The sequence below is a fragment of the Neobacillus sp. 114 genome (assembly GCF_030127045.1).
In the GTDB taxonomy this organism is placed as follows: Bacteria; Bacillota; Bacilli; order Bacillales; family Cytobacillaceae; genus Neobacillus; species Neobacillus rhizophilus.
In genome coordinates, this window is record NZ_CP126144.1 from 5,694,870 (window position 1) to 5,810,212 (window position 115,343).

At 42.1% G+C, this 115,343-nt stretch carries 94 protein-coding genes, 3 pseudogenes and 1 riboswitch (2 of these 98 cut by a window edge); of the genes and pseudogenes, 15 read left to right on the forward strand and 82 right to left on the reverse strand.

Annotation, left to right across the window (positions count from 1 at the left end; all coding sequences use genetic code 11):
• The 21 genes and pseudogenes from flhB to QNN06_RS28065 all read right to left on the reverse strand — a co-directional run.
• Nucleotides 1-705, reverse strand: partial view of a flagellar biosynthesis protein FlhB gene (flhB, locus tag QNN06_RS27965; RefSeq protein WP_284036417.1) — the 5' portion only. The gene continues 348 nt to the left of window position 1, outside the view; only the first 705 of its 1,053 coding nucleotides appear in the window; it begins with the start codon at nucleotides 703-705; its stop codon lies off the left edge, out of view.
• A 13-nt stretch (nucleotides 706-718) separates the two neighbouring features.
• Nucleotides 719-1,492: a flagellar biosynthetic protein FliR gene (fliR, locus tag QNN06_RS27970; RefSeq protein ID WP_284036418.1), complete on the reverse strand. Its 774-nt coding sequence runs from the start codon at nucleotides 1,490-1,492 to the stop codon at nucleotides 719-721.
• Between the two features lie 4 nt (nucleotides 1,493-1,496).
• The gene (gene fliQ, locus QNN06_RS27975) at nucleotides 1,497-1,766 is read right to left on the reverse strand and encodes a flagellar biosynthesis protein FliQ (RefSeq protein ID WP_284036419.1); all 270 of its coding nucleotides are present in this window, start codon (nucleotides 1,764-1,766) and stop codon (nucleotides 1,497-1,499) included.
• Nucleotides 1,767-1,779: 13 nt separating this feature from the next.
• Complete coding sequence (fliP, locus tag QNN06_RS27980) at nucleotides 1,780-2,517, reverse strand: flagellar type III secretion system pore protein FliP (protein WP_284036420.1); 738 nt, start codon at nucleotides 2,515-2,517, stop codon at nucleotides 1,780-1,782.
• 20 nt (nucleotides 2,518-2,537) lie between these two features.
• On the reverse strand, nucleotides 2,538-3,128 hold the full coding sequence (locus tag QNN06_RS27985) for a flagellar biosynthetic protein FliO (RefSeq protein ID WP_284036421.1): 591 nt from the start codon (nucleotides 3,126-3,128) through the stop codon (nucleotides 2,538-2,540).
• A gap of 14 nt (nucleotides 3,129-3,142) precedes the next feature.
• The gene (fliN, locus tag QNN06_RS27990) at nucleotides 3,143-3,490 is read right to left on the reverse strand and encodes a flagellar motor switch protein FliN (RefSeq protein ID WP_284036422.1); all 348 of its coding nucleotides are present in this window, start codon (nucleotides 3,488-3,490) and stop codon (nucleotides 3,143-3,145) included.
• A gap of 40 nt (nucleotides 3,491-3,530) precedes the next feature.
• Nucleotides 3,531-3,974 carry a flagellar export protein FliJ gene (locus QNN06_RS27995; RefSeq protein ID WP_284036423.1) on the reverse strand — a complete coding sequence of 148 codons (444 nt, stop codon included), beginning with the start codon at nucleotides 3,972-3,974 and terminating at the stop codon, nucleotides 3,531-3,533.
• Nucleotides 3,971-5,296, reverse strand: coding sequence for a flagellar protein export ATPase FliI (fliI, locus tag QNN06_RS28000; RefSeq protein ID WP_284036424.1), 1,326 nt, complete (start codon nucleotides 5,294-5,296; stop codon nucleotides 3,971-3,973). The genes QNN06_RS27995 and fliI overlap by 4 nt, the downstream gene beginning before the upstream one ends.
• Nucleotides 5,289-6,047, reverse strand: a complete 759-nt coding sequence (locus QNN06_RS28005) for a FliH/SctL family protein (RefSeq protein ID WP_284036425.1) — start codon at nucleotides 6,045-6,047, stop codon at nucleotides 5,289-5,291. Before QNN06_RS28005 ends, fliI begins: the two co-directional genes overlap by 8 nt.
• The gene (gene fliG / locus QNN06_RS28010; RefSeq protein ID WP_284036426.1) at nucleotides 6,040-7,047 is read right to left on the reverse strand and encodes a flagellar motor switch protein FliG; all 1,008 of its coding nucleotides are present in this window, start codon (nucleotides 7,045-7,047) and stop codon (nucleotides 6,040-6,042) included. Before fliG ends, QNN06_RS28005 begins: the two co-directional genes overlap by 8 nt.
• A gap of 24 nt (nucleotides 7,048-7,071) precedes the next feature.
• Complete coding sequence (gene fliF / locus QNN06_RS28015) at nucleotides 7,072-8,667, reverse strand: flagellar basal-body MS-ring/collar protein FliF (protein ID WP_284036427.1); 1,596 nt, start codon at nucleotides 8,665-8,667, stop codon at nucleotides 7,072-7,074.
• Nucleotides 8,668-8,700: 33 nt separating this feature from the next.
• Nucleotides 8,701-8,997 carry a flagellar hook-basal body complex protein FliE gene (fliE, locus tag QNN06_RS28020; RefSeq protein ID WP_284036428.1) on the reverse strand — a complete coding sequence of 99 codons (297 nt, stop codon included), beginning with the start codon at nucleotides 8,995-8,997 and terminating at the stop codon, nucleotides 8,701-8,703.
• 12 nt (nucleotides 8,998-9,009) lie between these two features.
• Complete coding sequence (flgC, locus tag QNN06_RS28025; RefSeq protein WP_284036429.1) at nucleotides 9,010-9,450, reverse strand: flagellar basal body rod protein FlgC; 441 nt, start codon at nucleotides 9,448-9,450, stop codon at nucleotides 9,010-9,012.
• A gap of 5 nt (nucleotides 9,451-9,455) precedes the next feature.
• On the reverse strand, nucleotides 9,456-9,842 hold the full coding sequence (flgB, locus tag QNN06_RS28030; RefSeq protein ID WP_284036430.1) for a flagellar basal body rod protein FlgB: 387 nt from the start codon (nucleotides 9,840-9,842) through the stop codon (nucleotides 9,456-9,458).
• 342 nt (nucleotides 9,843-10,184) lie between these two features.
• A complete protein-coding gene (gene fliS / locus QNN06_RS28035) occupies nucleotides 10,185-10,556 on the reverse strand; it encodes a flagellar export chaperone FliS (protein WP_284036431.1) in 372 nt (123 codons plus the stop codon).
• Nucleotides 10,557-10,573: 17 nt separating this feature from the next.
• The gene (gene fliT, locus QNN06_RS28040) at nucleotides 10,574-10,945 is read right to left on the reverse strand and encodes a flagellar protein FliT (protein ID WP_284037991.1); all 372 of its coding nucleotides are present in this window, start codon (nucleotides 10,943-10,945) and stop codon (nucleotides 10,574-10,576) included.
• A gap of 16 nt (nucleotides 10,946-10,961) precedes the next feature.
• A pseudogene (fliN, locus tag QNN06_RS28045) lies at nucleotides 10,962-11,261 on the reverse strand (flagellar motor switch protein FliN); the annotation flags it as partial.
• 64 nt (nucleotides 11,262-11,325) lie between these two features.
• Nucleotides 11,326-12,288, reverse strand: a complete 963-nt coding sequence (gene fliM, locus QNN06_RS28050) for a flagellar motor switch protein FliM (RefSeq protein ID WP_284036432.1) — start codon at nucleotides 12,286-12,288, stop codon at nucleotides 11,326-11,328.
• 117 nt (nucleotides 12,289-12,405) lie between these two features.
• The gene (locus QNN06_RS28055) at nucleotides 12,406-13,197 is read right to left on the reverse strand and encodes a flagellar hook-basal body complex protein (protein WP_284036433.1); all 792 of its coding nucleotides are present in this window, start codon (nucleotides 13,195-13,197) and stop codon (nucleotides 12,406-12,408) included.
• 14 nt (nucleotides 13,198-13,211) lie between these two features.
• Nucleotides 13,212-13,631 (reverse strand): flagellar hook capping FlgD N-terminal domain-containing protein, encoded by a 420-nt coding sequence (locus tag QNN06_RS28060; RefSeq protein ID WP_284036434.1) that lies wholly within the window; start codon nucleotides 13,629-13,631, stop codon nucleotides 13,212-13,214.
• A 19-nt stretch (nucleotides 13,632-13,650) separates the two neighbouring features.
• On the reverse strand, nucleotides 13,651-14,766 hold the full coding sequence (locus tag QNN06_RS28065; protein ID WP_284036435.1) for a flagellar hook-length control protein FliK: 1,116 nt from the start codon (nucleotides 14,764-14,766) through the stop codon (nucleotides 13,651-13,653).
• 179 nt (nucleotides 14,767-14,945) lie between these two features.
• Here QNN06_RS28065 and QNN06_RS28070 point away from each other — a divergent pair, with 179 nt between their 5' ends.
• Entirely contained in the window at nucleotides 14,946-15,683 is a 738-nt protein-coding gene (locus QNN06_RS28070; protein WP_284036436.1) for a glucosaminidase domain-containing protein, read from the forward strand.
• Nucleotides 15,684-15,702: 19 nt separating this feature from the next.
• Here QNN06_RS28070 and fliD read toward each other — a convergent pair whose 3' ends face one another.
• The 3 genes from fliD to QNN06_RS28085 form a co-directional block, all read right to left on the reverse strand.
• Nucleotides 15,703-17,241 carry a flagellar filament capping protein FliD gene (fliD, locus tag QNN06_RS28075; protein ID WP_284036437.1) on the reverse strand — a complete coding sequence of 513 codons (1,539 nt, stop codon included), beginning with the start codon at nucleotides 17,239-17,241 and terminating at the stop codon, nucleotides 15,703-15,705.
• A gap of 135 nt (nucleotides 17,242-17,376) precedes the next feature.
• Entirely contained in the window at nucleotides 17,377-17,742 is a 366-nt protein-coding gene (locus QNN06_RS28080) for a flagellar protein FlaG (RefSeq protein WP_284036438.1), read from the reverse strand.
• Nucleotides 17,743-17,905: 163 nt separating this feature from the next.
• Complete coding sequence (locus tag QNN06_RS28085) at nucleotides 17,906-22,984, reverse strand: OmpL47-type beta-barrel domain-containing protein (protein WP_284036439.1); 5,079 nt, start codon at nucleotides 22,982-22,984, stop codon at nucleotides 17,906-17,908.
• Nucleotides 22,985-23,069: 85 nt separating this feature from the next.
• A riboswitch (cyclic di-GMP riboswitch) is annotated at nucleotides 23,070-23,162 on the reverse strand.
• A gap of 217 nt (nucleotides 23,163-23,379) precedes the next feature.
• Between QNN06_RS28085 and QNN06_RS28090 the strand changes: the two genes are divergently transcribed.
• On the forward strand, nucleotides 23,380-24,303 hold the full coding sequence (locus tag QNN06_RS28090; protein WP_284036440.1) for an endonuclease: 924 nt from the start codon (nucleotides 23,380-23,382) through the stop codon (nucleotides 24,301-24,303).
• 52 nt (nucleotides 24,304-24,355) lie between these two features.
• On the opposite strand, the pseudogene QNN06_RS28095 reads toward QNN06_RS28090, so the two are convergent.
• From QNN06_RS28095 to flgM, 6 genes and pseudogenes are all read right to left on the reverse strand, one after another.
• Nucleotides 24,356-24,469, reverse strand: a pseudogene (locus QNN06_RS28095) (flagellin); the annotation flags it as partial.
• 344 nt (nucleotides 24,470-24,813) lie between these two features.
• Complete coding sequence (locus QNN06_RS28100) at nucleotides 24,814-25,551, reverse strand: flagellin N-terminal helical domain-containing protein (RefSeq protein WP_284036442.1); 738 nt, start codon at nucleotides 25,549-25,551, stop codon at nucleotides 24,814-24,816.
• A 158-nt stretch (nucleotides 25,552-25,709) separates the two neighbouring features.
• Nucleotides 25,710-26,588, reverse strand: a complete 879-nt coding sequence (gene flgL / locus QNN06_RS28105; protein WP_284036443.1) for a flagellar hook-associated protein FlgL — start codon at nucleotides 26,586-26,588, stop codon at nucleotides 25,710-25,712.
• Nucleotides 26,589-26,622: 34 nt separating this feature from the next.
• Nucleotides 26,623-28,056: a flagellar hook-associated protein FlgK gene (gene flgK, locus QNN06_RS28110; protein WP_284036444.1), complete on the reverse strand. Its 1,434-nt coding sequence runs from the start codon at nucleotides 28,054-28,056 to the stop codon at nucleotides 26,623-26,625.
• Nucleotides 28,057-28,068: 12 nt separating this feature from the next.
• Complete coding sequence (locus QNN06_RS28115) at nucleotides 28,069-28,530, reverse strand: flagellar protein FlgN (RefSeq protein ID WP_284036445.1); 462 nt, start codon at nucleotides 28,528-28,530, stop codon at nucleotides 28,069-28,071.
• Complete coding sequence (gene flgM, locus QNN06_RS28120; protein WP_284036446.1) at nucleotides 28,523-28,804, reverse strand: flagellar biosynthesis anti-sigma factor FlgM; 282 nt, start codon at nucleotides 28,802-28,804, stop codon at nucleotides 28,523-28,525. The genes QNN06_RS28115 and flgM overlap by 8 nt, the downstream gene beginning before the upstream one ends.
• A gap of 144 nt (nucleotides 28,805-28,948) precedes the next feature.
• Here flgM and QNN06_RS28125 point away from each other — a divergent pair, with 144 nt between their 5' ends.
• Nucleotides 28,949-29,392: a PilZ domain-containing protein gene (locus tag QNN06_RS28125; protein WP_284036447.1), complete on the forward strand. Its 444-nt coding sequence runs from the start codon at nucleotides 28,949-28,951 to the stop codon at nucleotides 29,390-29,392.
• A 45-nt stretch (nucleotides 29,393-29,437) separates the two neighbouring features.
• Here QNN06_RS28125 and QNN06_RS28130 read toward each other — a convergent pair whose 3' ends face one another.
• The 3 genes from QNN06_RS28130 to QNN06_RS28140 are packed head-to-tail and all read right to left on the reverse strand — an operon-like array spanning nucleotide 29,438 to nucleotide 31,523.
• Nucleotides 29,438-30,211: a flagellar hook-basal body protein gene (locus tag QNN06_RS28130; RefSeq protein ID WP_284037992.1), complete on the reverse strand. Its 774-nt coding sequence runs from the start codon at nucleotides 30,209-30,211 to the stop codon at nucleotides 29,438-29,440.
• Between the two features lie 5 nt (nucleotides 30,212-30,216).
• Entirely contained in the window at nucleotides 30,217-31,071 is an 855-nt protein-coding gene (locus QNN06_RS28135) for a flagellar hook-basal body protein (protein ID WP_284036448.1), read from the reverse strand.
• A gap of 14 nt (nucleotides 31,072-31,085) precedes the next feature.
• Entirely contained in the window at nucleotides 31,086-31,523 is a 438-nt protein-coding gene (locus QNN06_RS28140) for a YaaR family protein (RefSeq protein ID WP_284036449.1), read from the reverse strand.
• A gap of 122 nt (nucleotides 31,524-31,645) precedes the next feature.
• Between QNN06_RS28140 and motA the strand changes: the two genes are divergently transcribed.
• The 4 genes from motA (at nucleotide 31,646) to QNN06_RS28160 (ending at nucleotide 36,130) form a co-directional block, all read left to right on the forward strand.
• Nucleotides 31,646-32,443 carry a flagellar motor stator protein MotA gene (gene motA, locus QNN06_RS28145; RefSeq protein ID WP_284036450.1) on the forward strand — a complete coding sequence of 266 codons (798 nt, stop codon included), beginning with the start codon at nucleotides 31,646-31,648 and terminating at the stop codon, nucleotides 32,441-32,443.
• On the forward strand, nucleotides 32,427-33,167 hold the full coding sequence (locus QNN06_RS28150; protein ID WP_284036451.1) for a flagellar motor protein MotB: 741 nt from the start codon (nucleotides 32,427-32,429) through the stop codon (nucleotides 33,165-33,167). The genes motA and QNN06_RS28150 overlap by 17 nt, the downstream gene beginning before the upstream one ends.
• A gap of 335 nt (nucleotides 33,168-33,502) precedes the next feature.
• On the forward strand, nucleotides 33,503-33,676 hold the full coding sequence (locus QNN06_RS28155) for an aspartyl-phosphate phosphatase Spo0E family protein (protein WP_284036452.1): 174 nt from the start codon (nucleotides 33,503-33,505) through the stop codon (nucleotides 33,674-33,676).
• 249 nt (nucleotides 33,677-33,925) lie between these two features.
• Nucleotides 33,926-36,130 (forward strand): EAL domain-containing protein, encoded by a 2,205-nt coding sequence (locus tag QNN06_RS28160; protein ID WP_284036453.1) that lies wholly within the window; start codon nucleotides 33,926-33,928, stop codon nucleotides 36,128-36,130.
• Nucleotides 36,131-36,251: 121 nt separating this feature from the next.
• On the opposite strand, the gene QNN06_RS28165 is transcribed toward QNN06_RS28160, so the two are convergent.
• Both QNN06_RS28165 and QNN06_RS28170 read right to left on the reverse strand, forming a co-directional pair.
• Entirely contained in the window at nucleotides 36,252-36,971 is a 720-nt protein-coding gene (locus QNN06_RS28165) for a LytR/AlgR family response regulator transcription factor (protein WP_284036454.1), read from the reverse strand.
• Between the two features lie 199 nt (nucleotides 36,972-37,170).
• On the reverse strand, nucleotides 37,171-40,581 hold the full coding sequence (locus QNN06_RS28170) for an ATP-binding protein (protein ID WP_284036455.1): 3,411 nt from the start codon (nucleotides 40,579-40,581) through the stop codon (nucleotides 37,171-37,173).
• A 216-nt stretch (nucleotides 40,582-40,797) separates the two neighbouring features.
• Between QNN06_RS28170 and QNN06_RS28175 the strand changes: the two genes are divergently transcribed.
• The gene (locus QNN06_RS28175) at nucleotides 40,798-40,953 is read left to right on the forward strand and encodes an aspartyl-phosphate phosphatase Spo0E family protein (RefSeq protein ID WP_284036456.1); all 156 of its coding nucleotides are present in this window, start codon (nucleotides 40,798-40,800) and stop codon (nucleotides 40,951-40,953) included.
• Nucleotides 40,954-41,064: 111 nt separating this feature from the next.
• Here QNN06_RS28175 and QNN06_RS28180 read toward each other — a convergent pair whose 3' ends face one another.
• Entirely contained in the window at nucleotides 41,065-41,559 is a 495-nt protein-coding gene (locus QNN06_RS28180) for an RrF2 family transcriptional regulator (RefSeq protein WP_284036457.1), read from the reverse strand.
• A gap of 168 nt (nucleotides 41,560-41,727) precedes the next feature.
• Here QNN06_RS28180 and QNN06_RS31290 point away from each other — a divergent pair.
• The 4 genes and pseudogenes from QNN06_RS31290 to QNN06_RS28200 form a co-directional block, all read left to right on the forward strand.
• Nucleotides 41,728-42,453, forward strand: a pseudogene (locus QNN06_RS31290) (putative bifunctional diguanylate cyclase/phosphodiesterase); the annotation flags it as partial.
• Between the two features lie 240 nt (nucleotides 42,454-42,693).
• Nucleotides 42,694-43,998, forward strand: a complete 1,305-nt coding sequence (locus tag QNN06_RS31295; RefSeq protein ID WP_349654948.1) for a PAS domain S-box protein — start codon at nucleotides 42,694-42,696, stop codon at nucleotides 43,996-43,998.
• 114 nt (nucleotides 43,999-44,112) lie between these two features.
• Entirely contained in the window at nucleotides 44,113-45,870 is a 1,758-nt protein-coding gene (locus tag QNN06_RS28195; protein WP_284036458.1) for a PAS domain S-box protein, read from the forward strand.
• 55 nt (nucleotides 45,871-45,925) lie between these two features.
• Entirely contained in the window at nucleotides 45,926-46,813 is an 888-nt protein-coding gene (locus QNN06_RS28200) for a GGDEF domain-containing protein (RefSeq protein ID WP_284036459.1), read from the forward strand.
• A gap of 115 nt (nucleotides 46,814-46,928) precedes the next feature.
• On the opposite strand, the gene QNN06_RS28205 is transcribed toward QNN06_RS28200, so the two are convergent.
• The 18 genes from QNN06_RS28205 to QNN06_RS28290 all read right to left on the reverse strand — a co-directional run bounded on the left by QNN06_RS28205 (nucleotide 46,929) and on the right by QNN06_RS28290 (nucleotide 71,400).
• The gene (locus QNN06_RS28205; protein WP_284036460.1) at nucleotides 46,929-47,798 is read right to left on the reverse strand and encodes a GGDEF domain-containing protein; all 870 of its coding nucleotides are present in this window, start codon (nucleotides 47,796-47,798) and stop codon (nucleotides 46,929-46,931) included.
• A 1,208-nt stretch (nucleotides 47,799-49,006) separates the two neighbouring features.
• Nucleotides 49,007-49,837 (reverse strand): sulfite exporter TauE/SafE family protein, encoded by an 831-nt coding sequence (locus QNN06_RS28210; protein WP_284036461.1) that lies wholly within the window; start codon nucleotides 49,835-49,837, stop codon nucleotides 49,007-49,009.
• 23 nt (nucleotides 49,838-49,860) lie between these two features.
• Entirely contained in the window at nucleotides 49,861-51,117 is a 1,257-nt protein-coding gene (locus QNN06_RS28215; protein WP_284036462.1) for an anaerobic sulfatase maturase, read from the reverse strand.
• Nucleotides 51,118-51,157: 40 nt separating this feature from the next.
• A complete protein-coding gene (locus QNN06_RS28220; RefSeq protein ID WP_284036463.1) occupies nucleotides 51,158-52,666 on the reverse strand; it encodes a sulfatase family protein in 1,509 nt (502 codons plus the stop codon).
• 380 nt (nucleotides 52,667-53,046) lie between these two features.
• Nucleotides 53,047-55,671, reverse strand: a complete 2,625-nt coding sequence (locus tag QNN06_RS28225; protein WP_284036464.1) for a polysaccharide lyase 8 family protein — start codon at nucleotides 55,669-55,671, stop codon at nucleotides 53,047-53,049.
• A gap of 69 nt (nucleotides 55,672-55,740) precedes the next feature.
• Complete coding sequence (gene kduD / locus QNN06_RS28230; protein ID WP_284036465.1) at nucleotides 55,741-56,517, reverse strand: 2-dehydro-3-deoxy-D-gluconate 5-dehydrogenase KduD; 777 nt, start codon at nucleotides 56,515-56,517, stop codon at nucleotides 55,741-55,743.
• Nucleotides 56,518-56,617: 100 nt separating this feature from the next.
• Nucleotides 56,618-57,448 (reverse strand): 5-dehydro-4-deoxy-D-glucuronate isomerase, encoded by an 831-nt coding sequence (kduI, locus tag QNN06_RS28235; RefSeq protein ID WP_213117527.1) that lies wholly within the window; start codon nucleotides 57,446-57,448, stop codon nucleotides 56,618-56,620.
• A gap of 90 nt (nucleotides 57,449-57,538) precedes the next feature.
• Nucleotides 57,539-58,552, reverse strand: a complete 1,014-nt coding sequence (locus tag QNN06_RS28240; protein WP_284036466.1) for a PfkB family carbohydrate kinase — start codon at nucleotides 58,550-58,552, stop codon at nucleotides 57,539-57,541.
• Nucleotides 58,549-59,202 (reverse strand): bifunctional 4-hydroxy-2-oxoglutarate aldolase/2-dehydro-3-deoxy-phosphogluconate aldolase, encoded by a 654-nt coding sequence (locus tag QNN06_RS28245; RefSeq protein ID WP_284036467.1) that lies wholly within the window; start codon nucleotides 59,200-59,202, stop codon nucleotides 58,549-58,551. Before QNN06_RS28245 ends, QNN06_RS28240 begins: the two co-directional genes overlap by 4 nt.
• Before the next feature lie 12 nt (nucleotides 59,203-59,214).
• Entirely contained in the window at nucleotides 59,215-61,035 is a 1,821-nt protein-coding gene (locus tag QNN06_RS28250; RefSeq protein WP_284036468.1) for a heparinase II/III family protein, read from the reverse strand.
• 1 nt (nucleotide 61,036) lies between these two features.
• Nucleotides 61,037-61,453, reverse strand: a complete 417-nt coding sequence (locus QNN06_RS28255) for a PTS sugar transporter subunit IIA (RefSeq protein WP_284036469.1) — start codon at nucleotides 61,451-61,453, stop codon at nucleotides 61,037-61,039.
• Nucleotides 61,454-61,486: 33 nt separating this feature from the next.
• Nucleotides 61,487-62,098 carry a YesL family protein gene (locus tag QNN06_RS28260; protein WP_284036470.1) on the reverse strand — a complete coding sequence of 204 codons (612 nt, stop codon included), beginning with the start codon at nucleotides 62,096-62,098 and terminating at the stop codon, nucleotides 61,487-61,489.
• Nucleotides 62,099-62,129: 31 nt separating this feature from the next.
• On the reverse strand, nucleotides 62,130-63,329 hold the full coding sequence (locus QNN06_RS28265) for a glycoside hydrolase family 88 protein (protein WP_284036471.1): 1,200 nt from the start codon (nucleotides 63,327-63,329) through the stop codon (nucleotides 62,130-62,132).
• Nucleotides 63,326-64,759 carry a sulfatase family protein gene (locus QNN06_RS28270; protein WP_284036472.1) on the reverse strand — a complete coding sequence of 478 codons (1,434 nt, stop codon included), beginning with the start codon at nucleotides 64,757-64,759 and terminating at the stop codon, nucleotides 63,326-63,328. The genes QNN06_RS28265 and QNN06_RS28270 overlap by 4 nt, the downstream gene beginning before the upstream one ends.
• 26 nt (nucleotides 64,760-64,785) lie before the next feature.
• Nucleotides 64,786-68,199 (reverse strand): polysaccharide lyase family 8 super-sandwich domain-containing protein, encoded by a 3,414-nt coding sequence (locus tag QNN06_RS28275; RefSeq protein ID WP_284036473.1) that lies wholly within the window; start codon nucleotides 68,197-68,199, stop codon nucleotides 64,786-64,788.
• A 12-nt stretch (nucleotides 68,200-68,211) separates the two neighbouring features.
• Nucleotides 68,212-69,084, reverse strand: coding sequence for a carbohydrate ABC transporter permease (locus QNN06_RS28280; RefSeq protein ID WP_213117518.1), 873 nt, complete (start codon nucleotides 69,082-69,084; stop codon nucleotides 68,212-68,214).
• A gap of 38 nt (nucleotides 69,085-69,122) precedes the next feature.
• Nucleotides 69,123-70,022: a carbohydrate ABC transporter permease gene (locus QNN06_RS28285; RefSeq protein WP_217035917.1), complete on the reverse strand. Its 900-nt coding sequence runs from the start codon at nucleotides 70,020-70,022 to the stop codon at nucleotides 69,123-69,125.
• A 76-nt stretch (nucleotides 70,023-70,098) separates the two neighbouring features.
• Nucleotides 70,099-71,400 (reverse strand): ABC transporter substrate-binding protein, encoded by a 1,302-nt coding sequence (locus tag QNN06_RS28290; RefSeq protein WP_284036474.1) that lies wholly within the window; start codon nucleotides 71,398-71,400, stop codon nucleotides 70,099-70,101.
• 113 nt (nucleotides 71,401-71,513) lie between these two features.
• Between QNN06_RS28290 and QNN06_RS28295 the strand changes: the two genes are divergently transcribed.
• Nucleotides 71,514-73,019: a sensor histidine kinase gene (locus QNN06_RS28295; protein WP_284036475.1), complete on the forward strand. Its 1,506-nt coding sequence runs from the start codon at nucleotides 71,514-71,516 to the stop codon at nucleotides 73,017-73,019.
• 32 nt (nucleotides 73,020-73,051) lie between these two features.
• A complete protein-coding gene (locus tag QNN06_RS28300) occupies nucleotides 73,052-73,735 on the forward strand; it encodes a response regulator (protein ID WP_284036476.1) in 684 nt (227 codons plus the stop codon).
• A gap of 51 nt (nucleotides 73,736-73,786) precedes the next feature.
• Here QNN06_RS28300 and QNN06_RS28305 read toward each other — a convergent pair whose 3' ends face one another.
• From QNN06_RS28305 to QNN06_RS28340, 8 genes are all read right to left on the reverse strand, one after another.
• Nucleotides 73,787-77,014 carry a chondroitinase family polysaccharide lyase gene (locus QNN06_RS28305; protein WP_284036477.1) on the reverse strand — a complete coding sequence of 1,076 codons (3,228 nt, stop codon included), beginning with the start codon at nucleotides 77,012-77,014 and terminating at the stop codon, nucleotides 73,787-73,789.
• Between the two features lie 176 nt (nucleotides 77,015-77,190).
• Nucleotides 77,191-81,585, reverse strand: coding sequence for an endo-alpha-N-acetylgalactosaminidase family protein (locus QNN06_RS28310; protein ID WP_284036478.1), 4,395 nt, complete (start codon nucleotides 81,583-81,585; stop codon nucleotides 77,191-77,193).
• Nucleotides 81,586-81,806: 221 nt separating this feature from the next.
• Nucleotides 81,807-83,312 carry a UDP-glucose--hexose-1-phosphate uridylyltransferase gene (gene galT, locus QNN06_RS28315; RefSeq protein ID WP_284036479.1) on the reverse strand — a complete coding sequence of 502 codons (1,506 nt, stop codon included), beginning with the start codon at nucleotides 83,310-83,312 and terminating at the stop codon, nucleotides 81,807-81,809.
• Between the two features lie 100 nt (nucleotides 83,313-83,412).
• Nucleotides 83,413-83,580, reverse strand: a complete 168-nt coding sequence (locus QNN06_RS28320; RefSeq protein ID WP_217035905.1) for a DUF6903 family protein — start codon at nucleotides 83,578-83,580, stop codon at nucleotides 83,413-83,415.
• Entirely contained in the window at nucleotides 83,570-85,741 is a 2,172-nt protein-coding gene (gnpA, locus tag QNN06_RS28325; RefSeq protein ID WP_284036480.1) for a 1,3-beta-galactosyl-N-acetylhexosamine phosphorylase, read from the reverse strand. The genes QNN06_RS28320 and gnpA overlap by 11 nt, the downstream gene beginning before the upstream one ends.
• A gap of 17 nt (nucleotides 85,742-85,758) precedes the next feature.
• Nucleotides 85,759-86,640: a carbohydrate ABC transporter permease gene (locus QNN06_RS28330; RefSeq protein WP_284036481.1), complete on the reverse strand. Its 882-nt coding sequence runs from the start codon at nucleotides 86,638-86,640 to the stop codon at nucleotides 85,759-85,761.
• A 14-nt stretch (nucleotides 86,641-86,654) separates the two neighbouring features.
• A complete protein-coding gene (locus tag QNN06_RS28335; protein WP_284036482.1) occupies nucleotides 86,655-87,545 on the reverse strand; it encodes a carbohydrate ABC transporter permease in 891 nt (296 codons plus the stop codon).
• A 77-nt stretch (nucleotides 87,546-87,622) separates the two neighbouring features.
• Nucleotides 87,623-88,957, reverse strand: coding sequence for a carbohydrate ABC transporter substrate-binding protein (locus tag QNN06_RS28340; protein ID WP_284036483.1), 1,335 nt, complete (start codon nucleotides 88,955-88,957; stop codon nucleotides 87,623-87,625).
• Between the two features lie 170 nt (nucleotides 88,958-89,127).
• Between QNN06_RS28340 and QNN06_RS28345 the strand changes: the two genes are divergently transcribed.
• Nucleotides 89,128-89,994, forward strand: a complete 867-nt coding sequence (locus QNN06_RS28345) for an AraC family transcriptional regulator (protein WP_284036484.1) — start codon at nucleotides 89,128-89,130, stop codon at nucleotides 89,992-89,994.
• Nucleotides 89,995-90,058: 64 nt separating this feature from the next.
• Here the strand turns inward: QNN06_RS28345 and lacD are convergent, their stop codons facing one another.
• From lacD to QNN06_RS28445, 20 genes are all read right to left on the reverse strand, one after another.
• The gene (lacD, locus tag QNN06_RS28350; RefSeq protein WP_284036485.1) at nucleotides 90,059-91,045 is read right to left on the reverse strand and encodes a tagatose-bisphosphate aldolase; all 987 of its coding nucleotides are present in this window, start codon (nucleotides 91,043-91,045) and stop codon (nucleotides 90,059-90,061) included.
• Nucleotides 91,046-91,057: 12 nt separating this feature from the next.
• Nucleotides 91,058-91,996 (reverse strand): tagatose-6-phosphate kinase, encoded by a 939-nt coding sequence (gene lacC, locus QNN06_RS28355; protein WP_213117504.1) that lies wholly within the window; start codon nucleotides 91,994-91,996, stop codon nucleotides 91,058-91,060.
• Nucleotides 91,993-93,171 (reverse strand): N-acetylglucosamine-6-phosphate deacetylase, encoded by a 1,179-nt coding sequence (gene nagA, locus QNN06_RS28360; RefSeq protein ID WP_213117503.1) that lies wholly within the window; start codon nucleotides 93,169-93,171, stop codon nucleotides 91,993-91,995. Before nagA ends, lacC begins: the two co-directional genes overlap by 4 nt.
• A gap of 41 nt (nucleotides 93,172-93,212) precedes the next feature.
• A complete protein-coding gene (locus QNN06_RS28365; RefSeq protein ID WP_213117502.1) occupies nucleotides 93,213-94,382 on the reverse strand; it encodes an SIS domain-containing protein in 1,170 nt (389 codons plus the stop codon).
• Between the two features lie 13 nt (nucleotides 94,383-94,395).
• Complete coding sequence (locus tag QNN06_RS28370; RefSeq protein WP_213117501.1) at nucleotides 94,396-95,298, reverse strand: ROK family protein; 903 nt, start codon at nucleotides 95,296-95,298, stop codon at nucleotides 94,396-94,398.
• A gap of 180 nt (nucleotides 95,299-95,478) precedes the next feature.
• Entirely contained in the window at nucleotides 95,479-96,237 is a 759-nt protein-coding gene (locus QNN06_RS28375; RefSeq protein ID WP_249366652.1) for a carbohydrate ABC transporter permease, read from the reverse strand.
• A gap of 89 nt (nucleotides 96,238-96,326) precedes the next feature.
• The gene (locus QNN06_RS28380; RefSeq protein WP_213117984.1) at nucleotides 96,327-97,265 is read right to left on the reverse strand and encodes a carbohydrate ABC transporter permease; all 939 of its coding nucleotides are present in this window, start codon (nucleotides 97,263-97,265) and stop codon (nucleotides 96,327-96,329) included.
• Nucleotides 97,266-97,334: 69 nt separating this feature from the next.
• Entirely contained in the window at nucleotides 97,335-98,585 is a 1,251-nt protein-coding gene (locus tag QNN06_RS28385) for an ABC transporter substrate-binding protein (RefSeq protein ID WP_284036486.1), read from the reverse strand.
• A gap of 256 nt (nucleotides 98,586-98,841) precedes the next feature.
• Nucleotides 98,842-100,116: a Gfo/Idh/MocA family protein gene (locus QNN06_RS28390; RefSeq protein ID WP_284036487.1), complete on the reverse strand. Its 1,275-nt coding sequence runs from the start codon at nucleotides 100,114-100,116 to the stop codon at nucleotides 98,842-98,844.
• 88 nt (nucleotides 100,117-100,204) lie between these two features.
• Entirely contained in the window at nucleotides 100,205-101,254 is a 1,050-nt protein-coding gene (locus QNN06_RS28395; protein ID WP_284036488.1) for a LacI family DNA-binding transcriptional regulator, read from the reverse strand.
• Between the two features lie 213 nt (nucleotides 101,255-101,467).
• Nucleotides 101,468-102,202, reverse strand: coding sequence for a GntR family transcriptional regulator (locus QNN06_RS28400; protein ID WP_213117496.1), 735 nt, complete (start codon nucleotides 102,200-102,202; stop codon nucleotides 101,468-101,470).
• Between the two features lie 146 nt (nucleotides 102,203-102,348).
• A complete protein-coding gene (locus QNN06_RS28405; RefSeq protein WP_284036489.1) occupies nucleotides 102,349-103,266 on the reverse strand; it encodes a DMT family transporter in 918 nt (305 codons plus the stop codon).
• Between the two features lie 150 nt (nucleotides 103,267-103,416).
• Entirely contained in the window at nucleotides 103,417-104,184 is a 768-nt protein-coding gene (locus QNN06_RS28410; protein ID WP_284036490.1) for an SDR family oxidoreductase, read from the reverse strand.
• Nucleotides 104,185-104,298: 114 nt separating this feature from the next.
• Complete coding sequence (locus QNN06_RS28415; RefSeq protein ID WP_213117493.1) at nucleotides 104,299-104,685, reverse strand: FxsA family protein; 387 nt, start codon at nucleotides 104,683-104,685, stop codon at nucleotides 104,299-104,301.
• Between the two features lie 42 nt (nucleotides 104,686-104,727).
• Nucleotides 104,728-105,213 carry an SRPBCC family protein gene (locus tag QNN06_RS28420; RefSeq protein ID WP_284036491.1) on the reverse strand — a complete coding sequence of 162 codons (486 nt, stop codon included), beginning with the start codon at nucleotides 105,211-105,213 and terminating at the stop codon, nucleotides 104,728-104,730.
• Between the two features lie 513 nt (nucleotides 105,214-105,726).
• Nucleotides 105,727-106,044, reverse strand: a complete 318-nt coding sequence (locus QNN06_RS28425; protein ID WP_213117491.1) for a hypothetical protein — start codon at nucleotides 106,042-106,044, stop codon at nucleotides 105,727-105,729.
• A gap of 21 nt (nucleotides 106,045-106,065) precedes the next feature.
• Nucleotides 106,066-111,789 carry an Ig-like domain repeat protein gene (locus QNN06_RS28430; RefSeq protein WP_284036492.1) on the reverse strand — a complete coding sequence of 1,908 codons (5,724 nt, stop codon included), beginning with the start codon at nucleotides 111,787-111,789 and terminating at the stop codon, nucleotides 106,066-106,068.
• Between the two features lie 625 nt (nucleotides 111,790-112,414).
• On the reverse strand, nucleotides 112,415-113,323 hold the full coding sequence (locus tag QNN06_RS28435; RefSeq protein ID WP_284036493.1) for a hypothetical protein: 909 nt from the start codon (nucleotides 113,321-113,323) through the stop codon (nucleotides 112,415-112,417).
• Nucleotides 113,324-113,335: 12 nt separating this feature from the next.
• A complete protein-coding gene (locus tag QNN06_RS28440; RefSeq protein WP_284036494.1) occupies nucleotides 113,336-115,024 on the reverse strand; it encodes a serine/threonine protein kinase in 1,689 nt (562 codons plus the stop codon).
• 15 nt (nucleotides 115,025-115,039) lie between these two features.
• Nucleotides 115,040-115,343: the 3' end of a PP2C family protein-serine/threonine phosphatase gene (locus tag QNN06_RS28445; RefSeq protein WP_217035865.1), read on the reverse strand. The gene runs 467 nt beyond the window's last position; only the last 304 of its 771 coding nucleotides appear in the window; its start codon lies off the right edge, out of view — the gene reads right to left on this strand; the stop codon is at nucleotides 115,040-115,042.

The window sequence follows — 115,343 nt, forward strand, 5'->3', positions numbered from 1 at the left end:
CTTAATTAACGGATCGCCTTCCGTTTTCTTGTACTCATCTTTAATATCTTGTTTAGACATCCTTAATTTCTTTGCATGGTCAAAGCGCTGATAGAAAAAATCGGCAGCACCAATCACAAGGTAAACGGCGGAAATCGTAATCCCCAATTTCAACATAAGTGATGATAGAAATGAAACAATGCTCAAAAGTTCCATTTCCGGAAGCTGCAGAAATACTCCCCTTTGCTGCCACAAAAGCTGGGCTGTTATGCCCCCGATGACAACTACTTTAAGAATGGATTTAATTAGTTCGACAAAGGACCTTACAGAAAAAATCCGTTTTGCCCCTGCAATCGGGTCTAACTTTTTTAAATCCAGCTTCATCGATTCCGTCGAGACCAGGAAGCCGACTTGCGCCAAATTGGCAGCTAACGCAGCAAGCCAGGATACAAGAACGATGGGCGAAGCAATCATAGCACTCTCTTTGAGTAAATTTATAAATAACAGTGGAATAGATTCCTCTGTAACATTCCAAAGTAATAAATCTGACAAGCCATATTGAAACAAGTCATGCAACCGTTTTGCAATCTGACCACCTAGGAAAAGCAATATGGAAAATGCGGCGATCAGGACCAGGGAATTCGTTAAATCAACACTTTTAGCGACTTGTCCCTTTTTTCGTGCTTCCTGCTTTTTCCTGGGGGTCGCTTTTTCAGTTTTTTCCATAAGGAGACATCCTTTACGAGCCTAATATCTTCAATAATTGTTCTAACGAATGAACCATCGTACGAACCAGCTTCCCGAGAACAAAGAAAAAGCCTGGCAAAAACGCATAAAGAACAAGATAGTGGACAAACATTTTCACTGGAATCCCCACGACAAAGAGATTCATTTGCGGAGCCGTTTTCGATAAAATCCCTAAAGCGACATCTACTAAAAACAACGCACCTGCGATGGGCGCTGCGATTAAAAAGGCAAGCCATAACATATTCCTCATTACTTCCAACGAAAGGGCCGCAAGATTCTTGGACACCAACACTGGAAGCCAAGAATCTACTGGAAGCCAATCAAAGCTGGCCAGTACACCCTGAATAAGAATATGATGGCCGTTTACCGATAAAAAAAAGACCATGGTAATAATGTAAAAAAGGCGGCCAGTAATCGGCTCCTGCACCCCTGTCTGAGCATTAAACATCGATGCCATTGCGAAACCGCTCTGTAAATCAATAAAACTTCCCGCGACTTGTACGGCATATAGTAAAATGGCGGCAATAAACCCTAAACAAAGCCCCACCATTGTTTCTTTTAAGACAAGCAAAATGAATTCCCCGTCGAATTCCAACACTTGATGGTGGTCAATCACCCCAACTACAAGAATGGAGGTGAAAAACGCAAATCCCCATTTATATGGTCCAGGAACTTGCCTGTCCATCCATAAAGGCGCTGACACAAAAAAGCTGGTTAAACGGACAAAAACTAACAAAAACTGGGGTAAATAATCGAAAAATAGCATCGCTTTATCCTATGAAACTAGTAAGATTGGCGAAAATATTTTTTGTAAAGTCTAATAGTTGGGACAGCATCCATGGCCCCAAAATGAGCAATCCGACAAATACAGCAATAATTTTTGGAGCGAATGATAACGTTTGTTCTTGAATCTGAGTAACCGCCTGAAAAATACTTACAACAAGCCCGACCACTAAAGCAATCCCCAATATGGGAGCAATAACGAGCAAAGTCACGTAAATGGAGTTTTGCGCAAGTCCCATCATACTCTCTGGTGTCATTGTTTACACATCCTCATTTAAAACTTACGAATAATGATTGAACCACCAAATGCCAGCCGTCTACTAACACAAACAGCAGGATTTTGAAAGGCAAAGAAATGAGAGAAGGCGGAACCATCATCATCCCCATCGCCATCAAGATACTGGAGACAATCATATCAATCACAACGAATGGGATAAAAATCAAAAAGCCCATTTGAAATGCTGTTTTCAGCTCACTGATGGCAAAAGCCGGCACCAGCACTGTAAGCGGAATATCATGAATTGACTTAATGTCTTGGGCATGACTGTAGTCGAGAAACAGCTTTAAATCACTTTCACGCGTTTGCTTGGCCATAAATTCCTTCATCGGAGCACTTGCTTTATCAAATGCCTCCCGCTGCTCAAGCTTGCCATCCAAAAAAGGCTGGAGTGCCTGTTTATTCACTTCCTGAAAGGTGGGTCCCATGATAAAAAAAGTTAACAGCAGACTCAGACCCATGATAACCTGGTTCGGCGGCATCGCTTGAGTGCCAAGCGCATGGCGAACAAACGAAAGCACAATCGCAATTCTCGTAAAAGATGTCATTAATAATAGAATACTAGGGGCAACAGAAAGGACGGTCAGCATAAGGATTAATTGAACGGTTGTCGATGTTCCATTCGAGGACTCTGAGCCTCCAAAATTAATCTGGACGCCCGGTGTCGCTGCAAAAGCCGAAAATTGATAGATAAAAAAGAATACAGGCGTAAGTAGGATTACTTTTTTCATGGCCGCCACCCCCTTTCATGTTAGTCTTTGTTGTCAGATTGGCCCGATTTCATTTCCTTTAATTGAGCTAGAAACAAATCATCCCACTTTTCCTTAGGCGTCTTTCCTTTAAAAAATCCCCAATTCCATTTTCCTTTTCCTGAGATATCAACCGGTTTAACCGCTACCGTTTCCAATAGCTTTGTTTGTTCCTCCCCAGGCGGAATCGTCCGAATTAAATTAACACTGTCGCCTACACCAATAATGTATAGAGTATCGCCAATCATAAGCATCTGCAAAGAGCGGTTATTCCCGAATGAATGTCCGCCAAGCGCATGGAAGGCCCCGCCTCCAGGGAACAGCTTGGATTTTTTCGAAACAAAACGCAATACAAGGTAAAGAAGACCAATGATTAATAAAAATGAACCAAAAAATTGCAAAAGATAAAGCCCCATTGAGGCTTTAGGAGGGTTGGAAAGTGTAGAGGCGGTGCCGCTTTTTTGTTGATGATCAGAGTTGTTTTGGAAATTCTCGTAAACACTGTTCTCCGCGGCATGTGCTGCAGATAGCGGCTGGATGGACACCAGCAGACATACGAAAACAATGGCTATCCATTTTCTAGCTGAAGTCACGTAGCTTTCCCCTCTCACTTTATTTTTCTTTCTCTTTCTTGTTTGGAAAGAATGTCGGTTATCCGAATCGAAAATTGTTCATCTAAAACAACCAGTTCCCCAGAAGCAATCGTCATATTATTCACCAATACATCAATACTTTCACCTGCAAGCTTATTTAAGCTAAGGACCGACCCTTTCTTTAATTGCAGAATTTCCCGGACTGTCTTTTTGGTTCTGCCAAGTTCAAAGGAGAGTTGAAGGGATACATCTGTTAACAATTGTAATTGCTTTTTCTCTGAAACGGCGGCCGGCTGTTCGATGATGGGCGAAAACTGTACGGATTGGACAGCCCCATACATTCCCTTTTTTTGTTCCTTCACGTTGAATGCCCCTTTATTTCATAATGTTCCTTCAGAATGCCTAAATAGATAGACGCTGGTGGTAGTGGCGTATTGCCGCCATTTCATCCATGAGATCCTGTTCTTCTTTCTTCTCTTTTTGGATATAGGCATCATATGATTTGTCACGTAAGTGCTGCCACATTCGCTCATCTTTTTTCTTTTCGAAAAAGATGGCTTGTTTTGTCTTAAATTCTTCTTCCACCTTTAATAAATCTTTATTAATTTTAGAAATTTTTTCGTTAAGACCCTCTAAAAAATGATGTCGCTGGCGAATTTCTATAACAGAAGTAAAACTTTCCTGTTCCCAACGGCTAATTCGATCATCCCGTTCTTGAATATAGGCATTTTGTTCTTCTTGCAAAGCAGCTTTTTTCTTTATAATGATGCCAAATTCCGAATAGGCTTGGTCTTTTTCTTTTTCCTTAAGTGTTAAAATGTTGTTATATGGAAATTGAAAGGTCATAGTTGTTTCACTCCAAATTGATTAATCAGCAGTTCAACAGTCGCTTCAAGCGTTGGCGACTCCGTCGTACTTTGTTTGACAAACTGGTCAATCCAGCCTTTTGCATCCATTGCCTGGTCAATTTCCCGGTCTGTCCCTCTTTTATAAGCGCCAATTTGGATTAAATCCTCGGCTTTGTGATAGACACTCATATGCTGTTTTAATTTTTCGGCTGCCAATATGTGCTCGCTCGTGACAATATCCTTCATCACCCGGCTGACGCTGGACAATATATCAATGGCGGGATAAACTCCTTTTCGGGCAAGGTTCCGATCAAGAACAATATGCCCATCCAATATCCCCCTTACCGTATCGGCAATCGGTTCATTCATATCATCACCATCGACGAGGACGGTATAAAATGCAGTGATACTGCCGTTTGCATTTGTTCCGGCTCTTTCCAATAAACGCGGGAGCATAGCAAACACGGATGGAGTATATCCTTTTGTTGCCGGCGGCTCGCCAATCGCAAGGCCGATTTCCCGCTGAGCCATCGCGAAACGAGTGACAGAGTCTAACATGAGATTTACATTCATGCCATGGTCGCGAAAAAACTCAGCGATAGCGGTGGCTATCATCGCCCCTTTAATCCGGATTAGCGCCGGCTGGTCGGAGGTTGCCACCACGACAACTGACTTTTCAAGTCCCTCTTCACCTAAATCGCGTTCAATGAAGTCCAGCACTTCTCTTCCCCGCTCACCAATCAGCCCGATGACATTCACATCTGCTTCCGTGTTCCGGGCAATCATGCCAAGGAGAGTACTTTTTCCAACACCGCTTCCAGCAAACACCCCGACCCTTTGTCCTTTGCCAACGGTTAACAATCCGTCAATTGAACGAATACCCACACTCAAAGGATCGGTAATTCTTGGTCTTGATAACGGGTTTGGCGGAAGATTATCAGCCTTTGTTTCGAGAAGACCCATTGGCAGGCTGCTGCCGTCCATCGGATTGCCAAGGCCGTCAAGCACTTTACCAAGCAGATCCATGCCCACTTTTGCCGTTAACGGTTTTCCTGTTGAAATGACATCACAGCCCGGTGCAATCGAGTGAATCTCTCCAAGCGGCATGAGCAGCACTTTATGGTTTCGAAAACCGACCACTTCTGCCTGAATTGGCTTTTGCTGGCCAGTTGAAAAAATATGACAAATATCCCCTAATTTCACATCGGGTCCTTGGGACTCAATGGTCAGTCCAATCACTTGCGTTACCTTTCCGTTCATCTTGATGGGATTGACCGACTCAAGCACATCTAGATACGATTGAAGATTCCATTTACTCATGGCGGTCCTCCTGCTGATAAGCGAGAAGGGCCTTTTTGATTTCGCTTAATTGCGTATCAATTCTTGCATCCACACTGCCGGATGAAGTATGAATGATACATCCTCCATGCTGGATGGAATAATCAGGCAAAATTTTCACTTCCACTTTTCCGTTTACAACGGCAAATAATTGCTCCCTTTGCTTCTGGACAAATGAGTAGTCCTCTGGCGAAACGTTGATGGTTAAGGAAGAAGTTTCATAGACAGAGGTAATGGACTCTTTAATCATTGGAAGCAGGGTTTCTTGATTTGTTTTCAATTCCTGCTGCAAAATTTTGCTGGCAATTTCAATACTTAGATTCACAACGAAAGGCTCGGCTTCCCGAATAATCGCAATTTTTTCCTGGTAGGCCTGCTCTAAGACTGCGTTCGCTTTTTGGACAAGCTGCGTATATTGACCAAGACCATGGTTTCTGCCTTCTTCTATCCCAATCTCATAGCCTTCCTGATAGCCACGTCTTTTTTCTTGTTCTAATTCTAAGCGGAATTGTTCTTCTTCCTTACGCCGCCAGTCTGCGATTTCTTTTAGTGCCTGTTCCCTTCGATTGGAGAGCTCTTCTTCTAATTCTTTTTTCATTTGGTTAAACTCTAATGGCTCCTCCTCATGAAAAGGGATTTCTTCTTCATCCGGCAATTCAATAGGGTTTGGCAGGCTGACAATTTTTGTTTCGCTCTTCGATACAACCTTGTATGCTTTTACCAACCTAGACACGAACTACTTCACCACTTCGCGAAATAATAATGACACCTTCCTGCTCCAGCTTTCGAACAATACCGACAACTCGGCTCTGAGCCTCTTCCACTTCTTTTACTTGGACAGGTTCACCATAGGTCAGCTCTTCCTCCAGCGCCTCTAAACGGCGTTTGGAAATATTGCGGAAGATAGCATCCTTCACAGTCTCGCTTGCCATCCGCAGCGCAAGCGGAAGATCTGTGTTGGAAACCTCCATCAAAATCCGCTGGATGGAACGGTTATCCAAATTCGCGATATCATCAAAGACAAATAAGCGCTGCTTGATCTCATTGGCAAGCTCTGGATCAGCTTCTTCCATTCTTTCGAGAATATTTCTCTCCGTACCTCGATCTGCATTATTAAGAATACTGACAATGGAATCAACACCGTTTTGGACTTCGTGCTGATGTGAGCTGGTCATCAACAGTTTGTCATTCAGAACTTGCTCCACTTGCTGAATAAATTCAGGGGAAGCCGTATCCATCATCGCAATTCTTCTGGCAATTTCGATCTGCCTATCTGGAGAAAAAGAAGCAAGAATCACTGCGGCTTTTTCTGGATCAAGATAGGAAAGAACAAGAGCAATGGTTTGTGCTTTCTCACTTTGAAGCAGGTTAAGGATTTGCAGAGGTTCAGCCTTCTGTACATATCCAAACGGCTGTTCATTTGGCCGGTCTTCTTCTTTTCCTAAACGATTGAGAAAACTCGTGGCCTGTTCTTCACCAAAAGAACGCATTAAAAATTCCTTTGCCGCATCAAGGCCTCCGTACGAGACAATGTGGTGGGCTACAGCCAAATCATGAAATTCCAACACGATTTTCTCTTTCACATCAGAAGTAACCCGTCGTAATTCGGTAATTTCTTTCGTTATGCTTTGAATTTCTTTTTCATTTAAATGTTTCATCACTTGAGCCGAAGCTTCCGGACCCAATGAAAGCATTAAGATGGCTGCTTTCTGTATATTTGTATATTCTTCCATCCTATCACTCTCTTTCCCCTGGTCTTATGAAAGCCAATTTCTCAGCAATCCAACAAAAACTTCTGGCTGGTGCTGAGCCATTTGTTCAATTTCGTTTTTAATTGCTGCCTTTTCTTCCTCAATTTCTAATTCTTCCTTCGCCCTTACTTCACGCGGAGGCAAGAGCGGGAATGGATCTTGTTCTTCAACCTCTTCTTCCAGCTTCCTGCGGCGGCGGGCAATAAGGAAAATAATCAAGGCTATCAGCAATAATGCACCTGCTCCCGCGAGAGCAAACATCCACCATTTAGATAGTTGCGCTGTTTTCGCTTCTGCTTTTGCTGTTTGCACTTTACCGCTAAACTCACGAGGAAATACCGTAATCCGTGAAGCAATATTTTGATCCGTCAAGTTAGGATTGTCACTTAAGGCCGTGCGAACAACATTGGATAACATTTGCTCAATATTGGCTTTTGTCGCATCGGTTAATGAATTGGGATCCTTTGGATCAGGCGGTTCCACGCCGACATTGATCGTTAAATCTTCTATTTTATATGGGCTTTGGACGATATTTTTCGTAATCCGATTGACTTCATAATTAACACGGTTTTCAAGTTCCTCTGAAGTGGTTCCCTGTGCAGCTCCTTCCGCCGTATACCCAGGTATATCCGTTTCTCCTGTGCCGGTTACGCCAGTTGAATTATCCTGGCCCTTATAAGTCTTGGAAATTTTCTCAGCACTGATTACAATACCTTCATTTGTTTCTTTATTGACGGGCTCAACAAGATTCTCTTCCGTCTTCACCTGGTCGAAGTTCAATCTAACAAAAGCTTGAATCATCACTTTATCATGGCCCATAATCGTCCCCAGCATCTGCTGCAGATCCCTTTGAATATCCATTTCCACATCATTTTGGATTTTCCGCTGCTTGTTGTAGTTATCAGTAAGGAGCGTATCCTGCGATGTATCCAATCCTTGCCCGCTTTGATCTGTCATGATAATGTTTTCTTTTGGCAGGTTGGGAATACTCTTGGAAACTAAATGATACATGGTTTGAATTTGCTTGGGCTCAAGTTCCACACCAGGTTCAAGTTCAACCACAACCGAGGCCGTAGCTTTCCCTTTCTCCTCTGGACGAACAAACAAACTTTCTTCAGGAGTCGAAATGACCACCTGTGCACTTTTCACTCCACTTACATGGGTAAGCAGATCAGCCACTTGTCCTTGAAGGGCCTCTTTTTCCATGGCATCAAGCTGACGGTCGGTCGCCCCAAATTTCAAATCCTTGGTCATTTCCGAAAAGCTGATGGTTCCTGTTTTCGGCAGTCCCTTGGCAGCCAACGATACCAACAAATTAGGCGCCTCTTTTGCGGGAACAGTTATGGAAGTTCCGTTGTTTTCCAGGCGATAATCTGCAAAGCCTTGTCTATCCAGCTCAGCCTTTATTTCTCCAATTTCCTGCTGACTCAATTGATTATTAAAAAGAGGAACATAATCAGGTTTAGAGACAAAATAAATGGTAAGCGACAAGGCCAAAATAACGAAAACAAAGAGGCCGCTATATAAAAACTTATTTTTTTTGCTTATAGAGTTCCAATTTCCGCCTATTTTTTCTCTGAAATCCCGTATTTGTTGTTTCATGATCGCTCCACGATTTCTATTGTTTACTTTCTATTAGACTTGCATTCTCATCATTTCTTGGTATGCTTCAACCGCTTTATCACGTACTTGGGTAGTTAATTGAATGGCAATGCTTGCTTTTTGGGCAGCAATAGTAACATCATGTATATTGACACCTTCACCTTTTGCCAATGAAAGGGACTTACTTTCAAAGTCCTTAACCGTGCTATCGGCTTGCTTGATATATTGGTTCAACATGGATTCAAATGAGGAATTTTGTCCTGGGCTTTGAGGTTTACTTAATGATAGTAAACTATTATTTTTAGGTTGAATAGCTGATATATTTACCATTTATTTTCCTCCTTATTTTCCAATGGTGAGAGCTTTTTCCATCATCGACTTTCCTGCATTAAATGCCGTTACATTCGCTTCATATGCTCTTGATGATGACATTAAATCAACCATTTCCTTGGTGATATCAACATTGGGCATCATCACATAGCCTTCTCCATTACTATCCGGATTGGAAGGATCATAAACTGCCCGGAATGGGGTTGAATCTTCCACAATCCTGCTGACGCGGACACCCTTTAAGTTAATCTCCTGCTTTAACAATTGATCAAAGGATGTCTCTTTCTTTGTTTCAAGTTCCACCATTTTTCTCCGATATGGAACCCATTCCCCGTTTACAAATTCTCCTCTTGTCGTATTGGCATTGGCAATATTTGAAGAAATAACATCTAGTTTAAGACGCTGAGCAGTCAGTGCTGAACCGCTTGTTGAAAGTGCTTGAAAAATGGACATTCCAATTACCTGCTTCCTCTAATTGACATTTTTAGCAAATTAAATTCTTCATTGATTCCGTAGGTTAAGGATTGATACCAAAGGGCGTTTTTGCTCATTTCTGCCATTTCATTGTCCAAATCCACACCGTTTTCGCTATTTTTCATCACGATATTAGCTTTTGCCGATTCTGGTGACGGAACCTCACCCGATTTTCCAATCGCAATGTGCTTACCATTTGTGCGATTTCCGGTAAAGTTGCTATCAATTTCTTGTTGCAAGAGTTTCTCAAAAGAAACCTCGACTGGCTTATAATTAGGAGTATCAACATTGGCGATGTTGTTTGAAATGGCCTTTTGACGAAGTGACGATGCATCCATAGCCCGTGACATTATTCCTATTATCTGATTCATCTAATTCACCTGCTCTCCTTCTTTATTACACGACAGCTTTCGACATAATACTATTGTAACAAAAGTGATATTGATTGGTAATATTTATAACAAAAAAGAGTTCTAATGGACTATTTTTGTATTTCTCACAACTCAATAGTCTCTCTTTTAGATAAGAATTTAATCCTATACAAAAATACCACATCAATCGCCAATTAATCTTAGATTTGTCACGAATTGTCGTTTTATTGTAATGAAATGTCCCAAGATACGGCTATTCAGATTAAAAGCCAATCTTAAACACTAGTGGTATTTTCTGGGCCACGTAATTTTCCCATGAAAAAAACTCCTAATGCAAAGGCACTAGGAGTTTTTCGTTATTTTCATCGCTTCTGCCCAAGTATTCTTGAGCTCTACAAGCATATTTTGCACTTCATCAAGAATCTCAGCATCTTTGGCCATGTTGGCTTCAATCAATTTGCGTTTCATAAATTCATACAGGCTCTGGAGTGAATGAGATATCTCGTACTCCATATTTAAGGTAACCAACAGTTCCGTAATAATATCCTGTGCTTTCATAATGAAGGTATGTGCCTTCGGAAAATCTTTTGTATCGATTGCTCGTTTGGCATGCTGAATGAATTTTAAACCGCCATTATAAAGCATGAGCGTCAGCTCTTCTGGTCTTGCGGTTGTTACTTGATTTCTTTGATAGACCTCATTCGGATTTAACATGTATGTTACTCCTTTAATTACTTCTTTTCATCATAAAAGACGCCTTTTGAAACTGCTAAGGTTTCTTCATATTGCTTTGTCAGAAACTTTTCATTTTGCACAAGTCGGACCTGTTGGGACAGCTTCCCTAATGTTTTTTGCAGTTCCTTTTGAATCGCTTGTTCTAGCTTTAGCAAATCTTGAAACAAGTTTTCGACTTTTTCATTTTTAAGGCGCGTACCGGCAGCGGTATCCAGCTTGTTGAAGCTCTTGATGTAATCTTCCCGTTTCTCTAATAAGGTAAAAAAATCCTCTGTCTTACCCTGAACCAAGGCTTCATACATGGCCTTGGTTAGCCGATAATACTGTTCAAGCAGTGCCTCTTTTTCCTCAATCATAATATTCTCCATCAAATTGTTTTCACCTTTAGAAAGGGGATTGAGCAATTTCCGTGATTCTCACACCAAAATGTTCGTCAATCACGACAACTTCACCTTTAGCAACCAGCTTGTTGTTCACATAGACATCTACCGGTTCTCCGGCCATTTTGTCCAGTTCAAGGAGGGAGCCGCTGGACAATTCGAGAACTTCACTGATTTTCTTTTTGGTTCTGCCAAGTTCGACGACGATTTCTAACGGAATATCAAGCAGAAGCTGCATATTCATTTGGTCTTCCGAAGCTTTTGTTATGGTCTCAGAAGAAAACTCTGTAAATTGGAATGGTTCTTTTTCTTCAAGCGGTTGACTTTTGCCAAGAAGAGTTTCGATTTCCTCCTGAGTAAGATTCCCCTTATCCATCATGTTGGTCTTCTCCTTCTATCACATGCTTAATTTTTACGGCCAATCGGGATTTTTTCGTTCCCGGATGCGCAAGAAATTTCGTTTGCTCATTTATTTTTATTTGAAGCGGTTCTTCTACTAATTGATCTAGCTGCAGGACATCATTCACACTTAAACCAAGAAATTCTTCAATGGTAATCTTCGCTCTGCCTAATTCCGCACTGACTGGTACAGTTAAATGTTCTAAACGCTCCTGCAATAATCCATTTTCCTCTTTATTTTTCCCGATTTGACCATTGTTCTTGCCGAACCAATTATGAGATGTAAGTTTTGGAATAAACGGCTCCAATAGCGTATAAGGGATGCAAAGATGCATTGGTTCAACATCATTTCCAAGTTTCACGTTAAAGACGATGACAATGACCGTCTCTGTCGGAACGGACAGCTGAAGATATTGCGGATTCGTTTCAAGTTCTACAACTTTTAACCGGAGTGTTACGATATCCGACCATGCTTTTTGGAGGGATTGGGCTACTCCCTCAAAAAACCGCTTAAGCACATTATTTTCGATAGGAGTGATAGAGAATCGTTCTGATACCTCTGTAGAACCTTTTCCACCTAACAGCCGGTCAATCATGGAAAACGCCATCCGTGGGTTTAAATCCATAGCCATTCGAATTTCTTGTTTGCCTGCTTCAAATACACTAATAATCGTGTTATTCGGGAGCAGCTTAACAAACTCCTGATATAAAATTTGTTCAACGGAAATGACTTCTACTTGAAACATCGTCCGTAACTGGACGGAAATATTAGAAGAAAACTGGTATGCGAAATTTTCATGGATTTTCGTCAGCGCCCGCACCTGATCCACCGAAAGACGCAGCGCTTTTTTAAAGTCATAGGTCATGATGCTGGATGTACCGTTTAAGTCCGTCTGATCATTTTGCAAAGCTGTTCCACGACGATAAGTCATCTTTTTAGTCCTTTCCACTTTATAATACTGAAAAAATCGAATAGAAAAAGGAGGAATCAATTGTTTCCCCCTATCTCCTTTTTCATAAAAACAAACAGTTACTTGCTTAATCTAGGCTTACCGCTTTAGGTTAATTAATTCATCCAGGATTGTATCCGAAGTTGTAATGATTTTGGAATTGGCTTGGAAGCCCCGCTGAGCGATAATCATGTCGGTCATTTCCTCTGCTAAATCAACGTTCGACATTTCTAGTGTACCAGTAATGATTTGTTGATTTCCTGGACCATTCAGATTTGAAATATCCATTTTGCCAGAATTTGTTGATTCTGAATATAAAGATCCTCCCACTTTGCTTAAGCCGCTTGGATTGGCAACTGTAGCAAGGGCAATTGTCTGGCTGCCCAGAGATTTTCCACTGCCATCGAGTCCGGTTACAACTCCGTTCGCATCAATGGTATAAGATACACTGCCAGCGGGTAACTGGATGGCAGCTCCAGTAATATCGGTTAAAATCATACCGTCAGGATTTACTAGTTGATTACTACTGTCCATTGCAAAATTACCAGCTCTTGTTAAAAATTGCTCTGTTCCCTTTTTGACTACAAAGAATCCGTCTCCATCAATATACATATCAGTAGGATTATTCGTTACCGTAGGACTCCCAGGTGTAAACAAGTTTTGTACACTTGCAACTTTAGTACCTAATCCAACCTGTAAAGGATTAATCCCCCCTGAACCTGCTGTAGGGGGTGTAGCGTCTCTTAAAGTTTGACTAAACAAATCCTCAAAAACAACCCTTCCTTTTTTAAACCCTGTTGTATTGACATTTGCAATATTATTTCCAATGACATCCAGCTTGGTTTGAAAAGAGCGAAGTCCGGAGACTCCTGAATTTAATGAACGTAACATGACGGTTCCCCCAATTATTTATTTAATTCAACTGATTTGATAGCATTTGACGCAATTTCTTGATCACCAATTTGAAAATAAACAAGATTATCTTTATATTTAACCCCGGAAACAACCCCGGTTTCAAGCTCGTTTGTTTTCGGATTTGTCCAGGTCACTTTCTTTTCGAGCATATTCGAATATTGACTTAAATCATTCTTCTGGTTGGAAAACAAAAAGGCAGATAGCGATTGGTTCAAATTGGACAACTGCTCCAATACACTCAACTGCGCCATTTGCGAAATCATGTCCCTGTCTTCCATCGGTTTCGTCGGGTCCTGGTTTTGAAGCTGTACAGCAAGTATTTTAAGAAACTGTTCTTTTCCCATTTCCTTTTTCGGCTGAGTACCCGTTGTTTGGGCTGAATAGGAATTGATAGAATTGATTGCAGTCAACCGGTTCCACTCCTTTCACTTAAGCTGTTGTATTGATTTGGGAGACCGAGATGCTTTCAGTAGCATAATCCCGATACTCTTCTTCTTTATTATAGCCGGCCTCGCCATTTCGTTTTTTGGACTCCTGCTGTCCATGCCTTGCATGCGAATCACCTTTTTGCGAAAATGGTCCGGCAAAATTCATGGTTTGTTGGGAAATGTCGATTTTATTGACTTGAAATCCTTGCTGTTCCAATGCCGAGCGTAAAACCTGGACCTGCGTTTCCAACAAGTCTTTCCCTAAAGTAGTACTCGTAAAGAATTCGGCTGTCACATTTCCATCGTGAATGGACACCTTTACATCTACTTTACCTAAATGCTCGGGCTTCAGTGAAAACGCAGCTTCGAGATTATCATTCACCTTCTGTACATCAATGGCTGCTGATAAAACCTTTGTGACGTCATTGGCTAAATGTGACGCCCTGACAGGCATCTCAAAGGTACCTTTTCCAATTGGGCCCATCATATTAGGAGAAGGATTTAATGAAGTCCCGGAATTCACAGATTGAAACGATGGCATTTGCGGCTGCTCTTTTTCATTCAACATATTGAATAACGATTTTCCAAAATGATCCAGTTCCCCGGGCAGTTCCTGTGAAGTTTCTTGTAGATCAGGTTCAAGCGAAGTTTCTTCCTTTATTGGGGTTAATTTTTCACCCTCCTGAACGATGGGTACTACCTTGGCTGTAATGCTATGCTCAATTTCAACAGGGACTGATCCTGCCATTGGCTCTACGTGATTAGCTAATCTTTTTTCGTTATCCTTTAAGGTTAATACCGTATTTTGAGAGTCCGGCGCAGTGGCAATTGACAGCTCGGGATTGCCTTGCAATCTGTTTTGAAGCTTAATTGCTGATTCATCAGTATTAGGAAGTTCAGTAACGATTGGCGCTGTCTCTAATGGCGGCTGCTCTAGCGGCAAAGTTATGAAATTGAATACTGAACTTAGCTGTTCATCTTTTTTCTCCTTTTCTACCTCAACACCACTAATTTGCTTCAGTAAATCGATAAATGCAGAGGATTCCTCCGTTCCTTTCGCGGACGGTTTACTTGCGTTATTCACACCCTTAGGGTTTAACACATTAAGTTGAATCAATGCTGGCCACCTACTATTCTCATAACTTAAACACAACAATATTACTAATATTTTAATGGTATTTGTTCATTTCAACAACAAAAAGTAACAAAATATGACATTGCATCTTTTTTCCTAGTTACTTTTTCACTAAAAAACGTTATAATATGACAAAAATATTTATGGAAGGAAATATTCTGATGGATGTTCGTTCCCTCCCGATTAACCTATTACTAAATAGAGTCCTAGCACCTAATGTGCAAAGCAGTAACCCAGCCACTTCCATTTTTGCGAACAGCTCTTTTGAATCTCTGCTAACGGAAGCATTACTTAAAGCAAGTCTTTCTTCCGCGGCATTGAATCCTCAAAATAGCTCAACAAATGTAATGAATAGCCTTGCTAATATAGTGAGTTCACTAGAAAGTGATGTCTCATCACTTGGTCTAAAAACGACTGTTTTTGATGGCGTAGCATCCACTGAAAATGGAGCTCCCTCGGTACACGGAAATTCGCTTGAATCCACAAATATTTCTGCAGCCGACCTTAACTCTAAATTAAAAGGCGTGCTTAAAAACACCGGCGATTTTTTTGTTGAGGCTGGCAAAAAGTATCAAATAAACCCAGCACTATTGGCCTCCATCGCCATCCACGAGAGTGGAAACGGTTCGTCCAACGCTGCAAAATATAAATACAATGTGGCAGGAATGATGAGTAAAAACGGCCTGAAAACCTATGATTCCATTCAAGACAGCATCTTCGACATGTCGCGAAATCTTCGCCAGAATTATTTAGACAAAGGGAAGACAACCATTGCCGATATCGGCGCTAAATACGCTCCAATTGGTGCAGCAAATGACCCGACAAACTTGAATAATCACTGGGTGAACGGTGTGCAGCGCTATTTCAATACCTTTACAAAAACGACCGACTTCGCATAAGAAATCGGTCGTTTTCCATTTAACCGCCCATTTGTTGATATAGCCAAGAGCTCTGGGAATTAAATTTGGCAATGGCAGATTCCATGGCGGAAAACTGCTTGTAGTATTGGTTTTCTTTGTTTGTAAGAATATTCGTCTGCCGGGTGATATTCGATTGAATATTATTTAACAGCTTGCCAATCACACTCTGGTCGTAATACGAACTCCCACTTGAGCCTGCTTTCTTTGAAAGTTCTTTCATCCCAGCGGCCATAATGTCAGACAGGCGATGGACAAGACCGCTTGTCCCCTGTGTAGTATCACCTATTTGCGAAAAAAGACTAGTAACAGCATTCGGGTCATCTTGAAGGGCTTTACGAAGTTTTGTTTCATCGATATAGAGCTTCCCTTTATCCTGCCAGCTTTTCGAGGAAATTCCGATTGATGTTAGCGAATTAATATTACTCCCATTATTGACAATAGCCCCCATAGCACTCCGCATCTTACTGATGACATCAGCGACAATGCTGTCCCTGCGAAGAAGCCCGCTTTTCGCCTTTTCTTCCCACATTTCAATTTGCTTTTCGGACATTTCGCTCCGCTGATCATCGAGGAGCGGCTGATAATCGCGGTAAACTGGTTCATCATAGACTTTGTTTAACTTATCCAGCAAGTCGTTATATTTGTCCACAAAGTCCTTGATATTTTTGATTTCCGTATCTAAATTTCTCGATGCCGTCAAAGTAGTCGGTAAAGATGTTGTGCTTTTTAACGTAAGGCTAATGCCCATAACGGTTACATTGTTTGTCGATGAAGTCACCGTTTTCCCGTCAAACTGGAACCTGGCATCTTGTCCCTTAAAAATGGCACCTTCTAGTTCGGGTGTGGAAGGATCATCCCCGAAGGTAAGATCCATACCAAGATTTTTTAGAACTTCCTTACTTTCAGCAGAAGTATTTTTACTAAAATCAATCGTTGTAATATCACCTGTTGCTTTTGTTTTTAAAATAAATTGATTTAAGGCAGGATCGTAATAGGCTTGTAATCCTAAACTTTTTCCTGTTGCATCCTTTGCATTATTAAATGCGGTAACGATTTTATCAACCGTAGCACCCTCCTCGACCTGTATCGAACCAGTTAGAGAATCATCTGGGTTAGAGGGATTATTATTAACTGTAATTGAAATAGTCGTGGCCGGGCCTATTGGATCTTTTCGGTCAACTTGAACATTTCCAGTAAACGTTGCCGGTTTTGCAATGGATTCTACTTTATTAATATTATAGGTACCTGCCATTGCGCTAGATGTTCCTGTTCCGGAGACAGCATTCTCTTGGCTTGAGGATACGTCAAAAGTATTGTATGAACTAGATAGTTTCATATTAAAAAGCGTGTTTTGCTGGAAGGCAAAGAAATCCTTATTCCATTGACGATAAGCATCACTTATCCATATTTGCCTTTGCTGCTGTTGTTTAAGCCGGTTAAGTGTAACACTCTCAGCATTCATTAGTTTTTTTACAATGGATTCTGTGTCTAATCCCGATGCCATTCCGGTTATTCTTGTGACTGAGGAAGTATACAAAGGTGCTCACCTCGCATATTCATTATTATATATTTATAGTATCGGCTGTTTTGAATAAAAGTTTAGGTGTGAATTTCCTATTTCTAAAATACAAAGATGACCGAAGGAATTCCTAAGGCCATCTTCATGAAAAAATTATATACGCTCGTCTACTAATAACCCATTCTGTTCTTTCGCTGCCGCTACCATTTCCAGAAATTCCTCAGATGGAATTTGCTTGATTACTTCTTTGGAATGATCATCAACAATATTAACGAAATACTTGCCGGACGTTTCATGTAATTGAAACTCAAGATGGGTTGGTTTAAAAATGATATTTAGTTTTTCAAGACCTTTATTAATTTCTTCTATGGTTACTTCGGCACGTTTGTGATACTGTATGCCTTCCTCTGCTCCTTTTTTAAATTCGGAACTGTTATCATTTATTTCATTTACAGTTCTGTTTTTAACAGATTGGGAAATATTACTCTGAGCATTGGACAAAGCTGGATTAATCTGCATAATATTCATCTCCCTTTCATTTACTTTCATTTCCATTATTTCATTAAATACTATATATATTTATCTGTATCGGCAGCTTATAAATTAGAGGATAGGGTTTCCTTTCAATCATTTTTATTATTAAAAATAAGGACCTCCCGAGTAATCGAGAAGTCCTTGGATCTTACTTTACTTCTACAATAGCCTTTCCTACAACTAAAATCTTATTGTTCAGATAACTTCTTAACTCAAGCTCAACTGTCCCCTTGTTCCAATCAAAGTCTTCACGCTCGAATTTGAATTGACCTTTTTCCGCTTGCTTTTGCAGTCCGTTGTTGTCTGCTTTAGCCGAAACACCGTTTAATGTGACGCTTGAAACATCAAAAGCGGAAGATTGATATTTCGCTGGCAACGTCGCTTTTACAGTAAAGACTCCATTGTTTCCTTTGATGACTTTAGGCAATACTTCAAGTGTTACCGGGATGAATACCGCAAAAGATTTTTCTACGGTGGTTGTCCATCCGGCAGCATCGGTGACTTTAATCTTGAGTTTATAATCCCCTGGCTGGCCCAAGGTGATTTTGTCGCCTTTTTGATAGGATTTGCCATTAAGGGTGACTTCCTCTTTGGTAATTCCTGATAGATTGTCTTTTGCAAGGTAATTCAAAGTTAAAGTGGAACCAAACTCATATTCACCCTCTAAACCCGTGATAATAGTCGGTGCTGTTTTGTCTATTTTGACTTCTACCGATTTTACTTCTTCCATGTTACCTGCAGCATCAATCGAGAAATAAGAGATTTGGCTGGTTCCCTCTTGTGTTACTACTACCGTTGTTCCTTCAACAAAATCCGAGCCGTTGATTGAATAATAAGTTTTTTCCACACCACTGTGCTCATCGGCTGCAGTTAACGTGACAACTGTATCGTCCTTCACCCAGTTTGATGGTCCAGCATACGTTGTAACAGGAGCAGTTTTGTCTATTTTAACTTTTTTCGTGTTGATTGCTTCTCTATTGCCAGCAGTATCAACAGAATAATAAGAAATTTCATTGACTCCCTCACTCTCTTCCACAAAGGTTGTGCCTTCTTGAAATTCAGAACCATTAATTGAGTAATAGGTTCTCGCTATGCCACTGTTCGCGTCAGTTGCGTCTAACGTCACCGGTACATTGTCCTTAACCCAGTTTTTTGGCACATCTGTTGAAGTGACAGGCTTGGTTTTGTCAATTTGAACGACTGCTGTTTTTGCTTTCTCTTTATTTCCAGCTGCATCAACAGAGTAAAAAGAGATTTGATTGATTCCTTCTCTTTCTACTATCACATTGGTACCTTCTACATATTCCGAACCATTTATAGAATAATAGGTTTTCGTCACACCGCTATTCTCATCTATTGCTGTTAACGTAACGGATACATCTTGATTTACCCACGTTTCTGGTACTTTTGCTGAAGTAATTGGCGCCGTTTTATCAATGTTGAACTTGGCAGTCTCCACTTCTTCTTTGTTGCCGGCAGCATCGACGGAATAATAGGAAATTTCGCTGATTCCTTCTTGGTCCATTATGAAGGAAGTACCCTCGAAATATTCTGACCCATTAATAGAATAATAGGTTTTTGCCACACCACTTAAATTGTCCTTAGCAGTCAATTCAACGGCAAAGGATTGGGCATATGGCGGAATTTCATTAATGTCGGTTTCTGGTGCTGTTTTATCAATTTTGACAAAAGCTGTTTTTACTTGTTCCGCGTTGCCGACTTTATCAACTGAATGATACAAGATTTTATTGATGCCTTCTTTGTCTACTAAGATAGAAGTTCCCTCAGTAATGATTCCATCATTTAAGGAATAGAAGGTTTTTGCTACGCCTGTTTCATCATCTGTTGCTTCAAGCGATACCGTTTGATTTTGATTGACCCATTGCGTAGGGGCATTATCCTTCGTTACTGGTGCAGTCGTGTCAATAATTAATTTCGCCAGCACAGTTTCGGACGGCTTTGATTCTCCGAAGGAGTTGCTGTAAGACGTAACATAGTATAAGTGATTGGCATATGTTAAGTTTTGAATCGTATAGGATAGATTATTGACCTTTGCAGCAATAAGGACTGGTTTTCCGTCAATGATTTCATAGATATTGTAGCCATTGGCATAGGTAACAAAATCCCAAGAAATACGGGCACTGGTTTGGCTTAATAGCTGCAAGGATGCTTTTGGAGTTTCCATTTCCGGATACACAATTTTCTGCACTAACCGATTAGAAGGTACCGACTCACCGAAGCGGGTGCTAAATGCAGTTACCTCAAAGGAATGTGTGTCTTCCGTCAGATTGTTGACATTATAGTTGCGGGCAGTGCCCTTATAAATCAATTCCTTTTTATCGCCAGAAATTTTATAGACACGATATTCATTTGCCCATGTTACCGCAGCCCACGAAAGGGTAATATTATTGGCATTAAAGACCGTTCCTGTTAAAACTGGAGCCTGGACCACTGGCCAAGTTAAATTGAACGCCCATTCGCTTCCTTCTGGTGATTCCCCAAAACGGTCACTGTACGAATGTACAAAATAGTGGTAATCCCCTTCCGGCATATTAGTGAATGTGAACGCAGTTCCCGTTACAGTCCTTACTAATACCTTTTCACCATTAATCATCTGATAGACTTTATAGGCAGTTGCATAGGTCGATGCATTCCAACGTAATGAAATATCGTTCCCATTCACAATCGTAACGGTTGGATTTTGTGGCGCTTGCATGACCGGATATACAATTGTTACGTTTACTTTGCTGCCTTCTGGAGATTCTCCAAAGCGGTCACTGTAGGAATAAATCTCAAAGGTATAATCTCCCTCTGGCAAATTAGTTAAGGTTGTAGAAGTTCCCGTGACCGTTTTTTGAAGAACTTTTTCCCCATTAATAATTTGATAGACTTTATAGGCTGTAGCATAGGTAGAAGGGTTCCACTTTAAGGTCATGTCATTCCCGTTGGAAATAGTAACAGTTTCATTTTCCGGTTTGCCCATAACAGGGAAAACGACGGAACCATTTACTTCTGCACCGTTTAAAGATTCTCCTAATAAAGTCGAATAGGCTTTAACTACAAAGATAAAATTCCCTTCAGAAACATTCGTAAAAGTAGTGGCAGTTCCTGTTACTGTTCGTTTTAAGTTAAGTTCCCCATCAACTATTTGATAGATTTTATAACTGGTAGCTAATTGAACTGCATTCCATTTTAGGTAAATATCATTTCCATTATTTATGGTATAGGTTAAATTAGTCGGATCCGGTAATGTCTGCCCATCTAATATAGCTGTAATCGAACTACCTACCTTCGATTCACCAAAACGGCTGGAATATGTGTACACTTCATAATCATATTGACCAGGATACATATTGGAGAAGGAAACGGATGTACCTGTTACAGTATTTTTCAATACTTTTTGTCCGTCTACAATCTGGTAAACCTTATAGCTTGTTGCATAATCAGCAGCATCCCAGCTTAAAGTAAATGATGTTGGATCTTTAATCGTTTGAATCACGTTTGCCGGAGGATTCAATACTGGAAAAACAATCGCAAGTGACACTTTGACCGCTACTTTTGATTCTCCAAAACGAGAACTAGTTGCATAAACCTCGTATGAATAATCTCCTTCCGGCATGCTCACAAATGTAGTTGTCGTTCCCGTTACTGTTCTTTTTAATACTTTTTCGCCATTGATAATTTGATAAATATTATAGCCTGTAGCATAGTCTACGGTACCCCATGAAAGGAAAATATCATTTCCATTACGCAGTTCATATGAAACATTATCAGGTGCATTTATAATAACTGGTTCAAGTTTTAAAGAAACTTGAGTTCCCTCTTCGGACTCTCCAAAACGGGAGCTATTGGAGCGAACCTCATATACATAATCTCCAGCACTTTGATTTGTAAAAGTGGTAGAAGTTCCTGTTACGTTTTTTGCTAAAACCTTTTGCCCATCGGTAATTTTATAGATGTTGTAACTTGTAGCATTTTCCACAGCACTCCAGTTTAGAACAATATCATTTCCGTTTTGAATTTTATAAGAAAGATTGGCTGGAGCGGCCATTTTGTAAGTATCAATGTAAAAAGAAACCTTCGTTCCAACTTCAGACTCTCCGTAGCGATCGCTATAGGAGTATACTTCATACTCGTAACTCCCACTTGAAAGGTTCGTATAGGTTACCGATGTTCCAGTCACGGTATTTTTTAGAATTCGCTCCCCATTTACCACTTGATATACTTTATATCCAGTTGCATATGGAACAGTTGCCCAGCTAATTACTGCATCGTTAATATTTTGAATCTTGTAGTTTAGATTGCTTGGAGGAGCTATTACGATGGAACTTACAGTTAATGCCACCTGGCTACCTTCTTTAGATTCTCCGAACCGATCACTAAAGGAAAAGACCTTATAAGTATAGTCACCTGCAGGTAAATTACTATATTTTACACTTGTACCTGTAACTGTACTTTTCAGGTTTAGCCGCCCATCGATTACTTCATAGATTTTATAACTATTGGCATAATCAACTGCCTGCCATTTAAGCGTAACATCGGTTCCATTTGAAATCGTAAATGATAGATTTGCCGGCTGAGTCATGACCGGATGAATTAAATCGACCTTTACTATGTCAGTAGTTGGAGACTCACCATATAGATCATTTTCTGATGAGACAGCGTAAGTATACGATCCTTCCGGTGCATTTAAAATCGTATATGATCTAGCAGTTGTTGCTGTTACAAGTGTTTTTTCACCTGTTTTAGAAATTTGGTATACATTATACTTTTCTGCATATTGGGATGCGCCCCAACTAAGAACAATATCATTTCCATTTCGAATCGTTGAGGTCAGCGTGGATGGTGCCAACATGCCTGGATAAATAATATCTACACTAACTGGTGAGGAAGGTCCAGATTCCTCTTCACTACTTATCGTTGAGACTACATATCGATAAGAACCTTCAGCAAGATTATTCAAGTTGTAACTGGATGCGGCAGTATTACCTAAAAGAACCAGCTGACCATCCTTAATTTCATAAATCTTATATCCAGTCGCCCCAACCACACTACTCCATGTCAGCTTTCCGTCATCAGGAGTAATGGTTTGATAAGCTAGATTACTAGGCGGCAACAAGCTGGTGGTGCTAGCAGATGCCATCGTATTTCCAATTGGAAAAGCCAATTGATACATAAGCATCAATACTACTAAAAAAGTCGGAATGTTAAACACTCTTTTAAACATGACAATAGACCTACCTTTCGTGTAAAAAAAGGCAAATAAAAAGAACCCAGAAGAAGGTTCATAGAATATAAGAACTATGTCTTCTTGTGGTAGCCGGCTGCCATTCGCATCAAAGAATTTGCTTTTCAGGCCCTTGGCTTTGCGTCTCACAGTTTCCTGTGGTTTGCCCTTTTCACTTGATTTTATACAGTGGGGAATAACCCCAGCTAACTATTAGCAACTTCTATATATTTTCACCTCACATATAGCTAGATATATATTGTATCGGCATGTTCCTGGTAAAATAGAGAGCAAAAATGAAAATTGACTAAATTTTGAATTCTGTCTTATTTGATAAAATTACATGTTTTTGCTATATTGGGAACATAGGTTCGTATTTATTGGAGGCGAAAAAGATGCTTGAAGCAAATAAATGCTTTTATTCTAAAATTTGTGGCAAATTACTTGGTGATGGATGCTTCACTCGTCAAAAGGGCAGGAAACCAAGATTTCAATTTATACACAAAGCGGAAGATTTTGAATGGGCAAACTATTGTTTTAATGAATTAAAAGATTTTATTCCACTTAATTCTCCTAAATATAAACAAGTAAATGATACACGTATTAAAAGAGGCTTTACTGAATGTTACTATGTTCAATCTAGAACAAATGAAATTATTACTCAATTAGATAGGATTTGGTATCCTGAAAGGGTAAAACAAATCCCTTTTCCCTTTAAAGATTCTTATTTAAACGAAGAAACTCTGGCATGGTGGTATCAGGACGATGGCCACTTAAAAGAGGAAAATGGAATTCCGAGAAAAATTATTTTATCGACTGATAATTTTACTCCTGATGAAAACCTACAGCTTATAAATATTTTAAGAGGGAAATTCCACTTACATTTTTCAATAGACGGCCAGAATCGATTAATCCTTTATGATCAGCCTCAAATTATATATTTTAATAGATTAATTTGCCCCTATTTACACTCTTCAATGGATAGAAAAATAATAAAGTTTAATGAAAGAGCTACAAAAAAGTTTCCAAGAATAACCACTGTTCATCTTCCTGATAATCTACTCATCAATAAGCCAACCTCTGAGATTAACCAGCAACTTGATAAGCTTCCTTATCTTTATGAAATGATTGACTATAGAGAATCATATTTAGAGTTCTATAATAAGAAAATCCGCTTCTTAAGAAATCAACAGTCCAAAAAAACCTATCAAGTGAAGTTTAACAATAAACAATGGTACTACTTGGACAATATCAAACAAAAGACTGGGTTAAATTATAGTCAAATTGTATTAATTTGCTTTAAATTTGATTTAATTTAAAACATACACATGAAAAGGGACCCCAACTTTCCTGGGGTCCCTTCCAAAAATATTAACGTAATAACTGAAGTACTCCCTGCGGAGCCTGGTTTGCTTGAGCCAACATAGCTTGTGCAGCTTGAGCAAGAATTGAGTTCTTAGTTTGTTCCACCACTTCTTTCGCCATCGTGCGAACATTTGCTTTCACAAATGACTAGACTACATCTTCACCCTCTAGCATTCTAGTAGGGGTCGGGCACTTCGGATTCGCAACGCTGATGGTCATTGCTTCACCTACGGATTTCATCATCATAACTTTCGCTTTAGATGGTCTATCCTAGTCGTTGAACCTTCTCCACTCTTTCGAGACAGGAGCTTGGCTGCTGATTGCCCAATCTTTTCTTTTTTCAAACCATCACGCTTGTCGTTTCCAACTACGTTGTGGCAAGAAAAGCTCTTAGGGTTTTCCAGCAATTCACCCGATTATACTCTCTAGCCGTTACCAGCTAGGACGACTGTGCTTGTCACTACTTAGGCAGCTAAAGCATAATCTACGTCACGGATACGAGATTCTGCAGATTGGATATTCTGAGAACTTGAATTTAAATTATTAACAGTGTACTCTAGCGCGTTCTGAGCAGCACCTAAATACGCACGGCCATCGGATACATCTTGAATTGCAGTATCAAGTGTGGTTAAATATGCTGCAGCTGCTGTCGCATCTGAAACGTCAATGGTCGAAACATTAGTGGCTATTGTTTTCAAATCAACATTTGAAAGATCAATATCAAATGTTTCACCATTATTAGCCCCTGTTTGAATGGTCAATTTTCCATCACCAGCTGCTCCCGCAGAGGCATCTAATAAATTTTGCCCATTAAACTTTGTTGTTCCAGAGATATCAGTAAGTGTTGCTGCTAACTGTGTAAGTTCACCGGAAATTGCTGTTCTTTCATTACCACTATTAGTATCACTTGAGGCTTGTACAGTTAGTTCTCTCATTCGCTGTAATATAGCATGCGATTCATTTAATGCTCCGTCTGCAGTTTGAATCAATGAAACTGCATCTTGAGAATTTCTTGAAGCTTGATCTAATCCTCGAATTTGTGCTCGCATTTTTTCGGAAATTGATAACCCTGCTGCATCATCAGCACCCCGATTGATTCTTAATCCCGTGGAAAGCTTTTCCATATTTTTCGCTTGGTTTGAATTGTTAATAGATAATTGACGGTAGGTGTTTTGTGCACCAATATTGTGATTGATAATCATTTGGTGTTCCTCCTTTAATTTTAAGGAATTTCTCCCTCTCTACACCTATGTATCGACAGCTTTTTTATTGTGTAGAGAGGATGAGAAAAATATTTTTTGTAGTTTTTTAAGGTAAATAGAAAAAACTCGTCAAAGACGAGTTTCGGTTCATTAATCTATTATTTTAAAAAGTCGATCAGCGTTTGCTGCATGATTCTCGCCCCTGAAGCAAGCGATGCTTGTAACGTCGTCTGTTGTGTCGACAGTTCCATATAGGCCTTAGCAATATCCGTATCTTCTGTTTTGGATAGCATTTTTGTGTGAAGGAAGTTGGATTGGTCAAGCTTATTTGCTGCCATTTCAAGTAAATTGGTATTGGCACCCACAATCGATTGCTGCGTTAAAACATGATCCATTTGCTGATCAATCGACGCTAATAAATCACCGGGATTTTGCCCGCCTTCCAATGTTTGTGCCAGAGCCTCAACTGTTTCAAATAAGTTGTTTCCATCTACTTGATATCCAAATACCGAGCCGGCACTAACATTGACATTTACTGAAACCCCTTTGCCAATCTCCCAATTCATTGCCGACTGTCCTACATTTTGCAATACCCCATCCTTCACAGGCGCAGTGTTTTGATCCATGCCAGAGAATATGTAGTTTCCGTTAAAAGTTGTATTCGCGATAGTTCCTAATTGTTCTTTGAGAGCACGAATTTCGATGGCTACCACTTTCTTATCGCTCTCACTACTTGTTTCATTGCTCGCTTGAACAGTTAATTCCCGAATCCGTTGCAGGACGTTTGTAACATTCCCTAGTGCATCATCCGCAGCCGTCATACGGTCCATCCCATCCTGCACATTCTTTTGATACTGCTCAATCTGCGCCAATGAAGTTCGCTGCGACAATCCTTTCATTGCTTCCAAGGGATTATCGGATATTTTTTCGTATTTCCTTCCAGACGAGATTTGCTGTTGCAGGGAATAGATCGCCTGGTTGTTTTTATTCATATTTTGGTTAAATTGCCGCGTCACCATTTGTGCCGTTACACGCATACTAAACCCTCTTTCCTGCCAAACTCTTCTGTCATTACATCCGGTTGATCAATGTATCTAACATGTCATTTACAGCTGACACATACTTGGCCGCTGCATTATAGGCTTGTTGAAACCGAACCATGTTCGTCATTTCTTCATCAATTGATACTCCTGAAACCGATAGCCTGCGGTTATCGACCTGTTGGGAAACCATATTAGCATTGTCGCGATAACGTTCCGCCTCATTCACACCAATTCCCAGATTGCCGATTACCATTTGATAAAAATCACCAATCGTCGTATTGTTCCCACCGATATCAACCTTCAAAAATTGAAGATTCCCCATCGCCGCAGCATTCGAGCCATCACCAATCGAATTGGATGTTGCCGCAGCCAGTTTCGCAGGGAAATCCACCAATTTCGGATTAACAATCATGCTAGCAGCATCCTTGGGAGGCTGTGTCGGATCATCTTTATCTACAAAAAATAAAACCTTTTCCAGCTGTGTCCCTGCTTTTATATCATCCAAATTTCTTGCATCGTCACCAGCCTGGATGGCATTCATTTGCTCCGCAATGGTTTTCGCTAATGAATCGAGATTGTTCCGAAGGGAAGAGATACTATTTGGGCTGGCACCGATGAGGGAATCTACCAATCCCTTAATTTCTCCGCCTTCCAAATCAACCTGATTTCCGGAAATAGCCGCTTCACCTGTTTGCGTGTCTACCGACAATTCAAATGAATCCTTGCCATTCACAAGAGCAACACCGTCTACATTAACGGAAACCATTCCAGTTTGATCAGTCGCAACTTGAATATTGACCATTTTTGATAACTTATCTAGTAAAAGATCTCGCTTATCCAATAAATCATTTGGTTGATACCCGTTCGCCGTCATGAGGGCAATTTGCTTATTTAAGTCCGCGATTTCTTTTGCTGAAGAATTAATGTCGCTTACTTTTCCGTTAAGCTGGGTCTGCAAATCTTTTTCAATTTGCTCAATCCCAGCTGTAATCGATTGAAAGCTGTCGGCCACGGCTTTTCCATTTGCCACAACTACCGTTCTCACTGCTAAGGTGTCCGGATTCTTCGCCAGCTCCTGGAAGCTTTGCCAAAAGCGATCGAGCGTGCTGTTCATGCCAAAATCCGATGGCTCATTAAAGACAGACTCAATGTTCGAAAGGGCTGATGCCGTCGCTTCCCAATACCCGGCCTTCTGCTGTTCCTTCCGATATTGCTGATCTAGAAATCCATCGCGAATCCTCTTAAGCTCCGTTACTTCCACCCCGGTCCCCATTGTCATTGGAGCCGTCCCGTTATTTTTACTTGGATAGGCTAACGGATTGGTAGCTTGCAATACCGCATCCTGCCTTGTATATCCTACCGTGTTGGCATTGGCAATATTGTGTCCCGTTGTGCTGAGGGCCGTCTGCTGGGCTAAGATTGATCTTTTTCCAATTTCTAAACCATGAAAGGTTGAATACATCGTTGTTCTCCCCTATGCTTTTGCATCAAATAATCGTACCGAATCATTAGGTTCCTTCGATTGTGCCTTTGAACTGTAAACACCGGCATCTTCCGATTTTGGCAGCATCTGCTCAATCATAAAATTTGTGAAAGCCAAAGATTGCTTAATTAATTGCTGATTGGTTTCATTCACTTGCCCAAGTTCTACAATCAGTTGCTTTAATTTTTGATGGAGTGAAATCCATTCTTCCTTCTTAGCCCCGTCCGGCTGCTGTGCAATTAACTCTGATAGCGAGGACTGCTCTCCCAGTAAAGAGGTCCTGACTTGGTCCGCCTCTTTGATTTTTTTAACCAGCTTTGCTTCTTCAGACAAAATCGCAAGTAATGGGTTGATTTCGCCATCAATAAGAATCCGCTGCTTTTTCTTTGCCGTATCTAACAGTGATTCATGAAGGTCTGCCAAGGTTTGCAAAATAACCGTCAGCTTATTCATCGATTTTCGCTCCGGACTTCCAGTATGCCAATAATTTTTCAGCTACCTTTTCACCGTCTACCCGGTATGTTCCATTTGCAATTTGGTTCTTTAATTTTTCAATTCTTGCGTCCTTTTCCAGCTGCAGCTGCTTTTGGGCCTCAGTCGAGATTTCTACTTTCTCCGATTGAGCTTTCTTCTCGCCGTCCGCTTTTTTTGGCTGTTCATTATTTTTTTGATAGGCCTGATAAGCCGCACCGATCCGACTAACGGGATTCACTTGATTAATTTTCATACTAGTCCGCTCCTTTAACCATGCTTCTACTACCATGTATCGGCAGTATCAACTCATTTGTTTAGGGGTAAAAAAATCCCCCTTTTATTTCTAGGCAAAAAGTGCTATGATTTTTGGCAAAACGATCCCATGGGGGGGAAAACGATGCCAACGTATTATTATGGCCTTATCGCTATTATAGTTCTATTTTTGCTTTTCATCATTCTGAGGAGAACAAAAGCAAGACATCCAGATGAATCAGTCCTTTCTCCCAATCGCCGCGAGTCCTTTCGCTTAAAATTTAATAACACATTTTGCGACTTCCAGCCTTTACTGTCCGATTCCAGACAAATAGGCTCGATCAGAGACATCAGTTCCGACGGAATCAGAATCGAAGCGAAAACCGACGACTTATGCGAAAAATCTTTGCTGATGTTATATTTCGAATTACAGGATGAAACATTTATTTTCGAAGGAATTGTAAAGTGGAAACGGAACATTGGCCAAAACTGTTACCAATATGGTATTAAATTTATCAATGTTCCGACATATGAGCAGAATCGCCTGCATATGAAACTACGAATTATAAAGAATCGTGAAGCCCAATAAGATAATAAGCCAAACGCTCGCAGTTCAATTGCGAGCGTTTTTTTATTAGCGTATGATTCCGTTTGCGATTCCCATCATTTGGTCGGCATAGCTTAATGCCCTGGCATTGGCCTGATATCCCCTTTGCGTCTTCAGCATATCGGTCATTTCTTGACTGAGGTCGACATTCGAAGATTCAAGGAATCCCTGTTTTATTTCAAACGAAGTATTGGTTAATGCAGCATTGGCCCTATTCAGCAGGAAGACTCCCCCCTCATTCTTTAATAGCTGCGGGTTATCGACCGTTACAACCGCAATTTTCTGTTTGCTCCCTACAATCGTGCCATCGGCCAGCACCCGGAACTCCTCCCCGCTGCCCACTTCAATCGGATTCCCATTTTGATCAAGCAGGATATCGCCTTGAGGGCTGACCAATTGAAGCAGGCCATTCCCCACAGGTGTCTGCTGGAAGGCTCCACTTCTTGTATACATAATTTCTGTTGTATCTCCAACCGTTCTCCGTACCTGAAAGTACCCATCTCCAATTAGCATCAGGTCGAAAGGTTGACCAGTTTCCTTTGGAGCCCCCTGAGATACATCCATGGAAGTGGAAGCCATCCGCGAACCGAAAGTGGTTCGGATACCAGGAGGTGAGACCCGCCCCGTTTCTTTTTGCTGCTCTGCCTGGTTTTGGATGGAAACAGCCAAATTATCGGTGAAAGCTGCCTCTCTCCGTTTATAGCCTGACGTCTCCACATTGGCGATGTTATTAGCAATCGTATCGAGCTTGCCTTGGTATGCTCGAATTCCTGTTGATGCAATCGAAAAAGATGTATTCATCAAAATTATACCCTTCCTATCGAATTTAATTGCTCAAGTGTTTTGTCATAGGCCTGCAGCACCTTTTGATTGGCTTCGTATTGCCGAATGTTCATCATCATTTCGGAGATGGTCTGCGGCAGGTCGACATTGGATTGTTCCAGCATTTTGTGATGCATGGTTACACCCTGAGGAATCGTTTGGGCAATCATCCCCAGGTTCGCTCCTTCTAGTTGAAACAGGCCATTTCCTTCTTTCACTAGCTGGTTAGGATTGTTAACAAGGACCATTCCTAGCGAGCCTACTGTTCTTGCCCGGCCCGCATCATCTGGATGAACAATAATTTCTCCATTCTCCCGAATCAAAACATCGCCCAAAGTCAGCTCTGGATCCATAATTGGGGCACCATTTCTCCCTAAAACCAATTCTCCATTCGAAGTCGTCAGCTGCCCGAGAGCATTGACCGAAAATTGGCCATTACGTGTCAAATGGAATCCGCCATCGCCCGATTGAACAGCGAAGAAAGCGGAAGGCTTAATCAGTTTGTTATCCTGCATGATAGGTGCAAGCTGCTGGTCATTTATCGCCACATCAAAGGGTTGGTTCGTGCTGACAAGACTTCCTTGGTTGAACAAAGGCAATGTTTCTTGATTATAGACCCCTAGTGTTAACGATCCAATCACAGGACGCTGGCCAAATTGATTGTCTTGCTTATCATGGATACGCTCGAGCAGCAGCTCCGGAAACGCCCTTAATGGACTAGCATCCTGTTTGTATCCAGGTGTTTCGGCATTCGCCAGATTGTTGGTTAATGCATCCTGTTTACGCTGCAATGCAATCATTCCCGATGCAGCGGTATCAATCCCTCTTAACATAGACATTGCTCCTCTCCTAATTACAAATATATATTGACTAATAATCCCTTAATCTCGCCAATTTTTTCCAAAAGTTCTACAGATGTCGCTTGTTTTTCCAATACTTGCTCCGACAATTCGAGGAGATGTCGGTCCACTTGTTTAATCATGATTAATCGTTTTTCACGTCCGTTTGGGTGAAACCCCTTGTGCTCCTCTAACCCGATGCCGTGCTGCACAACCTCTTTCAAATAATTCCGGATCGTTTGTTTAAACGCCAGCAAATCCTCGATGGATTGCGAACGGCCCAAACTGTTCCCTTGCTGGTCTATTTCTCTAAGGAGACCTTGAAAACGTTCCTTCGAGTAGCCCAGTTGATTTTCTTGTAGCAGCTGTTGAAAGGACGGAGAGTCTGTTCCTCTCTCTCTAACAGGTAAAAATCGGTCCTGATTTACCCCAAAACTCTGCTGAATTTTCACAGAGAACTCTCCCTTCCAAATTTCCTATTTTTGAAAAATCATTAAATGCTGATTGTCGAATTAGGACGAATCTACTACAATGTATTATAAAATCATTCTATCAACTTTTAAAGGAGAAAAATATGTCTAGTTTATTTGGAATTCTGATTGCAGTTGTCGTAATCGGTGTCGGAATGGTCTTAAAAGGAACCCCATTGTCTGCATTAAACAATGCCGCTGCTTTCTTAATTATTTTTGGAGGCACGGTAGCAACCATCATGATCGCGTTCCCATTTAGCGAATTCAAGAAGATTCCTAAACTACTAAAAATTGCCCTTTTACAAACAAAAGCTCCTACTAAAGTTGAGCAAATTGCTATTTTAGTAAGATGTGCAGAAATTGCAAAAAAAGAAGGACTTCTGGCGCTAGAAGATATTGCGCTTGAAGCGAAGGACCCATTTTTCAAAAAAGGGCTGGAATTGATTATTGACGGAAATGATGGAGAGTTCATCGAGGAAGTGTTATTGGATGAGGTAGATGCCATGGGTCAGCGCCATAAAGTGGGGGCACACATCTTCACTCAAGCTGGGACCTACGCCCCAACCCTTGGAGTACTAGGGGCAGTAATCGGACTAGTATCGGCTCTTGTCAATTTAAATGACATCGAAAAAATCGGCCATTCCATCTCTGCTGCCTTTATCGCAACATTACTTGGAATTTTCTCTGGATATGTGCTATGGCACCCGATTGCCAATAAATTAAAACGCCTATCCAAGCGGGAACAGGAATTAAAGCTGCTTACCATCGAAGGACTCCTTGCGGTTTACAAAGGGGTCATCCCTAAAATGCTGGAAACGAAGCTTATGGTTTATTTACCTCCAAAAGAACGTGTGAAATATGAAATGACGTCCAAGGAGCGAGCAAATGAGAAAGTTGCGTAATAAATTCCACGAGGAGCATGAAGAGGAAATTCCCGAGGCTTGGCTGCTTCCATATGCCGATATCCTAACGCTATTACTGGCGTTGTTTATTGTTTTATACGCTGCGGGGATTATCGATCAGAGTAAGTATAATGCGATTATGGATTCTTTCAAAGTCGAGTTGACAGGTAAACCAATCAAGGAGGATGCCGGTCCTTCGCCAACAAAGCCGAATAAACCATCTGATCAGGCTGCCCATGCCGCTGAAGGAAACAGCAAGGAAGAGGAAGCCAAGCAGCTTGACCAGTTGAAGCAACAATTAGAAAACTACATTGCAGATAATCATTTGCAAGATGTCATAACACTAAGTGACACGGAACGCGGAGTGGAAGTCACCTTAAAAGATGTCATCCTCTTTGATCAGGGAAAAGCCAATCTTAAGGAGATCTCTTTCCAAACATTGAATATGTTGGTAGGATTAATCAAAACCGTTCCAAATGCCATCAGCATTGAAGGGCATACGGACAATGTTCCAATCAGCAATGCCGAATATAAGTCCAATTGGGAGCTTTCCTCGGCAAGATCGGTTAGTGTCCTTCACTATTTTTCGACCAACGGTATCTCGCAAGACCGCATGCAGTTTACTGGTTATGGGGAATTTAAGCCACTTTTCCCAAATGATTCGGACCAAAGCCGTCAATCAAACCGAAGAGTCAATATTGTCATTTTACGTGCTGCACAATAAAGGCCTGATCGAAAAGATCAGGCCTTTTGTTTAGACAAATACTTTGAAATAACTTTTAAGAAGGAGTTTATGTCAATGGGCTTGCTTATCTGTCAATGATGCAATAATACAAATTTCCCACTATTTTTACATTTTTTTCAATTATTCTAAAGGAAATTTCGCCAAATTTCAGTCAATTTGAACAATAAGGCTACTTGTTAAACCCTTTTAACCGCATTTCGAACTCCATTATCGCCATTTAAATCCATTTATAACAAAACTAGTAATTCTTTTGCTAAAATATGAAAATAAAACTATGACAATAGCACTAAACATCAAATTTGGGAGCTGTTAATATGAACAATCTACTCATTTTGATTGAAATTCACCGTCATAAAATGTTGGAATTAGCAAATAGGTATGGCTTCTCATCGGAACAAGCCGTTGAATGCAGCCAAAAGTTAGATACATTATTAAACCTATTAATGCATGAAGAAGAAAAAGGTAAGCAGACAAATAAGGTTGGTTGATATTATTTTAAAAACATAAAATGCGAGGACAAGGAAAGCGTCTTAATATTTATTAGCATTTAGATCTTTTTACCGTTCTGGGGAAAGTGAATTCCATCCCACTACCATACCTATTCATCGCCTTTTTTCGACATATCAAACAGGATTTTCGACATGTTACAAAATTACTATTTTTAGAATAATTACTATTTATTATCATGTAAATATAATACAGTTCACTATTTGTTATTAGTAGAAGGAGTTAGTTATATGCAATTCCTGTTTTATTCCTATCAAACTGCATTAATTATTTTATCAATATTCATTTCCACTTTTTGTATCATATTTTTTGTCAAAAGTGTGAAGGCAGAACAGAAGGCTAATAGCAAGAATATAGAATATCGTTCTCTATTCGAAAAAAACCAGGACGGAATCTTTATTCTAGATAAATTTGGGTCGATTTTAGAGATTAATCATGCAGCAGAACAACAGACTGGGTATGTATCGGAAGAACTGAACGAAAGACGCATTGATGATTACATTCATCCGGACGACCTTTTGGCAACGAGGACGTATTTCAAGGAGTCTTTAACAGGAATTCCCCATCAATTTCATGTTCGGATTTTTTGTAAAGATAAAAGCGAAATCATATTAAGGGTAAAGAATGTTCCGTATAAAATGGATGGGAAAGCCTATGGTGTTTACGTCATTATTAGGGATATAACGGAACAAAGAACAATTGAAGCGCAGCTGCGGGAACGAGATGAAAAGTATCGTATTATTACCGAAAATATGAAGGATTTAGTTAGTATTATTACGCCTTCAAGTGAAATCCAGTTTGCCTCCCCTTCCCACGAAAATGTATTGGGTTACAAATTAACTGATCTTACAGGAAGCCAGGCCTTTTCTCTAGTACACCCGGATGATCGGGAAAAGCTTCTTGCCGATTTCAAAAAAGTCTCCGAAACAAAAGAAACAATTCAGGCTATTTATCGGCTTCGACATCAGAATGGACATTTTATTGCCCTAGAATCTAAGGCTACTCCGATTTTTGATCATAATCAAAAAATCAAGAGCATTTTGGTGGCTTCAACAGATATTTCGGAACGTGTTGAAAAAGAAGAGGCCTTGGCATTGAATGAGGAAAAGATAAGGCAATTGGCATTTTATGATTCGTTAACGGGGATTGCCAATCGCCGGTTATTCCAAGACCGGTTACAGCTGGCGATAAAAAAAGCAGAGCATAATAAATCAAATCTCGCTTTATTTTATTTAGATTGTGACCGATTCAAGTGGGTAAATGATAAGTACGGTCACGAAGCAGGCGACCTCTTGTTAAAGGAATTTGTGGAAAGAGTGGCAGGCTGTATTCGTAAATCGGATACTTTTGCCCGTTTAGGCGGAGATGAATTTGCGATTATTGCAGATGGATTCAACTCCATAGAGGAAGTCGCCCGTTTAGCTAAACGAATTATCCAAATGATGAGAAAACCATGGAACATAGCCGACCTTGAACTGATGATTACCGCATCTATTGGAATCGCCATTTTCCCTGAAGATGGAACAGATATGGACAGCCTTTTAGCCCATGCAGCCAAAGCATTATATGAGTCAAAAGAAAGCGGGAGGGATACCTATAACCTTTATACAAAGGAAATATCAACAAAGATAGACCGAAATATTTTGTTGGAAGACGGCTTAAAACAAGCCATTTCCCTTGGTCACTTTCACTTAGTGTATCAGCCTCAAATGGATATTCAAAAGAATCAGTTAGCGGGGCTTGAAGTGTTGCTGCGGTACACCCACCCGAAGATTGGGTCAGTATCTCCTATAGAGTTTATCCCCATCTGTGAGAAAATTGGTATCATCGATGATGTGACAGAATGGGTAATGAAAAAAGCATTCCATCAGCAAAAAGAATGGAAAGCAGCCGGCTTTGGAGAAATACCGATTTCTATTAACATCTCTCCTACGACTCTGGAAAACCCGTCATTTCTCCAAACTGTTCAATATAACTTGAATCAGTTCGGAACCAATCCGGCAGCGATTGAATTTGAATTAACTGAAGATGCATTTATGCATAATATGGAATATGTCGGTAACATCCTTAGTAGTCTAAATCTTATGGGAATAAAAATATCACTAGATGACTTTGGAGCAGGGTACTCTTCTTTAAAGTATCTAAAGGACTTGCCAATTGATAAAGTGAAGATTGACCGTTCGTTTATCCTAGGAATTCCTGATCAAGAAAAAGAGAAGGCGATTATCGAAAGTGTCCTTGATTTAACCGAAAGATTAAAAGGTGAGGTTATTTGTGAGGGTGTAGAAACAGAAGAACAACTTTCCTTTCTTCTTGTGAAAGGCTGCAGATTAGTACAGGGCTTTTATTTCAGCAAACCTCTGCCGAAAGATGAATTAGAGAAACAGATCTTACAACAGCAGGTTTTTTCTCTTAATCGAGCCGTTGGTGAATAAAAACTACTCGTTCCCAGGACATTGAATGGTTTTATCCAAGTTTCTACTATTATATATTAGTATTCATATTATTAACGTTTGATGGAAAAAAGTTAAAGATCCTTGTGGAACTTTAACTTTTTTATATTTCCATACACCGATATACTTCATTTATTTTTAATTTGGAAATAAAGGCTTTTTCATCAGAGTTTTCAAAATAAGCTGCATACGTTTCTCCAAGGGATTCAATCTTCACTATTTTCCTTAAGTTCACTAAATAAGAACGATGGGTTTTAAAGAAGTGCCCTGGGAGTCTTTCTTCAATTTCCTGAAGGGATTCTAATGTTTCATATTGCATATTTTCAGTATGGATGATAGTCTTTCTTCCGACTTTTTCAATATAGAGGATATCCTTTATTAAAATATAAAAGAAGGCATTACTCGATTTGATTGCAAGCTTATTTTTGGAAACTGTTCCTTTACTCTCTAACAATTGGATCGATTGTTTGGCTTTTTCCAACGCGACAAACAGCCGAACCTTTTCAATCGGTTTTACAATATAATCCGCAGCCGAAATACTAAATGCCTCGACTGCATATTCATCAGAACCGGTTGTAAAAATAACCTGAAGGGCGGGATTTATTTCTTTACATAACTTGGCGGCCTCCACTCCATTAATTCCAGGCATATGTATATCTACCAAAATGATGTGGGGATTTTCCTCTTTAACCAACTGAATGAGTTCTGGCCCGTTAGTGACATTCCCAACTACCTTATATTCCGATAATAGTTCAACAAAATAACAAAGAAGGGTCTTAGAAGCCTGATCATCATCTGCAATTATTACTCTAATTTCTTCCATATAAATTCTTTCTCCTTATTACTTTCAAGTCAATAAAATAAATTTTAGTTTTTATTCTCAATAGATTTTTTTATAAACTTTATTTTAATCACTTCATTGTTTATCCATGCTAGTCTTATTTTCCCTTTTTCAGCCCTATAAGGTTTTTATTATTTTATACGGAGAAAGAAGCTACTTCGTGTTTAAGCAGCCCTTCCCTTTATTTTACATACTTTAAAATCAATTGTAGAAATGAAGGCATTTCAATCGGCTTTGTTACATATTCGTCAAAACCATTCTCTAAAGCACGGTTAATATCATCCTTCAACGCATTTGCACTTATGGCAATGACTGGGATATTTTTCGTGGAATCGTTCGATTTTAATCTTTCCAGCACTTCAAATCCATGGATATCTGGCAAATGGAGGTCCAATAGGATTAAATCAACTTTTCGCTCTTTCGCCATTTGAAGACCCTCAACACCCGTCCTTGCTGAAATTAAGGTCACTCCCTGTAGGCTTCTCATCATTTCAGATACTAATTGTAAATTTGATAAATGATCTTCAACATATAAAATCGTAATCCTTTTATTTGAAAGAAGCGAATCAACTTGCTGCTCAATAGATGGTTGAAGTTTTGGATGATATAAGCGGACCATAGGAAGGCTAATCCAGAAGTCGCTTCCCTCTCCTACCCGGCTCTTTACGCCTGCTTCACCGCCCATTAACTGAATTAGTCGTTTAACAAGAGGAAGCCCGATTCCCGTTCCATCAACATGTTTATGTTCCAGTCTATAAAAAGGTTCAAAGACCTTTTTCTGGGCCTCTGGCGGGATTCCAATTCCAGTATCCGAGACATGAATGTATAGAAACTCTTTGCGGTCTTCAAACCAAATGGAAATACTGCCATTTTCCTTGTTATACTTAATGGCATTCTCTAATAGGTTCAAGATAATCTGCTTTAGCCTAGTTGGGTCGACGTTTACATATAGGTCCCCATATTCTGACCGCTTTATTGTTATCTGTATTCCTATATCGGAAGCTGCAGGTATCATTAAATTCACACATTCCTCAATAATAGATCCTATTTTTATCGTATCAATAGATATTTTCAGTCTTCCTGCTTCAATTCTTGAAAGATCTAAGATTTCATTAATAAGATTCAACAAATGCTGTCCACCCTTTAAAATCTCCTGGACGAACATTCTTTGTTGATCACTAAGCGGTTCCTTTATTTCAAGCAGCTGAGAAAAGCCAAGAATAGCGTTGAGCGGGGTCCTCAATTCATGGCTCATGTTGGATAAGAATTCCGATTTTGCCAAATTTGCCTTCTCCGCATCTTCTTTTGCTTGAATAATCCTTCTTTCCATCACTTTTCTTTCCGTTATATCTTCAAACGTCCATAAGTGCCCTTTCAGTTCGCTATCCATGTAAAAGGGAAAATAGCTTCTTTGATACAATCTATTATTGGCCAATTTAATTTCATCGACGACAGGCTGATTTTCCTTTAAGATTTTGTTAATTCTTTTTCTTTCCTCTTCACCGTTATGATAAAAGTAAGAATAGTATTCTAAAACAGACCGACCGATTATGTTCCTAATAGGTTCTTCCAAATCAAATAATTCGTAGCACGGCAGATTTAGCGCGACAATATTACGATTCGTATCAGTCACAATCAATCCCATTGGCATGCTATCAATAATCGTTCTTTTCAAAGCGTTAGATTCTCTTAATTTGATTTCTGTTTCTTTTTGCTCGGTAATATTCGACATTGTCACAAGCACTTGAGGGACATCTCTTAAATCCAGCGGTTCAAGCAGCGTGGTATTGATGGCTGACCAGGTTGTCTTTTCCTTGCCCTTAATACCGACTACTTGGCCAATGAAGGGTCTCCCCGTTTTTAATGTCATCGTAAGTGGGTAGTCTTCGGGTGCTAAAGGATTCCCCTCTTGATCGATAAAGGGAATATCGTTGTTATAAATCGTGATTTCATCAAATTCCTTGCAATTTACTCCAAACATTTTATAGATATTTTCGTTAAGTGCCACCTTCTGATGGTCGGCCCCATAGAGAAAAATTCCTTCAGACATGACGTTTAAGATTTTCTCATATCGTTTCTTACTGCTTTCAAGAATTTGTTCTGCACGTTTTCGCTCGGTAATATCAATCCCTGAACCAATGACCTCTACGACTTTTCCCTCATGAAAAACCGGGCTTAAGGTGACATAATAGTCCGTTCCATTTAGATTCTCTTCATAATTGGTAATCTCACCGTTCCAAGCTTTTACATAAGCTTGAAGTTTTCGATCCGCCGTTTTTTTTGGAAGATAGGCATGCAAAGGTTTCCCTACCACTACGGCAGGAGAAAGCCCCAATTTATCCAGCAGCTCCCCTTCACACAATGTATGAATGAACTGGTCGCCAAGCTTTCTATATTTAAATGTCATTCCCTGCTGCCTTTGGATTGTATTAATTAAATCCTCTTGTGTCTTTTTTATTTGTTCCTTGTACTTAACTATTTCAGTATTGTCTCTGGCGACGAAAAAGGCCCCTGTCATTTTGTCATCAATAATGATTGGAACTAAAGTAATAAACATCGGTATCCATTTGCTATCGCCATCTTGAATTCGAGCATCGAAATGCTTGTACTCCTCAGTCAATAAATGAACAAACTTGTATTCAGCTTTTGGCCGGTCCTCATCGTTAAAGAATGCAAACAATGATTTTGAAAGAATTTGCTCCCGACTATACTTTAGCAGTTCGATTCCTTTTGGGTTCACACTAATTACCATTCCATCGCTATCCACGGTTAACACGACATTGGGATTATATTCAACCAGAGATTGATAATGAATTTCCGATATTTTATGCAAGCGTTCCGCTCGATTTTTATCAACAAATGTAAGAGAAATGATGGTTAAGAGGATAATAATCGTCGACAGCCCCAACGCCAATGCCAATAAATCTGTTGAAATATACAAAGAATGATTACTAAAATATGTGATATCATCAACCTCATGGGATTGCGGCATTCCATTTAACCTAACAGCATCCATAGCTAAATAGTGGACACTGGATATTCCTATTCCTGTGATGACCGACCCTAGTATCTTCTTCTTTATTGTTTTGTTGTCTCTTTTAAAACTAAGGGAAAAAAGGATAAATCCTCCTGAAACTAAAAAAGCAAGAATAATAGCAAGGCTCGAAAGAAAGAAATCATGATGGACAAAAGCGTCCATTTCCATCGACTCCATCCCCACTTCATGCATCGCCAACATACAAAGCCCCAATATAAAAGTTCCCAAGACAAGATAAAGGGAACGAACTTTTGATTGCCAAATGATAAAAAAGACAGAAGACGAGCCTATTAGTGCCAGGAAAAAAGATAAAGCTGTTAGCTCTAAATTAAATGCAACAGGTGTGTGCGTATTGTAAGCAAGCATGCCAACAAAATGCATCGTCCAGATTCCAAAAGCTAACATTATGGCACCTGCAAAAAATCCAAATATCCCTACTTTCTCTTTTGAAGCAGCTTTCCGGTAAATAATCAGAAATGTGGCAAATGAAGCAAAGATTATAACAATAATCGATAAAAGGACTAGCTTAAAATTATAGGATCCAATATATTGCATTTAATTACACAACCTTTACAAATAGCGCCCTTATCATATAAAATGGCCAATCCAAAGACAAATGATGATTTATTTATTTACTTAATATGATTTTGCCCATTTTAATCAAGTAAAACCGCATATCTAAAAGGATTTTGCCCATTTCGAATACTTGGTAATCCATCTTGGAAATTTTATGCTATTATTTTTATCATGTTGAATGATTAAGGAGATACCATGACTTATTTAATATTGATGATTGAAAATAAAAGGCGCGAATTACAGGAATTAACCGATAAGTATGGAAAGGCATCCAAGATACCCATTGAATGCTCTCAAGAATTAGATACGTTGTTAAATTTATTGTTTAGTATTGTAGAAAAAGAGGACTAACACGAAGGAGTCCCCTTTGTTAGTCCTTTGGTATTTAAATGGAGGCTCTTTCTCTAACTTCATTTATTTCTGTTTTATAGTTTATATCCATCTATAGATGGCTGGGAGCGATTAGGACTTGTCAAAAAAATTCGAAGTTTCTACAAAAAATTTCTTTGGAACAATTCCTTCTAAGTCTTGCATTAACCAAAGCAGGTTCTTTTCTTTAAGATAAGTACGCATCTGATCTTCTGCTTCACGCATGATCACATTTACTTTGCACGGTATTTTTGCTAAGCATTGTGGATATCCAGTTTCCTGATATAGAAAACAATTTTTACGAATATTTTTGCATTGGAATATAGGTTTCGAACCCTCTATTGCCTCCACTACATCCCAAAAAGAAATATCTTCAGGTCTTCTTGTTAATTGATAGCCCCCTTTAGCACCAGGTATGGAGCTAACAATTCCTGATTTTGTTAATTTAGTAAATACTTTTGACAAATAGGTTTCGGAAACACCTTGAAATTTAGAAAGTTCTTTAATTCCGATATTAGATTCTTTCGGGGGATTAATTAGGTAAAGCAAACAATGAAGAGCATATTCAACCCCTATACTATATTGCATATGAACCTCCTAAAAAACAAAAAAAGATAACTATTATCTACAATATAGGTATTGTAGAATTTTGTCAAATAAGGTAAATTAATTGGGAGATTAGTCCCGAAAATATTAAATATTTACATATTCATATATTACAAAAGACAGATATGAAATATAGGATGGTGAAAAGGCTTGGTACTTACGGAACAATCATTAGGAGTAGAAAAAGAACTAATAAAAGCACTTGATCGGAATGAGTTTCGGCTTTATTACCAACCAAAAATCAATTTGGAAACTGGGAAAATTGAAGGGATGGAGGCATTGATTCGATGGGAACACCAAGAAAAGGGATTAATCCCTCCAATTGATTTTATTCCTGTTGCTGAACAAACAGGACTTATTATACCAATGGGTGAATGGGTTTTACGAGCTGCTTGTTTGCAAAATAGAAAATGGATGAACAGTGGTTTATCACCCATCGTAATGTCGGTCAACCTTTCAGTACGTCAGCTCTATCAGCCAAATTTGGCCGATATTGTTCGGCAAATTTTAATAGACACCGCACTTCCTCCTGAATATCTCGAACTTGAGATTACAGAGAGCATGATGATGGATAAAGACCGAGCACTAAATGCCATTAAGAAATTAAAACGATTAGGCGTACAAATTAGCTTAGGTGATTTTGGAACGGGGTATAGTTCCCTTCATTATTTGCACTAATTCCAAATCGACAAAATCAAAATTGACCAATCTTTTATCCGAGATTGCACATCGGACTTAAACAATGCAACCATTGTAAAAATGATTATCGCAATGGCTCACCACTTAAAAATAAAAGCCGTGGCGGAAGGTATTGAATCAAAAGAGGTATTGATTTTTCTTCAGAAGCATTCTTGCGATCATGGTCAGGGATACTTGTTTAGTAAGCCATTACCACCAGAAGAATTAGCTCAATATTTTCACCAGATAGAGCAAATAGTCCCACAAGAAGGAATCTCTCAAGAACTCTATAATCAGAATCTCTTGGAAGAAGCATTGGAAAGTACCCGTCAAGAATTACGGGATGTCCTGAGGCAACAACAAGGAATGACTTTTAAGGTGATAAAGGAAACTGGCAGATATATACACACTTTATGTGATGGTAAATTAATGTATCGAATGGGCCTTACTCCAGGTCATGTGATTGGGAAGGAGTTAAAAGATTTTTTACCTGTTAATATTGCGGAGGAAAAAGCCGAATATTTCCGAAGAGCTTGGGACGGTGAAGAAGACATAACGTACACTGGGAGACTCAATGGCGTTCATTATGTTTCCTCGTTATCTCCTATCCGAAAAGATGGAGAAATTGTCGGAGTTATTGGTTCGTGTATTGATATCACAGAACAAAAGCGAATCGAAGATGCTTTAAGGTTAAAAAACTTAAAATTTCAACTTATTTCTGATAATATGCTTGATTTAGTTGTCATGTTAGATAAAAACGGAACGGTTCTTTATGCATCCCCTTCTCATGAAAAAGTATTAGGGCTATCAGTTAAAGATTACGAAGGTACATCTAATTTTGAGTTAGTACATATCGACGATATTCCTGCCATTCAAAAGGAATATACTAATATGATTAAATTCAAAATATCGTGTCAAATTGAGTTTAGACATAAACATAGCCAAGGAGGATGGGTTGATATTGAGGCAAATATATCCCCAGTCTATGATGAATATGACGAAATAGAGTATTTCATCGCAGTTGGCCGGGATATTTCTGAGCGGAAAAGAACAGAAGAACTAATAAGAAAATCAGAGAAACTTTCGATTATTGGGCAGCTGGCTTCTAGTATTGCCCATGAAATTAGAAATCCATTAACTTCTATAAAGGGGTTTGTGCAATTACTAAAAAAAGAAGTAAACAATTCCCTCTATATTAATACTACTTTAAATGAAATCCACAACATAGAAGAAATCATACGAGAATTTTTGGAGTTTGCTAAACCTCATACTACCCGGATTGAAAAAATGGATGTTACGTTACTTTTGCATAAATTACTGAAACTGCTCCGCTCACAAACGATAATGAACAAAGTTGAAATTATTCATAAATTTGAGTCGGATTTGCCGAATGTGTTTTGTGACGCCAATCATATGAAACAAGTATTTACTCATATATTACAAAACGCAGTGGAAGCTATGCCAAATGGGGGAATCATCGAAGTTCATGCACTAAGATGTGGTTCTGACTCTATTAAAATCAGTTTTATGGACAAGGGAAATGGGATTTCTAAGGAAAGAATAAATAAGATAGGAGAACCTTTTTACAGTACAAAAGAAAAGGGTACAGGTTTAGGGTTAATGATTAGTCATAAAATTGTCCAAGAGCATGGAGGGACAATTGAAATTAAAAGTGAAGTAAACAAAGGAACTACTGTCGATGTGATATTACCTATTGAGTATTCCTTTATTGCAAAAAATTAAACTTCAAAATAATCATCTCCTACATTACACCTTCACGTTCAGCATGAATATTATTGGGAGAGTATCCGATTTGGTTAGACAAACCGTTTTTTGTAGGAGGAAATATTACTAGATATGCTAGCTTCTAATGAATTTTACCATTCTATTATTGAGCATAATCCCGATGCCGTTTTTATTTTATCAAATATAGGGAAAATAACGAAAGTAAACCAAATGGGAACAACGACGTTTGGATACTCTCAAAATGAAATGAAAGATATGTTTTTCCAAGACCTTATAATCCCGAACCAGGAGGAAGAGTACCGTTACCACTTATCCCAAGTATTAAATGGAGTTCCTTATGAAAGTGAATTTGATGCCTTTCGCAAAAATAAGGAGATTTGTCATATTCAGGTGAAGAGTATCCCTTTAACTACCCAAAGTGGGTTAGTAGGTATTTTTTGCGTAGTGAAAGATTTATCGGAACTACAAAAAACAAAACGGCTTGAGGCAAGGTTTAAAGCTGTTTTTAATTCCTCGGCTGATGCCATTGATATTTTACGGGACTCTCAAAACAACATCAGTGCATTATCGGGTATTGCCAGAGATGTGACAGAACGAAAGCAATTGGAAGAATCTTTAAAAGAGAGTGAAGAGCGGTATCACAAGTTTTTAGAGTATATTCCAAAAGGGGTTGTGATTCATGAAAATGGAAAAATTCATTACGCGAATCCCTCGGCACTTAAAATATTGAAAGAACCAAACTTAATTGATAAGTCGATTTTTTCATATATACATTCTGACTTTCGTGAATTATATAAAGATAGGCTTTCTAAAATAGGAAATGGAACAGAACTTCCTTTTACTGAAATCAAGATGTTGCAAAAGGATGGGAAAGTTATTTGTGTAGAGATAGGGGGAGTATCCATCGAAAATGATGGAATTCCAGTCATTTTGACACTTTTTAGCGATGTTACTGAAAAAATGAAAATTGAAAGAGATTTGAAGGAAAGTGAAGAACGGTACCGTCTTTTAGCAGACAACTCTCTTGACTTAATTCAACTGGTGAATCTCGACGGAATTGTAACATATGCATCTCCTTCTCATCATACGGTCCTTGGGTATGATCCAGATGAATATGTAGGGAAAAAGGTATTTTATCAACCTGACGGTGGGAGAGATGAACGATTCAAAGCTTCCTTTCTAAAAATGTACTATACCCAAAAAACATTTACTTGTGAAATTGTCCGTAAACATAAAGAAGGGTACGAGGTCTGGGTGGAATTAAAGGCTACTCCCATGTTTGATAAGGCAGGGGATTTTCATTACATGATGATGGTTGGCCGTGACATAACTGAACGCAAGAAACTTGAAGAGCACTTAGAATATTTGGGCTTTCATGATGCACTTACAGGAATTCCAAATCGAAGACTGTTTCAAGAAAAAGTAGAACAAAGATTAAAAGAAGCGAAGCGATATCAGCGGAAATTTGCTGTTATGTATATGGATATGGATAAATTTAAACATATCAATGATACTTTGGGTCATGAGATTGGAGATGAACTTCTCAAAAAATTTTCAAACAAGGTAAAAAGGCAGCTTCGAGGAAATGATACATTAGCTCGTCAAGGAGGAGATGAATTCACCATCCTTCTTTCTGAAATACAAGAAGAAACAGATGCTTATAGAGTAGCCGAACGGATTCTTCGTTCTTTACAAGAATCGTGGCAGATTGATGAACATATTTTTCAAACGACATCCAGCATTGGAATTGCTTTTTATCCTAAAGACGGGATAACATTCCATGAATTAATGAAGCATGCAGATACCGCCTTATACCAAGCAAAGGAAGATGGAAGAAATAATTATAAGGCTTATAAAAGCGAGAAATAATAAATAAACACTATCCCGAAGGAAATCTAGCATAATTTTTGGGTGTTGAGGCGAAATGGGGTTATATAAGGAAGTGGGACGAAAAAAATTTGTTTGGTTTATCATTATCTTGTTTACAATTTTACCTATCATAATAGTGCTTAATTTAAAGGAAGAAATGCAACGACTTTCTTCATTTTTTTGGTCACTTTATTTAATTCCAAATATCTTGATAATGATTTTATACCCAAAGTGGAAAGTAATTATTGGAACAGCTCTCTTTTACAGCATTTTAAAATATTTTACCTTTTTCTTCGAGGAAGAGTCCTTTAGTAAAATTGAAACGGCAGCACTTATTTTGGAGTCGTTTGTTAATGGGGCCATCCTTTTTACTGTCAGTTATTTTGCATTAAGACACAGAAAATTATTGAAGCATATGCAGAAACTTATCATCGTTGATTCGTTGACTGGATTATATAATCGAAGATATTTTGATTTATATTTGGAGAAAACAATTCCGTTTTGTCAAAGAACAAATAGCCCATTGACTCTTATTATGGTAGACATAGACCATTTTAAAAAGGTTAATGACAATTATGGTCATTTATGTGGAGATGTAGCCCTTAAACATATTTCAGAAATTATTAAAAGAAATGTAAGAAGTTCAGATGCATATGTTCGTTTTGGCGGTGAAGAGTTTGCCATTATTCTCCCTAATACCCATTTAGATGAAGGGAAAATATTAGCAGAACAGATCAGGAAAGCAGTAGAAGAATCCAACTTTATTTATCATAATGAACATATTTATATTTCTATTAGCTTGGGAGTTTCTTTGTACGAAGGTGAGAAGGTAGAAGGATTTATTGAAAAGTCTGATAAGGCATTATATAGTGCCAAGGAACATGGCAGAAACCAAGTGGTTGTTTTTGATCACAAAGACTCTTTGGGAAGGAAAGTAATATAGAACTTTCCATATTAACAGTTTTATTAAGGACAAACGGAGGTTGCATCTTTCGTTTGTTTTTTTACAACGTTAAAAGGCGAACAGTGTTTTAAGTGTTCGCCAAGATATCCATTATTTATTCCATTACAGGGACAAGATTAACTGTATTCTTTCCAGCTAGTTTTGCTTTATACATAGCTAAATCCGCTATTTTAAGAATTGAAGCGGGGGTTTCTTCGGGATGGCACATAGCAACACCGATGCTCGCGGAAATTTTACAATCATAGATGCTTATCTGCAGGAGGTTTAATATCCGATTTGCTTGGGCTTTTGCTTGATGTAAGTTAGCACCCTTAAGCAATACCGTGAACTCATCACCTCCGAGACGGCCCACAAAAGTATCCTTGTCTTCAATTTCTAATAGTTTTTGAGAAACCTCTATTAAAAGTTTATCCCCAGTATCGTGGCCATACTGGTCGTTCACCCTTTTAAAGCCGTCCAAATCAATAAACATTAGATAGAGTTGGTCCTTTCTCTTTATGGCCTTTTCTAATTCCCTTATAAAGTAATGTCTATTGGGAAGACCTGTTAAAGAATCATATAACGCCATTCGGATTAGTTGTTCATTTAACTCCTGTATTTTCATCCGCTTGTTTTGGAGTTTCTCCGCTAATGTCCCAACTCCGACCGAGCACGAAAGTGTGATTAAAGAAATACCGATATGCATCGCAGCACTTTCGTCCATCATATTTTCACTGTGAAATTTTTTCTCATAAAAGAACCAGCTTAGATGATAGGTATTTACTATTATTCCAGTAAAAACCCCACCATGTAACCCTAAATAATATGAAAAAATAAAACATGGGAATAATAATGCGAACCAAGCCATCTCATCTATAAAAAAAGTATCTAGGTCATCTAAAAAATTTGGTATGATTGTAAAAAAAACACATAATGAAATAAGAGGTAATGGAATTTTTCTAATATTCATCGATAAATTTTTCAAGTGTTAATCCTCCGCCATACATTTGGGACCATTGTATAAAAAGCTTAAACGTATAACAATATTGGAGTAGTGAAATGTCGAATAATAGGTTTAAAAAGCCGAAAAAGTATTGCTTAAAATTTAGCTCATATTCTATATATCTTATAAACACAAGCATCGTTATTAATAATATCCCCTCTGGCTAAGGTCATATCAAGAAGATATTCCCACTGTTCAGTTATCACTTCCAGAATTTTACGCCTAAAATCTTGTAGAAAGCCTAATGGCATAATAATATGTATATATTTAACAGTTTCAAAATTATTTATAAAAGGTGCAAATTTTGATGCAATAAGCTTTTGGGCTACACCCGAAGAAATAATTCGAAGAAAAAATTAAGAAGAACATACTTTATATTCCAATAAAGTAGGGGCCTCTAAAAATCAGTTACCTAGTTTTTAGAGTGTCCCTTTTTATTGCTTATATCCATTTTTGTTCAATATTCTTGCTATTACTGTTTTTTTAAAGCACAATTATTTACTTCATCCTACAGAATTAGATTGTCGATTTTTTCATCAAGATATTTCTTGACAAGGAAATCCAATTTTATTGACTGTAAATATAATCGGAACTGGCAGGCCCCTTTTGGTGATATATTTCTCTTATATTAGTTCTAAGATGTTTAATTTCTATTAAGAGTTTCATATTTTCAAAATGAACCGATTCGTTTGCTTTCATCATACACCTCATTATAAAAAAATTTTTTAATGATCTTGGAAGGTATGATGTTTAACCCCGTTGCTCTTTTTTAATCCCTTCTTATACGCTGTTTCCAAAACCTTACTGATAGTAACATAGTTCTTTTTCTCTGTGAACACAGTAATCAAGAGAAAGAAAATTCAAAAAAACAATTAATAATACCGATATAATTATTGAGATTCATATAATTCTAAAGAACTAGTTGAAAATAAACTGGGATTCGGCTTAGGATTATCCATTTAGTCAAAGACACGTTATATTTTAAAAACATTGAACTTAAAAGTAAAAATATTTAAAAATTATCCTGCTGAAGGAGTGAACTTGAAATCAACAGCGGTGAGCACTTCTGAACGACTTGAAATAAACCTGTTTATCTAAACAATCGTTATAATTAAGAAGCCAGAAATGCACGGGGACGGTTCTTGTTGCCTCACAATTGTGAGGCAACAGAACCGTCCCCATGCTTTTTTTCAAGAAAAATACATCCGAACGCCAATAAATATTAATAGTACAGACAGCATTTGAATGATTACCTTGCCTGGAATTTTTTGAGAAAGCAGCACCCCGATTTGTGAGCCCACGATGACACCGATGCCACCAAAGATTACAGACGTCCAATCGACATGACCGTAGAATAGCTGCGCAATCACACCAATCGTTGAATATAGACAGAGTGAAAAAATGGATGTCGCAGCGGCATTGTGTGCAGGTACTTTAAATACATAGATTAAGATGGGAACAAGAAGCCAGCCCCCGCCGATTCCGAGATAACTGGATAAAATGCCGATGACTAACCCGAGCGAGATCAGCCATTTTTCGAACGAACGGCCATCTTCTTTATCTACCGTATGAAGGGTATCCCCATTTCCGCTAGAATCACCTGCCGCTATGTATGCATCCCCTTCAGAAGGCTGATGTCTTTTTAATTTTTCCGGAAGATTTTTGGTAAATAAAAAGATACCCAATCCAACCAACAAGGTAGCAAATATCACATAGAAATAACTAGATGAATAAAGTTGGAGCAGCCAGACCCCAAGAAAGGAACCAGGCAAGGCACCAATAGCGAGCGTAAGCCCCGTTCGATATTGAATCTTCTCTTGCTTGGCGTAACCAACCACACCAGACAAAGAATTAATTAATACGATTATAAGTCCTGAACCCGCAGCGATCGCAGGTTCCATTTTAAATAACAGCAACAGTGCCGGCACGAAAATAAATCCGCCCCCGGCACCGACAATCGTTCCATAACCTCCAGCCAGGATCCCAATCAGTAAAAGCAAGAAGCCAGTTGTTAGATCCATTTTCATTCCCCCAATTAGGAAAGTTACACCATTTGAACATACTTTTCACAGCATTTTTTGAATTTCTTCCCGCTGCCGCACAGGCAGAAGTCATTTCGCTCGGGCTTTGGACGGCCGGCTTTAAGATGATTTCGAAGCCACTGTAATTTGATATTCTCAGCCAATCTTTCCATTCGTTCATGCCCATGCTTATAGACTTTCATATAGCTTTCACAGAAATAATCTGGATTCACCGTCTCATCGGCTTGGTTCCAGGCACGATTTCTTGGACAGCCGCCATGGCATAGCTTTAGGAACTCACAGCTTTTGCACTTCTCCGGCAAAGTAGGCTTCAAGCCAAGAAAATCATCATATTTTGGACTATTGAGGATATCTACCAGCGAATCCCGGCCAACATTCCCAAGGTTATACTCATCATTAATATAAAAATCACACGGATAGGCATCGCCATTTTGTTCTAAAATCAACGTTTTCGGGCATGTCTGGCGATGGATGCATAATTCCGCTTCCTGATGCAAATAGACACTCAGGATGTTATCAAAGAATCGAACCGATCGGTTCGGATTGCCTTCGTTATACCAGATGTCGAATGCCTCACATAAAAACTGACCATATTGTTCTGGAGTAATCAAATATTGCCCCGGCTTATTCGGCTCCTGGGCCCGAAAATCCATGCATGGGATAAACTGCACATGGGAAAAGCCCTCTTGCTGATAGAACTCCATCAGTTCTTTTGCCCGCCCCACATTGTCTTGATGAATGACCGTCAGGATATTAAAATCGACCTGATTTTTCCGTAAATGGTCAATTCCTCGCATCACCCGGTCAAAGCTTCCCTTCCCATGACCGGTCACCCTTCTCGCATCATTGATTTCTTTTGGGCCATCAAGACTGACACCGATGAGGAAATTGTATTGTTTAAAAAATCTTGCCCATTCCTCGGTAATCAGCGTCGCATTTGTTTGCAGTGAGTTGCTGATGATGGTATTCTTTGGGGCGTATTTTGCCTGTAAAAAAACAACCTGTTTAAAAAAATCCAAGCCGGCTAACAGGGGTTCCCCTCCCTGCCAGGCAAAGGAGGCGACCCCGTTGGTTAGCGCCATATATTCCTTGATGAATTTTTCAAGGATGGCTGGATAGATCTTGTCAATTTTCCCAGGCTGGCCGCCGCAGCCACTATAATAGCAATAATCACAAGCCAGATTGCACGCCTCGGAAACGGTTTTCCACATGACACCGATATTGCTATGTTGTTGGGAAGTTAAACAGGATTGTACCATTATATTAATCTCCTTCATGTGTGAATGTATGGTCTAGTCCCTATGCATGTGAAATTCTTGGCATCGGCATCTGCTCTTTATGCAGTTCTGCCCAGGCATATTTTAATAGAAGCTCTTTTTTCAAATCTTGATAGTCAGGATGGTCCCATAAATTGTTTAATTCCTTTGGGTCCTCCTGCAGGTCAAACATTTCTCCATAGGTTTGCCGATAGTAGATCGTTATTTTGTATCGTTCATCCACGTATGTTTTTTGATGGATAGTCGTTGGTTCGTGGCGGAATTCACACAAGATGTGATCCCTTGCGTTTCCTTGAACGCCAAGCCAAACATCCTTTTGGTTTTCGCCGGACATGATTGGCGGCATAGGAATGCCTGCAAACGATAAAAAGGTCGGCGCGAGATCAACCAGCGATTGTAGGTCATGAGATTCTTTTTGTGCCGGCACTTGCCCCGGATAGCGGACAATAAATGGCAGCCGGATCAAATCCTCGTAATGGAAGCCGCCTTTATACTGCAAGCCATGCTGTCCGAAGAAATGACCGTGGTCGGTTGTAAACACAACAATGGTTTCGTCGGCGATTCCTAATTCATCTAGTTTATCTAGAATCTTACCAATATACTTATCCATGAAACTAATCATACCATAGTAGTTGGCCACTAATTTTTTTCGGTCGTCTTCCGGCAGTAAATGAGAGTGATACCCGTGGATGCCAAAGCCTGTTTCTGCAAGGTATGAAAAGTCAGGATTCTCCTCTTGCGTCTTTTGAAAATGCGGCGGATTCTTCTCATGTTCTCCCGGATATAGTTCCGGAATCGTCAGCTTATCAGAGTCATACATCGAAGCCCATGGTTCAGGAACTAAATAAGGTGGATGCGGGTCAGGAAAGCTCGCCCAAAGAAAGAAATTTTCGTCCTGCTGCTGATAGGTTTCCAGAAGCTCATTCGTTTTCTCTGCAATGAATGTATTATAGTGATATTCTTCGGGAATCCCCCACTGATAGGTGATGGACGGGTCCATCGTTCCGGTTGGGGGCATATAATACTGCTTCCAGTCCTGATATCCCTTCTCCTCCAGCCAAGCTACATAATGCTGGCCTACCAAATATTCATTTGTGTGGTTGCGAAGGAGCTCGATTTTTTCAAAACCATAGAATGGCTGATTGTAAGATTTCCAGAATTCAATGTCCTGAAGGAGCGGCAGCGATTCCAAGGATGGGTATTCATCCGTTGTGCGTGTCGGCTGAAAATGGGCTTTTCCAACGAGTGCGGTCCGATAGCCATTTTCAACAAAAACATCGCCGACTGTTAGATGATCCTCGCTTAGTTTCGTCCCCAATGTCCAGGCTCCGTGCTGGCTTGGATAGGTGCCGGTAATAATCGAGGACCTTGCTGGAGTGCAGGTAGGGTTTGGACAATAGGCTCGTTGAAACGTTGTCCCTTCCTTTGCCAGCCGGTCGAGGTTGGGGGTTGAAATCTCCGGGTTAAAGGCACCGATGGTATCGTAGTGCTGCTGGTCGCTGGTGATTAGTAAAATGTTTGGCTTTTTCATGACGTGTGCTCCTAAATTTTTTTCAAAAACTTCTACTCTACTAAGGTATATAAAGCCGTTGGTTAGGAACTTGCTTTAGATTAACAAGGTTCCTGCACGTCGTAATTTGCTTTTAAGTGGATTAAGGACATTTTCGGCTCTTTCCTTAAGCGGTTTTGTCTTTTAGAAGCCTCATCAAAGACATTTTCCGCTCTTTCTCAGGTCGTTTTGTCTTTAAGAGGCTTCATCGAAGACACTTTCCGCTCTTTCTCATGCCGTTTTGTCCTTTAGAGGTCTCATCAAAGACATTTTCCGCTCTTTCTCAGGCCGTTTTGTCTTTAAAGGGCCTCATCAAAGACATTTTTGACTTCTTCTCATGGTGTTTTGTCTTTAAAGCCAGATTACTCTTTAATCTTGAACTTAATTTCAAAGCTTTTCCCATTAGAATTCTTGGAGTCAATATGAATCAAAGCTTTTTTACTTGATACAGAGGCTTTCACACCCTTGCTGGCCTCTACAACTACCGGCCTCGATAGGTCAACTTCGAGCTTCATTTTTTCCAAGCTGAGCGTAGGGTCGGAGACCGCAACGGTTACCGTATCGCCATCCTTCTTTACAAGAATCGATGCTGGATTATAGGAGGTTACATTGCTAACCGTTCTCTTTTTATCACCAAAAAAGTTAAATCCTTTAATTCCAAGCTTCGTTTGTTCTACAGCATGGACATCCTCGGTGTTAGCTAAAATTTTCACACCTGGATTACTCGCATACTGTTCTGTTTCGTTTTCATCAAAGTTCGGTAAAATCACATAAGCGTATTTAGCATTTTGCGGATTTTCTCCGTGATCCATTCCTAATGTAAAGAAGTTCTTAGTAATCTTAGTATCCGGATTGCTGGTACGAATTTTTCTAAGGCTTTCCGTTACCGTGTTTGTTGAAACCTGGATATTGGAAAGCTCAGGGAAGTAATAACCTACCTTTGTTCCTTCAGCATTCGTATTGAAATGAATCCATTTTAAATCATATTGACCATTAGCTGGATTCTCTAATTTTTGATTTTCATAGGTTCCCCCAGCTACTGAACTCGTTTCGTTTTTATCGAACATCCGGTTATCGATGGTGGAAATAACCTCTCTCCCCAGCTGATCCTGAATGCCAGAACCTAACAAGACGATTTCATCATCAAACATAAAGGCTGATTTATTGGCATTGGCATTTTTATAAACGACAAAATCTTCCGGAAGCAGCCCTGCTTGTTTATCCCGATAGCCAATCTCATCACCAAGCTGAATACCGGATACTCCATATTTCCCAAGCTTAACTCCTCCAGAGTAATGATTTGTTCCTACTGGAAAATAAACATAATCATTTTGCGATACAGAGGATGCATAGAAATTTAATGGATGATTCGTATTTTCATAGAAAAGCTTTCCATCATACAGCTCGGGAATGGTTTTTCTCTCCTCTACAGGCACAGTGGTCCCTGGAAGCTTATAAGGATCAATGGCTGCCAAATAATCAGCCCCAAATGACTTCGTCTGATCCCTTCCTGATAAATATAAGTAATACGCGCCATCACCTTGGAACCATGGCATTAAATTTTCGCCGCTCATATACTCATACTTGCTGATTCGGTCGGAGCTTCTTGAAAAAGCAAACGCATAGGAATCCCGCAAATGGACCGTTTTATCCATTAAATTAAACGCATAATGATTTTCTTCCGCAATCGCGTTTTTAGCCTCAATTTGGCTATCAGCCATGATGTTGTTAAAGGTAATAATGGCATTATAGGAGGTGAAAGAGTTTGGATTAATCCCTCCTTTGGACGTTTGCGCAATATATTTGATGTAGGATTTTAAACGCTTACTGTCTTCCTCATTTAATTTGTTCGATAAATCTAGCATTGCCTCCACGATGCTTGTTACATCCTGATACCCTGTCCCCGTTCTTGAAACTGCTCGACCTTTGACAATTTCCATCATATACCCTTCAAAGATAACGGGAGAAAACCCTTGATATAACCAATTCTGAACGGTTGGAACCAATATTTCTTCCGGATTGTAAGAACTGCCGTTTAAAATATTCATGGTTTGCATAATCCGATTTAAGAGAACTTTTCCATAAGAACCGGTATAAGCAACTCGGTGGTGCTGGATAAATGAGCCGTCCTCATAAAATCCATCCGTATTTCCATTCACAATATGATTAGGGTCGATCGTTTGAAAGACAGTCAGGATATTGGCTACTGCCTTTGAAACCCGCTGCCCATCTCCAGTAAGTGCCCCTTGGATGATTCGGTTGGTGGCGATATCGGCAAGGTTGGCGCCTGTGTGTTGACGGGCGGTTAAGTCAATATCCCCGTCCTTTCCATTTCTTAAATAAAGGTCCATGGACTTAACATAGTTATCGATTAATTCCGGTTTAGAAGCTCTAATCTCATCCTCTAACAAAAGCAGGATTTTCGTAACATTGATCGGGGCGCCTATTTCCCATTCATACCAGTTCCCGTAGTAACCCTTTTCCTGGTCGGCGAAGTGATTGGCATACAGCCAATCCAACCCATCAATGACCTTATTAATCAATTCCTTATTTTCGTAAAAATTATTCCCGGCTTGGCTAGGGTCTTTATAGGTCTTGGCAGCCAGCGCCATTTGGTATAAATATAAATAGGAGTTGCTTAAATTCTTGGGATCTTCGCCAAGAATGACGCCTTTGAACAGACCTTGTGCCCTTGCCTCTATTGGAAGGAAGTCCCCAAGTCTAGAATTGGCCGTATTGTGGACAGAATTGATTTTACTGGCTAGCGATGGGTTCGTATTCAAACTCTCATTGCCAACCAGATACTCTTTAAAGTTTTCCTTTAATTGATTTAGGTCGTTTACAGTCTCTGCGGGGTTTGTCTCGGTGACAGCAGATGCCGACGGTTCAGAAGCCTGAACGGAGTTGTTGGAAACTATCGCCGGAACTGTTAAAAAGGTCGTTAACGTCACGGATGTCGCTAAAATTTTCTTTAGATTTTTTCCCATAAATACACCATCCTAAAAAGAAATTTTTTTGAGACACAGATTTTATAACCCAAGTGGACAGATAGCGTTTTACCTCGCCAGCCAGCCGCCATCTACCGCTAGAACATGCCCATTCATATATTCAGAAGACTTGCTGGCCAAAAAGACAACCGTGCCCATCAGGTCGGACGGGTCTGCCCATCGCGCTGCCGGAATACGCGACAGGATTTCAGCGTTTCGCTTATCATCTGCACGAATTGGGGCAGTATTGTCTGTCGCAATATAGCCTGGTGCAATTGCATTAATTTGAATATTATGTTCGGCCAATTCATTGGCAAATGCCTTTGTCAGTCCCGCAACTGCATGTTTGCTGGCAGTATAAGGAGGGACAAACTTGCCGCCCTGGAACGAAAGCATCGAGGCGATATTGATGATTTTTCCGCTGTTTTGCTCTACCATCACTTTGGCTGCCTCCTGGCTTAACAAGTACAACGAATTCAAATTGACCTCCATGACGGTATCCCAATCTTCCTCCTTGTACTCGACTAACGGTGAACGAAGGATGGTGCCGGCATTGTTGACCAAAATATCCACTTTTCCATATGCCTTCAGACACTCGGGAACAACTTGCTTGACCGCTGCCCGGTCACTTAAATCTGCTTGAAAAAATTCAGCTCTTCGGCCCGTTTCTTCAATTAAGGCTCGAGTTTCCTCACAATCTCCGCTTCTTGCGACAACCAAAAGATCGGCACCGGCCTTGGCAAGCGCAACAGCATATGCCTGCCCCAAACCTTTATTGGCCCCTGTAACAATTGCTACTTTCCCAGCAAGACTAAAGTAATCCAGTGAAAATGATGTAAGAGTCATTCTACTTACCTCCAAAATGATATTTTTCTAGAATGTAACGCCTAAGCCCCGCAAAGCTAGCGCGCTTGTCGGGGCTCATGATGCATCTTCTGTGTTTTAATTAGCGCAAATCTTCCATTTTTACATGGTCCATGTCGCTATACGTGATGTTTTCGCCGCACATGCCCCAAATAAAGGTATAATTGCTTGTTGCTGTACCTGTATGGATGGACCAGCTTGGCGAGATTGTCGCCTGTTCGTTTTTCATGACTATGTGTCTTGTTTCATCCGGTTTCCCCATGAAATGGAAAACGCGGGTTTCCGGTTCCATATCAAAGTATAAATAGACTTCCATGCGGCGTTCATGGGTATGGCATGGCATTGTATTCCACACGCTTCCCGGCGCAAGCATCGTCAGTCCCATTTGCAGCTGGCAGCTCTGACAAACGTTAGGGTGCACATATTGATAGATTTTCCGCTCGTTTAACGTTTCTGGAGCTCCCATTTGGAGCGGGTCAATTTTGTTGATATCAATTTTTACAGTCGGATACGTGTGATGAGCCGGTGCAGAGTTTATATAAAACTTCGCCGGATTGGCCGCATCCTTGGAGCGGAATAACACCTCCTTAGTACCTTTTCCGACATAAAGTCCGTCACGCTGCTCCATTTCGTATTCTGTGCCGTCAAGGACAACGGAGCCTTCGCCGCCGATATTGATGATTCCAAGCTCACGGCGCTCTAAGAAATACTCGACTCCCAATTCTTTGTCCAGCTTAATTGTTAATTCCTGATCAGCAGGAGTAACTCCGCCAAAAATCATCCGGTCCACATGGGTATAGGTTAAATGGACCTGACCTGGTTCAAATAATGTTTCGACAAGGAATTCTCTTCTTAATTCCTCGGTTGTGTATTTTTTCATATCCTCCGGATGGTGTGCATAACGTGTTTCCATGATTCTTATCTCCTTTTTTTGTGATTTTTTAAGATGGTTACTTCAATTCGCCGATAGGGTGTAAAATTACAACCTCCCAGCCAAAGAATCTTACCGTTTAATTGCTCCCGATTCCGCGGCGGCAAACTGAAGCACTTCTTCCCTAGAAAACGGACTACAGTCCCCCTCAACAGTGTGCTTTAATGCAGAGGCAGCTGTTCCGAAAGAAATGATCTGCTGTGCAGGCAGTCCTTCCAAAATGCCCGCCAAAATTCCTGCTGCAAACGAATCACCCCCTCCAACACGGTCAATAATCTGCTCAATCCGATGCACTTTCGATTGAAACAACTCCCCATTAACAAACAAGTTTCCTTGCAGTCGATTGCTCGATGCCGAAATCACAGTACGGAAGGTGGAACACAAATATTCTAGATTCGGATAAAGCTCGTGTATCCTCTGATAATATATTTTTAGTCTTTCTCCTGCTGGCAGCTCAGGGTCAACCGGGGGAAGCCCCAGCAAATGCACAGCGTCCAATTCGCCACAGAAACAAATGTCGATATACGGCATCAGCTGTTTAAATGCTTCAGCTGCCTCCCGCTGCGACCATAGCTTAGAACGGTAGTTAAAATCAAAACTGACTTTAATCCCCATTTCCTTTGCTTTTTGAAAAATACTCAGGACAAGCTGGCGTAAAGAGGCAGACAGGGCGAGGGTAATTCCCGTAACATGGAGTAAAGAGGCCCCAGCCAGAATCCACTCAATCTCTACCTCTTCGGCTTCAAGCCCCGAAAAACTCGAGTACTTTCGGTCATAGGTCACCTGTGCACTTCGCTCGCCTGCCCCGGTTTCGATATAGTAGGTTCCCAGCCGTTCTCCGCCTTTGATGAGGTAATCGGTTTGCACTCCATGGGATTTCAGATGCCGTTCGACCGCCATGCCTAACGGATTGGAAGGAATCTTGCTTAGAAAATAGGCGTGATACCCAAAATGGGCCAAGGAAACAGCCACATTTGCCTCTGCTCCACCGTAATGGACGTTTAGTTGGTCTGCCTGCTTTAAAAGAACTCCCTCCCGTGTCGATAAACGAAGCATGATTTCTCCCAGTGTGACAACCTTTTTCATCCTAATCCCCCGCGTGCTCGCTGGACTCTCTCTACATATTGACTGGCAATCTCCGTAATTTTTTCATAATCTCCCGTTTTTGCCGGTGTAATCAGATTCCCTCCTACACCAACAGCGGCACAGCCATTTTGAATCCATTGTTCTACATTATTGAGATTGACTCCGCCGGTCGGCATGATATTCACCTGTGGCAGCGGCGCTTTGACAGCTTTCACAAAGCCCGGTCCCAGCGTATCACCCGGGAATAATTTAATCAGGTCCACGCCATGTTCCAGCGCATTCTTTATTTCTGTAATCGTCATGCAGCCCGGCATATAAGGAACTTGATATAAATGACAAAGCTTAGCGGTCCGTTCATCAAAGCAGGGACTGACAACAAATTGGGCGCCCGCCATAATCGCGATTCTCGCGGTAACATCATCCAATACCGTCCCTGCCCCGATGATCACCTCCGGGCGCTCCGAAAAATAAGAAGCCAATTCCTTAATGACTACCTCGGCATCTTGGATGGTAAAGGTAATTTCAATAGCGTTTATTCCGCCTGCCACACAGGCCACAGAAATGGCAATCGCTTCTTCTTTGCTGTCTGCTCTAATAACAGCGACGACACCAGACTCCATCACGCCGCTTAAAACTTTATACTTTTTCATGGCCGTCCCTCCTTAAAAAAACGTAACTTTCTTACCGTCATGCAAAACCGTCAGTTTATGATAAAGGTGCACATCATTGTACTTATAAACCCGTTCCCCTTTTACCGTGTCATTAGCTGCAAAATAAACATCATAGGCTGCGGAATCTGACTCAAGCCGGAACCCTAGAAACTGTTCATCAGCCGGCGGCACATCACTCCCGCATTGCTCAATGCGATGCTTCGTCACCACGAGCGGCTTTCCGGAAAAAATCGCTGTGCTGATGCCGCGATGCTCAAAATCCTTTTCCTCCATTAATGTCGTTCGATTGCCAAGACGGTTATAAATGTCCGAAAAAATGCTGGCCTGGTCGTACGCATTGGCATTTTCCAAAAAATATGTATAGGCTTTATTCCGTTTACCGCTTAATTCCCAATAGCCATCCTGTTTACTTGCCTTCATCTCCGGATTCACTTGAAAGAATCGTTTCATCGTGTGGAAGCCATCGCTGTCAACATGGTCGATGACAATCGCAATCCCTTCCTTTTTGATAAAAACAACCGTCCGTTGCACCAAATAGGCTGTATGGGAAAAGGTACTCTCCATCACGATAAAATCAGCTGTTTCTTTGACACGGTTCCCCAGAGCTTTCCCGACATAGTGATAGGACCAAGAGTCTTTGACCGACATGAAGGGAACATCGTCAACAAGGACGGTACTGTGGCTTTGGGCTGATTTTAAAAAGTTTCGGACCGGCCCTTCCTGATAAGTGAATCTTCCCGAATCACACAGGACTCTCTCCCCGTTCAAGAACAAATTCAGATGGCCTAAGCTCGCATGAGCGTGCCCGCTGCCATGACGTCCATTCCAAACACTGACAAAATCCTTTTCCGTTTTGTAGACAAAATTGCCACTATCCTCCCCAATAAATAGCTCAGGTAAATTCGGCTGCTGAAACTCTTTTAATCTATCAAACACATCCTGGACAAATACATAATCGCTGTCATGCTGCGGAACGACATAGCCATTTGGATAAATCATGTAATAGGCCGCATGAATGGCCTGCTCGATGAGACCCTTTAAATCAAAGGAAATCGGGATATCTAACGCTTGGGCAGTCCTATAAATATCGACTAAAGCAAACAGAACTTCAAAATGATACAAAGGCGACTGCTCCCAATGGAAACTGTCCCCATGAAACTGGATGTCGCATTGCCGCTCAAGCTCTTCCCATGCCCATTTCACGATTTCCCCAGGGACCAAGTTTTCACAAAGCATAACCGCCTGCAAAATGCCGGCAATTTGCAGAGTGCCCCAGTTGCTCAACGTATAGCGGTCAAGATATTGATTTTTCAAAAACAGCACTTGCTGCTTGAGGGATTCAAAAATGGTTTGCAGTTCATCATCCCGTAATTCTTCGTGAATGAGTTGGAGGCCCTTCACCCAGCTTGAGCAGCGAATACCTGTGTCAATTGTCCGCCAAGAGGTCCGGAGCTTTTCTTCGGAAAATGGATTCCGCTCGATCCAGTCAAAAACGAGCCGCTTCCAGCATGCCAGGTATTTCTCATCCTTTGAATCGGAGTAAACTTTTGCTAAGTCAATCAGATATTCATGCCGATTTAACATGAATATCCATTCCTCGTCCGCATTCATCGCCCGGTTCCAATCAATCTCTTGAGAGGAATAGGGAATATAGCAAGCCTCCATATCCAATGGCTTTTTAAATACAAAAATGTTGGAACATAAAAGATTGCTATTTAAATAGGAAGCTTTTCGTTCACGCTCGTTCAGAAAGGGCATTTGCTGTTTGGATGAGTATTTTGCAAGGTTTGCTTTTAATCGAGTAAGATCCAATTCAAACGCCTCCCGCCAATGAGAGATAATGAATCATGTCTTTGCACTCAGCTATTGACTGTTGAATGACAGCCGGAGCATCATCTTCTGAGACTTCTTGAAATTGAAACTTCATCGTTAACTCAGTCACCACACTTAACGGCATGCCTGAAATAAGGAATTGTTCGGGTGAAAAATGATTTTCAAGTAGGACCCTTGCGGCAATCTGGTGCGGGGCGCCACCTGTTAAATCTGCAAAGACCAGCACCTTGGGGTGATTTTTCAAAAACTCGGTTAACTCTGCTTCATACTGTTCGTGAGTCATCCCTTCAGAAAGCTCTAAGATAGATAGATTCGGATTGTCCCCCATTAAATAGCGGAGGGCAGATTGGACACCAGACGGGAAACCGCCATGTCCCGTCACTAAAATCTGATACATGATTGCCCCTTCTTTCATGATGAAATCGAAATGTTAAACAGCAGCTGTTTGAGCATTGGTTTTAACTTTTTTCTCCGTATGAAACCCCTTTGATACCAGGGCATAAATCAGGTAGGCAGCAACGCTAAAGACTAACATTGAGGCTGCTGGAAAATAAGAAACAATCCCTACTGCCACGGCGATGATCACAAGGGAAAGAAGTGTGAAATGAAGCTTGCCAATCGAAAGCAGCATGGCATTCTTGATCGCGTCTTTCCAAGATACCCGGTAATGAACGATGACGGGAAAAATCGTAATCGATGCAAACAGGTATACGATGGTTAATAGGAAGAAAAACGCAAATAGTGCGTATTTTAAGTTCGAATTCAGTTGATTGGTGATGATAAAATCTCCGATTAGCAAACAGGTAAAAATGAGCCACAAAATACCAAGAACGAAGCTTTGTTTAACGTTTCCTTTAAAGTGACGGAAATAAGCGGAAATGACGCGAATGTCCTTATGCTTCTGCCATTCCCGGACCACCCCAAACATGGCGGTTGTGGAGGGAAAAATCGTTAGGATGGGAAGGCACATCACCAGCCAAAGCGCATTCAGCAAAAAAGCGTTCATGATAAACTCCATTGTTTTATAAAGCTTGCCATCCATCCTAACATTTCCCCTTTCAAATCATTGAGATTTACCAGTACATCTTCCAATCCTTCACAAGTCTGATTAACGCTTCAAAATAGTAATAGTCGCCCCAGATGCAGCTTTCATCTACGCCGCTGCCGCCGGCTTTGTAGTAGACCGCATGCTTGAGGATTCCATTTGCTTCACTGTCGATCTCGGTCCGATAGTTTTCATATAGTGACTGCACCATTTTTAAGGCAGCATTTTCATAGATTTGTTTTTCCGGGTCGGTTAACGGCATGTGCTTTGCCATCTCGAGCAGGCCGCAGATTGTAATCGCTGCAGCTGAGCTGTCCCGCTCCTGGTCACCCTCTGTAAAAATTAAATCCCAGTAGCAAATCTCATCTTCCGGCAAACGGTTTAAATAATAGTTTGTCAGTTTCTTCGCTAACTCAACTAAACTCCAATCACTTGTATAGTGGTAGCTGAGCGGAAACCCATAGATACCCCAGGCTTGCCCGCGCGCCCAGCAGGAGTCATCTGCAAAGCCTTGGTGAGTATTGCCGTACAATGGGTGGCCTGTCTCCGGATCCATGTAATACGTATGGAAAGTGGATGCGTCTTCACGGACAATATATTTGGCTGCCTGCTTGACATGCGACTGGGCCATTTCCCGATAATGTGGTTTTCCAGTTACCTCCGAAGCCCAATAAAGCAACGGCAGGTTCAGGTTGCAGTCAATGATCATCCGGCCGCGCTGCTTCGGATCGTTAAGGTCGCCCCAGGCCTGGATAATCCCGGCTTTATCGTAATAGCGGGTAATTAACAAATCTGCCGCTTTTAAGGCAATTTCCTTTGCTTCTTCATTGCTAGTCAGCTTATAGGCACTGACACAGCTTAATGTGTAGAGGAAGCCCAGGTCATGATGGTCGACTTCAATTCGTTTTTCGAGCCGTTCTTTAAAACTCTGAATCTGCTTCTCTGCTACTTTCCGGTATTTTTCTTCCCCGGTGTACTCATAAGCGAGCCACAGCATCCCGGTCCAAAAGCTCGTTGTCCATTCCACGTTATCAATCGGTTTGTAGACAAGGTTCTCACTGTTAGAATCGGGAAACTTGTCTATGAACAAGTCTAGGCTCTGGTCAATTTTGGCCAACACATGCTGAATGGCTTTTTCCACAAAAGCGCGGTCGACTGCCGGAGCTTTCGTAAAACGTTCGATATTTTTAATGTCTTCCTTGCGTACTTCGGCTGCATATACGGTCATTTCATAACACCTCTAAGTTTGTTGTAAAAAGGATCATTTAAGTCTTTCAACCAGCGGCACAACTTTCCTTCAAGCTCCACTGCGGCCGGATGGCCGGATGGGTCTTCAATCTGTTCAGGGTGAAGCTGGTATTGATCGTTTTTCAAATCGTAAAGCAAACGGACCAATTCATCACCAGGGGCATAGCCATGGTGAATCACATAGGTAAACTCATGTGTGCGAATCGCTCTCCAGCCAAATTCCCGATTATCCAGTCCCGCTTCACGAATTGCTTCAATCGCTTCCTTCCGGCCCGGATAGGCGCTGATATACGCTTCCTCCGGTCCGCCGCTCTGGCGGTTCAGGATATACCCGGATAGATCTTCCCCCTCTACCGAACTAGGAATCTCTAAATCCAGCAGCCTCAAAAGGGTCGGCATAATATCAACGGTGTTCAGCAGGAGATCCGTTCTTGTTTGCGGAATCACCCCTGGCCAGCGAACGCAAAAAGGAACGCCGATTGATTCCTCATACCACACATGCTTCGCCATCAAGCCATGGGACCCCATCATTTCACCATGGTCCGATGTCAACACAACAATCGTGTTTTCCTCCAAATTTTCTTCCTTTAAAAATTGCAAAATTCTTCCGAACTGGTCATCGATGCCTGAGATGGCAGCGAAATAGTTTAATTGCTTATCCTTTAATTCCTCGATGCCGCCATCCACTGGTTCTCCGGTATGCACCAAGAAGGTAGACTGGTTTACGTTTTCCCTTAAGGTTATTTGCTCCCTGTCGTACAGCTTCCGGTATTTTTCTGGCACCTGATCAAACGGGCTGTGCGGCGGATTCCACGATAAGAATAAGGCAAACGGCTGCTCTTTATCCCGGTGTTGAAGATACTTAAGGGTCTGGTCCGTTTCATGCTCAACCGACCATTGACTGACTTTTATTTTTTCCGGACTGTCCTGCCAGTAATGCGGAGCAAGATGCTCATCCCACGCCCCGTAGGAATACCAGTATTGGAAGCCGTGCCGTTTCGGTCCCGGCGGAGTATAGGCATCCCAGCCGGAGGCCCCGGATTCCGGCTGGTCAGTGACGTTTAATTCCGGCAAATCAAGATGCCACTTGCCAATATAGGCCGTCTGGTAGCCGTTCTCCGAGAGCACATCGCTGATACAAGTTTCAACCGGATTCAACATGACATCCGCCCCGACCTTACAATTGGTATAGACCCCCGTGCTGTTTGGGTACCTGCCCGTCATTAGTGAGGCCCGATGAGGAGAGCACAATGGAGAGCAGGTGACAGCATGGGAAAAAATCGTCCCCTCCTGTGCAAAAGCATCGATATTTGGCGTAATCACCTGATCCTCCTCTTCATAGCCGACAGCCTGACGGCGCCATTGATCGGCAAAAATATAGATGAGATTCGGTCTTTGTTGACTCTCCATTTGTCTCGCTCCTTTTTTTCTTACGTTTATCTAATTGAATGTGGACTGTTTCCTTTTACACTTGGAATCATTTTTAATTTAACAGTGAAGGTTTTGCCATGGGCCTGGTTGACATTAACTTTCAACTTAATTGAAGGCTTCGTTTGGATAACCTCAACCTGTTCATCGGCTTCGAGGACCTCAAAGGCTTTGCCATCAAAATCAATGTCAATCGTGCAGGTATTTTGCATCGTTGGGTCGGAAACGGCCAGCGTCAGCACTCCATCCTTCTCCTGCATCATAATTGACGCCTTTTGATAAACAGTTAACGGCCCAACAGTTTGTTTTTCATCCAGCCAGAAGTTTGCCCCGATGATATTTTCCTTTAGCTCCTGCACCGCTTGAACGGCCGTGTCATTTCGTAAAATTGAAATCTCCGGCTGGGCGGCATATTGGCTTGTTTGTTCCTGTGTTAAGCTCGGCAATAGCACGTAGGAATACGTGTCATTTGCAGGATTCACTCCATGATCAAACCACATCGTGGCGTAGGAACGCGTAATTGGTTTCGCCGGTTCGCCGTAATTGATGTCCTTCCATGCGCCTGTCCGCTGTTCTTTTTTCAAGGTAAGAGTTTTTCCACCCGGGAAGTAATAGCCAATATCAGAGCCCGGCACATTTCCTTCTAGATACGCCCACTTGGCCTCAGTAGTATGGTTTTGACCATCGCTTAAGTCTGGTTTTTCCCCATTAATGATCAGTTCGTTTGAGCCGTTGTCACGGATTTTTCGATTTTCAACAATCGTCTCAATCGTTCTGTTATCCCCGCTTGTGATTCCTGTACCAAGCGCGACAATTTCGTTATCGAACATAAACCATGATTTTTTGGCTGTTAACGAACTATTCCAAGCTTTGTAAGACATGCCTGCTGTACCAAATCGGTCCAGCGTGGATCCCCCAACCCAAGACTCAGGTGAATTATGCTCCCCGCTGCCGTCTGCCCGCTTCATCGTATCAACGGTCGTCCCAGGCATCCGGTACGGGTCAACGGTAGGCCAGAAATCATCGCTGTACTGGGCAAGATCGGCATTGTACAAATAGGTCATCCCTTCGCCTGTGTACCAGCCTTTGCGGTTTTCATCATTCATATCTTCATAGTTTTGGATCCGATTTGAATACATGCTGATGCCAAAAGCGTAGCCAGGTTTTCTGTTCACCACACGGTCCATCGACGCGAAGGTCTTATGGTAATCAAGCCCGCCCCTAGGCTTGATGTCTTGATTTTCCAACAGTTCTTTGGCCAGGACCATGTCCTTGAAATTACTGGAGCTTGAAAGATAATCTAGGTACGTATCTTCCTGAAGCCAGGATTTGGCCATACTCTTATATTTCGCTGCATACGGTTCCGGTGCAAATTGCGCCATCCGGATCACTACTTTGGTAATCGTTTGCCCGGCCTGATGGTCCTGAAGGAAACTGCGGGAAATCGCTCTTCCTCTGACCATATCCATCAAAGCGCCTTTATACATGAATGGTTCAAAAGCGTTTTCAATCCAGTCATAGACATTAGACACTTTAGGGTCCGTTACAGCCCAGGTCGAACCGCTTAATAAATCAAGCAGATCGGTCAACCCTTCGATTAACACATTTCCATAAGAACCGGTATAGGCGACATCCTCATGCTGGACAAACGAGCCGTCTTCATAAAAACCATCGCCGGACGTCACGTTTTCAAAGGTTTGGCTCAGTGCGTCCCGCGCTGCTGCGATTTTCGCACCATCCTTCACAAGTACACCGCGTACACCGACTACCTTACTGACATCTATACGGTTGGCGCCGACTGCTTCGCGGTAATTACCAGGAGTCGTCGCTCCTGATTTAGTCGGATCGGGCTGAAAATGATCAATCACGTTCAAATAGCGGTGAATGGTTTCCTGGTCCAAATAATCATATAAAAGTACCATGATGCTGTTTAATTCATTCGGCACGCCGATTTCCCAGTGCCACCAGTTGCTATACTGCTGAATATTCTCGTTATAGCGGTTTTGATAAAGCCACTCTAAGGCATCCTCAATATCCTTTAACAATTGCGGGTTGCGATAAAGGGCCGAATTTTCATTGGCAAATGCCTTGGCCATGGTCGTCAGATTCCGGTAACTGTCACGAATATCTGCGGAATTATCATTGCTTCTGTACTCATACCAAAGGAAAGAACGGTCTTTGTTCTTAACCATTGTCCTCCATAAGGACTGCGCCGATTTCGTTTGGCTGGCTACCATTTGCTTCATTCGTTCATTCGAACCATCGTAGTAGTCGAGACTGGTCATTTGGTTTTCCCACTTATGACGAAGCTGATCGTACTCGTCCTGGACAGCGGCTGTAACAGTGACCTGACTTTCACTTTTAATCCTGCCATCTGCTGTAGCAACAGAAATGACCGCTGTTCCCGGAGACTTTGCTTCGACAAGACCGTTCTTTACTGAAGCGACCTCTTCATTGGAAGACGTCCAGACAAGCTGCCCGGTGTCTGCATTTTCCGGAGTAACCTGCGTTTGCAGCAGGCGGAGCTGTCCAACCGATAATGATAGTTCTTTTGGAGACAGATCCAATTTTTCAATTGCTGGCCGTTCAAGGGCGTCATTTCTTAAAACCTTGACCGTACTAGTGGCAGTCAGACCATTATCCGTTACTGCCATAATCACTGCTTCACCGGCTTTTACTCCTGTTACCGTGCCGTTGTTATCCACTATGGCAACAGAATTGTCGCTTGAAAACCAAGAAATCTTCGAGCTGGCGTCAGCGGGTTCCATTTTGGCATTCAAAACAGCTGTCTCCTGCTCTTTAATGGTCACGTCCTTGTTTTCCATAGAAATCGACGTGGCCGGATCAATTAATTCTAGGGATACGTCATCAAACATGACAGTCCCAGTTCCTGTTTCAAAGAAAAGCTGGACCCGAATACTATCACAATTTTTTGGAGGCTTTACCTCCATCTTGATTTGTGACCAATCATGAGTCCCAGTTAGCCGGGGTGAGTAAAGGAGGTCAAGCTGCTGCCCTTTCTCAAAGGTGGTAACTCTGATCCTTGCCCCCTGGCCGCTGACGATATTATCCGTCTTCAGCCACGTGCTTAATAAATAGGTTTTTCCACCTTTTACAGGGACATCCTGATTCACAGATGCTCGTGCGGTTTCAGCGGCTGTAATTTTCAACCCGTATTTTCCGGAGTGGGCGGCATCTTCAGAAATAGACACAATTGGTTTTCCTGTAGGCTTCCATACGCTCCAGTTGGCTGCACCTAATTGATCCCAGCCAGATGTAGCTTTCTGGGTTTCTTCAAACCCTGTGTTTACTAAACGATTAGCGGTATCATAAGCAAAAATCAATGGTACATTGACGGACATGGTAATGAGTAAAGACAGTATGATTAGAACAGATAATCCTTTTGCAGGCTTTTTGTTCATCAGTTCGCTCCTTTATCCTTTGATTCCCGTGTTGGCAACTCCCTTGATGAAATGATCCTGTGCTAAGAAATAAACAATGATGGTTGGCACAACAGCAGATACCGCTGCCGCCATTAGCAGGGAATATTCCGTGTTATATTCGGTAATAAAATGCTGGATTCCCAGCTGCAATGTGTATAAATGATCCGATGTCAGATAGATTAACGGTCCCAAGAAATCATTCCAGGAATGCATGAATGAAAAAATAACGAGTGTGGCGATGGCCGGTTTGGACAATGGCAGGATAATCCGCCAGTAGATGCCAAACTCACTCAAGCCGTCGATTCTTGCTGCTTCCAGCAATTCATCCGGGATCGATAGGAAGAACTGGCGGAACAGGAAAACGCCAAATGGATTAAAGGCGCCAAGAATAATAAGTGCCCAGTGAGAATTAACAAGTCCAAGCTGCTTCATCAGCATAAATTGCGGAATCATCATGACCTGATAAGGAATCATCATCGTGGCCACATAGATAAAAAATAACCGGTTGCTTTCCGGGAATTTAATTTTCGCAAACGCATAACCGGCCAGTGAACTGTTGATAATCACCAAAATGGTCGTGATGACGGCAATTTTCAACGTATTTAAGTAATAAATATGGAAGGGAACAGCCGTCCAAACTTCCTTGTAATTTTCCCAGCGGAAGGTTTCCGGGATCCACTTGATAGGAAATCCGAAAATCTCCGTTTCCAGTTTCAAAGAAGCAGACAGCATCCAAACAAACGGAAGGACCATCGTCAAGGAAACTAAAATAACCACAATGTACTTGATGGCTTGGCCAACCGCGAATTTTTTCTTCTTTTTTACTTCTGGTGTATAGACTTGAGCTTCAGTAGCAATATTCATACAATACTTCCGCTCCTTTCTGTCGGTTTAGTCATAGGTTAATAGTTCACCCATTTTTTCTGCCCACTAAATTGGATGATGGAGATGATTAGAATCACCAAGAACAATACATAAGCCATCGCTGAGGCGTACCCGTACTCAAATTGTTTAAAGGCTGTATTGTAAATGTCATAGACGAGCACATGGGTCGACCGGCCCGGTCCTCCCCCTGTCAGCACATAGATTAAATCAAATACTTTAAACGAGTTAATCACACCAATGATCGTGGTAAAGAACAATACAGGAGATAACGATGGCAGCGTGATATGGAAAAACTTCGTAATCGGTCCCGCGCCGTCCAATTCGGCTGCTTCATAAAGATAATCCGGGATGTTTTGCAGCCCCGCTAAAAATAGAATCATATAATAGCCAACTGAATGCCAAATATAGACGATCGATACGGAGATTAATGCCCAGGATGGCGATGATAGCCATCCGGGAGGTGAGTCAATTCCCAGCTTCATTAATGTTCCGTTAATCGGACCCATGGATGGATTAAAGATAAGCTGCCAGACAGCTGCAACTGCAATTGTCGCTGTTACATACGGCAGGAAAACGGCCGTCCGGAACACTTTGACAAAGCGGATACCCCGGTTTAAGGCAATCGCGATCAACACCGAAATAAATAGTGTAATTGGTACAGAGATTAACATGAACAGGATGCTATTAATAAATGAAATTTTGAAATTAGTATCCTTCAGCAATTGTTTGTAGTTGTCGAGCCCTATAAATTCGATATTCCCAAAGCCATTCCAAGAGGTGAAGCTCATAAAGAAGGAGGCAATCACGGGAACGAAAATAAATACAAGGAAGCCAATTATATTTGGCAGAAGAAAGGTATAAGCGGTGATTCGATTTCGCCTAATCGCTTTCGATTTTACAGCTTTACCAGGCTTCATACTGTTTCATCCTTTCTTTTAAAAAAATTGGCACTGCTGTATGAAGACCTTAGAGCAGTGCCAAGTTCGATGCTAATTACTTTTCTCCATACTTACTTGCCCATTCGTCTTTTACACGTTTCGTGATGTCTTTGATGGTGTCATCAACTGATTTTTGGCCAATTAATGCAAGCTCTCCCTCTTGCTTGAAGATTTGTTCAACGACAACGTTTTTCACACCTGGTAACATTGGGTATTCTGGATATTCTTTTGTTTCCAAGAAATAATGAAGGTTCTTTGGCTTTTGTGAACCGTCGCCAAGATAGGCTGTTTCGACATCCTTGTCCATATATCCAGTTAAATAGCCTGCTCCGGCAAGAAGCTCTGCCCCTTCTTTACCTGTCATGTACTTCAGGAATTCAAATGCTTCTTTCGGATGCTTCGTATTTTTGTTCATCATGATCGAAACTGGCAATGCCAATGAAGTATTCTTGGCAACGCCTTCTGGATGCGGAATTGGCACAACATCCCAATCAAACTTTAAGGTTCCTTCTTTTTCCCCCTGACGAAGCTGGGCAACATGCCAATCGCCAATGATGTTCATCGCAATATTCCCTTTTTGGAAGGCTGCATTATAATGTGCTCCTGTTGATACCTGTTCAGACCATTTCATGATCGAACCGTCCTTTTCAAGGTCAACCCTTGTTTGCAGAGCATCTTTAAATGGTTTCAGGTCTTTATCAATAATCGATGCTCCCGTTTGAACAGCGCCCATGTACCAAGTTTGCGGCCATTGCTGCAGGTAAGCGCCGTATACTTTGTTTTCTCCGCTGCCGCTTGTCATCTTCTTGGCTAATTCACGGAACTCATCCCATGTCATATCATCGCTTGGATATGGAACACCTTTTTGATCGAATAAAGTCTTGTTATAGTAGAGCATCCAATTGGACTTACGGTAAGGAAGGCTGAGTACTTTTCCATCATATTTATAGGTGTCATACATCGACCCGTATCCGGAAACATCCACGCCGCTGTCTTTAATGTACTTATCTAGCGGTGCCAGAATTCCTGTGTCTACCATGTTATCCATTTGACCAGTAAATAGGTCATAGCCTTCTCCGCCAGAAAGCTGCATGCGGATTTTTTCATAATATTGCTGCTGCGGGAAGGTTTCGAATGTAATGTCGACATTTGGATGATCCTTTTTGAAATTTTCATAGCCTTGTTTAAAAATAGCTTCATCTGCAGGGAAAACGGCCATTTTTAAACTTACTTTTTCATTGGAACTCTTCTCTTCTTTTGGTTTTGCGCTGCTTTTTTCTGTTTCCCCATTAGAACAGCCAACAATCAAACTAAAACATAAAAGCAATAATGCCACTAAACTAAAACGTTTTTTCATACATTGTCCCCCTTAAAATTTTTAATAGTTTGTTATATACTCAGTGTAAGGGTTTACACTTTTCGAAATAAGTCGAAAATTTTCTTCCCCTTTTTTTGCCGGGAGTGACAATCGTGATTTTTCTATGCTTGATTTTTATGGTTTTTTTAATCTTTTTTATCTATAAATACCTTAGCAGCAGATCCATTTTCTTTTTATGTACATTGACAATTGGGTGGATTTTGGCCTATATTTCATTCACCCTTTATTTATCAAAATTTAATTACTACTATAATGTCGTCAATCAATTCATTGATTTTGGTCCGGGAACCTGGAACCGCCTTGTCCTTGGTAACTTTGATACTCATACATTAATTCGGCTGTTAAACCTGGGAATTATCTTGTTTTATTTTTCCTTCCTAAGCTTTTCTATTTCCTTCGTCAGCAGTCTTAGGAGTCATCCCAAATTGCGTTTTGTTTACATAGGACTCGGGATAGTTGGGATCATTCAGTTTCTTTTTTACGACCCTAGTCTTAATCTGATGCTTCAGGATTTGGCCTTTGAGGCAGATAAGATGGACCTGTATGAGAAGTTAAGCCGTACAGGCGATATTGTCTTTCAAGTGATAAATGATACTTATCTGATTCTTAGCCTTGCCTTATTTTTGTATCATTACATCCGTTATTACCAATTACGGTCAATTCGGGACCATACATTCTATATCACTATTAGTTTGCTCCCATTAACCTTTGTACACCTGTTTATTTTTTACTGGGCACCTGCCAACTTTGTCAGAATCACCTTCAGTAAAAGTTTTATCAATTATGTCCAGCCTTCGATTAACTTGTTTTTAATGGAATATCGCTTTTTCCCGCTGCTGGCAATTGGGGCAATCGGCATCATGCTCTATAATATTTACAAATTCAAAGCGAACGAAGCGCGCTATTCCAACATCAATATCATTACCAAGAAGAAAATTGACACTGCCTCACTCGGAATTCGAGCCTTTACCCATGCCATCAAAAATCATCTGCTGGCGATCCGCTCCGAGGCTGAATATTTACAGGAAAAATTTGCAGATGATGAAGATGCGCTGTACAGCCTTAAACTGATAACCGAATCATGCGAGCAGTCGTTCCAAAGCATTAATCAGGCGAATGATAAGCTGAAGCAGATTACTTTAAACATTAAGGCCGTTCCGCTCGATGTCCCCATCGAAAGGGCCATTCAACGATTTCGTTCCAATTTGACGAATGTTGAAATCCATTTTGAAAAAACAAATTCCAACATCCTTGTCTACATGGATGAAGATTACATCAATGAAGTGCTCAATAATATCCTTAAAAATTCAGTGGAAGCACTGTCTAATGCCGGCGGGTCCATTTGGGTCAGCGTAAACTATGTGGATCAGTGGGGCACCATTTCGATTCGGGATAACGGCCCGGGAATCGAAGCTGAACACGTGGAAGAAATTTTCACCCCTTTCTTCTCTACAAAACCAAGCATCACCAATTGGGGAATCGGCCTATCATTCTGCCACAAGGTGATCACAGCACACAGCGGTAAAATTGAGGTTAAAAGTGAAGTAGGTAAATATACACAGTTTGATATTCTATTGCCACTGGTAAAAAGGGTATAAAATATACCCCGTATCTGGGGGGAGGTATTTTCGTGGAAAATATTCATATTTTAATAGCAGACGACATGGAGGCCCATCGCAGAAGGCTTGAAAGAATTATCAACAGCGTGGACAACCTTTCAATCGCAGCTTCTGCCAAAAGCGGCTATGAGGCTGTGGCCTATGCGGCGATTAAGAAACCGGATATTGTCTTGATGGACATTGAAATGGAGAGTCAAATGGCGGGGGTTAAGGCAGCTTCAGAGATTCATAAGATTTTACCCGATACAAAAATCATTATGCTGACGGTTCACCAGGATAATAATATTGTCTTTGCCGCCTTTCAAACCGGCATCGTCGATTATTTGATGAAAGCGTCTCCAAAGGAAGAAATTATTGAAGCGATTTATTCGGCATATAATAACCAATCGCCCATCCGTCCGATTATTGCCGAAAAAATTAGAACAGAGTTTGCCCGCATCAAAAAATCGGAGGATCAATTAACATACTTTTTTAAAATCATTGCCAACCTAACTCAATCCGAACTCGAGATATTAAAGCTGCTTTGCAGCGGTTTAAAGCGTAAGGAAATTGCTGACATCCGCGCCGTCGAAGTAGAAACCATTAAAAAGCAAATCACCAGCCTGTTGAAAAAATTCGACAAAAACAGCACCAAAGAAGTCATCACCGAAGTCAACGAACTGCGACTGTTTGATTTGATTAAGGATATCTCATGATGGATGGGGACGGTTCTTCTGCTTCTGAAGCAGAAGAACCGTCCCCTCGTCTCATTTTGGCTGCAGGACAACCTCTAATGGTTCTGCATCCTTGCAATCAAATTCTATTACGGTCCGGCCGTTCTCTGATGAGAGAATCTTGATTCTGGAATCGGTGGTCGAAAGTGTCCATTCTCCTTCAATGGTCAGCTTCATTGGGCGCATAATACTCTCTGCATGGCGCCATGTACGTGAATAGATGCTGACTTCCTTTTGCACGCCATTTTCATCATATTGATCCGCTTCGGTACCCTCGTATAAGCGTAAATCAGGGTCAACCGCGCTAAGGACTAACTTTTCTCCGTCCATCTTCGTCATCACCATCGATGGTGTATCGGCAGCACGCAAGATTCCTTGATTGATAGAGTCGTTTGCTTCAAATAATGCGTAGCCTGTAATGCCTGTTGCACGGTCTTGGACGATATGGGCCATCCGATTCTGCTGGAGGACCGTGTAAGGGGTCTTCTCAGGATCTTCCATGGAGGCAGCAAACTCGGCCATTTGATTTTCATTCGTACTCACCAAAACCGCATACTGGTACTTTCCATCCTTTGGTGCTTTCCCATGATCAATCCAAGCGGTAGAAAAATTACCAGACGTGTCTGACCCGTCCTTCTGGTTCTTGGATTGTTGCAGTGACCTCGTAATGGAAATGGTTTGTCCAGACGGTACATAAAAACCATTATGCTTGTTGTCAACCAGCCAAGCGTCTTGGGTTAGAGCGAGTTGATTTTGATAAGGGAATGCTGAGATCGCACCTGTGCTGGACATCCACACCGGCTCTGCCTCTGTTTCCATATAGTTTTGGAACAGTGTCGTTTCCGTAGGATATTCGCTGTTATTATTTTCAATATCGGAACCAAGCGCGACAATCCGATTGTCGAAAAAGAAATAGGATTTCCGGGCCCGATGGGAGCCGTCATATTTTGGATGCTCATGAAGTTTCATCGCGAACATGCCGTTTTGTCCTTGAAAGCTTAGGCTTCCGGAATAGGTTTCATCAGAAATCAGCATTTCCTCAAAGCCGCTGAAACGGTCGACGTTCCGAACATCCGAACGCAATTTTTCAAATGGCAGTTGAATCGTCGTGGTCCCTGGCCAGTTGTTCCAATCCCAGCCTTCCTGCACATAGCCGCTGTCTTGATGATTTGAGGCACCCATGATTTGCATTTGCCCGTAGGACATATAACGGCCATATAAATTGGCATCCTGATAGGTTTCATTCCCCCATAAATAGCGGCTATAGCCCTTCACACCGACAAGCCAGTTGTCCCGTCTTTGAATGCCAAGATTAGCGTAATTCATCGACCAAAATCCGGTTGGGGCTGCCTCTGCCGTAATACCCTGCTGCTTAAACTGCTTAGACCATGTATCATCCTTGTCGATGAGCCTTAAATAAGCGGCCGCCACTTCATGATCAATCGGCTCTTTTCCGTCTGGAGATCCCGCCAACGCCATATACCGGAATGGAGGAAGTGTCAACGCACCCTTTCCATCCGGATGTCGCCCGGCGACACTGATCAGCCACTGGGTTTTGTTTGAATACAGGCGCATCGACATTAATGCCTTTTTCAATGTTTCATGGGCATCCTCGGTAACTCTAAAAGAACCTCCTGATAATACATACATAATCGGTGTAACCCCGGTGAAGGCATCCTTTGCATAGGCTGGGTAATGATTGTCATGGTGATAGGCTGAGCCGTCCTTCTTAAAGGCAGGGTCTAATCCATTTGCCGGAACAAGTCCTTGTGACAGCCAAGAGGTGAAGCTTTCCATATCTCTAATTTTTTCCTTCGAATCCTCCTGGACTAGGATACTGGCCAGCATTCCATTTAAGGTGGTGTTTAAGATATCGATATTGCTGACAACCTCTTCTTTAGGCGTATAGATCTTTCCCGCTCCGCTTAACCAGAACAGGGCTTTTTGTGTGCGCTCTAGTAAGCCCGCTTCTTTTAAAACATCCCGCATCAGGAAGGCAGACGAATAAAACCCGCGGATATTGTAGCCTAGATGGTGCATTGTTCCTTGCCCGCTCCCGTCTGCCCAGCCCTGGTCCGCCAAATGATCGGCCAAGTCGATATACATCTGTTTCAGTTCGTTTTTGGTCGCCTCGTCCTCAGCAGACAGATACGTGTTTGCGACTAAATCCATAAAGTCGGTGAAAGCTCTAAGATCGGCTGTATTGCTAAGCTCTTTAAAGGCAGGCTTTATGGCCGCTGGTGCCTGATCAAAATGCGGCATAAACAGGGAAGCACCGTGTATTCCATATTCATCACGGGATATTCCGAATGACTTGTTGCGGCTGCGAATGTCAGCTAGCAGCGTTTCTGTTACCTTTTGCTTTTTAAAAACTAACTCTTTGAATTTTGTTTCGATTTGGCGGATACCGGCCAAGTTCTCTTCGGTTACTTCGGTTTGAGGTTCTGGAGGTGTAAGCTTGGAATACTGCAAAAGACCAAGCCAATGGGCGTTTGCCGCTTCCATCACGTCCGGATTCACAAAGGGAACCTGAGCATCCGGGGTATGGTGCCGCGGGTCAATTGGAGTTGATAGCATCATGGAGTCAAAATACAATGTCCCGGATTCAGATTTAGGTGCAACAACTGTCATGCGGTTCATGTGCGGGTGCGGTGTTCCCTGCATATCACGTTCAAATGATACCCAGACGGTCCGCCATCCAGTAAAGTTCAGGTTCATGTCAAACCAGCTGTCAACGTGATTGCCTCGGCCAAATTGAAAGGTGGCAGTGTCGTTTACGGGCTTTTCATTATAGACCCAGACAACAAAGGACTTGATTGATTGGTCTTGATTGTTGGGGACAAATGGTGTAAATCCAATTTTCTCATTGACGAATAGCCTGGATCCGCTCGTGTAGTTCCATTTCAGCGAATTTTTGCCGTCCTTAGAGTGGCGGCCATCCAGCTCGAGAGCCGCACCCTTGTCTGTCATAAACGTCTTCGGGATACCGTTTTCAAACAGGAAAAGCGGGATTCCAAGAGCTTTTGCACCACTTTCTAGCTGCGTGGCACGAGTTGATAGGTCCTCCTCGCCTGTTGCCGTACTAGAGGCTGCCAATGCCGTTTTCGGGCTGATTGTATCAGTTGGTACAATGGTTAATGGCACCGTCAAAGCCGCTGTTAATGTTAATGCGGCAAACCGTTTCCTATAATGCTTGTCCCCTTTTTTAGGATACTGTTTCCCTTGCTGAAAATCTTGCTGCTTGTGTTTTGAATCTCTCATCTACTTCCATCTCCTTCCCCTTCTATAAACTAAAACGCTTACAATTACCATTCTAGGGAGATCCTGAGAGATAACGATAGTCTAAAACTTTTTACCCCTGCCACTCCACCGCATTACCGGAAATAGGCCAAACAGCTCAGCTTGTTAACGTTTAAAGCTGGGCTGTTTGGCCTTTTTTAGTTACGTTCGATTCGAAGGTTGTCTAGCATGAATGTTCCGGCTCCAGTATCTCCGTTAAGGCTTGCTCCGTCACTGAAAATCCCAATATAGGTTTGCCCATTTTCAGAGCCTGTGATAGTAAACTCAACCCTTTTGGTATCTGTTGACGTTGAAAGGGCTTGATTTACATACAATCCCTTTGCCTCTCCAATATTACGGACATCGACTTCTTGATCACCGGAGATAAATCGATAGGCACCGGCTGTCGTCTGGTAGTCAAAAGAAACAGTATAGGTTACTCCTGGCTCAAAACGGAAGTGCTGTGGAATCGTTCGATACAATAACCCTTTGTTTCCTGTATTGACCTTCACAGACCAATTTCCGGAAAGAACATCATCCACTAATTTTTTGCCTGCCCAGCCTTTTTGAGTATACGGGGCGTGCAATTCCGCTAAATGAATTCGATTGTCCTCAACACCTTCCGTATTGCCAATGACAAACGGGTAAATTCCTTGGGCAACGGATTCAAAATTCTGCTCAAACACATTTGGAGATACTTCATTATTCAAGGTTTTTTGAACAATTCTGATATCATCAAACTTAGTTACACCTTCACCTGCTTCTCGGCTGAGAATCAATTCTGCCTTTTTAGATGTAGCGGTAAAGCTTACTTGCATTCTCTGCATTTTGCTGTTGTAGCCATCATTCGTAGCATGGGAATCAGCCTTTACATAATTCTTTTGCAGGCTGCGCAGCGTATAATTGCTGACATCCTTTACTCCGCCATTTATAGCAATACCGGCTTTCACATCACTGTTGTTCTCTACATAAACCTCTGCCACATATTCCTTGCCCGGTTCTAGGTCATTGAGCACTCTTGACACCGTAGTAACCTTCGAAGGACTATCGATATTTAAATAATAGTCGCCGCTGCTGAGGTTGCGGGCATCTCCGGTTTTGCTCGTACGGATCACGCTTACCGCCTCTTTATCTCCGGCAATCTTTGTGTGTTCATCCTTCACGGTTCCTGAATTAAAACCTGAATCATAGATATGTGCACCCTTGCTCCAGTCATCAACCTGCAATCCCTTTTCCTTTTTATCAGGTACGACCAAATAAGGTGTGGCGGCTTCTGCTTTTAATGTAATCTGGTTATTAACAACCTTGACTTTTTCCACATCCGTGCGGCCTTGGTCAGTCAATTTATAGACATACACTTTTGATGACCCTTTATACTCGTCAGGAAGGGTCCAAGTAGTGGTACCACCCTTCAAATTCCAGTGATATAGTTTTTCAGAATTAGGAGTTGGGTTCTTGAAATCTTGTTCAACCCATGGAAGCAAATAGCTATTTTCATCAAGGATAACATTTCCGTTAAGCGTAATCACACGTTCTCGTGAATTATCCTTTCTAGTGACAACCACCACGTCTCCGTTGCTTGGGTCCTGTAATTTAATTTCCTTCTCCAAGTTGGTTTTGCTTCTGTCGCCTTCCACAGTGGTCCAATCCATCACATAATACTTTTGTAAAAATTTTGTTGGCAGATTGGTATCAAAGGTCATTCGGATAAAATGGTCAAAGTTTTTATCCGATTGCCAGCCCTCAAATCCAGCTAATTCAAAGCCGCCTAACAGTGGGTGGTCAGCTGTACCGCCTGCTTCCGGCCAATTCAGCACCCAGGAATCCCTTTGGTGATTGCTGATAAAGCGGAGAACTTCTGAGTTGATCCCCTTGCTGGCCGGACCGCCATAGTTCTTATCCGTTGCCCAGTGCTGCCAGGTGGAATAATTAGCCACGGACGTTCCAAACTCCGTTGTGAGCCTCCAGCCACGGTTATGGAATTGCTCGGAAATCCGGTTCGATTCCCACTGATCTTGATACCATACGTCTAAGTAAATAAAGTCCAGTCCTGGGGCAGCGGCCTTTAATTCGTCAAGCCTAGTAGCCCGTGTACCCGAGTATAAATCCTTCAATTTATTAATCGTGTAAGACTGATCCAACCAACCCCATCCTTTAGAATTAGGACCGTCAATAAAATCGTCACTAAATGCTTTAGCTTCTGGATAGGTTTCTTGCGCATTAATATGGACACCTAGTTCAGCATTATACTTATGGCCTTCGCTGACTAGAGTTTGCAGGTCAGCCGCTCCCCCCATCCGTTCACCAACATCGCCGTAATCCGGGTGTGCACTGTCATGCCCTTCATTTCCATATCCCTTTAACAGCACAGCTTGACCCAATCCATCTGTTGCCAAGGCTGCCTTCTTGATATTATCCAATGTTTTTAAGAATGGCTGTTGTACTTGTGAACCGAAATTCATCGCAATACGGGTACCAACAAGATTATTGACATTCTCCGATCCAGGAATATTCTGCATAATGTCACGGTAAGCAATTGCCCCGTCCTGCCAGTCAATTTCCTTATCCTTATTTAAATCTTCAGCAATAGCAATTTTAATCGTTGGTTTACCAGCTTGTGGCTCCGGCATAAATGGTCTTTGATAGTAAAGCATGCTTGAACCAATGCCCAGTGCTTTTGTGCCATCTTCATTCTGATAACGATTGGCCCTTAGGTTCTGGTAACCATTTACTTCTGAACTGGACCATACACCTGCACTTAATTGATCAGTTGACAAGAACGCTGCGTAATATCCAGAAGAGGTCCCGACTCCTTCCATCGTGGAATCGACTGTAACTTCGATATCCCCAGGTTTAGTAACGTCACTGCTAAGATTCGTTAATTTCGCTTTTGAATTGGTTTGCGCTGAATTAACGGAAATAAAGTTCAAATCAGCAAACTCTACAGATTCAATTTTTGCACTTTTGGTGTTCGAGATTTCTTCAAAGGTATAAATGACTTTATTTTTTTGAACCTTTAAAGAGACTTTAAAAACAGCGTCAAGATTTTCATATTCATCAACGACCTTTAACGTGTACATGGCTTCGCTTTTGCTCTTCTTTTCAAAAGCAACTTCAGGATAGTATAAAACGCCGTTGACTTTTAATCCGTAAACAGGTGATGTTTGACCGTTCATGACCTTGTCGCCCACGCGGTATTCAATGACCCTCGGGAATACTTCATCAATCACAACATCCATATAATTGGAACGTAATGTATCTTCTATTGGTGGAGTATTTGGTGCTTTAGGGGGAACATATTCTTTAATTTTGATGTTGGAAATCGTGATGTCGGCAGCCCCGCGGCTTTTTTCAAATCCTAGTAAGCCTGCTTTGTCGACTCCGCCTGTCAATGACCAAGTATTAACCTTTTTATCGTTAATGTAGAGAGTGGCTTGGTCATCCATGAATTTAAGGCGCAGATGATAGGTTTTACCTGCTTCTAACGGCGTATCTGAGGTCATTGCCGTCCAATTGTTCGCTGGTCCAAAAATCTCTTGAAAATACAAATTGTTCGCGTCTCCCGTTCCTACATAGGTGTAGGCAGAAGGGCTTTGAACACGATAGATGAGACCGAAACGATTCATCGCATTGGTACCCGGCGTGATATCTGCTTCGAAAACACCATTCTTGATCCCCTGCATAGGATTGTAGACAATTCGATTCTTTTGCGTAGAGGTGACCTTAAATGTCGCAGAACCATCTTCATTATAAGTAACGGTTGCATCGCCTGAGATAACCTTAAAGTCCCCTTCTTGCAGCTGGTTATCGGAAATATCAACGAGCTTCCCGTCTTCGGGGACTTGCCCCCCATCACCAAGGTCTGTACCGCCACCACCTGGAACTGTGCCGCCATCATTAGGAGCAACACCCAGTTCCATGAGCACAATACTGTTTTTTCCGCCATAACTGCCAAGCTTCACTGCTTCCTTCCCTGTATACAGGTTTTTGACAGCGTCAGCTAAAGTGACAGTTCCAAATATATCTTTACCATCCAAAGTTACATTGAATTGTGTTCCAGCATAATCAATTTTGATAGAATGCGCAGTTCCTGGTTCAGGAAGAGGAACGCTTGGTCTTGTCTGCAGCCATGTTCCGCTGCCCTGATATTTGTATTCATAGAACCAGCCCAAAGAGTCATAGCCTACAAAGACAAAGTTATTCTGATCAATATAGTGAGGATAGAAACCAAATCTCGTATCTTCCCCTTTCGTCTCTGGAATAAAGATATATTCCATCGTTCCTGATTCTTGTGCAGCAGTATCTTTTTCTTGAAAAATAGCTGCCTTTGCTCCATTGTCATTCCACGAACCTGAACCCAGCCTTGCATAGGCCTTTCCATTCTGAAAGGCAACCTCATTGACCTCATTTCCTCCGTTTGAGACCGTAACCCATGGATTGGTTATTTCTGCTGACACCTTTAATGGCGGGATAAACCCCGTCAAGAAGGTTGGCAAACACAACAAAAACGCAATCAGGATATGGGTTGCCCTTTTGTAAAACTTCCTGCCCAATGTTTCTCCTCCTTTGAAAATACGATTTTAATAGAAGGCGGTATCCCTATTAGCCAAAAAACGCCAACAGATACCGCCTACTACTGTAATCAGCTTACTTTTATTAAACCGCTTTCACAATAAAGATATTGTCCATATTTTTAGAAATATTGCTTTTTTAGTTAAATGCAGAAAAAAAGCGGACATCACTAGCCAATGCCTCCTTTTTACCGAAAAGTCCCCTATGATACTTCTACAATATGCGAGAAAGCCCTGACAAAACGCTGAAAGCCTTCTCTTCCATCCTCATTTCGTTTAAAGACAGCAGCATCTTCCAGACATTTTAAAAACTTCTTTCCTGCCTCTTCTCGGATGAAAGAGTGAACATTGACTGCATTGTCAGTCACCTTGTATCGGTCCTTTAACTCCCTAGCCCAATCTAGATGATTGTCAGCCACTTCTTCTGACTTCCCAAGAAGGTAATTTTCCACTTCATTGAGCTCCTGTTTTAAACGCGCCGGTAAAACGGCCAGACCCATGACTTCAATTAAACCGATATTTTCTTTTTTGATATGGTGTACATCAGTATGGGGATGAAAGATTCCAAGCGGATGCTCCTCATTCGTCCGATTGTTCCGAAGAACCAGATCTAGTTCAAACACTTCCCCCTTCTTCCTCGCAATCGGGGTAATGGTATTATGCAAAGTCTCACCCGTTCTTGAAATGATTCCGAGGGTTTCATCGGAATAATTTTGCCATTCATTTAAAATCTTGGCCCCTGCTTCCACGAGGGGATGAATTTGCTTACAACGCAAACGAATCACAGACATCGGCCATTTAACCACAGAACAAATAACATCGGGAAATCCTGCCATTTCAAAGTGCCAGTCCGCTTCAGCCTTTGCCATCGCAAATTCGTACCGGCCGCCTTGATAATGTTCATGGGAAAGGATCGAGCCGCCCACTATCGGCAAATCCGCATTCGAGCCAAGAAAATAATGAGGAAACTGTTCCACAAACGTTAATAAACGTAAAAACGTATCCGGGCTGATTTTCATATCCGTATGCTTTTCAGAAAGCAAAATACAATGCTCTTGATAGTAAACATACGGCGAAAATTGTAAATACCAATTCTCCCCCAGTAAGTTCACCCGAATCATCCGGTGATTTGAACGGGCGGGATGACTGATCCTTCCAGCATACCCTTCATTCTCAATGCAAAGCAGGCATTTAGGGTAATCACCGCTTTTAACCTTCTGTTCAAGTTCAATATTTCTCGGGTCTTTCTCGGGCTTCGATACATTAATCGTAATATCTAACTCTCCATAATCTGTACTGACCTTATATTCGATGTTTTTGCAAATCCGCTCCAATTGGATATAGTTACTATTCTTGCTTAGCTCATAAAAATAATCAGTTGCCAGTTGCGGGCTTTTCAGATAGTGATCATGAAAAAGCTGATTAACTGTGGAGGGTCTGGCCATGACACAGTTCATGATTTTGCCGGCAAAAATTTCTTTTTTATCAAAAAGATCGTCTATGATTCTATGTGAACACGCATAGTCAATCAGGTGTTCAAGTAAATAAGGAATGTTAATATCCCTCTCCTCGACTATATCTACTTCTTGAAATTCATCGAGATGAAAAAGAGACAAAAGTTGATTGCGGGCATATATTTCATCCTGCGGATCCAGTAATTGAACTGCAGCTGATTGATAGATTAATTGTTGAATTAAATGATGAATCAATTTGTTCACCTCTTAGCTTAACAAGCCGTTTTTTCCAAATAAATTTGGGGCGTTTTACCGCCCCACCAAGTCTCAATCATAAAGTTGTCCCTGTTTTAGGTCATACATATCTCCGATTGTAGTCATATAGCAGCCCCAAGAGACCGGCCAATCCAATTAACATCAGGCCAAGTTCGAATTTTCCAGGTGTCTTTTGGCCGATCATAATCAGCGCAAGGCAAAGGAAAAATACAACTAGTTTAACCACCACCAACACCTTATCCTTCATTCGGAAAAGCCTCCCACCGTATTTCACTCGGTACTAATGTCACCGTTTTGCACTTTCCCTCGCCATCATAGACAACCGTTGTTTGCTCTTCCATCGAATTATTAACAATGGCCATTTTTCGAATCGATGGGTAGGCGTGGACTTCACAATAGATGTTGTCTGCATGCCATTTTTTGAAATCCGCCTCTTTATTTGCCGCATAGTATAATGCCCGCATTAATAATCGGGAATTCTCCTCACTGTAAGGAAGCCCCGCAATATAAACGGTTCGGCCTGCTCCAAACGGATGTGCTGAAAGATGGATTTCCCCATTGGAATACTCAATTATTTCCGTGTGCTCGGTCAACGCATAAATATTTTTCATACTTTCACCAAAATCAAAAGTGGTGGTGTCAGCAGAAATAAAATGCTCCTTGACTGGATGTACAAAATATTTGTCCATTGATAAACTGAAGCCCAGTTCCTTGTCTACACCTAAGGCCGTTGCCAATTGGAAATAGTGGCCTTCATGCTGACAAGCAGTTGGTTCGCCAATCCCAATGAAACCGCCGCCGTTATAAATCCAGGAGCGAATGGCTGAAACGAGCTTTTCATTTTTCCAGTATTCCCCGCCGGAAAAAGCCGTCCCTTCATCACCAGCATTAATGATGACATCGACATCTTCAGGCACCCCGTCGGAAATCACATCATCAAAGCTAATAAACGATACATCCACAGCTGCTCCGCTTAAGGATTCGAGGACACCTAAATACGAATAAATTTGTTTATACCATAAGGCATGCGCCACCATATGGGCTTGCCAGGTTCTCAGTTTGCCCCACGAATTCAGGATGGCAACCTTCAAACCACTGTAAGGTTTCACCCCCTTAATCGTGTCATAAATTTCCCGGAATTCATCGGTTACCTTTTCAATATAAGCCACAAATTCAGGGAATTTATAAGCTAAACTCAAGTAACCACCATAGCCGATGCGGTCCACCGGATTTCGCAAAATCGCCCGACGTGCCGTCAACCAGTTTTCATTGGCTTCAAGCACCGGGTTGTTCCCATCATAAAAGGTATCCGGGAAAAAATATGGCAGGAAGCGTCCTTCGGTATAGCGGACATGCGGAATGTCCGCTATCATCCGAAGCGTCGCGCCGCCGCCCACACTCCCGACAACCGCATCTAAGCCAATCTTTTCAAAATATTTTCCATACGGCTCAGTGCCAATCCAGTTGTCGCCAAGGAACATCATGGCTTCCTTTCCGCTCTCATGGACAAGATCAACCAGTTTTTTCGCTTCCTCGGCGACAAATTTTTGGATAAAATCCATATAATCCAAAAAGGCTGGAGTAGGAACGCGAAATGAGGTATTGTAGTACCCTTGGTCCACAATGTCTTCCGGGCGTAACCGGTAGCCTTTTTCTTTTTCAAAGGCATCCAATGCAGCGACAGACACACTCGCCCCATATCCAAACCAATCCACAAATTTCTCTTTGCCGAGATTATTGAACACAAGCGTAAAATGATAGAAAAACGTGGTGAATCGGACGACATCCGTATCTGGATTATCCCTCAGCCATTGTGTTAAAAAGCTTCTCATATATTCATTGGAATGCGGCCCCCTGACATCAAACGGGATGTCGTGCGGCTTGTCGCCCCAATTGTTGGTGATATGATTGTACATATGGGTTGGATCCCAAATCGCGAAAACTAAGAAGGATACCGTATACTCATGCCAAGGAATCGCCTTCTTCACCATGACACAATTGTTTTCTTCATCTACTTCCCAATTATCTGGTTCCACAATTTCTCCGGTTGTCCGATCGATGACCTCCCAGTATTTCTTTGGATCATGGATGTAATCCGGCTGTACTTGCTCGGTAAAATAGCCTTTCATAAAATCAATTTCCACTGTTTCTGATACTGCAGTGTTAAACAAGCTCATCAAATATAGCTGCTGGCATTCTTCTATGCGGTTCTCGGCAAAGTCATTATGTCCCCGGGCCACAAAATAAGTCGTATAAATTTTGGCATCTAACTGCTTAATATCGTCATCCAATTTCGTTCCGTCACTATCGCGAATGGCATCCGCTCCCCAGCGTTCCATCAATTCTTTTGTTTCGTTTAGAAAATTTTCCTCACTTGGCAGGGTAACGCGCCCTCTAGTCTTATTCATTGTAAATCCTCCTCACCCTAGTCTTTTAATCCTCCAAGGGTCATCCCTTGTGTTAATTTCTTTTGCACAATGATATATAAAATTAAGGTTGGCAGCATGACGAGCACCATTCCCGCATACATTTGACCATAATTTGCAGCCGATTTCTGTGCGGCCATCAAGTTCATCAGACCGACAGGCAGTGTCTTATTTGGACCCGGAATCAAGGTCAAGGCAATAATGTATTCATTCCAAAAGGCCAGAAAATTAAATAAGATTACTGCAACAATACTTGGCCGGGCCATTGGAATCATGATTCGAATCATCGTTTTAAAATAACCGGCACCATCAACCAGCGCCGCTTCCTCATATGTAGACGGCAAGGTTTGAAAATAACTGGATAATAGATACACGGTAAACGGCAAGGCAGTAGCCGCATAGACCACGGCTAAAACAAAAAGATTGTCGAGCAGGAAGCCGCCGCCGAACTGGTCCCGCAAAAAGGTATCTCCATCCAACAGCATCAAGAAAATGGGAACAACAATATAGTTCACATTGATAAATAGGCCCGCTTTAAATAAAGAATTCATCAACTTGCTGCCTCTAAACGTGTATCTTGCCAGCACATACGCAGCCGGCAGGGCCACTACTAACAAGATCAACAGTGCCAAGGCGGTAACCATCATGGAGTTCAGCATATATGTGCCCATGTTCGCTTTTTGGAAAGCATCGATAAAATTTTGAAAATAAAACCCTTCCGGCGCTGCCCAAGGGCTTCCGTAAAATTCTTTGTTTTGTTTTACCGAAGCTAGGAACACCCAGGCAACCGGAACAATAATAGAAACTGCTAATGTAATCAGTGCTACATAAATAAATAAGCGATAGACTTTTTCAGCATTCATTCCTGTTTGTTTTTTCATGATTTATGGACCCCCTAATACTCAAGCACGTCCCGATTAGTAATACGGCTGATGATAGCCGATAGTGCGAATGAGAATAAGAAGATGACCACACCAATCGCCATACCGTAGCCATAGGAAGAGTTGGTATAAGCTTGTTTATACATATAGCTTAAAAATACTTCCGTCGCCCCATCAGGCCCTCCGCCGGTCATCGCCTGAACGAGAAGAAAGCTTAAATTAATCGTACTTATAATAAAGAAGGTTAAGGTAGTTCGAATGTTATTCCATATAAGCGGCAGGGTAATGCTGAAGAATTGCCTGATTCGTCCGGCCCCTTCTAATGCCGACGCTTCATAAAAGCTCTCTGGGATATTCGCAATACTGGCCATATACATGACCATGTAATAACCGATTGCCTGCCAAATAAGCGCCCCGCCGATGCTGTAAATGGCAATCTTTTGGTCGCCAAGCCACATTTTTTGCAGATGATCGAGATTGAACAAGGCAAACAGATTATTTAGCAAGCCTGTTGCGGGGTCATAGACAGCCGAGAAAATCCCCGCGATAACCACGATTGATAGAATGTTAGGGATATAGAAAATAATTCGGAAGAAGCCGTTGCCCTTTATCTTTTCTCTCGTCAATAGCGTTGCAAACAAGATCGCTAGGACCATCGTGATAAGTGTGACAAAAACAATCAAGACGATACTATTTTGAAGAGAACGAATGAAGTTGAGATCTTCCCAGAGAATTTTGAAGTTATCCAGGCCGACAAATACCTTATTGTTGGAAAATCCGCCCCACTTATATAAGGACATCCTGAATACCTCAACCGTAGGCACAATCATAAACACAGCAAGCAAAATGAGTGCCGGCACGGTACAAACACAAATAAATATCCTTTTTTCCAATGTCTTGCTCATGGCAATCACCTCTATTAATAAAGATAACGGTGAGGAAGGCTGCTCACCGTTATTTAGTGAAACTCTATGAAACTCGTTTACTTTAATGCAGCACGCAATTTGTCACTTGCTTTTTCAACGGCATCCTGCCACTCTTTTACCGTCTTATCGCCGGAAACAATACTGTCAATGGTTCTGAATAGAACATCTGCCATGCTGACACCCTCTACCGATTCTGTTGCCGCAAATCCGCCCATACCAGCCTTTGCTCCATTATCATAAATGCTGTAGAAAAGTTGATTGTCGCCGCTTAAATTCTTGGAAATTCCTTCAATTGGCTGAATCGCGTCTGCTTCTGCAAAAATAGCAGCGGCTTTATCAGAATACACAAATGTTAAGAAATCCTTTGCTGCTTCTTTATTCTTCGCTTGAGCAGGAATCCACATTTGTTCAAAGAACGTAAAAGCATAACGGTCGCCGCTGTCTTCAATAGCCGGAAGTGCCGTCATTCCCCATTCGAAGCCATCCGCTCTCGGTGCATCTTTCATTTCACCGACAACCCATGTACCATTTGGCATGAAAAGGGCTTTGTTATCAAGTATTAATTGTTGGTTTTTCTTATAGTCTTTGTCATTAGCATTAGCAACGGTAGTTGGCTCTGTATATTTTGCCAGCTTACCAACTATGTCAAATGCCTTCGTTGCTTCTTTAGATTCCCAAATGCCGTCTTTATAGGTCATGGCTTTATTGTAAAAATCTGATCCCCCTGCTTCTAATAGCAGAGAATAGAAGAAGGCATCAAAGTAGCCTGTAGTAGGGTAAGTGAACAAAGAGATTCCTTCCGCTTTCGCTTTATCTCCAAGCGCCCACATTTCATCCCAGGTCTTTGGTACTTCCCAGCCTTTTTCTTTCAATAAAGCGGCATTATAGAACAATCCTGTTGGGCTATAAAACATTGGCGCCATATAGGTTTTGCCGTCATTATAAGGATTCGTAGCAAGAGTATCAGTAAAGCCCGGCACCAGCTTATCCTTTACTTTGACATCCTCGCCATAAACGTTCTTATTAAAAACATCAGTAATATCTTCTAACGCCTTATCTTTGATCAACGTTTCAGTTAGTGCTAGTTTTCTTCCAGTTGCAAGCAGGACTACATCTGGATAGTTTCCCGCTTTCATGTTCGGACTGATCACTTCTTCGAGGTTTTTATCTGCTGATAATTTGACATTCACATTAGGATTAGCTTCTTCGTAAGCATCAATTACCTTTGTCCACATGTCTTTCCCATAAGCAGACTCCAGTGCAGCCACATGAAGTGTTTGTTTCTTTGAATCCTTACCGCCCTCAGTATTGCTAGCGCTATTACTTTGGCAGGCTATTAAACTAAAAGATAACAAAGCTGACATACCAGCCAACAGAACTTTCTTTTTCATCTTGCTCATCCTCCTTTTTTACTATTTATAGAAAAAGTATATAAAAATAAAAAGCGCTTCCACAATAAACATCTTGTTCTCTTTTTTAGATATCTTGCTTTTCATTGTAATAATTCACTAAAAAATTTATACTATTAGGTAATAGGCTCCAGCAAGAAGGAGAGATTAATTTGTCCAATGAAGTATATGAAATTCCTCAGTCGATGCGCGGCCGTCTCCCGGTAAAACTTCTCTATGTAACAAAAGCAAAATATGACAAGGATTGGCACAGCACCAATCATACTCACCATTTTACAGAGCTTTTGTATATTACTAAGGGGAAAGGGACGTTTGTTTTCTCTAAAGAAGAGATTCCTGTAAAAGAGCATGATGTGATTGTCATTAATCCTAATGTCGAGCACACGGAAAAATCCTGTCCTGAACAGCCGCTTGAATACATCGCATTTGGAATTTTAGGGCTCGCTTTCTCTTCACCGGATGACCCGGGGGCCCAGGTGACCTTTCTCAATTTCAAACAGGACCAGGAAATCTATCTTTTTTTCCTTCAGCAATTAATGGAGGAAGTGGAAAAACAGAAGGAAGATTATGAGTTAATCATTCAGAACATCGTGGAAATGATATTGCTCCGAATGATGAGAAAAAAAGTATTCCACTTGGAGAAAACTTCTTCGAAGAAAATCAGTAAAGATGTCGCGTTCATTAAGAACTACATAAAACTGTACTTTCGCGAGGACATTAATCTCGATACACTGGCAGAAGTCGGCCATATGAATAAATACTACCTTGCCCATTCCTTCAAGAAATCAGTCGGAGTTTCTCCCATTGAATATCTGATTCAAACCCGCATCAGGGAAAGTAAAATTTTGCTGGAAACGACCAACTACCCAATTTCCGATATTGCAACAATTACCGGCTTTTCATCCCAGTCCTTCTTTGCCCAATCCTTTAAGCGGGTAACCAACCAATCACCCACACAATACCGTAATGCCAAAAACGCAATGAAAAACAAAGGAAAAAAAACAAAAAGCAAAAAGTGAAACATGGGGACGGTTCTATTGCTTCAAGCAAAAGAACCGTCCCCATGCGCTTTTGAATCCGTCATTATGAAATTTTCTCAAACCATGGTCTCGCTGTTTCTTTCAAGACAGCGTTTAGTTCTTGAATGTTTTTTCGGCCTGATTCTTGAAGCCAGGCACGGCCAGATTCTTCACCTTGTTCGGCAAATGGAGCAACGCCGTTCTTCCAGGTGGCACGGCCACATAAGACACCGTTAAAGGTGGAGCCGGATGCCTTGGCAAATTTCAATGTTTCCTGGAACAATTGGGCACTTACACCGGCGCTTAAGAAGATAAACGGAAGGTCGGTTACCTCGCTTTGCTCCTTGAAATAGCCGGCTGCCTCTTCCTTCGAATAAGCGACTTCCTCGTCCGTATACCCTTCCACAAAGTTCATATCAACAGGCACTTCTACCTTTAAGACGTCCACCTGGTACTGCGGCTTTGAGAATTCTCTCATCGCCTCAATGACTTTATGCGGCTTCACTTTCGCATACTCCAAGCTTTTCACATCATCGTTTTTAGCATCGTAGGTAACAATCTCAAGGAAGAACGGAATATCCTCTGCGACACACTCAGAGCCTACACGCTCCATATAAACATGCTTGTATTCATTAATTTTTGGATCTTCATCCACATCATAATACAGCAGGAATTTTACTGCATCCGCGCCCGCTTCCTTCAGGCGCCGTACCGACCAGTCCGCCAATAAATCAGGCAAGCGGCCCACAGCGGTCGCATCGTAGCCTGTTTTTTCATAGGCCACTAATAAGCCCGCTTCCGGATGACGGACTTTAGCGGCAGGGAGGCCATATTCCGGGTCTAATAGAATCGAAGTTGCATAGGGTGTCAGTTCTTCAGAAACTAATTGTTTAAAGCGGACAATACCCTCATCGCCAACTGGACTTTTGCTGCCGGAGGCAATCATTTTCTTCAAGGAACCGCGCTGGTCAATTGCCAATGCACCAATGATCCCATTTTCATCTGACAAACGTTTAAGGGCATCTTGTTTATTTTTTGTTAGCTTAAACATGGTCAATCACCTCTAGTAATCTATTTTTTCCACTTGAACCAATTCGAAAAATTGGCTGAAATTAGCTGTATTAATATGGCCTGTGGCTGCTTCCATTGTATTTAACATTCCTGTGGTCATCGCCGTTTTCAGCACAACCAGGGCGGGCTGCTTGTGTTTCAGAGCGACAGCAAGCCCAGCTACCGTTGCATCACCGGAACCGACTGGATTCACCACATCAATCGGAGGGATGGTAACCCGGTAAAAATCTGAACCGTGCTTAACAAAGGCCCCAGCCCCTCCCATAGATACAACAATCCACTCGATCCCCTGAAACATGTCGTCTTCTAACGCCTGCGACAGGCTGCTAATGCTTTGTTCCACTTCCCTGCCGAGTAGCTGCGTTAGCTCCGTGATATTGGGCTTAATGGCAAATGGCTTTACATTATGTAATAGAACTTGCCGCAGCGACTCCCCTGATGTATCCACAATGACTGGAATCCCCTTGTCCCGGCCCATCTCTACCATCTGCCGGTAAAAGGTAGAAGGCAGACCTTTCGGTAAACTGCCCGAAATGGTCACTAAGGAAACACTAGACAGCAGGGTTTCGTATTTTGCTAGAAAGGCAGACCCATCTTCATTCGTCAAGGTGGGGCCTGCTTCCAAAATTTCCGTCTGCTTGCCGTCATGGAGAATCGCAATGCAGTTTCTTGATTCTTGGTTTATTTTTAAAAAATTGTTTTCAATCTCGTTTTTCGTCAATTCCTGAACGATGTATTCGCCAATCATTCCGCCCAGCACGCCGGTCGCCAGCACGCCCTCGCCCAGCTGCTTGATGACGCGGGTCACATTTAAGCCCTTGCCGCCTGCAGTTTTGCTGGCAGCTTCGACCCGGTTTACATCATCGAGCTTGAAATGTGGGATTGGATAAGAAATATCAACAGATGGGTTCATCGTGACCGTTAAAATCATCGAACTCCCTCTTCCTGCGTAAAGTTTTCGGCCTTGTACCGGCAAACACCGTCAATGTACGTAGCCAGAAGCTCCATTTCTGGCGTCAGCACAATAAAATCGGCTGCAAGACCGCTTGCGATTTTGCCGCATTCCTCGTCCAGTTGAATGCTTTTCGCAGGTGCGGTACTTGCCATATAGATAGCTTCCTCAGGGGTTGCAATCCCCCAGTCGACAACATTTTTGACCGCATCAATTAATCGCAAAATACTTCCAGCCAAACTTCCACTTTCTAGGCGTGCGGCCCCTTCCTTCACTATGACTGGAAATTCACCGAGCTGATAACGGCCATCCGGCATCCCGCCTGCCATCATGCAATCAGTAACCAGAACCGTATCCTTCCTGCCCCGGGCATTCATTAAAATATTGGCGGCTGCAGGATGGACATGGTGACCATCACAAATAATTTCCGCAAACACATCCGGCAGAGCCATCGCCGCACCTGCCATCCCCGGCTCACGATGATGCAAGCCGCTCATGCCGTTAAAGGTATGAACAAAGATCGATGCACCCTTTTCAACCGCCTGCTTTGCCTCTTCATAGGTGGCATCACTATGCGCTAACGCCACCGTTACCTGATCCTTCACGGCATGTTCGATGAATTGGAGTGCCCCATTCCGTTCAGGAGCAAGCGCAATTTTTTTGATGAAACGATTCGATTTGGCTTGCCAGGTTTCAAGCTTTTCAACTGAAGGGTCACAGAAATATTTTGTGTTTTGAGCGCCTTTATGTTTTTCTGTAAAAAATGGACCTTCTAAAAAGATTCCTCTGATTTTCGCTCCTTGAACGCTTGAATAATGTTCGCCAATCATCGTGACCACATCGTTCAATGCCTCCGTGGAAGAGGTCAGTGTGGTTGGCAAAAACGAGGTCACACCGCACGAGAGCAGCCCCTCGGAAATTGCCTTTAACCCCTCTAGGTCCTTGTCCATGACATCGTGGTTTTGGAAGCCATGAATATGCGTATCAACCAAACCCGGAGCAATCCAATAGCCGGAATAATCGATGACTGTCGCAGATGGATTCGGCAGTTCATGATGGTAATAAAAGAATTTCCCCTCTTTGATTTCCAGATAACCAGGGCCTGCCACCCCATCCTCAAGAAAAAACTGATCTGCATAAATAAATAGCTCCATACCTGCACCTCTATGAATAATGGATGCGGATGACATCCTTCTTAATTTTTGTACTCGTGAATAGTTACTCCCTTAACCACCCGATTAACGGTTCCGCTCGGTGATGGCGTATCCGGTGTATTCCCTACTTTTATGGAAGATAGCAGAGCGATAGTCTGCCCAACCATCACAAATGGCAGTGACAGGTAAGCATCCGGTACAATGCCCGCTTCACGGTCAAATAAGAAGCTGTCACCCGAATAATTGCTGTCCCCGTCGACGCTGATCGCACAAATGAGGCTCGCAACCTGGTCCTGCTTCAATTCATTTAACATATCCAAATCGTACCGGCGGGTATAAGGCTGGTTGGACACAAACGTGAATATGACAGCTTGATCATTCACAAATGACTTCGGACCGTGACGGAATCCAAGCGATGAATCAAAAGCGGTAGCAATTTTTCCAGCAGTCAGTTCAAGAATTTTCAACTGTGCTTCCCTCGCCAAGCCTTCAAAGCCGCCTGATCCAAGATAAATAATCCGCTCAAAATCGACTCCAACCATTTTTTCAATTTCCGCTTCTCTGCAGATAACACTTTCACCCATGACGCGGATGGTTTTGACAATCTGTCCTTTTTCTTCATCTGATAAGGAATCAAAAATTAGCAGAGCCGTTAAGGCCATACAGGTGTAGCTTCCCGTCATCGCAAAGCCCTGGTCATTGGATTTTTCCGGCATTAATAATAGAAGATTCTCGTCATCCCCTGCTGCCCGCTGGGCCAGTTGCCCATCCTTTGAGCAGGTAATCGTGATTTGATAGAGATTCGTGACGATTTGCTGTGCAAGCTCAACGGTCGCCACACTTTCCGGACTGTTGCCGCTTCTAGCAAAAGAAACCAGCAAAGTCGGGATATCGGCTTTCAAAAATTGATAAGGGTTGGAGACAATCGCTGTCGTTGGAACACTCTGCACATCCCACTGTTTTTCATCGACTTTTCCTTTTAAATATGGAGTAACGGTGTCGCCAACATAGGCGGAAGTTCCAGCCCCTGTAAAAATAACCCGAACACGCGCATGCTTTTCTGTTATGTTCTGCAAAAACGTTTGGATTTTTTCAATTTTCTCATTATAAAGTGTAAACGTTTCTGCCCATAATTCAGGCTGCTGTTTAATTTCCGCAGTGGTAATTTCCGCACCTAACGGCTTTAATTTTTCCAAACTTAACGTAAACATTCTCGACACTCCCCTAATTTTCTTCAAATACCCTGAGGCCCGCACCGACGATGCCGTTATCCTGCTTGATGGTACTGACGGACATCCGGTTTAACACATGCTGTTGTTCAGAAATTTGATAGGATTTTAGTTTTTCTTTTATGATTTCAAGTAAAAAAGGATTATTGGCGATCACGCTGCCGCCAAACACGATTTGATGCGGATCTAATAGACAGGAAATCGAATAGAGACCCTGGGCCCAATAATCCGTTACTTCATCGATGATTGGCTGATACTCAGGCACTCCAGCTTGATAGCGCTCAAAAACATCTTTAGTTGATAGGGTCTCCTCCAGCACTGTTTCAGCTAGTTTTGCAATTGCCGGCCCAGCAGCCGCTTTTTCCAATCGCCCCCATTTCGGACCGCGTGCCTTTGATAGAATCGGAATTAATCCAAACTCTCCGGCAAAACCCGCCCCCCGGAAAAAGGAACCTTGATGAAGGATCGCACAGGAGATGCCCGTGCTAATCGTTACATAAACAAACGTTTCATTTTTGTTGCCGCCGGCAGCCTTCCACTCGGCAAAGGCGGCCGTATAGACATCATTGTCAATTTCAATTCGCTCGAGTCCAAATTGGTCCCTAAGGCGGTCAGAGACAGGAAACTGGGCCCATGGCAGATTATTTTGAAAAACAGCAATACCGTTTTCCCTGTCTACCTTGCCCGGTACGCCGACACCAATACCTTCTATGTCAGTAATCGAAAAAGAAGAATCGTTCAGAACCTGTTCTACCACTTCAACGACTCTAGTAAACATGTGCTCTCTATCTGAAGGATCACTTTTCACTTCGGCTCGTTTTAGCAATTTACCCGTTTCCGAGATGATTCCCGCGGCAATCTTGGTCCCGCCGATATCAAGGCCAATGGCTTTTTTCATAATGAGCACCTCGACTGTAAAAATATATTTATATATGTATGGATGGGTTGTTGGTACAAGTTTATTTAAAGAAAAACTCATAGACTAGAATGCTATGAGTTCATTATTTTCATAATTTTATTATAACACGCTTGCTTGTAGGGTCAACCCAACAGTTTCAAAAAAACTACGAACAAATTCTTATTTTCCACCGGTAACGGCAATTCCTTCAATGAACTGCCTTTGCAGGAAGATAAATAGGATGAGCATTGGCAGAATCGCCAAGAAAGAGCCAGCCATGAGAATCGGGTAATTGGTCAAATATTGGCCTTGCAGGGAGGATAAGCCCACTGATAGAGTCATAGATTCCGGCGAGCTGTTGACAATCATTGGCCACATCAATTCGTTCCAGCTCCAAAGCGTCGTGAAAATCCCCAGTGCAATTAACCCCGGTTTCGCGAGTGGCAGCATGATTTTCCAATAGATTTGGAAATGGTTGCAGCCATCAAGCCTTGCAGCCTCCTCCAATTCCTTTGGCAGCCCCATAAAGAATTGGCGCAATAGGAAGGTTCCGAAAGCGCTAAACAATCCCGGCACAACAACAGCCGACAGGGTATTGAGCCAGCCCAACTTTACCATAATCATATATTGCGGCAGCAAAAACACTTGACCAGGTACCATTAACACGGTCAGCGCTAACAAAAACAGGACATTTCTGCCGGGAAATTCAATCCGGGCAAACGCATAGGCTGCAAGCGAACACAAAAACAGCTGGCCGACAGTCCGAAGCAGTGTGATGATGACCGTATTATACATAAATTTAAAAAAAGGCAGGAGCCCAAACACCTCTTTGTAGTTCCCCCATTGGAACTCCTCAGGAATGAAAACGGGAGGCACATGAATGGACTCTTGGTACGTTTTTAGCGAGGTGAGAATCATCCATAAGAAGGGCAATACCATTGCCACCGCTCCCACAATCAGGATGAAATGGATTAGGAATGTTTTACTTGTAACAAGCTGTTTTGTTCTTTGCAATGGTACCACTTCCTTTAATCATAATGAACCCACTTTTTCTGTAACACCATTTGAATCGCGGTAATAATTAGGATGACAATCAATAATAGAACAGCGATAGCGGCCGCATACCCTTTATCATTTAATACAAAGGCATGCTGGTAGAACAAATATACAATCGACTGCGTACTTTCTAATGCCGTACTGCCTTTTCCAATCATCATGAAAATCAAGTCAAACACCTGGAACGCCCCGATGAGAGACATGATGGTCACAAAGAAAATAACCGGTGAGAGAAGTGGCAGTGTAATTTTAAAGAACACCGTGACCGGGCCGGCACCATCGATTTCGGCTGCTTCATAGTACATTTTCGGAATTCCCTGCAATCCGGAAAGGAAGATGACCATGTTATAACCAATCCCGCTCCAAATCGCGACGGCAATGACCGAATATAAGGCAATATGCGGGTCGGTGACCCATTGCGGCCCTTTGATTCCGATTAATGATAACAGATAGTTGAGCAGCCCGTAATCCGCGTTATACAGCCATTTCCAAACCATAGCGATGGCGGCCGGCATGGTAATCACAGGTAAAAAATACAACGTCCGATAAACCGATTTCCCCTTAATATTTTGGTTTAACAGAACGGCTATAATAATAGATAGGAAGATTCCAATCGGTACAGTAAAGATTATATAAATGCCCGTGTTTTTAAAGGATTGCAAGAGCGTGGCATCCTCAAGCATCCGCTTGTAATTGTCGAGCCCTGTCCACTCATACTGGCCAAAAGAGCCCCATTCGGTAAAACTAAAATAAAAATTCTGGATGATCGGCCACAGGTAAAAAATAGCCAACCCCAGCATCGTTGGGGCAATCATCAGATAGGCCCAAAAATAATCGGAACGCTTTCTAGTCTTTGCAAGGCTCGCAGCCTTTAATCTTTTTGCTGGTTTGACTTCGGTCTGAAGAGGAATTTCTTTCACACTATTCCCTCCCTTTAAGGAAATGGAAGAGAAGAAATAGATTCTCCTCTTCTTTTTTTACTACTTGGATAACGCCTCGTTCGCTTTCTTGGTCAACTCTTTTGCGGCATCTTCAATGCTTTCTTCTTGGCTCCATGCCTTTTTCAGGATATCGACCTCGTATTGCCAAATCTCCCCTGTGCTTTTTGCATTTGGCAGCGGCACAGAGTATTCGCTGGCATCAATAAAGGCTTGCAGATTAAGGCTTGGAACAGATTTCACCCAAGTATCCTGCGCGCCGTTAAACGCTGGAATGACGGTTCCTGTTTTCGCATAGATCTCTGCAGCTTCCATAGAACCCAGGAATTGGACAAACTTCCATGCCGCATCTTTATGCTTTGTATTGGCCGCAATCACATTGGACAATCCATGAATCGCTGTTGCGCGGGTTTCGCCTTTTGGGAGAACGGTTACATTTAAATCAGGGTTCTTCTTATATTCCGGTACCATCCAAGGGCCATCAAGCATCATCGCTACTTTTCCGGAAGAGAAAAGCTCAGAAGCTGCCGTTTCTGTCATTTGTGCTTGTGTTGGTGATAAACCTTCTTTTATGAAACTTGTATAGAATTTAAGGGCTTCGACTGTTTTTGGATCATCAAATCCAGCTTTTTTGCCATCCTTAGAAATAACATAGCCGCCATTTTGCCAAATGAAATTATAATAGCCTTCTTGGTTAGCGATGGTTGAAGCAAAGCCCCAAACCCCTTTATCTTTGTTTGTCAGCTGTTTTGCCGTTTCCTTTAATTTAGTCCAGTCCCAGGTTTCATCCGGATACGCTACACCGGCATCGTCAAAAATCTTTTTATTGTACCAAAAACCGATTGTATCGTAGTCTTTTGGAATTCCGTAAACTTTTCCGTCAACTGTATAAAGGTCGATTAATGATTTTGGATAATTATCCAAGCTATAGTTATCTTTTTTTGCCATATCGCTTAATGGAAGGATTACTTTTCCCTCTGCATATTGAGTAACGTGAGCCCCATTCATCCACAAAACATCAGGCAATGCACCGCCCGTTGCTGCTGTTTCAAGCTTTTGGAAGTACTGTCCGTAAGGAGTAATCTCCGTTTTCACCTTGATGTTTGGATGTTTTTCATTAAATAATTTGATAATATCCTCGATGGCTGGAAGTTGTTTTTTATCCCAAATGCCATAGGTTATTTCGACTTTCCCATCTTTCGCATCACTAGAAGCTTTGTCACTATCACTGCAGCCTGCAAGCCCCAATAATCCTAGAACCACAGTTAGAAGCATGATTAGCCATTTTCTCATCCTTTTGCCCTTCTTTCAGAAATAGTTTAGTAGTTTTTCAATTCATTACTGTTTTTACACATAAGGGTTTTTCTAGATGATAAAAAATCTTCATGTTGATCCATTGAGGTTTCTCTTAACATATTCAGATAACGCTTACCACCTCCGTATCCAAACGTTTTCCTAATGGAGTTAATTATTCCATTCCTTCTTCTTGCTCTTAATTTATTATTGCATCACCACAAAAACGCGGTGTGACAATCCCATTTTTTCAACTTTAAGCTTTAATGGTTTCTTGTAAACTTTGATAATAGTCATCGATATTAATAGATTGGCCTTCATGCATGCGGGATTCTTCAGCGGCAAATGCCATCAGGTGGCTTCTAACGGAAGCAGAAGCAGAAGAAACCCCGCCCTCGTTTTTGCCAATCTGGATCTCCCGAAGGAATGTTCTCATGATTCCTTGATCGCCTCCGCCATGTCCGCCCATTGGCCGATCAAAATGAATGAGAGTTTCTTGCTTGGTCAAGAAGTCAAAGATAGAAATCTTATTTTCCTCCATATTCCCGCGGATTTCTCCTTTGGTACCCATGATCTGGACAATTCGCGTCTGCTCTCTTGTAAAGCCGCACATGCTGAAGGTGGCGGTGGCACCGTCCGCAAATTCCATATTGACTACCTGATGGTCAACAACATTATTGTCGGAGCGGTACACGCATTTTCCGTAAGGGGTTTCATTTAATGCTTTGATAATCCCTTCGTTTGTATGGTCCTCGGTGAATTTCTTGGCCCAGCCCTTCCCTTCCCCAAGATAATATCTACCCGCATGGAATGGACACTCAAGCTCTGCAGGGCAGCCATCCAAACATCGGAGCGGCGCACCAGCAGGGGCATTTTCCTCTTTAAAATGCAACAACGAGCCATAGGAGCTCACGCGTTTACACTCTTTACCCATCACAAACGAGATAATATCCATGTCATGGCAGGATTTCTGAAGGATCATTGGACTCGATTTTTCTTTATTGTTCCAATTCCCTCTGACAAAGCTGTGGGACATATGCATGACTTCCACATTTTCATTCAGCTGCAGAGAGACCACCTCACCAATATCCCCTCTAGCGATCACCTCTTTAATCTTGGACCAAAAATCGGTATATCTCAGTACGTGGCAGATGGTCAGCCGCCGGTTATATTTTTTCGCCTGCTGTTCCATCAAAATACATTCCAATGGATCCGGTGACATTGGTTTTTCCAACAGAACATGATATCCAAGCTCTAACGCTTTCATTGTCACTTTGAAGTGGTCTCTGTCGAGTGTACAGATAATGGCAATTTCCGCAATCGGCTCCTCTTGCTGCAGCGCCTCTTCCCACGATTCATAACAATTTTCTGCCGGAATCTGATGGGCTTCTTGTACTTTTGTTCTTCTTTCAGGCCACGGCTCCGCGACACCGACAATCTTCAATTCATTCGGATAAGCCGCAGCATACGGCGCATAAGCCCTTGCCCCTCTGTCACCCGCTCCAATCAGGAGTGCTGTCATTGTTTTCATAATCCTTCTCCTCTCATTTCGGTTTCTGCGGAAAATTTTCCGCAAGTTATCCAAACGTTTTCCAAGAGCTTTTAAAAAAAGGAACCGGTTAGGTCCGTTTTATAGCAGATGACTCTCGAATGACCAATTCAAATGGCAAAATCAGCTTAATGGGAAGCGTTACTTTTTCTTCTACGATCTCCATGATCGTCTTCGCTGCCATTTTTCCCATTTCATATTTAGGGATATCAACAGTTGAAAGCGGCGGTGAAGAATATTTCCCCATTTCGATATTATCGACACCAAAGAAGGCGATGTCTTCCGGAATTCTTAACTCATTTTCAATTGCAGCTCTCATCGCAGCTATGGCCATCATGTCACTGGCGCATACCATCGCTGTCGGTAAATGACCGGCATTGTTTTGAATCAGCTGATTCATTTCATCGTAGCTGTTTTCCATTTTCCACTTCGTGTTGAGGACCCATTCCTGCCTCATGGCAAGTCCTGCTTCGTCCATGGCAGCTTGAAAACCTTTAAACCGGGATTCATCATGCAAATCCTTATAGGTTTCATTTGCCCCGCCGCCAATAAACCCTATTTCTCGATGTCCTTGGCTGATCAAATGCTTAACGACCGTTTTAATGGCTTCCTTACGGTCATAATCGACAATGGCGATATTCTTATTCGTATAGAAAAAGTCCAGTCCTACCACAGGAATTGTTTTTTGTATGTAGTCAATCAGGCTGTCATCAATCCTGTCAATCAGCAGCAACCCTTCAATCCCCAAGTCATGGATTGTCTTATGGAGCAGCGATTCATTTTCCAGCTCATCCTTGGTAATACTTATTAGGGTGTAATCTTGATTCGTTAATGTATCACGAATCCCGGTATAGATATCGGAAAAGTACGGGTTAATTTCCGCTTGCTTTGGGTTTGCTACCCAGCCGATTTTCATCGTTCGTGTATTGCTTTTTTGTTGTTTATTGTGAACAAGATTACGGGCATGCTGGTTCGGTGTATAACCTAACTCCTTAACCGCCTGCCAAATCTTATTCTTCGTTTCTTGATTCACATTTCGTGTTTGGTCGTTTTGAATGACCCGCGAAACCGTAGAGATGGAAACGCCTACATGTTCCGCAATATCTTTTAATCTTACCACTAGTAAAACACCTCGAGGTCAAAGCTTACAACGGCAATTGCTTAAATTTTTTGAATTAATACGAATATAGCACCATTCATAATTTTAAGTCAATAACCATTATATTAAAATCTTTCTTGTAAATATTATCCTGCCATATAAGTTCATGCGAATCATACATTTTTTTTAAAAGCCTCACCTTTTGAAGTGAGACTTTTTTTGAATAAGATGAACCTACGTAAGCTCTGTATAAAACCGGCAGCGATCTCCGCGAACGATTGAACGGCAAAACTCCACCGGCCTCCCGCTCGTGTCAAAAGCGGTTCGTTCTAACAATAGAGCTGGTTTTCCCGCTTCTGTCTTTAGGTATTGGCTTTCATCTGAACGGATTAATACAGGTTCAAACGCCTCTCTTGCCCTGCTGACAACGACGTTAAATTCTTCCTCAAGCAGATCATACAGGGAGGTCTCCCCCACCCTTTTCAATGGCTCGATATTTGGTACAACTCTTTTGGGAATAAAGGAGGATTCTAGAATATATGGGTCATCATCGACACAGCGAAGGCGCTTCATTTCAATGACCTGTTCATCGCCGGTTACTTGCAGTTCTTCCATAATCTCCGGGGTCGGCTTGACTTCTCGTATGTCAATGATGACGTCATTTGGAACCATCCCTTTTTCCTTAAATCCCTTGCTGAAGCTATATAATCCCATTAAGGACTGTTGCATCAACTTCGGCTTCGCCACAAACGTGCCTTTTCCCTGAATTCGATAAAGCAGCCCGTCCTGAACGAGTTCCTCAATGGCCTTTTTTGCGGTATTTCTACTAACGTTATAATCATTCATTAATTGATGCTCGGATGGAATTTGATCCCCAGGCTTCCAGTCACCACTATCAATCGACTGTTTTAATCTTTCCTTTAGCTGATGATAAAGTGGTATCACACTATCACTTTGCAATGGTTTCATCGTAATCTACCTTCCTCACGATATGACAGGTTCAGAGTCATTATACCACCAATTGTACCATCAATCCATCAAGTTTTACAAAAAATGATACATAGGGACGGTTCTTGTGCCTCAAAATAGTGATGCATGAGAACCGTCCCCATGCATCACAGTGGGGGCTGGACGCCTACTGGTTCGATTGCTGGTGTGTTTTTTTTGGATCCGAGTGTGTTGACGACGATAACACCGGCAATGGCAACTGCGCCTCCGATGATGGAAATGAAGCTTGGCTGTTCATTGATCCAAATCCAGGCAATGAGGATGGCGAATACCGGTTCAAAATATATCATGCTCATAACCGACCCGGATTTTCCTAAGGAGAGGGCGATAGTCCATGTGACATAGCCAATCGCAGTTGGAAAAATCCCTAAATAAATAGCCGATAAATGGGCATCCAGGGATGCGTGCTGCAGTTCTTGAAAATATCCCGGAAAGTAAATAAAAAAAGGAATCGTTCCAACCCAGGTAAAGTAGGCTGTTAATTCTATCGATGAGTAGCGTCTCAAGAGAGGCTTTTGAAAGGCAAACATCACCGATGTCCCCAGGGCAGCGATTAATAGAAGGAACACCCCACTGGAGATATGGAAAGACGAGCCTGCTGTTTCAAGTGCAATGATACCGATTCCCAAAAAGCCCAAACCTAAGCCAATCCAGCCAAACAACCCTAGCCGTTCCCGTAATACGAATAGAGCAATTAGGGCAGTAAAAATAGGCGTTGACGAAATCAGCATCGCCGCGACTCCTGCATTTACGGTTTTCTCACCGAAAGCAACGCCGATATGATAAATACTGATCCCTACAAACCCCAATATCGCAATTTTCAGTATATCCCCTTTTTGTGGCAGACGGAATTTAACACCGGGCCATAGCGCGTAAATCGCAAATAGTGCCGAAGCGATAAGGTATCGAGTGAGGATAAGATGCCCTGGTGAATAGCCTCCATGTAAAATCACACGAATGGCAGGGAAAGATGCTCCCCAAATCATAACGGTAAACAACGCAATGGTTAAAGCTTTTATATTCAAAATCCCCTCACCTCTTTTTTTCTACATAATCTCAAGATTATCACGGTGATAACATTGTTTCAATTTAAAAATATGGAAGAGGGGGATTTTAATTTAGGACTATATTCGTATTTAGTAGCTTGTGACCAATGTGGCCATTTTTTGTGGCCTTCAGCCTCGCCAATCCAGGTTATTTTTCAAAAATCCTTCCCATGCCTTTTGGCTTCCTTTTAAATTTTCTTCTCTTGTGGCTTTAAGCCGGTTCTCGGTTTCGCCGTAGCCTATTTCTTGCCGGTTATTTTCGAAACCTTGGAAAATGGTGTCAGCAAAATCGCCCAGAGGTGCCCCGAAGGTGTGCAGTCCCGCCCCGCCTAAATCTGTATTCACTGCTGGTGGGAAAATTTCAACCACCTCTATGCTCGTTTCCGCTAATTGCTGCCTTAAGGAAACTGTAAAGGAATGAAGAGCTGCTTTTGTCGCACTATAAATCGGCACCCACACACCAGGCATCAGCGCCAGTCCAGAGGAAACATTAATGATGGCCGCATCCTTCTGGTTCTTTAACTGCGGGATTAAAAGCATTGAAAGATGAATTGGTCCTTCGATGTTAATGGCGATTTCATTTTGGTAATAGTCCCAATTCTTATCCGGTTTGAGGAGATTCACTCGTTGCTGAATGCCAGCATTGTTCACCAAGATATTTAATGAAGGGAATTCCTTGGAAACCCATTCTGAAAGCTTGACCCGGTCCTCTAATTTAGATACAACACAAGCATGTATATGTAGTTTAGGATACTTTGCCTTTGCTTCCTCAAGCTTTTCCTGGCGCCGGCCGACTATGATGACCTCGTTCCCTCTTTCCAAAAACCGCTCCGCAAATGCCAGGCCAATACCAGAGGCACCGCCGGTTATTAAAATCGTGTTACCTGTTAAATTCATCCTGCTTACCCCCTTTTATTTTTTTAAAAATACCTTTATAGAATAAAACAGGGGCCCCACCCCACTGCTTTGCCGCATTAAACTTTTGCAGAAGCAGGGTTTCGGGCCCCTTGCCTATTTTATGATTCGTATATTGCCTTTTTCTATTCGTTTTCTTAGTGCGTTAATCATAAGAAGTTTAACCGGCTTTCGAGTTGGAGGGAATAGGAGCAGGAAGCCGAATATGTCACTCAAGAACCCCGGTGTTAACAGCAGGATTCCGCCGATTATGATACAAATGCCGTCCAAAACCGCATCGCCCGGGATTTGTCCCATTCGAAACTGCTCCTGTGCCTTCCTGATGGTTTGTAGTCCCTCTCTTTTGGCCAAGTAAGCGCCTAACACACCGGTCAAAATAATGAGCAGGATGGTAGGCCAGACCCCGATTGTTTTTCCCGAAAGAAGCAAAAAGCCAATTTCCGCTGCCGGAACGGCGATGATTAATAACAGTAAATACCGCATATAGTTCTCCTTCCAAATGTGTCTGTTTCCAGTCCGATCCTTTTATGCATTTGGAGACACTTTCTCAACAGCTTGTTTATATTTCTCATACCACTTTTTCCATTCTTCCATCCGTTCGATCGTTTCGCCTTCCATTAGGGCCTTAATCACATCAAGGCATACATGCCAGCCTGCAAGGTCCTTCGGGGTATGGGGCGTGATTTTTTCAATCTTTTCTATTAAAAACAGCTTGCAGCCGGGGGCTTCAGTGGAAAGTTCGAATCGCACCGCCATGTCGCTTCCCCAAGTAAATTCCAATACGGATTGATCTTTGAGGTCCGTGATGGCCATCTTCTCAAAGTTTCCGTCGCCCATATCGAACTTCATAAACCCGCCTTCACGAAGCTCACCAACTCGAAGCTCGTTAAACCACTTTGCTAATTTTTCGTTGTCCGTTAACCAGGACCATACCTCCTCAACGGAGTGATTAAATTGCCGCTCGAATCGTGCGATGTAGCCATTTTCTGATTTTTCTATGACTGCTAGCATTGGTTTCTGCCTCCCGTAAAAAAATATTGTTATTTCCATTATAGGAGAAACGCGGTTTATTTAAAAATATGAACTCTATTTTTACAGTTTTCTCATCTTTGGGGACTTCACCAGTAAAATTAGGGCTCTATTTTTACCGTTTTCTTATTTTTTGTGGCCTCACGGGTAATATAGGACGTCTATTTTTACCGTTCTCTCATTTTCGGAAACCTCACGGGTAAAATAAGGCTTCTATTTTTACCGACCTCTCATTTTCGAGGACCTCACGGGTAAAATATGGCCTCTATTTTTACCGTCTCCTCTAATTTTGGAACCCCACGGGTAAAATAAGGCTTCTATTTTTACCGTCCCCTCATTTTTACAACCACATGGGTAAAATAGGGCCCCTATTTTTACCGAACACCTAAGGTTTTGAACCTCACAGGCAAAATAAAGGGCGATTTTTCAAAAGGAAACAAAAAATAAGACTTGCCAAAACGGCAAGCCTCTAAACATATGACCTCAAATAGAGAATCAGGTCCCTTCTTCTTTTCTGTAGCCACGCGGTGTGTTGCACTGTGGACAGGCAGCGTTGCTGGAGTCGAATGGGCTCCCGCAGTTTCGGCAAAAGACGACTCCTGCACCGGCAGCAGCGGCAGGCTTTGACTGCCCGCCAGCTGGCATCTCTTTTTGCACCGTGGCCTCTACTGCGGCGGCTTGCCCCACATCCAGCTTCGCCGCCTCCTTTTTAAACCTCTTTAAAACCCCAATGACTACTATCAACGTAATAATATTCACAACCAATCCGGCGGCCGCGATGATCAAAACGAGAAGTGATGTATCTTTAAGCATGATTACGTCTTCCTCCTCTCATTACTTTTCAATAGTCTCGGTTCCATAAGTTTTCCTCTTCCGAACAAGGACTAGCGCCGTAATTACAGCTGCCAGGCTGCCGACACCGCCAATGGATCCCATAAACAAGGTCTTATTGTTATACCAGCGGACAATCGGGTTGGTGGAAACAAGAATGCCATTGACCTTTTTACTTAGCTCGTTCCCGGCTGCATCCACCGCAATAATCTTCACATTTTGCTTGGAGTTTAAGCTTTGGATGTCAAACGTATAGTTTTCACCTTCCGCCTCATGCTCCACTTTTTTACCGTTTAAATAGATCTCGGCACCCTTGAGAACAAGGTTGTCCTTCACCGAAACCGTTACCTTTTTAACATCAACAGGATACTGCTCCCCACTCTCAATGTCGATCGGCACAATCACCGGAGCGGTCTTGTCGATACCAAAGGAGATTTCAGCCTGCTTCTTCTCATCGATATTCTCATTGATGTTACCTGCTGCATCTTCGGAATAAAGCGCAACGGTATATTTGCCATCGCCGGTAAATAGCGATTTTTTCACCACATACTTGTACTGGCTCCACTGCCCGGCGCCGCCGGTTTCAGTGACGGTATAATCCTTACCCTCCGCCAAATCAGAAGGCGTACCGTTCTTCGTCATTTTGACTTGAATCGTATCAGCTTTCAGGCTGTCGACGTTCGTTTCGGTCACGATGACGTCCGTTTCCTTCTGCACATATTTTCCCTCAATCGCCTTCAACGCATCATCGAACACATAAACCGAACCAAAGCGGTTCACAGAGAAACGAATCGTTTTAGAGGTTTCATTTCCGGCAAAGTCCACAAGCGTCGCCGTTAACGTATAAAGGTCATCGATTTCCTTTTTCTTCTCGAAATTTTTAAACGTAAACACTTGGCCGTTCGGTGCATCGGCATAGCTGCCATCGAGCGCCGCCGGGCCGTGATTCGCTCCGGTTAGCTTAATGCTTACAGCCTTTTGATTAAAATTCGTATCGGAATAAGTGATCACCGGAATTACGTCGCCGTTATTGGCCGACTGGTCCTGAACGCCGGTAATTGTCAGTTCAGGCGCTGTTTGGTCAACGATGAACTCCTCTGCCCTATAATCGGCAGCAATATTCCCAGCCTTGTCGGTAAAATCAATATCAAAGCTGTACTTGCCATCCACTGCATATTGGATGGTTGCCGTGTGGATATCGCCTTTTGAGCTCCAGCCACTTACCTTCGGGAAGGCCGCTGCCGCACTATTGTCACTAGCGGTGCCTGTTACCTTAACACGGCCGGCATCAAAGTTATGCTCATTAATCGAAATCGTGGCCGTCCGGCTGGCCCGATAATAGTTGCCATTGGCCGCTGAATTGTTACTATAAGAAACCTTCACAACAGGAATGGTTTTATCAATCGTAAACTTTTGCTGCGCTACGGCTGGTGCAGCATTTCCGGCATTATCCTTATACTTGATATCAAAGGTATAATCGCCATCCGCGCTGAACTTGACGGTTGCTGTGTGTGTTGTCTTATCCGGGTCCGCTGAATTGGCAGCAGTACTCCAGCCCACCAACGAAGGCACAGCCCCATCTGTATTGGTAATCAAATGTTCGACATCTTTTGGATTGAAGTTCCGCTCCGTCACCACAACGGTTGCCGTCCGGTCTGCTTTGTAAAAATCAGGGTAATCCTGATCCGCCGAATTATTGTCATAAGTCACTTTAATCTGCGGCGCCGTCTTGTCGATGCTGAACGTCAGCTCTTTTTCCGATGTGTTACCAGCCCGGTCCGTCACCTTGGCCTTGACCACAATGGCGTTGCTATTGTTGCTGACCGTTATTGTTTTTGTCATTTCGGTAACAAGGTTTTTATCTGTCTTCGCTACCTGCCAGCCGTCTGAATTGCTGCCATCTGCAAACGAACCGTCATTATTAAGTTGCAGGCGTCCGCCTTGGCTGTTCGCCGTATCATAAGGCGCTACAACCGACCATTCCACCTGGCTCAAACCTGAATACGTATCCGTCACTGTCAGCTTGACATTCACGTTATGCGGGTAAAGCTCGAGACCCTGATTGTCGCGGTAGCTCGTATCGACTTTTTCCAATGCAATATGTGATTCTTTGGCGTGCTGTGCCTCATCCTCAATGACCGTGCCATCCGGTGTGGCAAAAGCACTTGTATTATTGACGTGGTCCGTCGCTTTAGCAAAAATCTGTCCCTTAAACGCTGCCGGAACGTTGAAACTAAATTCGCCTGTTGTTGGAACAGCCGCAATGCTGTTGACCTCGGTTGGCGCGATTCCTTGTAGTGAACCATCCGCAAGCACCGCATAGAATTTGCCGTTCTCGTAATCTTGCAGATAAAGTACCATTGATTTGACTTCGCTTGTCGCTTCAAAGCCAATCACTGGATCCTCCGCTTTCACCGTCACCCGAATCGGCTTTTTGAAAAAGAAGCCATATTCCGTAAGCTCGACCGCATCCGTCAGGCTTTCGGTTGCATCCTCCTGACGGTCATCCGTTGAAAAATGAAAATCGGTAATCATCGGACTTGTTTCGTCGATGAAAATCGTTTTTTCAACCTGAGCGGCATTTCCTGCGTTATCAACTGTTTCAACGGCAATATGGTAGGAACCGTCTTCGTTTCTGGTAATCCGGGAATCACCGGTATCCGTCGCCGCCAAATCCGGGCGGTGCTGGACCATCGGCTCTTCATAGTAAAAATACTCATCAATAGGCTGGTCGTTCACGTTGATCTTAACCGTATTGACACCGGAATCGGCATCCTGCACATCGACGTCGTACGTGACTTCGCCGTTGTAAAACTCTTTTGTATCATCAGCCACATAGGATGAAACGCCTTCTTTGGCTGTAACGTTGATAGCGGCAGCGGGGGCCGTTTTTTCAATCATGACAACACCGCTGTCTTTGGCTTTAATGTTCGAATTGCTTGAGTTTATCAAATATGGCGTCTGGTTCTCGTTATTCACATTGTCCGTGACTTCGACTTGGAACGTTCCTTTGAAACGGTCCACATCCAGAGTGTAGCTGGCTTCAGCGGTTAGGCCTAGTTTTTCAAAGCTTTCCCGGGTTAAGGTTGGAGCCTCTTCGCCCGCGTTCTCTGGAACAGCCTTCAACTTCAGATCCTTGATTCCGGAAGCGTCATCCTTGACCTCTACTGTCACTTCTAATTTTTTATTAAAAAATGTTCCGAAGCTGAGGTAGTTTAACACCTTGGCAATCGTGCTGTCGTTGATGACAGCAAAAGTGACAGCCTCGCCGTCAGCAAGCACCGGTGCGTGTTCATCAATAAAAATTTTCTTCGGCGCTGCATCAGTTTTGTTGCCGGCATTATCTTTTACCGTAACGGAAAAATCGTATAAGCGATTTTCTTGATTAAGCGTACTTGTATCAATCGCTTCAATCGCCGGACTAACTTGCTTTTCTTGCGAGAAATCATATTCTTTATATTTCTTGTCATTTAAATTAATAGTCACCGTATTAACGCCGGATTCCAGGTCCTCGGCTTTGATGTTTAATTTTGCATCACCGCTGTAAAACTCAATATTATCAACCACATACGGATTTTTTTCTGAAGCAACCGTTAATTCCGCGGTCGGCGCATTCCTATCAATCATGAAGTGTCCGTTGCCTTCCGGGTCGACATTCGTATCGTTGACATCATAGTTTTGTTTGTTGTTGACATTGTCGGTCACCTCGACGGAAAACGTCCCTTCGAAACTTTCATCATCGAGGAGGAACACTGCCTCGGCTGTCCGGGTATCTTTACTGAAGGTTTCTGAAACCAATGGAACCTTCTTTTTATTAGTTGAATTCACTGATTTCGCATACAAAGTAATCGCCTTAACCCCGGATTCCCCATCCTTGGCATCAACGGTCACCTGAATTCCTTTGTTAAAAAACATTCCAAATGTAAGGATGTTTAAAACCTGGGACCATGTGTCGTCGTTGATTTGTTTGACTTTCACAGCTTTACCGTCAGCGAGTGTCGGGTTCGTCTGGTCGATGTTAATGTTGATTAATTTTTCAGCCGATTGATTACCTGCCTGGTCAACTGCCCAAATCTTGTATTGGCCTTTTTCGACTGGACCGAAAGAGTAGCGGTTGGTTTTGGCATCGAATGTTGCTTCAACAGCTGCATCGACTGGGTCACCCACTTTGCTGTATAAAACTGTTTTTATAGGAGTAGAGTAGGCGACGCCGTCGAAGTTTTCAGTTCCATTTTCAATTTCACCGGAAACGGTCACGGTATCGCTGAACCATTGCACGCTATTAATGGTAGTTTTGTTTTTTCCATCCAAAGCTGGCTCTTTTATGGCTGGACCTTGTTTGTCAAATACTAGCAATATATCGCCAGGCAAGTTAACCGTTTGCTCGCTCTTTTTCGTGCCTGCAATCTTCACCTTCATGTCTTTAATCGAAGTGGATTTATTGAAGGTGTACTCCGTTTGCCACTTTTTGCTGGAGCTCGCGGAGGTTTGCAGATTGATAAGGTTGTAGCTTCCAATTGGTGCAACCTTCACCACAGCATCCTTTGAATAGACGCGGATTTCTTTGCCGCCTTCTTTATATGAGTCGATTAATGAGCCGGAAATTAGTGTAATCGAAACGTACTGCGACCAAGTCCCGTCTAGAGTCGGGATTTTCTCGTATGTCACTTCGATTAATTTTGGCTCGATAATATTTTTTACAGTGTAAGAATAAGTTCCGTCCTCGTTTTCTTTAAAATTCTCATCAGCCGCGAGATTCACGGGTGTTCCGTTTATGTTGATCGAGGCCACCCGGTAGTCCGCATTCGGTGTCATGGTTGCAGTCGCTTCCCCGTTATAACCGACGGTGGGTATATCAAGCTTCACATCACCGTTTCCTCCGTTGACACTGGCCGTTACAGCGTAGGTATTGATGGCAAACTGAACTTGTACATTGTGGTTGGCTGTTACATTTGTGAAAGTATACTTATAGCTATCTGGCTCTATTAGCGTCACAGCGGTTGCCAGGTCGAGATTGGTGCCATCCAAGTAGATGCTTTCGACATGAAAACCGGTTAACGGAGTCACCGTGAAAAAGGATTCATTGCCGTGCTGGATGTTGACCGTTCCGCCTTGAGAGTTAATAGTTTGATTATTTTCGTCTTTTACAGTACCTTCATTTGATTTGTAGTTAAAAGCGATTGTGTATGTTTTTAAAACAAATACGACTTCAATCGTTGTGTCGGCAGAAATCGAAGGAATAGTGCTTGTGTAATTTCCCTTGTCAGTTACACTCTGCAGAACCCCAGCAATTTTTACGGACTGAATTTCGTAATTGGGCTCTGGTGTTATTTCAATGGCAACATTTGTCCCTGTCTGCACCTGAACGGGGTCTGTGTAATTTGCATCATTGATTTTTATCGTGCCGCCGGCAGTTGCCTTAACTGAGACTTGATAGGTTGCTGTTTCAGGAGGGTCCGTTGGTGTTCCAGTCTCGGTTGTTCCTCCCTGTTCAATTGATTCAACAGGTATGGTCGGGTCCTGGCTTGTTGTTTGTGTTTGCTCCCCAGACTCCGTTGTTGCCCCGCCAGTTGCTGCAGTTTGATCAGTTCCAGTGTCTGCGGTGTCTGTTGTTGTTTCTGCAAACACCGGCATGATGGCGCTGGCTGGTATGTTATAGGCAACCAGCAAAATGGCAAGGATAACCGCCAGAATGCGGGTCGCCCTTGATTTCCTCTTTGTAAACACTTTTTCTCCTCCCCTTGAAAAAATACAATTTTATTAAAATACCTTTGGTTACCATTCCGATGTGTTTTGGCCTGATTCAGGCTCCAATAGCCCATATTGGTTACCAAATCGTTCATTTTTTGACGGGTTCGGGCTCCAATGGCCCTTATTGGTTACCATTTCTTTCAGTTTTTGACGATTTCGGGCTCCAATAGCCCTTATTGGTTACCATTTCGTTCAGTTTTTAGAAGTTTCGGGCTCCAATAGCCCTTATTGGTTACCATTCCGTTCAGTTTTTGACGGTTTCGGGCTCCAATAGCCCTTATTGATTACCATTTCGTTCAGTTTTTGACGATTTCGGGCTCCAATAGCCCTTATTGGTTACCATTCCGTTCAGTTTTTAGAAGTTTCGGGCTCCAATGGCCCTTATTGGTTACCATTTCGTTCAGTTTTTAGAAGTTTCGGGCTCCAATCGCCCTTATTGGTTACCATTCCGTTCATTTTTTAGAAGTTTCGGGCTCCAATCGCCCTTATTGGTTACCATTCCATTCATTTTTTGGAAGTTTTGGGCTCCAATAGCCCTTATTGGTTACCATTTCGTTCATTTTTTAGAAGGTTCGGGCTCCAATCGCCCTAATCGCCTACCCTAAATCACTTCATCCGTATGGGTAATCTTGATATCTCTAATTATCTTAAATTCTATCTCTGAAATTGGGGTATCTTCTTTATCATCCAATTCGACAACAGGATTTAGCACGGTTGTTTCATTTGATTCTATTAAAACCTCAGTGCCGCCATCCAAGACTTCGGTCCCCAAATTCAAAACCTCAGTTCCTGGATCCAGCACCTCAGTGCCAGGCTCAAATGTCTCCACACCTTCATACAGCACCTCCGTACTGCTGTCTATAAGGACCTCAGTTTCATTTGAAAGGACCGCTGTCCCTTCAGATAGATGTTCATCTGCCTGGAAAAGCACCTCTGTCGCATCATTTGCCAACACTTCTGTTGCATCAGAGGGGCCATTCCCGAAATATCGGTCTACTTTTCCTGTAAAACCTGTGTTTATAGTATTAAACTCATCCCCAGTGCTTACCGTATTCCCTCTATCGTTCCCAGTACTACTTGTAAATCCAGGGCTAATAGTGTCAACCACGTTCCCTGTGTTCACAACAGAATATGCCGCATTCCCCATATTCCCTGTTCTTCCAACAGTATCCCCCGGCCTTGCCGTACCTCCAGCTGTATTCCCAGTCCTACCAGTGCTTCCAGGTTTCCCGGTATTCCCAGTCCGCCCCGTCCACAGCCTTCGAACCCCGACCGGCTCCGTCAACGACCCGCGATCAAGGTTAAAGGCATCCGGCTGGTGGCGCTTGCTGCCCGTCATCTTGTTTCGTTCGCGAATTTCCTCAATCTGGCGGGCGGCTGTCCTTCCCGACAAATCGCCGATGATGGCCAGAATGTTCATTTTGAAAAATAAAAACACAGCCACTATTAACAATACAGCGGCCAGGGAATATCCGGCGATGGAAATGATCTGCCATGCTGCTGCTCCCATGCTCGTCACCCCCTATTCCTTCCGAAAGGCGTTATCAACGGCTTTTTCAGTTAGGGCAAAACGCCCGATAACATCCTTTTTAATCGTTTCCGTCTTTTCGGCTGTAACCTCGACATCCTCCGTACTCCGCTTGACAGCATCAGTAACCGCACGAAGGTCGCTTTCCTTTACGCCATCCAATTTAAACTTCCGGGCATAGGTTTCAATCGAATACATCGTCAATTTATAGAGTTCTAGTTTAACAATTTCACTCTCTTCAGGGCTTTTATCGACCATTTTAATCAGCCCCTTGATGTTTTCCCAATAGGGCTTGTATTTACCTTTGTCGGATGCCTCCTCGATGTGGAGGGTGATATTCTGATTAAACCGGCCGATATCCCGGTAAATGACCGCCATCTCGTAATAATCGCTTTTTTCCGAGCCGTACTGGACAGCATCCTCGAACCACTGGATGGAGCTTTTCATTCTCGTAATCTGGTTATCACTATTTTCACTTTTTCCATAATCGTAGTAATACCAATACATTTTCCCGACTTCAAAAGCGAGGTCCGGATAGTCCGGATTGTCGCGAAATTCGATGAGGTGGGCGTTGATTTTTTTCTTAAACTGCTCTTCCTCCGGGACCGTAAAGGCGGCATCCCCTTTGAAGGCATTCAACAACCCAAGGTAGGCCTTTGTTTCAACCGGCTTAATATCGATTGCTTTTAAAAAATAATCAATCTTCGCCTGATCGGTCGAGGCTTTTTCCGCCATCTGAAGCGTTTTGTTGTAATCGGCATTATTTGTTTGGATGTTCATCACCTGGCCAAGAACGCCAATGCCTAGACTCAACACAGCAGCCCCCGCCACCGCATAAAAGCCGCGCAGCTTCTTTTTTTGCTTGGCACGATAAAGGTCGTCGGCCTCTTCATAATGGTTCAGCGCATACATCAGCTCGGCACAAGATTGATAGCGGTCATCCGGATTCAACTGGGTGCATTTTTCAATAATCCGTTCCAAACCGCCCGACAACGAAGGGTTCCACTGCCGGATTGGATAGAGCTCATAAGGGGGCTCAGTCGGATTGTGCCCGGTCACGAGATGATAGAGTGTCACGCCCAGACAGTAAACATCGGTCCTTGGGTCGGTCTGGCCCTTCCCGCCGAACTGTTCCGGGGCGGCGTAGCCCTTCGTTCCCAGGCTAACGGTATCGGCAAGATTCTGCTCTTTATATTCGCGGGCAATCCCAAAGTCAATCAGCTTCAGATTGCCGTCCGGCTTTAGCATCACGTTCGCTGGCTTCATATCCCGATAAATAATCGGCGGACTGCAGGTATGTAAGTAATCAAGCACCTCACAAAGCTGTTTCGCCCATTCAATCACAAGGTCCTGCGGCTGGGCACCGTATTCTTCCAGAATCTTGCTGAGCGGTTCGCCTTCGATGTAGTCCATGATGACAAAAATAACTTTTCCATTGTCGATGATATCAACAATCCGCGGCAGGGCCGGGTGGTCAAGCCGCTTGATCATGTTCGCTTCGGCGATGGCACTCTGGATGATGACCTCGTTGTTCTTGTCTCTTCCTCTTTTTTCAATCTCTTTGACGGCCCACTGCTTGTTCAGGCGTTTGTCCATCGCCAGGTAGACCTTGGACATCCCGCCTTGGCCAATCAACTTCAGTATTTCATATTTTCCGTCGATAACGGAGCCAATTGCTGCCACGTGTAATCCCCATCCCTACTGAATTTTTACAAGCAGCACAGTGATATTGTCTGTTTCCTGTCTTTGCTTATTAAGTTCCACTAAGTGGATTGCGTTTTGTTTCATAGTCGCTTCATCCACCAATACCTGTGGGGCAAATGCTTCAAAAATCTCCTGGTCGCTGAGCATGTGGCGAAACCCGTCGGAACAAAGCATATAGACTTCGCCGGGAGTTGCGCGGCCATGGATAAATTCCGGCTCAACCAGCCTTGATGCCCCAATACATTGCAGGAGGACATTCCGTCGCGGGTCGGTTTTCGCCTGCTCTGGTGTGATCGTG

What these genes read in the sequence shown, in the direction of transcription:
- nagA (WP_213117503.1), bottom strand. Translation starts at nt 93,171, where the DNA reads ATGGAGCTATTTATTTATGCAGATCAGTTTTTTCTTGAGGATGGGGTG.
- QNN06_RS28290 (WP_284036474.1), bottom strand. Translation starts at nt 71,400, where the DNA reads ATGAAAAAACGTTTTAGTTTAGTGGCATTATTGCTTTTATGTTTTAGT.
- QNN06_RS28195 (WP_284036458.1), top strand. Translation starts at nt 44,113, where the DNA reads ATGCTAGCTTCTAATGAATTTTACCATTCTATTATTGAGCATAATCCC.
- QNN06_RS28410 (WP_284036490.1), bottom strand. Translation starts at nt 104,184, where the DNA reads ATGAATTTAACAGGTAACACGATTTTAATAACCGGCGGTGCCTCTGGT.
- QNN06_RS31295 (WP_349654948.1), top strand. Translation starts at nt 42,694, where the DNA reads ATGGGCCTTACTCCAGGTCATGTGATTGGGAAGGAGTTAAAAGATTTT.
- kduI (WP_213117527.1), bottom strand. Translation starts at nt 57,448, where the DNA reads ATGGAAACACGTTATGCACACCATCCGGAGGATATGAAAAAATACACA.
- fliR (WP_284036418.1), bottom strand. Translation starts at nt 1,492, where the DNA reads ATGCTATTTTTCGATTATTTACCCCAGTTTTTGTTAGTTTTTGTCCGT.
- fliQ (WP_284036419.1), bottom strand. Translation starts at nt 1,766, where the DNA reads ATGACACCAGAGAGTATGATGGGACTTGCGCAAAACTCCATTTACGTG.
- QNN06_RS28220 (WP_284036463.1), bottom strand. Translation starts at nt 52,666, where the DNA reads ATGAAAAAGCCAAACATTTTACTAATCACCAGCGACCAGCAGCACTAC.
- QNN06_RS28125 (WP_284036447.1), top strand. Translation starts at nt 28,949, where the DNA reads ATGCCAACGTATTATTATGGCCTTATCGCTATTATAGTTCTATTTTTG.
- QNN06_RS28365 (WP_213117502.1), bottom strand. Translation starts at nt 94,382, where the DNA reads ATGTTTACGTTAAGTTTGGAAAAATTAAAGCCGTTAGGTGCGGAAATT.
- flgC (WP_284036429.1), bottom strand. Translation starts at nt 9,450, where the DNA reads ATGTCCATTTTTCAAGCACTTTCAACAAGCGGTTCAGCACTGACTGCT.
- QNN06_RS28090 (WP_284036440.1), top strand. Translation starts at nt 23,380, where the DNA reads ATGCTTGAAGCAAATAAATGCTTTTATTCTAAAATTTGTGGCAAATTA.
- QNN06_RS28175 (WP_284036456.1), top strand. Translation starts at nt 40,798, where the DNA reads ATGACTTATTTAATATTGATGATTGAAAATAAAAGGCGCGAATTACAG.
- fliE (WP_284036428.1), bottom strand. Translation starts at nt 8,997, where the DNA reads ATGGTAAATATATCAGCTATTCAACCTAAAAATAATAGTTTACTATCA.
- QNN06_RS28130 (WP_284037992.1), bottom strand. Translation starts at nt 30,211, where the DNA reads ATGAATACATCTTTTTCGATTGCATCAACAGGAATTCGAGCATACCAA.
- QNN06_RS28375 (WP_249366652.1), bottom strand. Translation starts at nt 96,237, where the DNA reads ATGGTATTGCCCTTCTTATGGATGATTCTCACCTCGCTAAAAACGTAC.
- QNN06_RS28415 (WP_213117493.1), bottom strand. Translation starts at nt 104,685, where the DNA reads ATGCGGTATTTACTGTTATTAATCATCGCCGTTCCGGCAGCGGAAATT.
- QNN06_RS28435 (WP_284036493.1), bottom strand. Translation starts at nt 113,323, where the DNA reads ATGGGAGCAGCAGCATGGCAGATCATTTCCATCGCCGGATATTCCCTG.
- QNN06_RS28255 (WP_284036469.1), bottom strand. Translation starts at nt 61,453, where the DNA reads ATGTATCAGATTTTAGTGACGGGACATGGCGGTTTCCCGTCTGGTGTC.
- QNN06_RS28240 (WP_284036466.1), bottom strand. Translation starts at nt 58,552, where the DNA reads ATGAAAAAGGTTGTCACACTGGGAGAAATCATGCTTCGTTTATCGACA.
- QNN06_RS28135 (WP_284036448.1), bottom strand. Translation starts at nt 31,071, where the DNA reads ATGTCTATGTTAAGAGGGATTGATACCGCTGCATCGGGAATGATTGCA.
- QNN06_RS28265 (WP_284036471.1), bottom strand. Translation starts at nt 63,329, where the DNA reads ATGACCGTATATGCAGCCGAAGTACGCAAGGAAGACATTAAAAATATC.
- lacD (WP_284036485.1), bottom strand. Translation starts at nt 91,045, where the DNA reads ATGTTTAAGCTAACAAAAAATAAACAAGATGCCCTTAAACGTTTGTCA.
- QNN06_RS28275 (WP_284036473.1), bottom strand. Translation starts at nt 68,199, where the DNA reads ATGAACAAAAAGCCTGCAAAAGGATTATCTGTTCTAATCATACTGTCT.
- QNN06_RS28210 (WP_284036461.1), bottom strand. Translation starts at nt 49,837, where the DNA reads ATGGATCTAACAACTGGCTTCTTGCTTTTACTGATTGGGATCCTGGCT.
- fliI (WP_284036424.1), bottom strand. Translation starts at nt 5,296, where the DNA reads ATGAGTAAATGGAATCTTCAATCGTATCTAGATGTGCTTGAGTCGGTC.
- QNN06_RS28215 (WP_284036462.1), bottom strand. Translation starts at nt 51,117, where the DNA reads ATGGTACAATCCTGTTTAACTTCCCAACAACATAGCAATATCGGTGTC.
- QNN06_RS28330 (WP_284036481.1), bottom strand. Translation starts at nt 86,640, where the DNA reads ATGAAAAAACAAACAGGAATGAATGCTGAAAAAGTCTATCGCTTATTT.
- QNN06_RS28425 (WP_213117491.1), bottom strand. Translation starts at nt 106,044, where the DNA reads ATGCTTAAAGATACATCACTTCTCGTTTTGATCATCGCGGCCGCCGGA.
- QNN06_RS28155 (WP_284036452.1), top strand. Translation starts at nt 33,503, where the DNA reads ATGAACAATCTACTCATTTTGATTGAAATTCACCGTCATAAAATGTTG.
- QNN06_RS28200 (WP_284036459.1), top strand. Translation starts at nt 45,926, where the DNA reads ATGGGGTTATATAAGGAAGTGGGACGAAAAAAATTTGTTTGGTTTATC.
- QNN06_RS28285 (WP_217035917.1), bottom strand. Translation starts at nt 70,022, where the DNA reads ATGAAGCCTGGTAAAGCTGTAAAATCGAAAGCGATTAGGCGAAATCGA.
- QNN06_RS28170 (WP_284036455.1), bottom strand. Translation starts at nt 40,581, where the DNA reads ATGCAATATATTGGATCCTATAATTTTAAGCTAGTCCTTTTATCGATT.
- flgM (WP_284036446.1), bottom strand. Translation starts at nt 28,804, where the DNA reads ATGAAAATTAATCAAGTGAATCCCGTTAGTCGGATCGGTGCGGCTTAT.
- QNN06_RS28420 (WP_284036491.1), bottom strand. Translation starts at nt 105,213, where the DNA reads ATGCTAGCAGTCATAGAAAAATCAGAAAATGGCTACATCGCACGATTC.
- QNN06_RS28165 (WP_284036454.1), bottom strand. Translation starts at nt 36,971, where the DNA reads ATGGAAGAAATTAGAGTAATAATTGCAGATGATGATCAGGCTTCTAAG.
- fliS (WP_284036431.1), bottom strand. Translation starts at nt 10,556, where the DNA reads ATGTTAAATCCGAATGAGGTCTATCAAAGAAATCAAGTAACAACCGCA.
- QNN06_RS28390 (WP_284036487.1), bottom strand. Translation starts at nt 100,116, where the DNA reads ATGAAAACAATGACAGCACTCCTGATTGGAGCGGGTGACAGAGGGGCA.
- QNN06_RS28245 (WP_284036467.1), bottom strand. Translation starts at nt 59,202, where the DNA reads ATGAAAAAGTATAAAGTTTTAAGCGGCGTGATGGAGTCTGGTGTCGTC.
- kduD (WP_284036465.1), bottom strand. Translation starts at nt 56,517, where the DNA reads ATGACTCTTACATCATTTTCACTGGATTACTTTAGTCTTGCTGGGAAA.
- QNN06_RS28180 (WP_284036457.1), bottom strand. Translation starts at nt 41,559, where the DNA reads ATGCAATATAGTATAGGGGTTGAATATGCTCTTCATTGTTTGCTTTAC.
- QNN06_RS27995 (WP_284036423.1), bottom strand. Translation starts at nt 3,974, where the DNA reads ATGACCTTTCAATTTCCATATAACAACATTTTAACACTTAAGGAAAAA.
- QNN06_RS28260 (WP_284036470.1), bottom strand. Translation starts at nt 62,098, where the DNA reads ATGGATGGCAAGCTTTATAAAACAATGGAGTTTATCATGAACGCTTTT.
- QNN06_RS28160 (WP_284036453.1), top strand. Translation starts at nt 33,926, where the DNA reads ATGCAATTCCTGTTTTATTCCTATCAAACTGCATTAATTATTTTATCA.
- QNN06_RS28070 (WP_284036436.1), top strand. Translation starts at nt 14,946, where the DNA reads ATGGATGTTCGTTCCCTCCCGATTAACCTATTACTAAATAGAGTCCTA.
- QNN06_RS28280 (WP_213117518.1), bottom strand. Translation starts at nt 69,084, where the DNA reads ATGAATATTGCTACTGAAGCTCAAGTCTATACACCAGAAGTAAAAAAG.
- QNN06_RS28085 (WP_284036439.1), bottom strand. Translation starts at nt 22,984, where the DNA reads ATGTTTAAAAGAGTGTTTAACATTCCGACTTTTTTAGTAGTATTGATG.
- flgK (WP_284036444.1), bottom strand. Translation starts at nt 28,056, where the DNA reads ATGTATTCAACCTTTCATGGTTTAGAAATTGGAAAAAGATCAATCTTA.
- fliG (WP_284036426.1), bottom strand. Translation starts at nt 7,047, where the DNA reads ATGGAAGAATATACAAATATACAGAAAGCAGCCATCTTAATGCTTTCA.
- QNN06_RS28340 (WP_284036483.1), bottom strand. Translation starts at nt 88,957, where the DNA reads ATGAAAAAGAAAGTTCTGTTGGCTGGTATGTCAGCTTTGTTATCTTTT.
- fliM (WP_284036432.1), bottom strand. Translation starts at nt 12,288, where the DNA reads ATGACTTATCGTCGTGGAACAGCTTTGCAAAATGATCAGACGGACTTA.
- QNN06_RS28080 (WP_284036438.1), bottom strand. Translation starts at nt 17,742, where the DNA reads ATGCAGATTAATCCAGCTTTGTCCAATGCTCAGAGTAATATTTCCCAA.
- QNN06_RS28305 (WP_284036477.1), bottom strand. Translation starts at nt 77,014, where the DNA reads ATGAGAGATTCAAAACACAAGCAGCAAGATTTTCAGCAAGGGAAACAG.
- QNN06_RS28100 (WP_284036442.1), bottom strand. Translation starts at nt 25,551, where the DNA reads ATGATTATCAATCACAATATTGGTGCACAAAACACCTACCGTCAATTA.
- lacC (WP_213117504.1), bottom strand. Translation starts at nt 91,996, where the DNA reads ATGATTTTAACGGTCACGATGAACCCATCTGTTGATATTTCTTATCCA.
- QNN06_RS28225 (WP_284036464.1), bottom strand. Translation starts at nt 55,671, where the DNA reads ATGGGAAAAAATCTAAAGAAAATTTTAGCGACATCCGTGACGTTAACG.
- fliT (WP_284037991.1), bottom strand. Translation starts at nt 10,945, where the DNA reads ATGGAGAATATTATGATTGAGGAAAAAGAGGCACTGCTTGAACAGTAT.
- flgL (WP_284036443.1), bottom strand. Translation starts at nt 26,588, where the DNA reads ATGCGTGTAACGGCACAAATGGTGACGCGGCAATTTAACCAAAATATG.
- QNN06_RS28055 (WP_284036433.1), bottom strand. Translation starts at nt 13,197, where the DNA reads ATGTTACGTTCATTAAATTCAGGAGTCTCCGGACTTCGCTCTTTTCAA.
- fliP (WP_284036420.1), bottom strand. Translation starts at nt 2,517, where the DNA reads ATGAAAAAAGTAATCCTACTTACGCCTGTATTCTTTTTTATCTATCAA.
- QNN06_RS28400 (WP_213117496.1), bottom strand. Translation starts at nt 102,202, where the DNA reads ATGAAACCATTGCAAAGTGATAGTGTGATACCACTTTATCATCAGCTA.
- fliF (WP_284036427.1), bottom strand. Translation starts at nt 8,667, where the DNA reads ATGAAACAACAAATACGGGATTTCAGAGAAAAAATAGGCGGAAATTGG.
- motA (WP_284036450.1), top strand. Translation starts at nt 31,646, where the DNA reads ATGTCTAGTTTATTTGGAATTCTGATTGCAGTTGTCGTAATCGGTGTC.
- QNN06_RS28270 (WP_284036472.1), bottom strand. Translation starts at nt 64,759, where the DNA reads ATGGAGAGTCAACAAAGACCGAATCTCATCTATATTTTTGCCGATCAA.
- QNN06_RS28370 (WP_213117501.1), bottom strand. Translation starts at nt 95,298, where the DNA reads ATGAAAAAAGCCATTGGCCTTGATATCGGCGGGACCAAGATTGCCGCG.
- QNN06_RS28385 (WP_284036486.1), bottom strand. Translation starts at nt 98,585, where the DNA reads ATGAGAAAATGGCTAATCATGCTTCTAACTGTGGTTCTAGGATTATTG.
- flgB (WP_284036430.1), bottom strand. Translation starts at nt 9,842, where the DNA reads ATGAATCAGATAATAGGAATAATGTCACGGGCTATGGATGCATCGTCA.
- QNN06_RS28320 (WP_217035905.1), bottom strand. Translation starts at nt 83,580, where the DNA reads ATGAAGGATAAGGTGTTGGTGGTGGTTAAACTAGTTGTATTTTTCCTT.
- QNN06_RS28150 (WP_284036451.1), top strand. Translation starts at nt 32,427, where the DNA reads ATGAGAAAGTTGCGTAATAAATTCCACGAGGAGCATGAAGAGGAAATT.
- gnpA (WP_284036480.1), bottom strand. Translation starts at nt 85,741, where the DNA reads ATGAATAAGACTAGAGGGCGCGTTACCCTGCCAAGTGAGGAAAATTTT.
- QNN06_RS28115 (WP_284036445.1), bottom strand. Translation starts at nt 28,530, where the DNA reads ATGAATAAGCTGACGGTTATTTTGCAAACCTTGGCAGACCTTCATGAA.
- QNN06_RS28335 (WP_284036482.1), bottom strand. Translation starts at nt 87,545, where the DNA reads ATGAGCAAGACATTGGAAAAAAGGATATTTATTTGTGTTTGTACCGTG.